Below are 115343 nucleotides of genomic sequence, written 5' to 3'. Positions count from 1 at the left end.
TAGCAGCTGGAATCCCCTTCGCAGTGGGAGTAATGTTTTCGCCTGTCTCACCTGATTTTCTCCAAGGAAATGGAAATATGCTGCGTCGCCGCATGCTGATCATGTTGGGTGTTGTCCTGCTAATCGTGCTGGTCCTGGCCGGTTACAAAGCCTTCTCCATCTATACGATGATGAAGGGCTTCTCTGTACCGAAACCACCGATCAGCGTCGCCGTGGCCACCGCCACCGAACGTCCGTGGCAAAGCCGTTTGCCAACGGTCGGCACCCTTACGGCGCTGCAAGGGGTCGATCTGAGCCTGGAGGTCGACGGCACCGTCAAGGAAGTTCAGTTCGAGTCAGGACAGAAGGTCAAGGTCGGTCAGCCGCTGCTGCAACTCGACAGCGCCGTGGAAACCGCCCTGCTGGCAACCGCCCAGGCCGACCTGGGACTGGCGCAACTGGATTACGGTCGCGGCAGCCAACTGGTAGGCAGCCAGGCTATTTCCAAAGGTGAGTTCGACCGACTCTCGGCGGTATTGCAAAAGAGCCGGGCCACGGTCAATCAGCTCAAGGCGGCGCTGGAGAAAAAACGAATCCTCGCACCGTTCAGCGGGACCATCGGTATTCGTCGGGTAGACGTCGGCGACTACGTGGCCAGCGGCACGATGATCGCCACCCTGCAAGACCTCAGCAGCCTCTACGTCGACTTCTTTGTACCCGAGCAGGACGTGCCGAAGATCACCCTCGGCCAATCGGTACAGGTCATTGTCTCGGCCTACCCGACGGAAACTTTCCCCGGCACCGTCAGCGCCATCAACCCGAAGGTAGAAAGCAGCACCCGCAACGTGCTGGTGCGCGCGACCCTGGCCAACCCCGATGGCAAACTCCTGCCGGGGATGTTTGCCAGCCTGCAGGTGTTGTTGCCCGACCCGCAGCCGCACATCGTGGTGCCGGAAAGCGCGATCAGCTACACCCTTTATGGCAACTCGCTGTATGTCGTCGCGCAGAAAAAGGCCGAAGACGGCAGCCTCGAAAAAGACGACAAGGGCGAACCGGTTCTGATCGCCGAACGACGCTTCGTCGAAACCGGCGAGCGCCGCGACGGGATGGTCATGATCACCAAAGGCGTGCAGAACGGCGAAAAAGTGGTCACGGCTGGTCAGCTCAAACTGGACCACGGCGCGCACGTTGCCATCAGCGACGACAAGACCCTGGCTGAGAAGAACAGTCAGCCACGCGCTGACTGATCAAGGAATCCCCATGGCTTTTACCGATCCGTTCATCCGCCGCCCGGTGCTCGCCACCGTGGTCAGCCTGTTGATAGTGCTGCTGGGCTTCCAGGCCTGGAGCAAGTTGCCGCTGCGCCAATACCCGCAAATGGAAAACGCCCTGATCACGGTGACCACCGCTTATCCCGGAGCCAACGCCGAGACCATCCAAGGCTATATCACCCAACCGATGCAGCATAGCCTGGCCAGCGCCGAGGGCATCGACTACATGACCTCGGTCAGTCGCCAGAACTTCTCGGTGATCTCGATCTACGCGCGCATCGGTTCCAACACCGACCGCCTGTTCACCGAACTGCTGGCCAAGGCCAACGAGGTCAAGAACCAGCTGCCCCAGGACGCCGAAGACCCGGTGCTGAGCAAGGAAGCCACCGGCGCCTCGGCGCTGATGTACATCAGTTTCTTCAGCAACGAGCTGAGTAACCCGCAGATCACCGACTACCTGTCCCGGGTTATCCAGCCGAAACTGGCGACCCTGCCGGGCATGGCCGAAGCCGAGATTCTCGGCAACCAGGTGTTCGCCATGCGCCTGTGGCTGGACCCGGTGAAGCTCGCCGGTTTCGGCCTGAGCGCCAGCGATGTGACCAACGCCGTGCGCCAGTACAACTTCCTCTCCGCCGCCGGCGAAGTGAAAGGCGAGTACGTGGTCACCAGCATCAACGCCAACACCGAACTCAAGTCCGCCGAGGCCTTTGGCGCAATTCCGCTCAAGGTCGACGGTGACAGTCGTGTGCTGTTGCGAGACGTGGCGCGGGTCGAGATGGGCGCGGAGAACTACAACACCATCAGCTCCTTCGGCGGCACACCTTCGGTGTACATCGGCATCAAGGCCACACCCGGCGCCAACCCGCTGGACGTGATCAAGGAAGTGCGCAAGATCATGCCGGACCTGGAAGCCCAGCTGCCGCCAAACCTCAAGGGCGAAATCGCCTACGACGCCACGCTGTTCATCCAGGCCTCCATCGACGAGGTGTTGAAAACCCTGTTCGAAGCGGTGCTGATCGTGATTGTGGTGGTGTTCCTGTTCCTCGGCGCCCTGCGTTCGGTGGTGATCCCGGTGGTGACCATTCCGCTGTCGATGATCGGCGTGATGTTCTTCATGCAGATGATGGGCTACTCGATCAACCTGCTGACCTTGCTGGCGATGGTCTTGGCCATCGGGCTGGTGGTGGACGACGCCATCGTGGTGGTGGAAAACATCCACCGGCACATCGAAGAAGGCAAGACACCGTTGGATGCGGCCATCGAGGGCGCACGGGAGATCGCCATGCCGGTGGTGTCGATGACCATCACCCTGGCGGCGGTCTATGCGCCGATCGGCTTCCTGACCGGCCTGACGGGGGCGTTGTTCAAGGAGTTCGCCCTGACCCTGGCCGGGGCGGTGGTGATTTCCGGTGTCGTCGCTCTGACGCTGTCGCCGATGATGTGCGCCATGCTGCTGCGCCACGATGAAAACCCCAGCGGCCTGGCCCATCGCCTGGACGTGATCTTCGAAGGCCTCAAACGCCGCTACCAGCGCGTGCTTCACGGCACTCTCAACACCCGGCCGGTAGTGCTGGTGTTCGCGGTGATCGTGCTGTGCCTGATTCCAGTACTGCTCAAGTTCACCAAGTCGGAACTGGCGCCGGACGAAGACCAGGGCGTGATCTTCATGATGGCCAACGCCCCGCAACCAGCCAACCTCGACTACATGAACGCCTACACCGACGAGTTCGTCGCCATTTTCAAGGAGTTTCCCGAGTACTACTCCTCGTTCCAGATCAACGGCTTCAACGGCGTGCAATCGGGGATCGGCGGCTTCCTGCTCAAACCCTGGAATGAACGCCACCGGACCCAGATGCAGATCCTGCCGCTGGTCCAGAGCAAACTGGAAAGCATTCCCGGGCTGCAAATATTCGGCTTCAACCTGCCGTCCCTGCCAGGCACCGGCGAGGGCTTGCCGTTTCAATTCGTGATCAACTCGGCTAACAGCTACGAGGCGCTGCTGCAGGTGATGGACCGAGTGAAAAAAAGAGCGATGGAATCCGGCAAGTTTGCTTTTGTCGACGTCGACCTGGCCTTCGACAAGCCCGAAGTCGTGGTGGATATCGATCGCGCCAAGGCTGCGCAGATGGGTGTGTCCATGCAGGACCTGGGCGGTACTCTTGCGACGATGCTGGGCGAGGCGGAGATCAACCGGTTCACCATCGAAGGTCGCAGCTACAAGGTCATCGCTCAGGTGGAACGGCCCTACCGCGATAACCCTGACTGGCTGAACCATTATTACGTCAGGAACACCAAGGGCGAACTGCTGCCCCTGTCGACCCTGATCACCGTGACCGACCGCGCGCGGCCGCGTCAGTTGAACCAGTTCCAGCAACTCAACTCGGCGATTCTTTCCGGGGTCCCGCTGGTCAGCATGGGTGAAGCCATCGACACCGTGCGCCAGATCGCCCGGGAAGAGGCTCCCACGGGTTACGCCATCGACTATGCCGGTGTCTCACGGCAATACGTTCAGGAAGGCAGCGCGCTGTGGGTCACCTTCGCCCTGGCCTTGGCGATCATCTTCCTGGTGCTGGCGGCCCAGTTCGAAAGCTTCCGCGATCCGCTGGTGATTCTGGTGACTGTGCCGCTGTCGATCTGTGGCGCATTGATCCCGCTCTTCCTCGGCTGGTCGAGTATGAACATCTATACCCAGGTGGGGCTGGTGACGTTGATCGGACTGATCAGCAAGCACGGGATCCTGATCGTCGAGTTCGCCAACCAGTTACGCAAGGAGAAAGGCCTGACACCTCGCGAAGCGGTAGAGGAAGCGGCGGCCATTCGTCTGCGCCCGGTATTGATGACCACGGCGGCAATGGTGTTCGGCATGGTGCCGTTGATCATCGCCACGGGCGCGGGAGCCGTCAGCCGGTTCGACATCGGCACGGTGATCGCAACGGGGATGTCGATCGGGACGCTGTTCACCTTGTTCGTGCTGCCATGCATTTACACATTGCTGGCCAAACCCGATAAACCTTAACGTCAAAAAGCAAAAGGCCTCGCAATTGCGAGGCCTTTTATTTGGGCTTCAATCTGTTCAACTCTGTGGCCTCAGTCCCTGAGAAAGTCCGAACATGAACAGTAACAAGTCATGATCGGGTTGAGTGGCCACGGGTGCTTTGGCTACCCGGGGCAACGGACAATGTGCGTCGCCGTGCACGGAACTGAGGACCTGCGTGCGGGGCTGCTCCCAGGCAGCCACCGCCAAAGAAGCAACTGCCAAGGCTCCGGCTAAAAACAAACCTCGTGCAATTTCGAGTTTCATTGCGATAAGCCTTTGATAGCGCTGCCAAACGCCTTGTTATAAAAGTAGACGAGTTTTTCCCCGTCTGTATCGCTGAACGACGAGTGGCGACGCCCTTGCTTCAGGTCATGGGGCGCAGCTGCATAGTGCACTGTCATTCTGTTACCTCTTGCGTAATACATAGACCCGCCACATGGCATAGAGCGGTAAAAAATCCATTTGCCCCTGAATATGGAAACCCGCCTGCTCGAACTCCTTTTCAATCGTGGCAGCCGGTAACACAAATCGAGTCTGGTAACCTTCCTGCCCACGCATCCTCTCGGCGCGTTTGCGTTTCCAGGCCTTGAAATTGCCGTCTACCCATAGCGAAACGATCACGCTGTCGCGGGTGACACGCTCGAATTCACGCAGGATGGTCAGTCGTTGCTCGGCTTCACCGATGTGATGGAGCAGACGCATGCAGAAAATGCTGTCGACCGCGTTATCGGGCAAGGCAATGTCGAATGCAGACGTGTGCAAGGGTTGTACCCTTTTGACCACGTCGGCGGGTTGAGTGCGCATGGCAGTCTTGAGCATGGACACCGAGTTGTCGGCCCCGATGATGACACGGTTGTGCTTTTCCGCGAGCAACGGCCAGAAACGCCCGGCACCGCAGGGCAAATCGAGGACCAGGCCAGGTTCACCGGCCAACGCCAGGGCCTTTCGCGCCAGGTGTTCATCACGCCATTGGGACAGCCGGCGACCGAGCCCCACCTGGTGCTTGCGCACATTTTTCTGTGCGGGTTGATCGTCGTATTTTTCGGAGAAGCCGAGCTTTATCGGGCCAGCCATGACTGCAATCTCCTGAGCTTCTGATGACAACCACCTTAAGTTGCGGGGTGTCAGCGTCAGGTCATGCGTTGGTGAAAATTTCGTCAGGTAACCTCGGAATCATTTCAGGGTTTTACGGAGCCGATTTATTTTTCAACCCATTCACCGCTTTTTCTGACTCAACTCCACCTGGAAGCGACAACCGTTGGGCTCCATGTTCGTCAGGCTGACACTCCAGCCCTGGTTCTCGCAGATCCGTTGCACCAGCGACAGCCCCAGCCCCAAGCCCTCGCCACGCTTTTCGCTGCCGCGTACGAAAGGCTCGAACATCGCCTCGCGTTTTTCTTCCGGAATGCCCACACCACTGTCCTCGACCACGAACCCCGTATCCGTCAGGGCCAAGCGGATAAACCCATGCTCGGTGTAATGCAGCGCATTACGCAACAGGTTGCCCATCACCGCGTGCAGAAGCGTCGCGTTATAGCGAGTGTCCGGCGGGTTGCCCAACTCGACGTTCAACGTCAGGCCCTTGGCTTCGATCGGTTCGCGCCATTGGCAAAGCAACCCGTCGGCCACCTGACTGAGGCTCTGCTGGGGGCCCATGCTGGCGTCTTCATGCTGAGCGCGGGCCAGCATGAGGAAGGTCTGCACCAACTCGCGCATCTCTGCGCAAGCCCGGGCGATCCGCTCGACCTGGGCACGCCCGCGCTGATCGATGCCGGGGTTTTCCAGCAACAATTCACAGGAACTGGCCAACACCATCAATGGCGTGCGCAGTTCGTGGCTGACGTCACTGGTGAACAATCGCTCACGGGTCAACGCCTGACGCAAGCGCCCGAGGGTGGCGTCGAAGGCCACGGCCAGCTCGCCCACTTCATCGGCGGCATAATCCGGCGCCAGTGGCGGTGCCAGGCCCAACAGCTGATCGCGATGGCGTACCTGGCGGGCCAGTCGCACCACCGGCGCCATCACCTTGCGCGCCAGCACCCAGCCCAGAAATACCGCCAGCGCCAGGCTCAGTACGAACCCCACCAGCACTACGGCAAACAGCACCCGTTCACGCTCTTCGAAATCGCTCTGGTCCTGCAACAGCACGTAGCGCCGTCCGTCGACGATTTCGACCATGGCGTGATACGACAGATGGTCGCGAAAGACTTCATGAAAACCCGAGTCCAGGTGCCGCAAATCCTTGGGTAACTCAAAATCGCCCGGCCCGCCGCTGAAATAGAACAACTGGTCCGGCTCGGGGCGGTGGCTCCAGTCCGTCACGCTGTCCATCAGCAACAGGCGTTGCAAATCGCCACCCAGACCTGACGAAATCAGTTTCTCCTCCACCAGGTGCACGGTCGCGATGATGCCTATCGCGAAGGCTCCCGCGACCAATGCGCTCATCAACGCAAAGGCGATGATGATCCGTTGCGAAAGGCTCTGCTTAAACTCCATCACGGCCCTCGGCCAAGCGATAACCGACGCCGTGCACCGTGTGCAGCAGGGGTTTGGCGAACGGCTTGTCGATCACCTGGCGCAATTGATGGACGTGGCTGCGCAGGCTGTCGCTGTCCGGGCAGTCGTCGCCCCACAGGGCCTCTTCGAGAATTTCCCGGCGCAGCACGTGCGGGCTTTTCTGCATCAACACCGCCAGCAACTTCAGGCCCACCGGGTTGAGTTTCAGCAGACGGCCTTCGCGCGTCACCTCCAGGGTATCGAGGTCGTAGCTCAGATCGCCAACCTGCAAGGCACGGCGACCGCCACCCTGGGCACGGCGCATGACCGCCTCGATGCGCGCCGCCAGTTCTGACAGGGCAAAGGGTTTGATCAAGTAATCGTCGGCGCCGGATTTGAAGCCTTGCAGACGGTCGTCCAGTTGATCGCGCGCAGTGAGCATGATCACCGGCGTATCACGGCGGGCGTCTTCGCGCAGGCGTTTGCACAGGGTGTAGCCATCGATACCGGGCAGCATGATATCGAGTACGATCAAGTCGTAATGCTCGGTGGCCGCCAGGTGCAAGCCAGATAAACCGTCCTGCGCGCAATCCACGGTGTAACCTTTGAGCCCCAGATAATCGGCCAGGTTGGCCAGGATATCGCGGTTGTCTTCAACCAATAGAATTCGCATCGGCACCTCCTCCGTATACAGTAACGGCCGTCTTGGCCCGCGCAGCTTAAGGCCTAGTGTGACTCAGGGCTAGGGCGGCCGGTCGTAGAATCGATGCGCTCAACCAAATAATGGTGCTAACAAGTTTTTCACTGTCGGTTCACAACCCGACTACAGCGTTCAAGAGAAACTTTCGCGCGATTGATATAGGGAATGTAGATAATGGATTGTTTGAAGACGGCGCCAATGCGCTTTCTGCTACTGGTAACCGGTTCCTGGCTGGTCATTTTTCTCCTGACCCGAAGCGTTCTCCTCCTCACTCACCTGGATGAGGCAGGCAGCGGGCTCCTGTCCGTGTTTGGCATCGGCCTGCTTTATGACCTGGGTTTCATTGCCTACGCGGCGCTGCCCATGGGCCTCTATCTGCTGCTATGCCCGCCGGCCTTGTGGCGCCGCCGTGGCCATCGCTGGTTCCTTCAGGGCCTGCTGACCGTCAGCCTGTTCGCCATGCTGTTCACGTCGGTGGCCGAATGGCTGTTCTGGGATGAGTTCGGTGTGCGTTTCAACTTTATCGCCGTCGATTACCTGGTCTACTCCGACGAAGTGCTGAATAACCTGTTGGAGTCGTACCCGATCGGCAAGCTGCTGAGCCTGCTCGCGGTGCTGGCCGTGATTCTGAGCCTTGCGCTGCGCAAATCCTTCAACGCTGCGCTGGACGCACCATTGCCTGCCATGCGCGGGCGTCTGCTGAATGCACTCGGCCTGCTGATCGTCGCGGGCCTGAGCGCGCAACTGCTCAGCCAGGATGCGCCGCGCGCTCAGGGCGGTAATGCCTATCAGAACGAACTGGCGAGCAATGGCCCGTACCAGTTCTTCGCCGCCTTTCGCAATAACGAACTGGATTACCCGCAGTTCTACAGCACCCTGCCGACCTCCGTCGTCGCGCAACAGATTCGCGCTGAACTGACCGAGCCCAACGCTCGCTTCATCGGCGAGGATCCGCAGGACATCCGCCGGATGATCGATAATCCCGGCACCGAACGAAAACCCAACATCGTGCTGGTCACCATCGAAAGCTTCAGTGCCAAGTACATGGGCAGCAATGGCGACGATCGCAACCTGACACCAAACCTCGATGCCTTGCGCAAACAAAGCCTGTACTTCAATAATTTCTACGCCACCGGCACCCGCACCGATCGCGGCCTGGAGGCCATCACCCTGGCCATTCCACCGACGCCGGGGCGCTCGATCGTCAAGCGCGTGGGTCGTGAAAGCGGTTTCGCCAGCCTCGGCCAGCAACTTGGCGCCGTGGGTTACGACAGCGTATTCGTGTATGGCGGGCGCGGTTACTTCGACAACATGAACGCGTTCTTCAGCGGCAACGGCTATCGCGTCGTCGACCAGAGCAGCGTCGATGAATCAGAGATTCACTTCAAGAACGCCTGGGGAATGGCTGACGAAGACCTCTATAACCAGACCCTGAAACTGGCCGATGCCGACTACGCCAGGCAACAGCCGTTTCTACTGCAACTGATGACCACCTCCAACCATCGCCCCTACACCTACCCGGATAACCGTATCGATATCAAATCCGGTAACGGACGCGACGGTGCGGTGAAGTACACCGACTTCGCCATTGGTCAGTTCCTCGATCAGGCGCGCAAAAAACCCTGGTTCGATAATACAATCTTCGTCTTCGTTGCCGACCACACGGCTGGCAGCGCCGGCAAAGAAGACTTGCCGATCAGCAACTATCAGATTCCGCTGTTCATCTATGCACCGAAGCTGATCGACGCTCGGGAAACCGCACAGCTGGCCAGTCAGATCGACCTTGCGCCAACGTTGCTCGGGCTGCTGAACCTGGATTACCAGTCGACGTTCTTCGGTCGCAACCTGTTGCAGGACAATCCACTGCCACCGCGAGTGGTGGTTGGCAACTATCAACATCTGGGCTTGTTCGACGGTAAGGATTTAGCGATCCTGAGCCCGCGTGAGGGTCTGCGTCGCCACGACGATGCACTGACCGACAGTCGCGAATCACAGGCAACCACAGGTGATCCGTTGATCACCCGCGCAATCACTTACTACCAAACTGCCAGTCATGGCTTCAAGCAACAGCTGCTCGGCTGGAAAGCGCCCACGGAGGGCATCCGCCAAGTCAGCGAACGTTAATCGAATGGCCCCGGGCTGATGCCCCGGGGTTTTTCCATTCATCAGGATCCACCATGTCATCAACCGCTGTCCGTCCCGTCTCCCGCCCGCTCAATTTCTGGCTGTGCCTGGGAGTGCCCGCCATTGCGGCGATCACCCTGATGCTGCTCGAGTTGACGTCCCTGGACATGGACCTTGCCAAGCTGTTCTATGATCCGGTCGCCGGTGCGTTCATCGGGCGCCACAGTTATTTCCTGGAAAACATCCTGCATGACCGGGCCAAGCAAGTGGTCATTGCCTTTTCGGTGTTCTCTATCCTCGGCTTTGTCAGTTCCTTTTTCATTGAAAGGCTCAAACCGTTCAAACGTGAAATGGGTTGCCTGGTGTTGTCTCTGGCGCTGTCAACCTCCTTTGTCACTCCGCTCAAAGCGGCAACGGCGGTGCAATGCCCATGGAGCCTGGAACAATTCGGCGGACACGAAACCTACAGCGAACTGCTGAGTCCTCGCCCGCATACCGACAAGCCAGGCCGCTGCTGGCCCGGTGGTCATGCGGCGACCGGCTTCACCCTGTTTGCGTTGTTCTTTGTGTTGCGTGACCGACGCCCACGGCTGGCACGCTATGCGTTTATCTTCGCTTTCACGTTGGGCTCGGTGTTTTCCATCGGCCGGATGATGCAGGGCGCGCACTTCTTCTCGCACAACGTGTGGACGGCGATTTTCTGCTGGCTGTTTTGCCTGGGTGCGTACTACAACATCCTGTACCGGCCGGCCTCCAAGACTGAACAGGCGAACGAGGCAAAACCGGTCAGCGCCTGAACCGACGCCATTGCGGGCAAGCCCTGCTCCCACAGGTTTACGCAATCCACTGTGGGATCGTGGCTTGCCCGCGATGGATGGCCGCGACGCGATCTGCGGACCTACCAAAATGAAGGCAATAAAAAGCCCCGCCTGCTCGACGCAGGCGGGGCTTTTTTATAGGGGTAAGGCTGGCTTACATCATGCCGCCCATGCCACCCATACCGCCCATGTCTGGCATACCGCCGCCAGCTGCACCGTCTTTCTTCGGTGCTTCGGCAACAGCGGCCTCGGTGGTCAGGATCAGACCGCCAATCGAGGATGCAGCTTGCAGAGCCGAACGGGTCACCTTGGTTGGGTCCAGGATGCCCATTTCGATCATGTCGCCGTATTCGCTGGTGGCAGCGTTGTAACCGAAGTTACCCGCGCCTTGCTTGACCTTGTCGACAACCACGCTTGGCTCGTCGCCGGAGTTGGCAACGATCTGACGCAGTGGCGCTTCAACCGCACGACGCAGAACAGCGATACCGACGTCCTGATCGGCGTTGTCGCCTTTCAGTTCGCTGATGGCTTGCAGGGCACGGATCAGTGCCACGCCGCCGCCAGGTACCACGCCTTCTTCAACGGCTGCACGGGTAGCGTGCAGGGCGTCTTCAACGCGGGCTTTCTTCTCTTTCATTTCAACTTCGGAACCAGCGCCGACCTTGATCACTGCAACGCCGCCGGACAGTTTGGCCAGGCGCTCTTGCAGTTTTTCACGGTCGTAGTCGGACGAAGTGTCGGCCACTTGTTGACGGATCTGGGTCACGCGAGCCTGGATATCAGCCTCAACGCCGGCGCCGTCGATCACGGTGGTGTTTTCTTTGGACAGGATCACGCGCTTGGCATTACCCAGGTGTTCCAGGGTAGTGCTTTCCAGGCTCAGACCGATCTCTTCGGAGATCACGGTACCGCCGGTCAGAACAGCGATGTCCTGCAGCATGGCCTTGCGACGGTCGCCGAAGCCTGGAGCCTTGACGGCTGCGACTTTAACGATGCCACGCATGTTGTTCACAACCAGAGTCGCCAGGGCTTCGCCTTCAACGTCTTCGGCCACGATCAGCAGTGGACGGCCGGCTTTGGCAACGGCTTCCAGTACTGGCAGCATTTCGCGGATGTTCGAGATCTTTTTGTCGACCAGCAGGATCAGCGGACCATCCAGCTCGGCAGTCATGGTCTCTGGCTTGTTGACGAAGTACGGGGACAGGTAGCCACGGTCGAACTGCATGCCTTCAACAACCGACAGTTCGTTTTCCAGGCCCGAGCCTTCTTCAACGGTGATCACGCCTTCTTTACCGACTTTTTCCATGGCTTCGGCAATGATGTCGCCGATGGAGTTGTCGGAGTTGGCCGAGATGGTACCTACCTGAGCGATTGCCTTGGTGTCAGCGCAAGGCTTGGACAGGGCTTTCAGTTCCTTGACGATCGCGATGGTCGCTTTGTCGATACCGCGCTTCAGGTCCATCGGGTTCATGCCGGCAGCGACGGCTTTCAGGCCTTCGTTGACGATCGACTGAGCCAGAACGGTAGCGGTGGTGGTACCGTCGCCTGCGTCATCGTTGGCACGGGAGGCAACGTCTTTGACCAGCTGCGCGCCCATGTTTTCGAAGCGGTCTTCGAGTTCGATTTCTTTGGCTACGGAAACGCCGTCCTTGGTGATGGTCGGAGCGCCGAAGCTCTTCTCGATGATCACGTTACGGCCTTTCGGGCCCAGGGTCGCTTTTACTGCGTCAGCCAGAACGTTGACACCGGTGAGCATTTTCTTGCGGGCGGAGTCGCCGAATTTAACTTCTTTAGCAGCCATGATCGATATTCCTTAAATACTTTGTAGTAGCGGGAAAATGAGCGGGGAATCAGCCTTCGACAACAGCGAGAATCTCGTTCTCAGCCATGATCACCAGGTCTTCGCCATCGACTTTCACAGTGTTGCTGCCGGAGTACGGGCCGAACACCACCTTGTCACCCACTTTCACGGACAGTGCACGCACTTCGCCGTTGTCCAGCACTTTGCCTGGGCCTACAGCTAGGACTTCACCCTGGTTTGGCTTCTCAGCAGCCGAACCTGGCRGGACGATACCGCCAGCGGTTTTCTTTTCTTCTTCGCTGCGACGGATAACGACGCGGTCATGCAGAGGACGAAGCTTCATTGTCGATCTCTCCTAATTGTGGTTTTCATCGGCCGGTGTAGTCCCGGCGGGTTTAACAAATCCGGCGGCGCCGGGTGCGGTTCGTCGAGCGAACCGCGGAAGTCTGTCTGGCGCAATTGCCAGAAACCTTGCGGTGACCGTTACATAAGGGCGCGCGAGCCTATTTCAAGGGCCGAGAGCGAAATTTTTACGTCGATACCCTGAAAATGAACACGGCACCCAAAGGTGCCGTGTCGATGGACATGTTACTTGGAGTCGCGGTGTTCGAACTCGCCTTCGATCACGTTAGGCTCACGGCCCAACGGCTGACGTGGAGCAGGACCGCCCCGCGGCTGAAGGTCATCGGCAAACGCACGCTGGCGCATCGCTTGTTCCTCGGCGCGCTGGCGCATTTTATTGGCCAGCAGTTGACGAGAGATCGGCAGCAACATAATCAGACCCAGCACGTCGGTGACGAAGCCCGGCAGAATCAACAGCCCCCCCGCCAGGGCCAGCATCAGGCCTTCGAGCATGGTCTGGGCCGGCAACTCGCCGCGGCTCAGGCTTTCACGAGCGCGCAGCGCAGTAGCCAGACCGGCGATACGCAGCACGAACATGCCGAGCATCGAGCCGAGAATGATCAGCAGCAGGGCCGGGAAAAACCCGATCGCTGCGCTGACCTTGACGAATACGAACAGCTCCAACACCGGAAACAGTACAAAGAGCAACAAAAAAGGGCGCATCAAATGGTTCCTCAACGCAAGTAAGCCTTGCCAGTCTTCCTTAGATGACGTCGCCGTTTCGTGAATTCAAGCATCGGCCACTTGATTTTTCGGCCAATGTTCGGCGTGAGCCAGGAAAACCAAGGCTTCCCGGACTTGTGTCGGCGTATTACAAGGCGCTTGAAACGGCAGCCAGTAAAGCCCCTGGCCGATGCGCAAGTGCATGCCTTCGCTGTCGATGCCGACCAATTGCGCCGGCACGGTTTTCGGCAGGCCCGCCAAGTCGACATAGTGGGCGATGGCTTTGGCGTGATCGGCATTCATGTGCTCGACCATGCTCACTTCGGCCTTGCCGGCGAACGGGTTGGCGAGGGTCAGTTGGTCGACCCAGTGAATCGCGCCGAAGCCGCCGATGTAACGGTGGCGTACCGGTTTGAGCACCCAGAAATCGAAATCGTGGGCCTTGTGATAGTTCTGCGAATCCGGGAAATAGCGGTAGTAACGCTCGGCTGCCGCTTCGATGGCTGCGGTGTCCTCGAGCTTTTCTCCTTCGGCCAGGTAGGTCAGCCGACCAACGGCTTGCACGTCTTCGGCCTCGCGCTCACCCACCAGCAGCGAGCATTTCGGATCCTTCAGCAGGTTGTGAGTGTGCTGAGCGATGCGGCTGATAAGGATCAGCGGCCGGCCCTGTTCGTCCAGACAGTACGGAACCACGGAGCCAAACGGGAAACCGGGCATCGCTTTGGAGTGCGTCGAGAGCACTCCACGGTATTCCTTGAGAAGCAATTCTCGGGCATGCTTAGCCACTACAACGCTCAATTTATGACTCCTTATATAGATTCCGTCGAAAAAACGGACAGGCGTCTGGGTGAAAGTTCCAGTACGCCACAGGGGCAGTTCTCATGTGCAGCCAGGCCACATCAGGCTCAGATCGAGAGGCCCTCTAGAAGGAGAAACACTCCGATCGGCTATGGGGCTATGCGAATGCAACTCACTGACAAAGTAATCATTATCACCGGCGGTTGCCAGGGTTTAGGCCGTTCCATGGCCGAGTATCTTGCAGGTCGTGGCGCCAAGCTGGCCCTGGTGGACCTGAACCAGGAAAAACTCGACGCCGCCGTCGCCGCTTGCAAGGCCAAGGGTGTCGAGGCCCGTGCCTACTTGTGCAACGTCGCCGATGAAGAGCAAGTGACCCATATGGTCAGCCAGGTGGCCGACGATTTCGGCGCGATCCATGGCCTGATCAACAACGCCGGCATTTTGCGTGACGGCCTGTTGCTGAAGGTCAAGGATGGCGAAATGACCAAGATGAGCCTGGCCCAATGGCAAGCGGTGATCGACGTCAATCTGACCGGCGTGTTCCTGTGCACCCGTGAAGTCGCGGCAAAAATGGTCGAGCTGAACAACAGCGGCGCGATCATCAATATCTCGTCGATCTCACGCGCCGGCAATATCGGCCAGACCAACTACTCCGCCGCCAAGGCCGGTGTCGCTGCGGCGACCGTGACCTGGGCCAAGGAACTGGCGCGCTATGGGATTCGTGTGGCGGGCATTGCGCCGGGCTTCATCGAAACTGAAATGACCCTGAGCATGAAACCTGAAGCGCTGGAAAAGATGACTTCCGGGATTCCGCTCAAGCGCATGGGCAAACCCGAAGAGATCGCCCAGTCGGCGGCCTACATTTTCGAGAATGACTACTACACTGGTCGGATTCTGGAGCTGGATGGCGGGTTGCGTATCTAAAGCAATATCAAAAGATCGCAGCCTCGTGTCGAGCGAAGCGAGGCAGCGATCTCTTTTCAGCGATTTAATCGTCGCTGACGGTGATGTTCGGCATCGCCGGCGTCGCAGCTTCCTGCAACACGATCCGCGCGCCGACATGGCGGGCCAGTTCCTGGTAAACCATCGCAATCTGGCTGTCAGGCTCGGCGATCACCGTTGGCTTGCCGCCATCGGCCTGTTCGCGAATCAGCATCGACAGCGGCAACGAAGCCAACAGTTCGACGCCATACTGGTTGGCCAGCTTCACCCCCCCGCCCTCACCGAACAAATGCTCGGCATGCCCGCAGTTGGAGCAGATGTGCACGGCCATGTTTTCGACCACGCCCAGCACCGGGATGTTGACCTTGCGGAACATTTCCACGCCCTTGCGCGCATCCAGCAATGCCAGATCCTGCGGGGTGGTCACGATCACCGCACCGGCCACCGGGACTTTTTGCGCCAGGGTCAACTGGATGTCGCCGGTGCCTGGAGGCATGTCGATGACCAGGTAATCCAGGTCGCCCCAGGCCGTTTGCGTGACCAGTTGCAACAAGGCGCCGGACACCATCGGCCCACGCCAGACCATCGGCGTGTTGTCGTCGGTCAGGAAGGCCATGGACATCACTTCGACGCCATGGGACTCGATCGGAATGAACCATTTCTGATCCTTGACCTGAGGACGGGTGCCTTCAGGGATGCCGAACATGATGCCCTGGCTCGGACCGTAGATGTCCGCGTCGAGAATCCCCACTTTGGCACCTTCACGAGCCAACGCCAGCGCCAGGTTGGCGGCCGTGGTGGATTTGCCCACGCCTCCCTTTCCAGACGCCACGGCCACCACGTTTTTGACGTTGGCCAACCCCGGAATCTGTGCCTGGGCCTTGTGCGCGGCAATCACGCTGGTGATCTCGACACGGGCAGTGACCACGCCATCCAGGCCCTCGATGGCCATCTGCAACAACTGCGCCCAGCCACTCTTGAACAGACCGGCGGCGTAACCCAGCTCCAGCTGGACGCTGACGCGATCGCCCTGAATATCGATGCTGCGCACGCACCCGGCGCTGACCGGGTCCTGGTTCAGATAAGGGTCGGTGTATTGGCGAAGGACGGCTTCCACCGCTGCGCGATTGACGGCGCTCATGGGCAACTCCGATAGCAAGACTGGAAAATCAGGCGGGTATCCTAACCGTTCTGTCGCCTGGACGGGATGCTTTCAGAATATGACAAATATCTTATGACCGGCGGGTACAAAGGTCCGTGGAAGCTGGCCGTGGGGGTGAAAAATATGCGCCGGCGCTTTATAGTGGCCGACCTCCGTTTCATCAAGTAGCCGAGCCCCATGTCCGAGCCACGCAAGATCCTCGTCACCAGCGCCCTGCCCTATGCCAATGGTTCGATCCACCTCGGCCATATGCTGGAATACATCCAGACCGATATGTGGGTGCGCTTCCAGAAGCATCGCGGTAACCAATGCATTTATGTCTGCGCCGACGACGCCCACGGTTCGGCCATCATGCTGCGCGCAGAAAAGGAAGGCATCACCCCGGAACAACTGATCGCCAACGTCCAGGCTGAACACAGCGCCGACTTTGCCGAGTTCCTGGTGGACTTCGACAACTTCCACTCCACTCACGCCGAAGAAAACCGTGAGCTGTCGAGCCAGATCTACCTGAAGCTGCGCGACGCCGGGCACATCGCCACGCGCTCGATCACGCAGTACTTCGACCCGGAAAAGAAAATGTTCCTGGCCGACCGCTTCATCAAGGGCACCTGCCCGAAATGCGGCACCGAAGACCAGTACGGCGACAACTGCGAAAAATGCGGTGCAACCTACGCGCCGACCGACCTCAAAGATCCGAAGTCGGCAATCTCCGGCGCCACGCCGGTGCTCAAGGATTCCCAGCACTTCTTCTTCAAGCTGCCGGACTTCCAGGAAATGCTGCAAGCCTGGACCCGCAGCGGCACCTTGCAAGAGGCCGTGGCCAACAAGATCGCCGAATGGCTGGACGCCGGCTTGCAACAGTGGGACATCTCCCGCGATGCGCCGTACTTCGGCTTCGAAATTCCTGATGAACCAGGCAAGTACTTCTACGTGTGGCTGGACGCGCCGATCGGCTACATGGCCAGCTTCAAGAACCTGTGCAACCGTACGCCTGCACTTGATTTCGACGCGTTCTGGGGCAAGGACTCCACCGCCGAGCTGTACCACTTCATCGGCAAGGACATCGTCAACTTCCACGCCCTGTTCTGGCCAGCGATGCTCGAAGGCGCCGGTTTCCGTAAACCGACCGGCATCAACGTGCACGGCTACCTGACCGTCAACGGTCAGAAGATGTCCAAGTCCCGCGGCACCTTCATCAAGGCCCGGACCTATCTGGATCACCTGTCGCCGGAATACCTGCGCTACTACTACGCGKCCAAGCTGAGCCGTGGCGTCGATGACCTGGACCTGAACCTCGAAGACTTCGTGCAGAAGGTCAACTCGGACCTGGTCGGCAAAGTCGTCAACATCGCCAGCCGTTGCGCCGGTTTCATCAACAAAGGCAACGCTGGCGTGCTGGTGGCCGGCAACGCCGCGCCAGAGCTGACCGAAGCGTTCCTGGCCGCAGCACCGAGCATCGCCGAAGCCTACGAGGCGCGTGACTTCGCCCGGGCCATGCGCGAAATCATGGGCCTGGCCGACCGAGCCAACGCCTGGATCGCCGACAAGGCGCCATGGTCGCTGAACAAACAGGAAGGCAAGCAGGATGAAGTCCAGGCCATTTGCGCCCTGGGTATCAACCTKTTCCGCCAATTGGTGATTTTCCTCAAGCCGGTGCTGCCGCTGCTGGCCGCCGATGCCGAGGCGTTCCTGAACGTCGCACCGCTGACCTGGAACGACCACGCCACCTTGCTCAGCAACCATCAGCTGAACGAGTTCAAACCGTTGATGACCCGCATCGACCCGGTAAAAGTGCAAGCCATGACCGACGCCTCGAAAGAAGACCTGACCGCCAGCCAGACCGACACCGGCGAAGCTGCCGCGCCTCAAGGCAACGGCGAACTGGCCAAGGATCCGCTGTCGCCGGAGATCGAGTTCGATACCTTTGCCGCGGTCGACCTGCGCGTCGCCCTGATCCTCAAGGCCGAAGCCGTCGAAGGTGCCGACAAACTGCTGCGCCTGACCCTGGACATCGGTGACGAGCAACGCAACGTGCTCTCCGGCATCAAGAGCGCCTACCCGGACCCGGCCAAGCTTGAAGGTCGCCTGACCATGATGATTGCCAACCTCAAGCCCCGCAAAATGAAATTCGGGATCTCCGAAGGCATGGTGATGGCGGCCGGCCCTGGTGGCGAAGAAATCTATCTGCTGAGCCCCGACAGTGGCGCCAAGCCAGGTCAGCGCATCAAGTAAAGTCCTGCGCTAAACCGATCCCACAGTCGTGCCCGGCGCGACTGTGGGATTTTCATATCTGGCCCACCCTCCTTCCTTGCCGGATAATGCCTAATCTCTTTTTAGAGAGCCCCTTAAGAAAGCCCTGTTCTTACCGGCACGATCATGACCGAACTGCTTCTTACGCTTATCAGCGCTGCCCTGATCAACAACCTCGTGTTGCACTGGCCGCTGGGCGTCGATCCGGTGCTGGGCAGCGAGCGGCGACAAGTGCATGCATTGGGCATCGCGACGACGTGCCTGATGCTGATCGTCGGCACGCTCGGCCATGCGCTCTACCACTGGCTGCTGGTGCCGCTGGGGCTGACGTCGCTGCGACTGTTCGTATTCCTGCCGCTGAGCGCTCTGCTGATCGGCCCGCTGCTGAAACTGCTTCCACGGTTATTCGCCAAGCTTTCATTCGAGGGTCTCTGGCCCCTGCTGCTGGGCAATGCCGGCGTGCTTGGGCTGACCCTGCTCAACGCTCAGGACGACAAGGGACTTTTCCACGCCATAGCCTTGAGCCTCGGTGCCGGGCTGGGTTTCTGGCTGGTGCTGAGCCTGTTCAGCGACTTGCGCCAACGCACACTCGATAACGATGTCCCCCTGCCCTTTCGCGGCCTGCCGATCGAATTGATCGGCGCCGGATTGATCGCAGTGGTTTTTCTCGGATTCAGCGGGCTGATCAAAACATGAGTCTGATTCAACGCATCGATGCCCTCTTGCCGCAGACCCAATGCGGCAAGTGTGGCCACCCCGGATGCAAACCGTACGCCGAAGGCATCGCCAGCGGCGAGCCGATCAACAAGTGCCCACCGGGCGGCAGCGAAACCATCGCGGCCCTCGCCGAGCTGCTGAAAGTGCCGGTGCTGGAACTGGACGTCAGTCGCGGTTCGGCACCGGCGCAAATCGCGTACATCCGCGAAGCCGAATGCATCGGCTGCACCAAATGCATTCAGGCCTGCCCGGTCGACGCGATTGTCGGCGCGGCGAAATTCATGCACACGGTCATCGTCGACGAATGCACCGGTTGCGACCTCTGCGTGGCGCCCTGCCCGGTGGATTGCATCGAGATGCATCCGCTACCGCTGGCCACGCTGCCGATTGTCGGTGGGCTGGCGTTCAGCCTGGAGGAGCAACAGGCCCGGGCCGCCAAGCGCAACCGCGCGCGACGTCGCTTCGAACAGCGCAATGCCCGCCTACATCGCGAAGAGGAACAGAAACTCGCCGAACGTCAGACCCGCGCCCAACGCGCCGTGCAGCACAGTGAAGTGACGCTCGACCCGGTTCAGGCCGCGCTCGAGCGCGTGCGTGCGCAGAAGGCCGCCAATGCCGATGCGGCGCTGAAAAAGGCCAAGGTCGATCTGGCGATGAGTCGGGCGCAGCTGAATAAATCGCTCAAGGCCTTCGGGCATCCACCGACCTTCGAACAGCAATCGCAACTGATCGTGCTGCAACAGCAGTTCGAAGCTGCCGAACAGGCGCTGTCGCTGCTGGAAAGCAGTGCACCGGTGGTAGCTACTCCACCTGTTCCGACAAACGATGCCGAGCTGAAACGGGCGAAGATCCAGTTGGCCATGCGCCGCGCCGAACTCAAGAAGGCTCAAACAAACGAAGCGCCGGCCGAACAGATCACAGCATTGCAACATGCGCTCAGCGAAGCCGAGCGGCAGGTGGATGCCTATGCCGCCCCTTGAATCGGTGGATGAACGCCTTCAGCAGGCCATGAAGCTGGTGTTGCTGGCCACCCTGCCGGGAATGCTGATGTTGTTCTGGCTGTACGGTTGGGGCGTGTTGATCAACCTGATTCTGACGGCAGCTACCGCACTGGCCGTTGAAGCAGCGGTGTTACAGCTGCGCAAGCAACCTRTAAAACCGACAGTGAGCGATGGCAGTGCGCTGGTCAGCGCGACCCTGTTGGCCCTGGCCTTGCCGCCTTATTGCCCATGGTGGCTGACGGTCRGCGCTGCGGCATTCGGACTTTTTTTCGGCAAGCACCTGTATGGCGGCGTCGGCAGGAATCCGTTCAACCCGGCGATGCTCGGTTTCGCCCTGGCTTCAGTGACGTTTCCTCAGCAAATGACCCATTGGCCGTCGTCCCACGGCATGGACTTCCTCGCTGGCCTGCAACAAGTGTTCGGCTTCAACCTCGGCCAGACACCAGACGCGTGGGCCCAGGCCACCGCGCTGGACAGCCTGCGAATCAACAAAAGCCTGACCATGGACGAACTGTTTGCCGGCAACCCGGCATTCGGCCATTTCGGCGGCCGGGGCGTGGAATGGGTCAACCTGGCCTTCCTGGCCGGCGGCGCGTTTCTGCTGCAACGGCGGGTGTTCAGCTGGCATGCGCCGGTCGGCATGCTCGCCAGCCTGTTCGTCATCAGCCTGTTGTGCTGGAACGGTTCGGGCTCCGATTCCCATGGCTCGCCACTCTTCCATCTGCTCACTGGCGCGAGCATGCTGGGTGCCTTCTTCATCGTGACGGAACCGGTATCCGGCGCGAAAAACCCCACGGCCCGGTTGCTGTTCGGCGCCGGAGTGGGGCTGCTGACTTACTTGATTCGCACGTGGGGCGGCTATCCCGACGGGGTGGCTTTTGCCGTCCTGCTGATGAACCTCTGTGTACCGGCGCTGGAGCGGTTTGCTGCCTCCAGACAAGCGCAGGTCAGCCCATGAACCGAGCGACAAGCGTTGTGACCCTGGTATTACTGGCAGGCCTGGGGACAGGCGCGACTTACCTCGCGCAGTACACCAGCGCCGCACGCATTGCCGCCGAACAACGCCTGATCGACAGCCGCAATTTGCTGGATCTGCTAGCGCCCGACAGCTACGACAATCAGCCACTGGAACACCCCCTCAACGTCGAAAAAACACGCCTGCCCAACAGCACGCTGCTGAATGGCTATCTGGCGTCCAAGGCCGGCCAACCGAGCGCCGTGTTGCTGCGCAGCCAGACACTGGGCTACGCCGGCGCCATCGATTTGCTGATCGCCATCGACCCCCATGGCACGTTGCTGGGGGTCAAAACCCTCAAGCAATCGGAAACCCCGGGGCTGGGCGGCAAGCTCGCCGACTGGCCCAATGCCTGGCTGCAAGTGTTTACCGGCAAGTCTCTAGGTGAACCAAGCGACACTGGCTGGGCCTTGAAAAAGGACCGAGGGCAATTCGATCAGATCGCAGGCGCGACCATCACCTCAAGAGCGGTGATCAATGCCACCCACGATGCATTGCGTTACTTCGATGAACACCGGCAACCGCTGATCGGGAGCAGCGCCCATGAATAAGTCATCAACCCTGCAGAACTCGCTGATGCTTGCGCCTCTGATCGGCGTCACTGATTCGTTGGTAACGGCTCTAGGCCTGTGGCTGATGTTCGCTCTGGTGCTCAGTGTTTATGACGTGAGCATGGGTATCTTGCGCTCACGACTGATTCCGGCAACCCATTTACTGGCCTGCCTCCTGCTGGCTGCCACACTGACCAGTTGTGTGGAACTCGCCATGCAAGCCTGGTCGCTTCAATGGCACCAGCATCTGGGGTTCTATACCGGATTGATCGCCTTGCAATGCGTGGTGCTGGAACATAACGGTTTTTTCCAGGGCACAAGGCGTGACCGCCTGCGCCTGTGCGGCCTGTTCGGCGCCTTGATGATTGGCCTGGGCCTGCTCCGCGAGCTTATCGGCAACGGGACACTGGGTAGCCATCTGCCCTGGCTGACCGCTGCCATGCAACCGGACTGGCAAGGTTGGGTGCTCACCGCTGACGGTGGCCTGCGCTTGGCCACGCTGGCCCCCGGCGGGTTTATTCTGCTGGGGCTGCTGATCGCCGCACGTCAGGCCTGGACCCGCCCCTCCCCCACATTGACCTCCTTCGAGGAAACGCATCGCCCATGAATGCCGCAAAACGTCTGGAAATTTTCCGCAGGTTTCACGAAGACAATCCTGAACCGAAGACCGAGCTGGCCTATTCCTCGCCGTTCGAACTGCTGATTGCCGTGATTCTCTCGGCGCAATCGACCGATGTCGGCGTCAACAAGGCCACCGCCAAACTGTTTCCGGTGGCCAATACGCCGGCGGCGATTTATGCCTTGGGCGTTGAAGGATTATCGGAGTACATCAAGACCATCGGCCTGTATAACAGCAAAGCAAAAAACGTGATCGAAACCTGTCGCTTGCTGGTAGAGCGCCATGGCGGTGAAGTACCGCAGACCCGCGAAGCGCTGGAAGCGTTGCCCGGCGTCGGCCGCAAGACCGCCAATGTGGTGCTCAATACCGCCTTTCGTCAGCTGACCATGGCCGTGGACACCCACATTTTCCGGGTCAGCAACCGTACCGGCATTGCTCCGGGCAAGAATGTGGTCGAGGTGGAGCAGAAACTGATGAAATTCGTGCCGAAGGAGTATCTGCTCGACGCCCATCACTGGCTGATTCTCCACGGACGCTACGTTTGCCTGGCCCGCAAGCCGCGTTGTGGCAGCTGCCGGATCGAGGACTTATGCGAATACAAGCAAAAGACCTCGGACGATTGAGGCTCTATTAGTTTTCTTGATTAGCCGATTGAAAAAATCTTTTTTACCCGCCGGGAAATTGTCGATATAAGGAGCGCCAAAGGCAGTCTTAGCCTGGAGTTAACCTTATGAGCACTGGCAAAGAGCAATTGGACGTAGAAGACGACTTCACCGCCGTTGAGGCCGATGACGCAGAACCGGTGGTGGAAGTAGCGAAGACCAACCTGAGCAAACGCCGCACCATCGACAATCTGCTGGAGGAGCGCCGACTGCAAAAGCAATTGGCCGATTACGATTTTGACCTATGACACCTAAAAGCCTCCCGAAACGGAGGCTTTTTACTAAGTGCCCATCCCCGACAAACGCCCGCTCATCGCCCCTCGTCAAACGCTGGCATACTCATACCAGGCCATTACGTTGAGCCAATTCAATAAGATCGACCAGTGAGCGAGCATTGAGCTTCAGCAACAGGCGAGTCTTGTAAGTACTGACGGTTTTATTGCTGAGGAACATCCCATCGGCGATTTCCTTGTTTGTCTTTCCTCGGGCCAACTGCTGAAGGACCATCATTTCCCGCCCGGACAAACGATCCACCATATCGGCTTCACTGGCATTCCCAAGACTGGAGCGCACAGTATGCAGCGCCTGATTAGGAAAGTAGCTATAACCTGACAATACAGCCTTTATTGCACTGAGCAACTCAGTAAGGTCCTGTTGTTTACAGACATATCCGGCGGCACCCGATTGCATACAACGCATGGAAAAATGTCCTGGAGCCTGGGACGTCAATATCAGCACTTTAAGAGGCATCGCCGCCGAGGTCAGGCGCGCGATAACTTCCAACCCATCCAGCTTCGGTATTCCAATATCCAGGATAACGATATCCGGCATAAGTTCACGAGCAAGTTGCAATGCAWCCACGCCATTGTCTGTTTCTGCAATGACTTCGTAGCCATGACGCTCCATTAGCATACGTACCGCAAGACGAATGACGGGGTGATCATCCACGATCAGCACTTTATTCATGGGCAATTCCAATTTTCGCTGTTCGAATTTTTAGAGCCCGCACCATAGCCTAGTCGTTTCACCCATGGCATGCCGTCCCCCTCGACCACTCGCACCGAGAGACATTACCTACAAACAACACGGATTATTCCTACAAGAAATCATTGCGCATGATGAGCCAGGGATTTTATTGGCCGAACACTGCTAAACGCTTCGACAATGTCTTTGTAACAATTCACCCCCCAAAAAAACAGGGTTCAACGCCCTTGGTCCGACAGACCGTGACTATTAAGCTACCCTTAAAGGCAACGAGTATCTTGCAGAATCTTACATAACCTGGCCCGAACCACTCGAAAAAACTTACATACAGCAACACTTCACAACTCAAACAAACCCACACAACTTTAAAACAAATAAACAGCCATACCCAGACCCAGAACAATACAGTTACTATATCAACCTCAACCACACAACAAAAAGAAACTTAAAATAACAAATACAAAAAAACACACTCATACATGCATCACCACCAAAACACACCCTATAAACCAACAGAGAAAAAGATAATACCTAATGAGTAAAAAACATGACAAAACTCAAAAAAAGAATCACCAACCCCATGACAATCATTGCAATATTTGCAGCACTGTCCGAAACATCAGCTGCTGTATCGCTGCCCTTTCTTGACCACAAGGAGAGAGAACTCTACATCTGGTTTCTGATCAGCTTTCCCTTTTATTTGCTTTTTCTTTTCTTCGCCACACTTAACTTCAATTATCGATCGCTTTACGCGCCCTCCGATTTCGAGAAGGGAAAGCATTTTATAAAAGTCATGGACAACGCTGATCACTCTGGAAACAGCACTTCCAGTGTGTCGCCTGAACGCTCGGTCCAACACCATGTGCAGCTGCCCGCGCCGCTAAAGGATCTGCACATCATTGATGCACGCTGGATAACCAAAAAAATGGGGTTCAGCGCCCTGATGGAGAGTATCCAGCACGCGCCGGATAATCCTGCACACGTGATCGTATTTCTCACGTGTGCCGATTCGGAGGTAGTGCTGAAGGACAGTGCGCTCAAACACTGGAAACAACTAAAGAAACGCAGCAACGCAACGTTCTGTGTTTCTTACAATTTGAGCTCACATGGCGTGACGATCATGGGCTAGGTTTTGACCCGTCGCACAGAGCAAGGCAGCCCTTGAAGTGAGATCAAAGGCAGGCAGCAAAAGGAACGGTTGGAAGAAACCAGCAGAAAGCGAAACGTAATATGCAGCAGCCCTTTTTCAGAACTGTGGCCTTGTCATCGACAAGGCCACAGTTCCATTACCGCATCAAAGGTCTCAGAACAGCTTGCGGCCTTTGTTCGCCGCGATACGCATGCGCAAGGCGTTGAGCTTGATGAAGCCCGCCGCATCGGCCTGGTTGTAGGCGCCGCCATCTTCCTCGAAGGTCGCGATGTTGGCGTCGAACAACGACTCGTCGGACTTGCGTCCGGTGACGATCACGTTGCCCTTGTACAGTTTCAGGCGCACTACGCCGTTCACGTGGGCCTGGGAAGCATCGATCATCTGTTGCAGCATCAGACGCTCTGGGCTCCACCAGTAGCCGGTGTAGATCAGACTGGCGTATTTAGGCATCAGCTCGTCTTTGAGGTGAGCCACTTCGCGGTCCAGGGTGATCGATTCGATCGCACGGTGAGCGCGCAGCATGATGGTGCCGCCAGGCGTCTCGTAGCAGCCACGGGACTTCATGCCCACATAGCGGTTTTCGACGATGTCCAGACGGCCGATACCATGTTCGCCACCGATACGGTTCAAGGTCGCCAGCACGGTGGCCGGGGTCATTTCGACACCGTCCAGTGCAACGATGTCGCCGTTGCGGTAGGTCAGTTCCAGGTACTGCGGTTTGTCGGGAGCTTTCTCCGGGGAGACGGTCCAGCGCCACATGTCTTCTTCGTGCTCGGTCCAGGTGTCTTCCAGCACGCCGCCTTCATAGGAGATGTGCAGCAGGTTGGCATCCATCGAGTACGGGGATTTTTTCTTGCCGTGACGCTCGATCGGAATCGCGTGCTTCTCGGCGTAGTCCATCAGCTTCTCACGGGACAGCAGGTCCCATTCGCGCCATGGAGCGATCACTTTCACGCCTGGCTTCAAGGCGTAGGCGCCCAGTTCGAAACGAACCTGGTCGTTGCCCTTGCCRGTCGCGCCGTGGGAAATGGCGTCAGCACCGGTTTCGTTGGCGATTTCGATCAGGCGTTTGGCGATCAACGGACGAGCGATGGAAGTACCCAGCAGGTACTCGCCTTCGTAAACGGTGTTGGCGCGGAACATCGGGAACACGAAATCACGCACGAATTCTTCGCGCAGATCGTCGATATAGATTTCTTTTACGCCCATGGCCTGTGCCTTGGCGCGGGCCGGTTCGACCTCTTCGCCCTGACCCAGGTCAGCGGTGAAGGTCACTACTTCACAGTTATATGTATCCTGCAGCCACTTGAGGATCACCGAAGTGTCCAGGCCGCCGGAATACGCCAGAACGACCTTGTTTACGTCCGCCATGCCATCACTCCACGGGGTTCTACGGAAAGCTGTCAAGTCTACCGCTCATGCAGGATAATTTACAGAGGCGCGACAGCTTATGACGACGAAGCGACAGATTATGTCGAGCGAGCGACGAATTCAGCAGGTTCAGGAGGTCGTCGCGCTGCTCGCGGCGGCGGTGGCTTGAGGCGCAGGTTTCTCGGTCGGTGCGACCCGCTCGAGACGTACGGCAACCCGGCGGTTCTTCGCCCGGTTGGCGGCATTGTTGTTGGGCGCCAGCGGATAGCGCTCACCGTGAAAACGCAGGGTGATCTGCGATTCCTGCACACCATTGGCCTTGAAGAAATCCATCACCGCCAGCGCCCGGCGTCGTGACAGTTCACGGTTGGTCAGCCGGTTACCGCTATTGTCGGAATGGCCATCGAGTTCAATGTGGTTGACCGTCGGATCGGCCTTCATGAACTCCAGCATGACCTGCAACTGGGCCTTGGCCCTGGCATCGAGATCGATACCCTCCCCCGGAAAGCCGACCTCGGATTGCTTCACTTGCTCGAAATTCTGTGGCAACAGCTTGGCGACGCAACCCTGATAGTCACCATAGGCCTTGCTGAACTTGACCGGCAGCAGACGCACTTCAGACACCCGACCGTCGCCCGATGAGTGTCGTACGACCGGGCTGCGCCCCTCCATCAGCCCGCTGATCAGGCGCCCGGCCTGCACTTGCGAACTGTTGAACAGCACGTTGCCACTACCGATTCTCACCGAGCCCAGGTTAATGTCGCCACGCCCCGGCTGCCATGGCGCAGCCGCCGCCAGCAAGGTGGCGGAACCCCCACCGATCATTGAGTTGTAGGCCTTCAGTCGAAATGTCGCCTGCTCTCCGGCGCGCCGCACAAACTCACCCGAACCGAAATCGGTGATCGGTTGAGTCAGGCGGCATTCGAACTTGTCGCCTTCGACCGTCCACTCGATGCTCTCCAGGCGAGTCTGGAAAGTGAGCGCCATCGCGGGAAGGCTGGCAAACACACTGAGCAAGGCTAAATAACGCTGGCGCACGGGAGGCTCCACTGGCTTCTACGACAAAAAGACCGACACACATATTCACGGCCTGCCTGTTGGGTATCGGAAGCTTGTCGTAAAACTTGATAGCGAGTGCCTGGAAGAGTCTTTTCCGGTAGCATTCCCCTGAGTTTGACCCGCCTGGAATTCCCTCATGTCCGACCGCCTGACCCTGCTGCGTCCCGACGACTGGCACATTCATCTTCGCGATGGTGCCGTGTTGACCAATACCGTCGCGGATGTCGCGCGCACCTTTGGTCGCGCCATCATCATGCCCAACCTGGTACCTCCGGTGCGCAACGCTGCTGAAGCCGATGGCTATCGCCAGCGGATTCTCGCCGCACGTCCGGCCGGCAGCCGTTTCGAACCGCTGATGGTTCTGTACCTGACCGACCGCACCCAGCCCGAAGAAATTCGTGAGGCCAAGGCCAGCGGTTTCATTCACGCCGCCAAGCTGTACCCGGCCGGCGCGACCACCAATTCGGACTCTGGCGTCACCAGCATCGACAAGATTTTCCCTGCACTGGAGGCCATGGCCGAAGTCGGGATGCCCTTGCTGGTTCACGGTGAAGTCACCCGTGGCGATATCGACGTTTTCGATCGGGAAAAAATCTTCATCGATGAGCACATGCGTCGCGTGGTCGAGCGTTTCCCAACGCTCAAAGTGGTGTTCGAACACATCACCACCGCCGATGCCGTGCAGTTCGTCAACGCGGCTTCGGCCAACGTTGGCGCCACCATCACCGCGCATCACCTGCTGTACAACCGCAACCACATGCTGGTGGGTGGGATTCGGCCGCACTTCTATTGCCTGCCGATCCTCAAGCGCAATACCCACCAGGAAGCCCTGCTCGACGCCGCCACCAGCGGCAGCGACAAGTTCTTCCTCGGCACCGACTCGGCCCCCCATGCCCAGCACGCCAAAGAAGCGGCTTGCGGCTGTGCCGGTTGCTACACCGCTTATGCCGCGATCGAGATGTATGCCGAAGCCTTCGAACAGCGTAATGCGCTGGACAAGCTCGAAGCCTTCGCCAGCCTCAATGGCCCGCGTTTCTACGGTCTGCCGGCGAACACCGATCGCATCACCCTGGTCCGCGAAGAGTGGACCGCCCCAACCAGCCTGCCATTTGGCGAGCTGACCGTTATCCCGCTGCGCGCCGGTGAAAAACTGCGCTGGCGCCTGCTGGAGGAACACGCGTGAGTGAAGACCATTTCGACGACGAACAGGACGGTCAAGGCGGTGGAGGTGGTCCTCGTCATCCAATGGCTGCCAGATTCCGTGGTTACCTGCCGGTTGTCGTCGACGTAGAAACCGGTGGCTTCAACTCGGCCACCGACGCCCTGCTGGAAATTGCTGCAACCACTATCGCCATGGATGAAAAAGGGTTCGTGTACCCCGATCACACCTACTTCTTCCGGGTTGAGCCATTCGAAGGCGCCAACATCGAAGCAGCAGCCCTGGAATTCACYGGGATCAAACTCGATCACCCGTTGCGCATGGCAGTGAGTGAAGAAGCGGCGCTGACCGATATCTTCCGTGGCATTCGCAAGGCCCTGAAAGCCAACGGTTGCAAACGGGCGATTCTGGTCGGTCACAACAGCAGCTTCGACCTGGGTTTCCTCAACGCGGCAGTCGCGCGCCTGGACATGAAACGCAACCCGTTTCACCCGTTCTCCAGCTTCGACACCGCGACCCTCGCCGGTCTTGCCTACGGTCAAACCGTACTGGCCAAGGCCTGTCAGGCAGCGGACATCGACTTCGACGGTCGTGAGGCTCATTCGGCTCGCTACGACACCGAGAAGACTGCTGAGCTGTTCTGCGGCATCGTCAATCGCTGGAAACAGATGGGCGGCTGGGAAGACTACAACGACTGAGGCTGGTCGCCGGTTTATCCCGCCCATAAAAAAACCGGCCTCAGTGAGGCCGGTTTTTTATTGCCGGACGCCTGGCTTACAGCGCAGCAGCGTGCTCGGTCAGGTAAGCCGCAACGCCTTCTGGCGAAGCGTTCATGCCTTTGTCGCCTTTTTTCCAGTTGGCAGGGCAAACTTCGCCGTGCTCTTCGTGGAATTGCAGAGCATCAACCAGACGGATCAGCTCTTCCATGTTACGGCCCAGCGGCAGGTCGTTGACGATCTGCGAGCGGACAACGCCTTTGTCRTCGATCAGGAACGCACCACGGAAAGCCACGCCGTCAGCGGACTGAACGTCGTAAGCCTTCATGATTTCCTGCTTGATGTCAGCAGCCATGGTGTAACGAACCTGGCCGATACCGCCATTGTTCACCGGGGTGTTGCGCCACGCGTTGTGGGTGAAGTGCGAGTCGATCGAAACGGCGACCACTTCAACGTTGCGTGCCTTGAAGTCAGCCATGCGGTKGTCCAGAGCGATCAGCTCGGACGGGCAAACGAAGGTGAAGTCCAGTGGGTAGAAGAACACCAGGCCGTATTTGCCTTTGATGGCCGAGGACAGGGTGAAGCTGTCTACGATTTCGCCATTGCCGAGTACGGCCGGTACGGTGAAGTCAGGGGCTTGTTTGCCTACGAGTACGCTCATTGGATATCTCCTGGTGTAATAACGTTGAAGAACAGGGCTCATGCCAGCCTGTCACCCTCAGGCGACAGCCCTGTGACACGAACCTCCTTCGCAAAAGGCCGACCATCATACACCGCGTTTTTCGCCTGTCCTTAGCGGTTTTTTTCTGGCGGGCAAAATGGCCGCTGCTATTTTTTTTCGCAAGGCGCGAGAGGAAACCGTTCGTCAGTCAAAGGCCCTTATGACGAAAAGCCTTCAGAAACCACTTTGACAATCATTCTCGTTAACATTAAGATCCATCGCAATTGAGTCACAACCAGCGACGGTTCTCACTTATGTATGTCTGCCTCTGCACCGGCGTCACCGACGGTCAAATCCGCGATGCAATCTATGAAGGTTGCTGCAGCTACAAGGAAGTCCGTCTGGCTACCGGCGTAGCCGGCCAATGTGGCAAATGCGCTTGCCTGGCCAAGGAAGTGGTGCGTGAAACACTGGGCAAACTGCAAACGGCCCAGGCGGCGATCCCCTACCCCGTAGAATTTACAGCCGCATAACTACCGTATTTCGAAGAACCGGACTTGATGTCCGGTTTTTTTATGTCTGAAAATCAATCGCTTAGGCCTTAGACGCGGAACACAAACATTCTTATTCCGATTAATTTTCATTTAAGTTTCAATAACTTAGGTTTGACACTATTAATTACGCGGCTCAAACTCCGCCTTATATACAGCTAATACAGGGCAGGACTCCCACCATGAAAGGCGACGTTACAGTCATCCAGCATCTCAACAAAATCCTTGCCAATGAACTGGTCGCGATCAATCAGTACTTCCTGCACGCGCGCATGTATGAAGATTGGGGCCTGAACAAGCTCGGCAAGCACGAGTACCACGAATCCATCGACGAGATGAAGCATGCTGACAAGCTGATCAAGCGCATCCTGTTCCTTGAAGGCCTGCCGAACGTCCAGGACCTGGGCAAGCTGCACATCGGCGAACACACCAAGGAAATGCTTGAGTGTGACTTGAAGATCGAGCGCGACGGTCATGCCGACCTGAAAGTCGCTATCGCCCATTGCGAAACCGTTGGCGACTTCGGTAGCCGTGAACTGCTCGAAGACATTCTTGAGTCCGAAGAAGAACATATCGACTGGCTGGAAACCCAGCTGGGCCTGATCGATAAAGTCGGCCTTGAGAACTATCTGCAATCGCAGATGGGCGAAGAGTAAGTTCTACGCCGCTAACCCCGACGCAATAAAAAGCCCCGCTCTCTTTACAGAGGCGGGGCTTTTTACGTGCGCTCTTGTAGGAGCGAGGCTCGCCCGCGAAGAACGATGACGCGGTGTATCTGCAGAAGCGCGGCGCCTGCTTCGCGGGCAAGCCTCGCTCCTACAGGTACCGAATCAGGCTTCGGTCTTGGCAGCGGCGGCTTTGGCGGCGGCGTCTTTGATCAGTGCCTGCAACGAACCGTCGGCAGACATTTCAGTCATGATGTCGCTACCACCAACCAGCTCACCGGCAACCCACAGTTGTGGGAAGGTTGGCCAGTTGGCGTACTTTGGCAGGTTGGCGCGGATTTCCGGGTTCTGCAGGATATCCACATAGGCAAACTTTTCACCACAGGCCATCACAGCCTGGGCGGCTTTCGCGGAGAACCCACACTGCGGGGCATTCGGCGAGCCTTTCATGTAAAGCAGAATGGTGTTGTTGGCAATCTGCTCTTTAATCGTTTCGATGATATCCATGGAGCACCTCGGCTGAACTTTCCGACTCAGTGGTCGGCACGGTGGCGCATTGTAACGGAAACCCGAGCGCCATGCTCGGCCTCCCCGACAGACATGTTCACGCCGCCGCCACGGTCACCGGCACGCCGTTCAATGCCGCATTGCCCGACAACTCATCGAGCTGACATTCGTCAGTCAGGTCATTGGCGCTGGAACCTGGCTGGCCACTGGCAATCGTCATCTGCACGCCCGGTCGCGCATGACCCCAACCGTGGGGCAGGCTGACCACTCCTTTCATCATATCGAGGCTGGCGACCACTTCAACCTCGATCACGCCGACCCGTGAACTGACGCGCACCCGCTGCCCATCGCTGAGCCCGCGGCTGGCCAGGTCGTCCGGGTGCATCAGCAGTTGATGGCGCGGCTTGCCCTTCACCAGGCGGTGAGAGTTGTGCATCCATGAGTTGTTGCTGCGCACATGGCGGCGACCGATCATCAGTAACTCATCGGCGGCTGGTGCTTGCAACGCCGCAAAGCGCGCCAGATCGGCGAGGATCTCCACAGGCGCCGCCTGGACGCGCTGATTGGCCGTCTTCAGACGAGGCGTCAAATTGGGCTTGAGCGCGCCGAGATCGATACCGTGAGGGTGATCGAACAAGGTCGCCAGCGACAGTTTGTGCCCTGAAGCATCGCCATACAGGCCCATCCGCAGCCCCCGGTCAATCATCTGCGCCGGCGCAATGGTCGGTTTCAGCTCCTTGCCGGTCTTCGCCGCAAAGGCCTTGGCCAGCCCCACGAAGATCTCCCAATCATGCAGCGCGCCTTGCGGCTTGGCGAGAATCGCCCGGTTGAAACGGGTGACGTTGCGCACCGCGAACATATTGAAGGTGGTGTCGTAATGATCGTTTTCCAGCGCCGAAGTCGACGGCAGGATCAGGTCGGCATAACGCGTGGTTTCATTGATGTACAGGTCGACGCTGACCATGAACTCCAGTCCGTCCAGCGCCTGCTCCAGCTGTCGGCCATTGGGCGTGGACAACACCGGATTACCCGCCACGGTGATCAGCGCACGGACCTGCCCTTCCCCTTCGGTGAGCATCTCTTCGGCCAGCGCCGACACCGGCAACTCGCCACCGTATTCAGGACGCCCGGACACGCGGCTTTGCCACAGGTTGAAATGGCCGCCCGATGTGGACGCCACCAGGTCCACCGCCGGCTCGGTGCACAACGCACCGCCGACACGATCAAGGTTGCCGGTCACCAGATTGATCAATTGCACCAGCCAATGGCACAAGGTGCCGAAGGCCTGGGTCGAGACGCCCATGCGGCCATAGCAGACCGCCGTCGGGGCTGCCGCGAAGTCCCGCGCCAGTTGACGGATCTGTTCGGCGGGGACTGCGCACAGCGGGCTCATGGCCTCGGCAGTGAAACCTGCGATCGCCTTACGCACTTCATCCAGCCCATCGACCGGCAAATGACTGTCGCGGGTCAGGCCTTCAGCGAATAACGTATTGAGCAGCCCGAACAACAGCGCCGCATCGCCGCCGGGGCGCACGAACAGATGCTGGTCGGCAATCGCCGCCGTTTCGCTGCGACGCGGATCGACCACCACCACTTTGCCACCCCGGGCCTGAATCGCCTTGAGGCGCTTCTCCACATCCGGCACGGTCATGATGCTGCCGTTGGAGGCCAGCGGATTACCGCCCAGGATCAACATGAAATCCGTGTGATCGATGTCCGGGATCGGCAACAGCAAGCCGTGGCCATACATCAAATGACTGGTCAGGTGATGGGGCAACTGATCGACCGACGTCGCGGAAAACCGGTTACGGGTTTTCAACAGGCCGAGGAAGTAATTGCTGTGGGTCATCAACCCGTAGTTGTGCACGCTGGGGTTGCCCTGATAGACCGCCACCGCGTTCTGCCCGTGACGCTCCTGAATCGCCGCCAGGCGTTCGGCTACAAGGCTGAATGCATCTTCCCACTCGATAGGCTGCCACTCGCTACCCACTCGCTGCATCGGCTGACGCAGGCGATCCGGGTCGTTCTGAATGTCTTGCAGGGCCACCGCCTTGGGGCAGATATGCCCACGGCTGAAGCTGTCCTGAGGGTCGCCCTTGATCGAGGTGATCTGCACGCCGCTGCCTTCGACCTCGGTGGTTTCGATGGTCAGGCCGCAGATGGCTTCACACAGGTGGCACGCACGGTGATGGAGAGTCTTGGTCATGGCCAGTCTCTGTTTTGTTCTGGGCGGGCAATGTCGGCCGCGGGAACAAAAYTATGGCGCGTGACTTGCCACCGCGCCAGCGACGTTCGTCTTGTGAATCGACGACCATCAGGCCGGCCGATGGCAGCAAGGAGATCAGTTCGGCGGCAGACTCGGCGGCGCCTGCAGCTGGATTTCCTCGATGGTTTCGATCTGCTCGTGGGCGACGTGCACGCCGGTGAGCTCGCCGATCAGCCGCCAATGCTCGTCGAGCCCGGCACTGATGGTGGCCATGCGGTCGATCATGCGCCGGCCAGCCGCCTTGGTGACTTCGTCTTCACTGCGTAACAACTCGAAAGACATCGAGGTCATGGAAGCAGTGAGGTGGGTCAGAGAGCGAGCCGTAAGGCCGAGTAGCTCCATCAATAACTGTTCTTTCGATTCCATTCCTGAGGCTTCCTGCGTCGCTCGTGCTTTAGTTATAACCCAGCACTTTGCATTAGCAAATGTTTCAGACCAGACACATTGCCCGCCAAAGGCTCGAATGACAGGTCAAAAACCGACTGCCAATCTGTCGCCCGCGCCCTGTCTGATTGCCAAGCCCCGCGAGCCCAGTGTACAAATGCTCAGCTGCTGTCAGGAAACAGGCTTCAAAAGCGCTACCTCAGTCACCCCGTAGCCTCTCTGAAATCCTCTAAACACCGTAGCCTATTGGAAAAACGCGACATTTAATGTCAATATCGCGCCTTCCCCTATTTCGTCGCCCCGTGCGGCTTACGCCGCAGGTCTCGCCCGTTTTTCAGTTAAACAAGGCTTTGAGTATCTGCGGTCTGTTGCAAAAAGGTAGTCAATGATGAGCGCAAGGCACTTTCTCTCCCTGATGGATTGCACGCCCGAAGAGCTGGTCAGCGTGATCCGTCGAGGCGTTGAGCTCAAGGACCTGCGTAACCGCGGCGTACTGTTCGAGCCTTTGAAAAACCGCGTCCTGGGGATGATTTTCGAGAAGTCCTCGACCCGTACCCGTATTTCGTTCGAAGCCGGCATGATCCAGCTCGGTGGCCAGGCGATCTTCCTGTCGCCGCGCGACACTCAGCTGGGCCGTGGCGAACCGATCGGCGACGCCGCCATTGTGATGTCGAGCATGCTCGATGCAGTGATGATCCGTACGTTTTCGCACAGCACCCTGACCGAATTCGCCGCCAATTCGCGAGTCCCGCTGATCAACGGCCTGTCCGATGACCTGCACCCGTGCCAGTTGCTGGCCGACATGCAAACCTTCCTCGAACATCGCGGTTCGATCCAAGGCAAGACCGTGGCCTGGATCGGCGACGGCAACAACATGTGCAACAGCTATATAGAAGCGGCGATCCAGTTCGACTTCCAGTTGCGCATCGCCTGCCCGGAGGGTTACGAACCCAACCCTGAATTCGTGGCCAAGGCCGGCGATCGGGTAAGCATCGTCCGCGATCCTCGGGAAGCCGTGCGCGGCGCGCATCTGGTGAGCACCGACGTCTGGACCTCCATGGGCCAGGAAGAGGAAACCGCCAAGCGCCTGAAGCTGTTCGCACCGTTCCAGGTCAACCGGGCGCTGCTCGACCTGGCCGCACCGGACGTGCTGTTCATGCATTGCCTGCCGGCCCACCGTGGCGAGGAAATCAGCCTCGACCTGCTCGACGACCCGCGTTCGGTGGCATGGGATCAAGCCGAAAACCGTCTGCATGCACAAAAGGCCCTGCTCGAGTTTCTCGTCCCACCTTCGTACCATCACGCATGAGCCAGCCATTACTGCTGAACCTGCGCAATCTGGCCTGTGGTTATCAAAACCAGCGGGTTGTGCAGAACCTCAACCTGCATTTGAATGCCGGCGATATCGGTTGCCTGCTGGGCTCTTCGGGCTGCGGCAAAACCACCACCCTGCGGGCCATTGCCGGTTTCGAACCGGTGCACGAGGGTGAGATCCAGTTGGCGGGCGAGACCATCTCCAGCGCCGGCTTCACCCTCGCCCCGGAGAAACGCCGGATCGGCATGGTGTTCCAGGATTACGCGCTGTTTCCGCATTTGAGCGTGGCCGAGAACATCGCCTTCGGGATCCGCAGGCATCCGCAAAAGGATCGTGTCACCGAAGAACTGCTCGAACTGGTCAACCTGAAAAACCTCGGCAAGCGCTTTCCCCATGAACTGTCCGGTGGCCAGCAGCAGCGGGTTGCACTGGCCCGCGCCCTGGCGCCGGAACCGCAACTGTTGTTGCTCGACGAACCGTTCTCCAACCTCGATGGTGAGTTGCGACGCAAGCTCAGCCATGAAGTACGCGACATCCTCAAGGCTCGCGGCACCAGTGCGATTCTGGTGACCCACGACCAGGAAGAAGCTTTCGCGGTCAGCGACCATGTCGGCGTTTTCAAGGAAGGTCGCCTTGAACAATGGGATACCCCCTACAACCTCTATCACGAACCGCTGACACCGTATGTGGCCAGCTTCATTGGCCAGGGTTACTTCATTCGCGGTCAGTTGAGCAGCCCGGAGTCGGTGCAGACCGAATTGGGTGAATTGCGCGGCAACCGTGCCTACACCTGGCCGATCGGTGGCGCCGTGGACGTATTGCTGCGTCCGGACGACATCGTCTATGCACCGTCCAGCCCACTGAGGGCGCAGATTGTCGGCAAGAGCTTCCAGGGTGCCTCAACGCTGTACCGCTTGCAGTTGCCTACGGGCGCACAGCTGGAGTCGATTTTCCCAAGTCATGCCGATCATCTGGTCGGTGCTGAAGTCGGCATTCGGGTAGCGGCGGAACACCTGGTACTGTTCCAGGCCTCCGGCAGTACAGCGGCGCAGATTCCGACGATCGAGTCCGGGGTTCGGCGCTACGGCGCCGCCAGCTGAACAACGCGGACATAGGTGGGAGCTCGCTCCCATCTATTGGATTTTCGTTTAACCCAGCATTAGCGTTCCGCTCGCGACCAGCGTCGCATTCCCGCCAATACTCACCCGATCCCCTTCCAGCTGACAAAACAACTCCCCACCCCGCGCCGAGCACTGATAAGCCGTCAGACTCGACTTGCTCAAGCGTTTCGACCAGTACGGAATCAGGCTGCAATGGGTTGAACCGGTCACCGGGTCTTCGTTGATGCCGATCGCCGGGGCAAAGTAGCGCGACACAAAGTCATGCTTGCTGCCTTTGGCTGTCACGATGGCGCCCGGCCATGGCAATTTCGCCAGGGCAATCATGTCTGGCTGACAATCGAGCACCGCCTGCTCGGACTCCAGCACCACGAACAATTCGTTCGAGCCCAGCACATCGACCGCCTCGACGCCCAAGGCGCGCTCGACATCCAGGGTCACGCCCACTTCCGACGGCACGACTGCCGGGAAATCCAGCCACAAGCGCCCACCCTCTCGGGTGACACTCAACGGGCCGGACTTGCAGATGAAGTCCAGTCGCTCGACCGGTTCTTTATAGAGTTCAAACAGTACGTAGGCACTGGCCAGGGTCGCATGACCGCATAACGGGACTTCGGTGGTCGGAGTAAACCAGCGAATGCGCCAGACAGCACCCTCACGCACCAGGAACGCGGTTTCGGCGAGGTTATGTTCGGCGGCGATTTTTTGCATCAACTCATCGTCAAGCCAGGCATCGAGCCGGTACACCATCGCCGGGTTACCACTGAACGGCCGATCACTGAACGCATCGATCTGATGAAACTCAAGCTGCATGGCACTTCTCCCTTTCTTCAGGTCGCCGAGCATGAAGCCCGGCATAGCCCTTCACCAGTGACAGAACGAACCAATTTCCACCATACAGCGCCGGGTTGTTAGCCCAAGACCTTCTGCTCAGGCTCGACCGATATCGGCGAACTTCGCCTGGGTGTGTTCGGCCAAYACGGCAGGCGCCAGTTCGACTTCCAGACCGCGCCGCCCGGCGCTGACGAAGATACTGGAAAACGGCTGGGCCGAATGATCGATAAACGTGCGCAGGCGCTTCTTCTGCCCGAGCGGGCTGATACCGCCCAACAGATACCCCGTCGAACGCTGCGCAGCGGCTGGATCGGCCATTTCGACTTTTTTCACGCCTGCGGCCTGTGCCAGCGCCTTCAAGTCCAGACTTCCGACGACCGGCACCACCGCCACCAATAACTCCCCCTTCTCGCTGGCCGCCAGCAATGTCTTGAACACCTGCGCGGGGTCCAGGCCCAGTTTTTCCGCGGCCTCCAGACCATAGGACGCTGCCTTCGGATCATGTTCGTAACTGTGCACACGATGTTCGGCACGAACTTTTTTCAACAAATCCAATGCGGGGGTCATGACAGCTCCAGACTTGGCGGCAGAAGAAAAATACTGCGCAGGATTCTAGGTCATTGATCGATAAAAGGCTCTATTGCGCTGCTATTTCCAGAGCCTGGCCGGGCTTTCGGTCGTTCGTCCACACGCTTCTCGCCGGATGAACGATGCGATCATTCACAGGACTAATAGTTTAAATATGACTAATGGTTCACTTTCGACCTTTGACAGCAGTGCTTCTTGTCTATATTTTTTCGAATGTGAACACAGCACGAACGTCTCACCGCAGCACCCGGCAGTAAGCCGAGCACAGGATGGGGATCCTGCCTCGGTGAAAATCGCGCTTTGACCTCGATGGAAAAGCGCCAGACAACAACAAAAACGAGGTTTTCAATGACAACTGCGTTACAACAACCGTCGCTCTCGAGCCAATGCATGGCCGAGTTTCTGGGTACTGCACTGCTGATCTTTTTCGGTACCGGCTGCGTTGCCGCGCTCAAGGTGGCGGGTGCCAGCTTCGGGTTGTGGGAAATCAGCATCATCTGGGGGGTTGGCGTCAGCATGGCGATCTACCTCACCGCCGGTGTTTCCGGTGCGCACCTCAACCCTGCCGTGAGTATCGCGCTGAGCATTTTCGCTGACTTCGAAAAGCGCAAACTGCCTTTCTATATCTTCTCCCAGGTCGCCGGTGCCTTCTGCGGGGCATTGTTGGTTTACACGCTGTACAGCAACCTGTTCTTCGATTTCGAACAAACTCACCAAATGGTTCGTGGCACCGAAGCCAGCCTTGAATTGGCCTCGGTGTTCTCCACTTTCCCGAACCCTGCCCTGTCCACGGGCCAGGCCTTTCTGGTTGAAGTGATCATCACCGCCATTCTGATGGGCGTGATCATGTCGCTCACCGACGACAACAATGGCCTGCCCAAAGGACCGCTGGCGCCGTTGTTGATCGGCCTGCTGATTGCCGTGATCGGCAGCTCGATGGGGCCGCTGACCGGTTTCGCGATGAACCCGGCCCGCGACTTCGGTCCTAAACTGATGACTTTCTTTGCAGGCTGGGGTGAAATTTCCTTCACTGGCGGACGCGATATCCCGTACTTCCTGATTCCGGTTTTTGCACCGATTGTCGGTGCCTGTCTCGGTGCTGCAGCTTATCGCGGGCTGATTGCCCGTCATCTGCCCAGCGCCATACCTGCTACAAAGGACGCAGCACTGGCCATTGACGGCAAACCAAGAACGTCTTGAAACCGTTGGCGCGTGATCCTGCCCATTTTGATCCCGCGCCTGACTTCACTTCCTTATTTCGTCCAAGGCAATCGACATGACCGACATTCAGAATAAGAACTACATCATTGCCCTCGATCAGGGTACGACCAGCTCCCGCGCGATCATTTTCGATCGCGACGCGAACGTGGTTTGCACCGCCCAGCGTGAATTCGCACAGCATTACCCGCAAGCCGGTTGGGTCGAACACGACCCGATGGAAATCTTCGCCACCCAGAGCGCCGTGATGGTCGAGGCCCTGGCTCAAGCCGGCCTGCATCACGACCAGGTCGCGGCCATCGGCATCACCAACCAGCGCGAAACCACCGTGGTCTGGGACAAGACCACTGGCCGCCCGATCTACAACGCGATCGTCTGGCAGTGCCGCCGCAGCACCGAAATCTGCCAGCAGCTTAAGCGCGACGGCCACGAGCAATACATCAGCGACACCACGGGCCTGGTCACCGACCCGTACTTCTCCGGCACCAAGCTCAAGTGGATCCTCGACAATGTCGAAGGCAGCCGTGAGCGGGCGCGCAAGGGTGAACTGCTGTTCGGCACCGTAGACAGCTGGCTGATCTGGAAATTTACCGGCGGCAAGGTGCACGTCACCGACTACACCAACGCCTCGCGCACCATGCTCTTCAACATCCACACGCTGGAGTGGGACGCGAAGATGCTGGACGTCCTCGACATCCCGCGCGAGATGCTGCCGGAAGTTAAGTCCTCGTCCGAAATCTACGGCCACACCAAAAGCGGCATCGCCATTGGCGGTATCGCCGGCGACCAGCAGGCCGCCCTGTTCGGCCAAATGTGCGTCGAGCCAGGCCAGGCGAAAAACACCTACGGCACCGGTTGCTTCCTGCTGATGAACACCGGCGACAAAGCGGTGAAGTCCAAGCACGGCATGCTGACCACCATCGCTTGCGGCCCGCGTGGCGAAGTGGCCTATGCGCTGGAAGGCGCGGTGTTCAACGGTGGCTCCACCGTGCAGTGGCTGCGTGACGAGTTGAAAATCATCAACGACGCCCACGACACCGAATACTTCGCCAACAAGGTCAAGGACAGCAACGGCGTGTACCTGGTGCCGGCCTTCACCGGCCTGGGCGCTCCGTACTGGGACCCGTATGCCCGTGGCGCGTTGTTCGGCCTGACCCGTGGCGTACGCGTGGATCACATCATTCGTGCCGCGCTTGAGTCGATTGCCTACCAGACCCGCGACGTTCTGGACGCCATGCAGCAGGATTCCGGCGAACGCCTGAAAGCCCTGCGCGTGGACGGCGGTGCAGTGGCGAACAATTTCCTGATGCAATTCCAGGCCGACATCCTCGGCACTCAAGTCGAGCGCCCGAAAATGCGCGAAACCACCGCGTTGGGCGCCGCTTACCTGGCGGGTTTGGCCTGCGGTTTCTGGGGCAGCCTGGACGAGTTGCGCGGCAAGGCGGTGATCGAGCGCGAGTTCGAACCGGCGCTGGACGAAACCGCGAAGGAAAAACTCTACGCTGGCTGGAAAAAAGCCGTCAGCCGCACTCGCGATTGGGAACCGCACGAAGGCGCTGAATAAGCCACGGACCGGACTCGTATCCGGTTGTAACTGGTAGGGAGCGGATTCCTGCGGCATCATGGGCAAATTTTGCACGGCAGCCCAAAGGAAGCCCCATGAATCTGCCTCCCCGTCAGCAGCAAATCCTTGAACTGGTCCGCGAACGCGGCTATGTCAGCATCGAGGAAATGGCCCAGCTGTTCGTCGTTACACCGCAAACCATCCGCCGCGATATCAATCAATTGGCGGAAGTGAATCTGTTGCGTCGCTATCACGGCGGCGCAGCCTACGACTCCAGCGTCGAAAACACCGCCTACGCCATGCGCGCCGATCAGATGCGCGATGAAAAGCAGCGTATCGGCGAAGCCATTGCGGCGCAGATTCCCGATCACGCCTCGCTGTTCATCAATATCGGCACCACCACCGAATCCATTGCTCGGGCGCTGCTCAACCACAGCCACCTGAAGATCATCACCAACAACCTGCATGTGGCCTCGATGCTCAGCGCCAAGGACGACTTCGACGTGCTGCTGACCGGTGGCAACGTGCGGCGTGACGGTGGCGTGGTCGGTCAGGCCAGCGTCGACTTCATTAACCAGTTCAAGGTCGACTTCGCCCTGGTCGGCATCAGTGGTATCGATGAAGACGGCAGCTTGCTGGATTTCGACTATCAGGAAGTGCGGGTATCCCAGGCGATCATCGCCAACGCCCGACAGGTGATTCTCGCGGCGGACTCCAGCAAATTCGGGCGCAACGCCATGATTCGCCTGGGGCCGATCAGCCTGATCGATTGCCTGGTCACCGACCAGCCGCCTTCGCCGGCCCTGGCGCAGTTGTTGAGCCAGCACAAGATCCGGCTGGAGGTCGTGTAAGCACATCCCCCCTGTGGCGAGGGGGCTTGCCCCCGTTCGGCTGCACAGCAGACGCCAATCAGACAACATGTTCTTCCTGAGATACCGCGGTAGCCGGTTATAGGACCGCTTCGCAGCCCACCGGGAGCAAGCTCCCTCGCCACAAAAGCAGTCCCTACCATCATTCAATGTTCGAAAATTTTCCTTTAACGGCCCTTCGATCAGTATTTTCAATCGAAGCACGCTGGCTGTGGGCGTCTTTATGGGCTAGTATTTTCGCAAATGAACATTAATGTTCGAATTCAAATATAGAAATCAAAAAAGCCCGAGGCCAGCCGATGCCCACTTCTACCTTGCCTACGCCCCCTCTCGCCGAGGTCTACGATATCGCCGTCATTGGTGGTGGGATCAATGGCGTGGGGATCGCAGCGGATGCCGCCGGTCGCGGCCTTTCGGTGTTCCTTTGCGAAAAGGATGATCTGGCCAGCCACACCTCGTCGGCCAGCAGCAAGCTGATCCACGGAGGCCTGCGCTACCTGGAGCATTATGAATTCCGCCTGGTGCGCGAAGCCCTGGCCGAGCGCGAAGTGCTGCTGGCCAAGGCACCGCACATCGTCAAACAGATGCGCTTCGTGCTGCCCCACCGCCCGCACCTGCGTCCGGCCTGGATGATCCGCGCCGGTCTGTTCCTTTATGACCACCTCGGCAAACGGGAAAAACTCGAAGGCTCGAAAAGCCTGAAGTTCGGCCCGGACAGCCCGCTGAAAAGCGAAATCACCAAAGGCTTCGAATATTCCGATTGCTGGGTCGATGACGCACGCCTCGTCGTACTGAACGCCATGGCTGCCCGCGAGAAAGGTGCCCACGTTCATACGCAAACCCGCTGCGTCAGTGCCCGTCGCACCAAGGGCCTGTGGCACATGAACCTGGAACGCGCCGATGGCAGCCTGTTTTCGATCCGCGCCAAGGCACTGGTGAACGCTGCCGGCCCATGGGTCGCCCAGTTCATTCGTGACGACCTGAAGATGGAATCGCCATACGGCATCCGTCTGATCCAGGGCAGCCACCTGATCGTGCCAAAACTGTACGAAGGCGAATACGCGCACATTCTGCAAAACGAAGATCAGCGCATCGTCTTCACCATTCCGTACCTGAACCACTTCACCCTGATCGGCACCACCGACCGCGAGTACACCGGCGACCCGGCAAAAGTGGCGATCACTGAAGGCGAAACCGATTACCTGCTGAAAGTGGTCAATGCCCACTTCAAGAAACAACTCAGCCGCGCGGACATCCTGCACAGCTACTCCGGCGTTCGTCCGCTGTGCAACGACGAATCCGACAACCCGTCGGCCGTCACCCGCGACTACACCCTGGCGTTGTCGGGTTCTGGTGAAGAAGCACCGTTGCTGTCGGTGTTCGGCGGCAAGCTGACGACCTACCGCAAACTGGCCGAGTCGGCGCTGGCGCAATTGGCCCCGTACTTCACGCACATCAAGCCAAGCTGGACCGCCAGCGCGCCCCTGCCCGGAGGCGAAGACATGACGACTCCGCAGGCATTGAGTTCGCGGATCCGCGACAAGTTCGACTGGATCCCCACCGAGATCGCCCGACGCTGGTCCACCACTTACGGCAACCGCACCTGGCGCATGCTCGAAGGCGTGGAAAACCTCGGTGACCTGGGCGAACACATCGGCGGCGGGCTCTACACCCGCGAAGTCGACTACCTGTGCAGCGAAGAATGGGCGACCACCGCCGATGACATCCTGTGGCGCCGCAGCAAGCTTGGGCTGTTCACCACTGCGGCGGAACAACAGAAGCTCAAGGATTACCTGAACAAGCTCGAACAGAACCGCAGCAAGATCGAAGCGGCCTGATTGGATATCCGGTTAAACCAAAGCCCCTGAATCTCACGATTCAGGGGCTTTTTCATACCGCGCATTACTGTAGGAGCGAGGCTTGCCCGCGAAGAACGATAAAGCGGTTCAACAGACAGACCGCAGTGCCCCCTTCGCGGGCAAGCCTCGCTCCTACAGTTTTGTGTGAGTCAATCCATTCGGTTTTCCGAACGCGACTCCTCGGTCGATTCGGAAAACCGGATCATCCGACAACAAACTCAACGTCACCAACATTAAAATACTCTTAAAAATCAATAATTTGATAGATGATGCATGGTCTGGCACGAGTCATGCTCTACTCTCCCGGACGAATGTTTATTGCGCTACTCCTTCAGGAGCCGCCAGGCATTCGAAGCACCAAAAAAGGCCGATGAACTGGCTCCATAAAAAAAACAATGTCGAGGAAAATTTGATGCGCATCGTTCCCCATCTCCTGGGCGCAGCCATTGCTGCCGCTCTGATTAGCACTCCAGTTTTCGCCGCCGAACTCACCGGCACACTGAAGAAGATCAAAGAGTCCGGCACCATCACCCTCGGGCATCGTGACGCTTCCATTCCGTTTTCCTACATCGCGGACGCTTCCGGCAAACCGGTTGGCTACTCCCACGATGTCCAGCTGAAAATCGTCGAAGCCATCAAGAAAGACCTGGACATGCCCAACCTCCAGGTCAAATACAACCTGGTGACCTCGCAAACCCGTATCCCGCTGGTGCAGAACGGCACCGTGGACATCGAGTGCGGCTCCACCACCAACAACGTCGAACGTCAGCAACAAGTTGACTTCTCCGTCGGCATCTTCGAAATCGGCACCAAGCTGCTGGCCAAGAAAGACTCGCCCTACAAAGATTTCGCCGACCTCAAAGGCAAGAACGTCGTGACCACCGCCGGCACCACGTCCGAGCGCATCCTCAAGTCGATGAACGCCGACAAGCAGATGGGCATGAACGTGATCTCCGCCAAAGACCATGGCGAATCCTTCCAGATGCTGGAAACCGGCCGTGCCGTGGCCTTCATGATGGACGACGCCTTGCTCGCCGGTGAAATGGCCAAGGCCAAGAAGCCGGATGACTGGGCCGTGACCGGCACACCACAATCGTTCGAAATCTACGGCTGCATGGTTCGCAAGGGCGACGCACCGTTCAAGAAAGCCGTCGACGACGCAATCATCGCGACCTACAAGTCGGGCGAGATCAACAAGATCTACGAAAAATGGTTCATGCAGCCAATCCCGCCAAAAGGCCTGAACCTGAACTTCCCGATGAGCGACGAGCTCAAGACCCTGATCGCCAATCCGACCGACAAAGCGGCTGACGAAAAGAAATCCTGATTTCTGACTAACGTTCCCCCCTGAGAAGGCCTCTGCCCTTTCAGGGGTTGTCACTCCCTGCTGGCATTTCTGGAAACACTCGAACCGGTGGTTGTCGAGCCGTTCGCGTGTGCCTGACCGTCATCGGGCACTTGTACATCGATCGAATCCGAGGGGAGACCCTAATGAATTACAACTGGGACTGGGGCGTGTTCTTCAAGTCCACCGGCGTGGGCAGCGAAATTTATTTCGACTGGTACCTCTCCGGTTTAGGCTGGACCATCGCCATCGCCGTCGCCGCCTGGATCATCGCGCTGCTGCTGGGCTCGATCCTGGGTGTCATGCGCACGGTGCCGAATCGCATCGTATCGGGCATCGCGACCTGCTACGTCGAACTCTTCCGTAACGTGCCACTGCTGGTGCAGCTGTTCATCTGGTACTTCCTGGTRCCCGACCTGCTGCCGCAAAACCTGCAGGACTGGTACAAGCAGGACCTGAACCCGACCACCTCGGCCTTCCTCAGTGTCGTCGTGTGCCTGGGCCTGTTCACCACGGCCCGGGTTTGCGAACAAGTGCGCACCGGTATCCAGGCGCTGCCCCGCGGCCAGGAATCCGCTGCCCGCGCCATGGGTTTCAAGCTGCCGCAGATCTACTGGAACGTGCTGCTGCCCCAGGCTTATCGCATCATCATTCCGCCGCTTACCTCGGAATTCCTGAACGTGTTCAAGAACTCCTCCGTCGCGTCGCTGATCGGCCTGATGGAGCTGCTGGCGCAGACCAAACAGACCGCCGAGTTCTCCGCCAACCTGTTCGAAGCCTTCACCCTGGCAACGCTGATCTACTTCACCCTGAACATGAGCCTGATGCTGCTGATGCGCGCGGTCGAGAAGAAAGTCGCCGTGCCGGGCCTGATTTCCGTAGGGGGTAAATGATGGAATTCGACTTCTCGGGCATCATTCCGTCCCTGCCGGGTATGTGGAACGGCATGGTCATGACCCTCCAGCTGATGGCCCTGGGCGTGAGCGGCGGGATCATCCTCGGCACGGTCCTGGCGTTGATGCGCCTGTCCCACAACAAACTGCTGTCGAACATTGCCGGCGCCTACGTCAACTACTTCCGCTCGATCCCGCTGCTGCTGGTCATCACCTGGTTCTACCTGGCGGTGCCGTTCGTATTGCGCTGGATCACCGGCGAAGACACCCCGATCGGCGCGTTCGCCTCGTGCATCGTGGCGTTCATGATGTTCGAAGCAGCGTACTTCTGCGAAATCGTCCGGGCCGGGGTGCAGTCGATTCCCAAGGGCCAGATGAGCGCCGCCCAGGCCATGGGTATGACGTATGGCCAGATGATGCGGTTGATCATCCTGCCGCAAGCGTTCCGCAAGATGACCCCGCTGCTGTTGCAACAGAGCATCATCCTGTTTCAGGACACCTCGCTGGTCTACGCGGTCGGCTTGGTGGACTTCCTCAATGCCTCGCGTGCCAGTGGCGACATCATCGGCCGCTCCAATGAGTTCCTGATCTTCGCAGGTCTCACGTACTTCATCATCAGCTTTGCCGCCTCGCAGCTGGTCAAGCGTCTGCAAAAAAGGTTCGCCGTATGATCTCTATCAAGAACGTCAACAAGTGGTATGGGGACTTCCAGGTACTGACTGATTGCAGCACCGAGGTCAAAAAAGGCGAGGTGATCGTGGTGTGCGGGCCGTCCGGTTCCGGCAAATCCACCCTGATCAAGTGCGTCAATGCACTGGAACCGTTCCAGAAAGGCGACCTGATCGTCGATGGCACGTCCATCGCCGATCCGAAGACCAACCTGCCGAAACTGCGTTCGCGGGTGGGCATGGTGTTCCAGCATTTCGAACTGTTCCCGCACCTGACCATCACCGAAAACCTGACCATCGCGCAGATCAAGGTGTTGGGTCGCAGCAAGGAAGAAGCCACCAAGAAAGGCCTGCAACTGCTTGAGCGCGTCGGGCTGTCTGCCCATGCGCATAAGCACCCGGGCCAGCTTTCCGGTGGCCAGCAACAGCGTGTGGCGATCGCCCGTGCGCTGGCGATGGACCCGATCGTCATGCTGTTCGACGAACCGACCTCGGCACTGGACCCGGAAATGGTCAACGAAGTGCTGGATGTGATGGTGCAACTGGCCCACGAAGGCATGACCATGATGTGCGTGACCCACGAAATGGGCTTCGCCCGCAAGGTCGCGGACCGGGTGATCTTCATGGACGCCGGCAAGATTATCGAAGACTGCAGGAAAGAAGAGTTCTTCGGCGACATCAACGCCCGCTCCGAGCGTGCGCAGCATTTCCTCGAGAAGATTCTGCAGCACTAAGAAGGAAGGCACCGCTCCCCTAATTGTGGGAGCGGGCTTTTGTGGCGAGGGGGCCCCCTCGCCACAAAAGCCCCCTTGCCATACAGCAACTCCCACGGGGCCCGTGGGGATATGGATATTGTGTTGTGGTTGACCCAAGGCATCTGTGATGAAATGCGACTCCACTCTCTATCGCGCCGCGCCGCCATCACTCGCCGTGAAACCCCGTTTGATTCGCCATCTGTTCCTGCCGCCGCTGATCATCGCCCTGATGATCGGATTGGGTTACATCGGCTTCTGGGTCAGTGAACACTACGGCATTCGCAGCCTCAGCGAGAATGGCCAGCGTCAGCTGGAACTGCACGCGCGCGCCGTCGAAAGCGAGATCAGCAAATACACCTACCTGCCCAGCCTGCTGGAACTCGAATCGAGTGTTTCCAAGCTACTGGCCGACCCGTCGCCGGAACACCGGCAGACGGTCAACGAATACCTCGAAGGCCTGAACCGGCGCAGCCGCAGTCGGGCCATTTATGTGATGGACACCACCGGTCGCGTACTGGCCACCAGCAACTGGCGCGATGTCGACAGTTATCTGGGCGAAGACCTGTCCTTCCGCGCCTACTTCCAGAACGCCGTGCGCGGTCAGCCGGGACGTTTCTACGGCATCGGCAGCACCAGCGGCGAACCCGGCTATTACCTGGCTCATGGCCTGGAGGAACACGGCAAGATCACCGGCGTCGCGGTGGTCAAGGTGCGCCTCGAAGCCATGGAAGAACGCTGGCAGCGCGCGCGCCTGGAAGCGTTCGTCAGCGACGAGAACGGCATCATCATTCTCTCCAGCGATCCGGCGCGGCGGCTCAAGTCGGTGCTGCCGTTGAGCGACGACACCAAGGAACGCCTGGCCCGCAGCCTTCAGTACTACTGGTATCCGCTGAATGAACTGCAACCGCTGGCCCGAGAGAAACTGGCTGAAGGCGAGGAAAAACTGACCTTCCCCGCCAACAGCGAACTGGTGTCCGATGAAGAGAACATCAGCTACCTGTCGCAAACCCGGCCGCTGAGCGACACCCCGTGGAATTTCACCCTGCTCACGCCCCTGCAAGACCTGCGGCGTGAAGCGATCAATCAGGGAATCCTGGTGGCGGTGGCGTTTGCCCTGGTGGCCTTCCTGCTGATCGCCTGGAACGAGCGCCGCAAAGTGATCGCCACCCGCCTCGCGGCGCGGGAAGCCTTGCAGGAAGCCAACAATCAACTGGAGCGTCGGATTACCGAACGCACCACTGACCTGCGTGCCAGCAACGAACGGCTCAAGGGGCAGATTCGTGAGCGTCGGCAGGCTGAAGAAACCTTGCGCCGCGCTCAGGATGAACTGGTCCAGGCCGGCAAACTGGCGGCCATCGGCCAGATGTCCACCAGTATCGCCCACGAATTGAACCAACCGCTGGCAGCCTTGCGGACCTTGTCCGGCAATACCGTGCGCTTTCTGGAGCGCGGTCAGCTGGATGTGGCCAGCACCAATCTCAAAACCATCAATGAACTGATCGACCGCATGGGCCGGATTACCGCCAGCCTGCGTTCCTTCGCCCGACGCGGCGATGACCAGGGCCAGGCCAGCCTCGGCAAAGGCGTGGACGCCGCCCTGCAACTGCTGGGCAGCCGGATGGAAAGCGTGCCGCTGCAACTGCATCGCGATTTCACCGACGTGCAGGTGCAGATCGACCAGACCCGTCTGGAGCAGATCCTCGTCAACCTGATCGGCAACGCGCTCGATGCCATGCAGTCGCAGCCCCAACCGACGTTGTGGCTCGAAGGCGAGGAATACGACGGCAAGTATCGCCTGCGGGTGCGCGACAACGGCCACGGCATCGATGCCGAAGCGCGCAAGCATCTGTTCGAGCCATTCTTCACCACCAAGCCCGGCGAACAGGGCCTGGGCCTCGGCCTGACCCTGTCGGCGAGCCTGGCAGCCGCCACGGGCGGGCATCTGGGTGTCGAACACCCGGCCAGCGGTGGCACCACCTTCGTCCTCAGTTTACCGTTGGTAAGCCCTACTCCCGCCGAGCCAATATGAACAACGACCTAAGTGTGCTGATCGTCGAAGACGACCCCCATGTGCTGCTCGGTTGCCAACAGGCACTGACGCTCGAAGACATTCCCTGCATCGGCGTCGGCAGCGCCGAAGAAGCGCTGGAGCGGGTGGGCGATAACTTCGCCGGCATCGTCATCAGCGACATCCGCCTGCCGGGCATCGATGGCCTGGAACTGCTGACCCGGCTCAAGGCCCGTGATCGCAGCCTGCCGGTGGTGTTGATTACCGGCCACGGCGACATCTCGATGGCCGTCGGCGCGATGCAGAAAGGCGCCTACGACTTCATGGAGAAACCCTTCTCCCCCGAACGCCTGGTGGACGTCGCCCGCCGTGCACTGGAGCAACGCAGCCTGGCGCGGGAAGTCACCTCGTTACGTCGCCAACTGTTCGAGCGCGATTCCCTCGAAGGCCGGATCATCGGTCGCTCGCCGGCCATGCAGAACCTGCGGGAACTGATCGCCAACGTCGCCGATACGTCGGCCAACGTGCTGATCGAAGGCGAGACCGGCACCGGCAAGGAACTGGTTGCACGTTGCCTGCACGACTTCAGCCGTCGGCACAGCAAACAGTTCGTCGCGCTGAACTGCGGTGGCCTGCCGGAGAACCTGTTCGAAAGCGAAATCTTCGGCCACGAGGCCAACGCTTTCACCGGTGCCGGCAAACGGCGGATCGGCAAGATCGAACACGCCGATGGCGGCACGCTGTTCCTCGACGAAGTGGAAAGCATGCCGCTGCCGTTGCAGATCAAGCTGCTGCGGGTGCTGCAGGAACGCACCCTCGAACGCCTGGGTTCGAACCAGAGCGTGGCGGTGGATTGCCGGGTGATCGCCGCGACCAAGTCCGACCTGGATGAGTCGAGCAAGGCCGGCGAGTTTCGCAGCGACCTGTATTACCGTTTGAACGTGGTCACCCTGGAACTGCCGCCGCTGCGCGAACGCCGCGAAGACATCCTGCAATTGTTCGAGCACTTTTTGCAGCAGTCATCCCTGCGCTTCGACCGCTCGCTGCCTGAACTGGACAACCAGACCGTGTCGATTCTGATGAGCCACGACTGGCCAGGCAACGTGCGCGAACTGCGCAACGTCGCCGAACGCTTCGCCCTCGGTCTGCCGGCCTTCAAGAAGACCGGCGCCAGCGGCAGCAATCAGGGCCTGGCCTTCGCCGAAGCGGTGGAAGCTTTCGAACGCAACCTGCTGAACGATGCCTTGCAGCGCAGCGGCGGCAACCTGACCCAAGCCAGTCAGGAACTGGGGATGGCCAAGACCACACTGTTCGACAAAGTGAAGAAATACGGGCTGAGCCACTGATGGACCTGATTTTCAAAGCAACCCTGGGCGCGGCGGTGGTGGTGATCCTCGCCATGCTGGCCAAGACCAGAAACTATTACATCGCAGGCCTGGTGCCGCTGTTTCCGACCTTTGCGCTGATCGCTCATTACATCGTCGGCAAAGGGCGTTCACTGGATGATCTGAAGACCACCATCGTGTTTGGCATGTGGTCGATCTTTCCGTACTTCGTCTATCTGGCGACCTTGTATGTGATGGTCGACCGGATGCGGCTGGAGGCTTCGCTGGCGGTGGCGGCAGTGGCGTGGTTGATGGCGGCGACAGTGCTGGTCAGCGTGTGGGTGCGCCTGCACGGCTAAATTCAAAAAAATCGCGGCCTGCTGCATTTGAATACACCTGCAGGAGCTGCGAAGGCGGCTCCTGCAGGTGTAAGTGGTTACTGCCCGTAAACCTTCTGCAACTGCGTTGGTGTCAACGCATCCTCAAACGGCACCGGCACCGATTTCACCGCCCCGTAGAGGTTGCGATAACGCCAATAGTTTCCGTTGTTGGCCAGTTGATAACCACGCTCGACCACTCGCTGGCCATCAAGGTTATAACGCAAGGTTTCCTGGGCGGTCGCTGGCGGTGTCGGCTGCATCAGGTCAGTGGCCAGAACCCGCATCGATTCATCGATACACTCGTCGAGCACCGCCGTGACCTTCGCCAAATCGAGGTCACCGTCGTCGATGCACTGCTTGCCACAGCGCCGAATCGGCTGGCTGACGACTTCGATCCGCATGCGATACAGCGCCGAACCGGCAATATCCTGGACCTGCACCTGATTGATCAGCACGAAACTGCCGCGATCGGGGGTAAGCATCAGTTTGGGCTCAATCACCAGGCGTGCGGTGACCTGCCCTTCTCCTTGCTTGAACCCGGCCGCTTGCGAAGCCTGTTGATAGCGCTGTTGCAGGCGCTCCTGCAATGGAACGCCTGCAAGCAAGTCGGCCATCGGTCGCGCCTCGTTGAGCGCGGTTTTTTCAGCATCGCGCTGCAAGCTGCCGCTGCCCATCTGGGTGTTGATCAGGCTGGCCACCAGCAAACCGGCAAGCCCGGCACCGTTGCCTGAACTGGCCACCAGATTATGACTCGACGACGCAGCCTTCAAAGCGGCCTGCGAGTCAATCACGGTGCTGGCACCCACAAAGGATGGCGGCAACTGCACGTCGACCTTAAGCCCGTGGGCCTGGATGTAAGGCAAGGCACTCTGGTCCTTGAAACCGGCCTCAGGAGCCGGTTTTTGCGCACACCCCGTCAGCATCAGCAGGGCCAGCGCACCCGCCACTATGGGCAGGCGCGTCATTGCGCGAACGGGGTGATCATTTGCTGACGGCTATTGTCCATAGCCTGATAGAACGCGTTGGACAAGTTGGTATAGGTCGGCTCGTCCCATTCGCCCTGGGCGGCTTGCGTAGCGACAAAGGGTTTGAACCACAGCAGTTTGTTGTCTGCCAGATCGATTACCATGCCCTGTCCGCCCACCTGCGCCATCGGTACGCTGGTCGGCACAACGCTGTAGTAGCTGCGGGTGGCACCGGTGGCGTAGACATTCACCAGCAGCAGACGATCGACGCCGTAGGCGGCCTTGACCGGCGTCATGTCACGGGTCATGTAGCCTTCGCGGAAACTGGTTTCCTTATACGCATTCAGGTCGACCGGCTCGTTGATCCGCTTGGCTTTGTAACCCTTGGCCTGCAGCTTGGCGACAAGGACATCCGGCAAGGTGTGAAGGTCGCCCACTTGCCATTTTGCGACGTTGTCACTGAGCTTGCTGTTAACGCCCTTGTTGATGGCGTAATCGAGAAGCCCCTGATTGCCGGTCAATGCCAGCACCGGCTCGGGCACCACAGTGATCGCCACGCCAATAGTCGGTTCTTTGGCATCCCAGAACTGCTGGTCCAGCGGTACTGGAGGTTGCACGTGGGCACAACCGGTGAGGGTCAGGCAGGCGAACAACATCAGTGCTGCCCAGGTGCGTAGAACGTGAAGATTCATGGATCAAGTCCCTATGATTATTAACGATGCTGCTTATGTCGGCAGCATCGGCAAAAACTGTAGTGGCACATTGATATGTCTTCAGGAGGAGAAAGTTTGAACGATATGCCCGCAGGCTGAGCCTGTGTGGGAGCCGTGCTTGCCTGCGATGACGGCCCAGACGACATCTGCGGTGACTGACACACCGCCATCGCGGGCAAGCCCGCTCCCACAGGTTTTGGGGTGTTTGGGCAGACGTGTTTAGTTCTGTTTAGCGTTACTTCCTGAAAGCTACAGCGCCTTGCGTCGTCGCCTACAACCACGTCAGAATCCGCTGGCTTGTGCGCCTGGGGGGCCGTCGGTAACTTGGTTCGTGTCACTGATTCCCAGTGATCGGGTTTAGTAGCCCGGCTTTTTCCGGTCGCATAAATGTCATCCAGTCAGGCAGTTGCCTGCACTTGAAGGTGGCTGTGCGCATGGCGCCCTCGGGCGCGCCGGTTTTGACTGGAGGCCGGTCTACTAACTTGCGCACAGCTGCCACCCATTCCGTTTAGTAGCGAGATGAGTTGCAGCTCTACTAACAGGAGCTCCAGTTCAATGTTCAAGATCACGCCAAATCCACCGGAAACCGACGACGTTTCCCCCTACGAAACCCCAGACTCCAAAAAGCTCAACGAAGCCGCCGAGCGCGCCCTCGATTACTACCTCAAACCGGTCATTCCCAAAGACACCCCACGCAAACCCAGCACCCTTTACCTCGTCGCACCCAACGCCGATAACGAAACCCTACTGGTCAACGCCTGCGAGTCCCTAGCGGCGGCGAGCGTGATGTTGAGTGATTTCGCGGGGCAGCTGAACGGCCCGCAGCGCAATACCGTGCTCGGCATCCAGAACTCCGTCATGCTGGGTGAACTGGCGGTGAACCGGATGCTCGATAACTTCGTCCCAACGTAAAACAGCTTCCTCTGTAGTTGAGGCGCTTTTGTGGCGAGGGAGCTTGCTCCCGCTCGGCTGCGCAGCAGTCGTAAACAGGTCAATGCGGATTACCTGAGACTGAGCAGCCTGTGCAGGATTGGGGCTGCTTCGCAGCCCAGCGGGAGCAAGCTCCCTCGCCACAAGAGCCCGCTCCCACATTTGGATTGGGAACTACAGAAGATTGGGAGTTGCCACCGGATCAATCTGCGCCCAGTGCGAAGTATCTTCGCGATGGGCCTGCAAATACGGCAACACCGCCGCCAGCAACGGTGCCTTGAACGCTTCCTGAAAACGATGGGCCAGCCCCGGAATCAACTTCAACTGACTGCCACGAATGTGTGCCGCCAGATGCACGCCATGCATCACCGGCAACAACGGATCAGCGGTGCCGTGAACCACCAGCGTCGGCACGCGCAGTTGGTTGAGCAGATCTACACGACTGCGCTCGGCAAGGATCGCCGTGATCTGGCGCTTAACGCCTTCCGGGTTAAACGCCCGGTCATAAGACAGCGCCGCTTGATGCAGCAACGCCTGCCGATCATCAGTGACCGAAGGACTGCCCAGCGCCGCCAGCAAATCAGCCTGTTGCTCCAGCGCCACTTCACGATTCGGCGCACTGCGTCGCGCGAGCAACTGCACCAGCGCCGCACTCGGCGCCGGCAAGCCTTCGGCACCCGAGCTGGTCATCAGCAACGTCAGGCTCTCGACCCGCTGCGGCGCCATCGCCGCCAGATGCTGGGCGATCATCCCGCCCATGCTGGCGCCCAGCACGTGAAATTGCTCGACGTGCAACGCGTCCATCAACCCCAGTGCATCGTCGGCCATGTCGGTCAGCGTATAAGGCGCGGCCACCGGTAAACCGAGTTTGTAGCGCAGCACTTCGAACGTCAGGTTGGCCTCGGCCGGTGCCTGGCGCCAAGTGGACAGGCCAACATCGCGATTGTCATAGCGAATCACCCGGAAACCCTGCTGACACAACGCGACCACTACCTCATCCGGCCAGTGAATCAACTGCCCGCCCAGGCCCATTACCAGCAACAACGCAGGGTCGGACGCACGGCCGATGCTCTGATACGCCAGACTCACCTGATCCAGATCGACCCGTTCGGTCGGAACATTGACATCGCAACGAGACGCCGCCAAAGACGGGAAATTGAACAACACAGCGATCAGAAAGACCGCTGTGGATAAAAATCGTGCACGCATGAAAAACACCGAAACGCAGAACTCCAGTAGAGCGCGAGTCTGATGAAGTTTGTTCAAGCGCGCTGCCACAGTTACGTGACAGTTTGATGAAGAGTGCTGAACGGTTGTGGGGCATGCGGGCCCACCGCTCATCGGAAAACAACCTCAGCCTGTTATTTATGACAGTTGCCAGCCGCCAGCTTCGAGCCTTCAATCCTCTGACGCACCAATGCCCAGCGGTTCAGGCACCATCTCAAAATCGGAGCATGCTATGAGCGCTTTTACAGCAGAACAATTGGCCGCACTGCAACACGAAAGCCCGCAGCAACCGGTCGATCCCTTCGCAGAGATCAAGTCAGAGGGGGTATTTACGCAGTATGGAATACTCAATCTGTATCCTGCCCTGATTCCTGGCTGGCACAAGGTCGACTACCCCGTGGCATCGTACGGGGTCAACGCTGACGAAACGGCTGGCGCCGGAATTGGCTGGCTGATTCTCTTCCACTCCTACGAATTGATGGCGGCGCAAGACACGATACGGCTGTACATGGGCAAACGCCTTGAGCCGGGCCAGGTCCCGGATCCGACAGAGGAAGGTACCCTGATCAAGACAGTCGTGGTCCCTTCCGATCACAACAACCAGGACGTACTCAGTTTCATTCCCAGAGGCGCCATTGAAAGACCGGGCATCCACCGGTTGTGGTACACCGTCGAGCGCACCAGCGGCAATGGCCCCGAGTCCTCGGACGGAATCGTCGTATGGTTCAAGCCGACCTTCCCGGACAGCCTCGATCCGACGGGCAACTCCAGCGAACGAGTGCCTTTGCAAGCCCCTGAATTCCCATCGATTATCGATCAGGCGATGGTTGAGAGAGGCGTTGATTTCATCATTCCGCGCTGGCCGATCATGAGCCCGGGGGACACAGTTTTGATGACTGTAGGCAATCAGCTCGTCGCTTACGTGATCAAGCCCGAAGAGATTGATCAGGACATCACGATTTTTGTCCCATCATCCGTTCTTGAATTGATAGGGCCTGCCAAGCCATTGCTCGTCAGTTACAGAATTCACGATCAGGTGCACAACAGCAGCCACACTTCAAAAATTGGTGACGGGGAGCTGGTTCCGGATAAAACCTATCTGGACATGTGCTGGGTAAATGAAACGGTGGATGACGTGTTGTTCATCGACACTCTCGATGGCCATCCAATGGAAGTTGTCGTGCCCGTTAAAAGGGGGGACGCCATCACCGGGGACACCGTGGAGCTCAAGCTTTATGACCCCAGGACCGAATTTTCACGTCTCTTTGGTCCCCTGATCTACAGGACACCCAGCGTAACGTTCCCTGTTCCCTATGCGGTCGTGAAGCAACTCGCCCCTGAGACCATAACGCTGAGTTACGAACGCATCAGAATCGAGAAAGGCGAGAAGATCCGCACGCCGTCCTACCCGTACTCTCCCGAGCTGATCGGCGAAAAATATCGYGGGCCCGCCCCTACAGCCCCCCAGGCCCATGGCGGCGTACTGTCGCCAGACCTTGCAGAGACAGTTGTGTATGTCGGCCCGGACATCAAGGGGCTTGAAATTGGCGATAAGGTAACGTTGACCTGTCTGAGCACGAGCGCAGGTGGCACCACTCGCCTGCAAATAGAAGAGAGGTTTGTCACTCGTTCGATGGTGATCCCAGGGGCGGGAATCATCGTGCCGTTCGAGATCGACACGAGGCACTTTGACACGTACCTGAGTGGCTCATTCAAGGCTACTTACACCGTAACCGGGGAAAATCACCTCGCCCCCCTGGAATCTCATGCTTTGCTTTTGCACATCGGCCCCGTCCAAGACACCTTGGATGTCGTCAATGTCGGCAAGGACGAAAACGGTGTACTCGATCCCAAGGATATTCCCTTCGGCACTCCGGCCATTTGCCCGGCAAAGGCCCATACCCAGGTCGGCGACACGGTTTACCTTCAGGTGTGGACCGCTGACGACAGACTCGTCTGGGTCGACTCGCTACCCATTACCGCCGCTCACATCGGTAAGGACATTGAGTTCAGATTGACGTTCGAACTGATCGACTCGCTGAACCACCAGGTCATCCGTATCGACTGGTACATTGAACGTAACCGAGCACTGCCGCTGACGGCGCCCGAACTGGAGTTACGCGTTGGGGATGTGGCTCTGGAGCTCCCGCCTCCAACGCTCGTTGAGGTGTCCTCCGGCAACCGAATCAATCCGCGGCTTACCGAAAAAAGCACGACCGTCGAAATCACCTATAAAGGCATGTCCGCCGCCCATCGTATCGCTCTGATCGTGATTGGCCGCGCCGGCTTGGGCAGCCCTGTCGTGGCCACGCAGCCAGGTAACGCCAACGGTACGCTACTGATCGAATTGCCACTGACGACAGTGCCCGCCAACCTGCGTCACTTCATGAAACTTCGATACCGTGTGTCCCAGCCCGAACTACCTGACCAATACTCCGGCGTCACCACTTATGAAGTCACCGCTGTACCCGATGAAGCCATCGTGTTTCCGAGCCTCAGCATTGCACAAGCGCCGGATCACAAGACGCTGGACCTCAGCACGTTTCAAGGCGATGCGCGCTGGAGTCTGGCGCGCTGGCTATTTATCGCCATAGGGACCCGAATGCGCGTGGCCTTGGGTGGAAGCAATACGGCGGGAGCCGATCATCCCATCATATTGTTCGATGGCGTGATTACTGCCGATCATGTGACAAGTGGGTTGAGCGGAGTCATCAACCGTCAGCAACTTGAACTGTTCAAGGATGGCGGTCAGGTGATGGGGCTTTCGATTGCGAACTTCAACAACAAGGGTGGCGTCGACACGTTTTTCCCTGTTCGTGAGTTAACACTCCTGAACAAGACCTGGAGTCTGCTCATCAATAGAGCGATCGATGCCAATACAAACGCTTCGATTCCCAACGGCGGCAGCACCAAAACCAATCGCGTGACGTTGTCCGGCACGGGTAAACCGGATAGCACACTTACACTGTTCCAAAACGATAATGTCCCGAAACCCATCGACTCATTCAAAGTGCCCGACAGCGGCAACTGGAGTTACACCGTCACAGTAACGGCCTCGTCGTTTTATCGACTTACCGTTATGGAGCAACCCACAGGGCGAACCTCGAACCTGTGGACATTCAGTGTATTGGCACCCGAACCGGCTCCCGTCAGACCGCACATATTACTGGCGCTTAATGCAAGAGGTCAGAGCCTGTATGACTACCAGCACACAAGGACGACCGGTATCAGCGTGAATGGCGTTGCCGCGCCCGGTGCAATGGTGCAGATATTGCTCAATGGGATCGTCGTTCAGGACCGCGTTTACGTGGGCACTAATGGCTTCTGGCAGTCTGTCCTTTTTGGAGTGGGTTCTGGCACACACCAGCTCAGCGTAAGAGGCTTGTATGGCAACTATCCCGTTTCGCTGGTGTTCACACAGTCGGTGACCTACGGCTAGGGTACTGAGCGGTCGTATTCAAGACCAAGTCGCCTGCTTCGCGAGCAAGCCCGCTCCCACAGGATTGATGTCGTACACAACTTCTGTGATCGACCTCTCCCCCGTGGGAGCGGGCTTGCTCGCGAAGGCGCCAGAACAGGCGCCGCAGGATTCAGGCCAACTGACTGCGCAACTGCCGCGCCGCCGCCACCATGTTCACCAGCGCCGCCTCAGTCTCCGGCCAGGCCCGGGTCTTCAACCCGCAATCGGGGTTTACCCACAACCGCTCGGCAGGAATGCGCTTCACCGCTTTGCTCATCAACTTGACCATCTCGGCCGTGTCCGGCACCCGGGGCGAGTGGATGTCGTAGACGCCCGGGCCGATGTCGTTCGGGTAGTCGAAGGCTTCGAAGGCCTCCAGCAATTCCATGTCCGAGCGCGAGGTTTCGATGGTGATTACGTCGGCGTCCATCGCCGCGATGGACTCGATCACGTCATTGAATTCGCTGTAGCACATGTGGGTGTGGATCTGGGTTTCGTCACGCACACCGGAGGCGCTCAAGCGGAACGCTTCCACCGCCCAGTCGAGGTATTCCTGCCATTGCGCCCGGCGTAGCGGCAGGCCTTCGCGGAACGCGGCTTCGTCGATCTGGACGATCTTGATGCCCGCAGCTTCCAGGTCGACCACTTCATCACGCAGGGCCAACGCCAACTGCTGCGCCTGGATTTTGCGCGAGACGTCTTCACGTGGGAACGACCACATCAGCATGGTCACGGGACCGGTGAGCATGCCTTTCATGATCTTGTCGGTCAGGCTTTGCGCGTAGGTGATCCAGTCGACGGTCATGGCGTTCGGGCGACTCAGGTCGCCGTAGATGATCGCCGGCTTGACGCAGCGCGAACCGTAGCTCTGGACCCAGCCGAAACGGGTGAACAGGTAGCCGTCCAGTTGCTCGGCGAAGTACTCGACCATGTCGTTGCGCTCGGCTTCACCGTGCACCAGCACGTCCAGCCCCAGGCGTTCCTGGATTTTCACGGCGTGGCGGATTTCGCTGTGCATGGCATCGGTGTAATCGTTGGCCGAGAGTTTGCCTTGCTTGAAGGCCTGACGAGCCAGGCGGATCGAACCGGTTTGCGGGAACGAGCCGATGGTGGTCGTCGGGAATGCCGGCAGCTGCAAGCGCGCGCGCTGTTGCTCGATCCGTTTGGCAAACGGCGAATGGCGTTGGCTGTCTGCCGCGCCGATGGCGTTGATGCGGGCCTGGACATCCGCCTTGTGGATACGCGGCGATTGGGCGCGGCTGGCCTGAATGGCGCGGCTTTCAGCCAGGGCGGCTTGCACCTTGGGCGCTTGCGGATCGTTCAGGGCATCGCGCAGCACGGCGATCTCACCGCACTTCTGCACGGCAAACGCCAGCCAGCTTTTCAGTTCGGGGTCGAGTTTGTCTTCACGCGCAAGGTCCACCGGGCTGTGCAGCAGCGAGCAGGAACTGCTGACCCACAAGTTATCGCCGAAGCGCTCCTGGGCAAATTGCAGTTGTGCCAGGGCTTGCTCCAGTTCGCAGCGCCAGACGTTGCGGCCGTTGACCAGCCCCACCGAAAGAATCTTGTAGGTCGGCAGTCGATCCAAAACCTGGCCGAGCTGATCCGGCGAACGCACCGCGTCAATGTGCAAACCTTGTACAGGCAGGCCGACGGCCAGCCCGAGGTTGTCTTCCAGGCCACTGAAGTAGGTGGCCACGAGTTTTTTCAGTGGCGAGTATTGGAGGATGTGGTAAGCGCGCTCGAAGGCGTTTTTCCAGGCCTGTGGCAAGTCGAGGGTCAGGATCGGCTCATCGATCTGCACCCACTCCACGCCTTGGGCGGCGAGGCGGCCGAGGATTTCACCGTAGATCGGCAGCAGGCGCTCCAGCAGGTCGAGCTTGTCGAAGTCGTTGCCTTTGGCTTTGCCCAGCCACAGGTAAGTCAGCGGGCCGATGATCACCGGTTTGACGTTGTGGCCGAGGGCCTTGGCTTCTTCGACTTCATCGAACAGCTGTTCCCAGCTCAGTTTGAATGGTTGGTCGGCGCTGAATTCCGGGACCAGGTAGTGGTAATTGGTGTCGAACCACTTGGTCAGTTCCTGGGCGTATTGCGCGGTGCCGTGTTCGCTGCCGCAGCAGGCCGCCGTGGCGCCATGCGCCATGGCGAACAGAGTGTCGAGGGTCGGCAGGCCGCGTTCATCCTTGACGCTGTCGAAACGCTCGGGGATCACACCGAAGGTCAGGGAATGGGTCAGTACCTGGTCGTACCAGGCGAAGTCGCCGACGGGCAGCAGGTCGATGCCGGCGTCTTTCTGCAATTGCCAGTGGGTGGCGCGCAGTTGGCGGCCGACGCTGTTCAGGGCGTCCTGATCGAGATCGCCCTTCCAGTAGGCTTCGAGGGCTTTTTTCAGTTCGCGGTCGGCACCGATGCGCGGAAAACCAAGTGTGTGGGCCAGGGCCATGGTGAATTTCTCTCTATAAAGGATGCTGTAAAACATGCTGCTATTGTCGACAGCTCAGCCAACATGAGACAAACTCAACCTTTTCGTGTTGATCACAAGTTTTCCTCATGGAGCCCTCGGTGCTTGAAATCCGTCACCTGAAAACCCTGCACGCCCTGCGCGAAGCCGACAGCCTGGTGGATGCAGCCGACCGCCTGCACCTGACCCAATCGGCGCTGTCCCACCAGTTCAAGGAGCTGGAAGAACGCATGGGCATGCCGCTGTTCGTGCGCAAGACCAAACCGGTGCGCTTCACCAGTGCCGGCTTGCGCCTGCTGCAACTGGCCGACGCCACCCTGCCGTTGCTGCGCAGTGCCGAGCGCGACATTGCACGGCTGGCCGGTGGCACGGCGGGGCGTCTGCACATGGCGATCGAGTGCCACAGTTGCTTCCAGTGGCTGATGCCGACCATCGACCAGTTCCGCGATGCCTGGCCGGAAGTCGAGCTGGACCTGGCCTCGGGCTTCTCCTTCGCCCCGCTGCCGGCGCTGGCCCGAGGCGACCTGGACCTGGTGGTGACCTCCGATCCGCTGGAACTGGTGGGCATCACTTACGTGCCGTTGTTCACCTACGAAGCCATGCTCGCGGTGGCGAACCAACACCGCTTGGCGAGCAAACCGTACATCGTGCCCGAAGACCTGCTCACGGAAACCTTGATCACCTACCCGGTGGAACGCGATCGGCTGGACATCTTCACCCGCTTCCTGGAGCCGGCCGACATCGAACCGGCGCAGGTGCGCACCTCGGAACTGACGGTGATGATGATGCAACTGGTGGCTAGCGGTCGCGGTGTCTGCGGCATGCCCCATTGGGCGCTGCATGAGTACAGTTCACGGGGTTATGTGAAGGCCAAGCGACTGGGGGAGAAAGGCTTGTTTGCGACGTTGTATGCCGGGATCCGCGCCGACATGCTGGATGCGCCGTACATGCGCGACTTTTTGCTGACGGCCAAGGACACGTCGTTTTCGACGCTGGATGGGGTTAGTGCCGTCCGATAGAACGATCAAGGCTCAGGGGTGATCTCGCGCCACATGTGGATCTTGTCGAAGTAGTCTTCGCCGACCCGCACCGCCAACGGTTCCAGGCCAAACTGCACGAAGCCGCAGCGCTGATACAGCCTGAAGGCGGCTTCGTTGCCGGCGGTGACGGTCAGCTGGATCAGCCTCAGGCCTTGATGACTCTGCGCTTCAGCCAACGCCGCCTGTAACAGTTGATAACCGAGCCCGCGCTGGCGCACCTTGCCGGTCACGTACATGCCAAACAGCGTCGCCTTGTGCCGGGCCTTTTCCCGAGACTCGAAGGCCAGGCCGACGATGCCTGCCAGTTCCCCTTCCTCGAACGCCCCGAGCACCCGGTCCAGCTTGCTGGTCAGGCGCGACTCCCACCACCCCAGCGGCATCGTGGCGCGCTCGCGCACGCTGGAAGTGAACGCCTGGGGATGCGAGTCGTAGGCTTCGAGCATCAGCGCCCGATAATCCAGGGCATGACTGGCATCAAGCCGCTGAATCCACATGTTCAGGCCACTCGCCGCTGCTCAAACATCAACCGCACCGCCAGCCCGGACAGGACGAAGCCCATGAAATAGCGCTGCATCGCCAGCCAGTTCGGGTTGTTGACGAACCAGGAGGCGATGCCTGCGGCGAACAGCGCGATCAGCAGGTTGACGCTGAAGCTCACGCTGATCTGGGTCAGGCCGAGGATGATGCTCTGGTTGAACACCGAACCGTGCTCAGGGGAAATGAACTGCGGAAACACCGACAGATAAAACACCGCGATCTTCGGGTTCAGAGCGCTGGTGAGAAAACCCATCGTGATCAATTTGCGTGACGAGTCCGCCGGCAACTGCTGCGCCTCGAACGGCGAACGCGCACCGGGCTTGACCGCCTGCCAGGCCAGCCACATCAGGTACAACGCACCGGCCCACTTCAGCACCTCGTAGGCCACCGGCACGGCCATGAACACCGCGGTCAAACCCGCTGCAGCAGCGAACAGGTGCACTAGAAATCCCGCGACCACACCCAGCAATGACGTCACCCCGGCCTTGCGTCCCTGGCAGATGGAACGGGAGATCAGGTAGATCATGTTCGGCCCCGGCGTGAGTACCATCAGCAACGCCGCGGCGGCAAAAATCAGCAAGTCTTGAAGTGGAATCATGGGCATCCTGTCCTTGAAGTCAGAGGGTCTGGGTGATCAGGCGGTTTCGATCAGTGAAGCTCGATAAAACGGCAAGATCAGGTCTCGTGTCAATGGCGCCAGCGTGAGATCGCCGTCGGTGGCCGGGTCGATCCAGCGCACCTCTTCGATTTCCGCCGCCGGGCAAACGTCAGAATCGATGGTCAGCTGAAACAGTTCGGCCAGTACGACAAAACCCGGCTCGTTGGCGGCCGGTGCCGAGAATGGCCCCAGGTAGGTGGCGTGCGCCGGATCGATGACCAGTCCCAATTCCTCCTCCAGCTCACGGGCCAGGGCGTGGACCGGTTGCTCATGAGCCTCGATCTTGCCCCCCGGCTGCATGAACGCCTGGGTGCCGCGCTTGCGCACCAGCAAGGTGCGACCGTCGGGGCCGATCAACAGGGCAGCGGCAATGTGGATGATGCGGGGCGAAGCGGCGGATGAAAGCGTCATGGATCAGGATTGGCCTTGGGTAAAGGCGCAAGGATCACATGAGCGCCGGCTTTTCGTCACGCCGAAAAAAATTTCCGCAGCCTCCCTGTAGGAGCGAGGCTTGCCCGCGAAGAATGAACCGCGTTTTTTCAGGTACTACGCGTCATCGTTCTTCGMGGGCAAGCCTCGCTCCTACAGACTCAACTCGTCTCGAGAATCGCCACTTCCTCCGGCACTTTCACAAAAATGCTGTACTTGGCACCTTCCATCGCCTCGAACGCGATCAGCTTCTCCACCAGCGGCCCGTTCAACACCTTGCCGGCATTGAGCAGCAGCATGCCGTTGTCGGCATTCAGGTTGCGCGCCAGGATCATGCCCGCCGCCAAGTCCCGGGTGGTCAGCACCTTGACCGTCGGATCGGCCAGCGTCACATCGCTCAGGTAAGCAGCACAGACCTTAATGAAATCCTCCACCAGTTCCGGGTCATAGAGCCGACCGGCGTACTGGCGGATATACACCAGGGCTTCATCGCTGTTCATCTGCCGTTCGAGGATCAGCCCACGCTGCAACTCGATGAAATCCACCGCCAGTTTCAGCAACCGTGAACCGAGCGGAATGGCCTCGCCCTTGAGCCGATCGGGAAAACCGCTGCCGTCCCAACGCTCCTGGTGATGCAGGATCAGCCGCGCGGCATCTTTCATCGGGTCGAGCGTCATCAGCAGCGACTCACTCTGCTTCGGATAACCCCGATAGCGCTCGCGGTCATTGTGATGCAGCAGATCCGAAGGCGTGCTCATCATGCTGTCGGTCCAGCTCAATTTACCGATGTTGTAGAGCGCCGCCGCCATGGTCAGGTCTCGACTGGTGGCTTCGTCCAGGTGATGGAGTTTGCAGTACACCCGCACCAGTTCGATGATCTGCCGGTTGGTCTGCTTGGCAGGTGGCAGGCGCAGGTTGGCCAGCAACGAAAACACTTCCGTGCCGGTGACATAGCTGCGTTTGAGCTCTTCGTAAGCCAGGTCCAGCATGTCAGCGGTCTGTTGCAGCTCGCTGGTGCGGGCCGCGACGTGTTTTTCCAGGGTGGTGTTGAGCAGCTTCAGTTTTTCGTTCTGGTCCCAGGTCTCCTGCACCAGACGCAACCGCTCACGCTCGGAATACTGATAGGCCAGCGATTGCCGCAGCGTCAGCAGCATTTCCTCATCGTGCCAGGGCTTGCTGATGTAACGATGGATCTGCCCTTCATTGATGGCTTTGATAATGGCCGAGGGGTCGGCATAACCGGTCAACATGATCCGGGTGGTGTCGGGGTAGCGCTGATGGACGTGGGCCAGCAGCGTGGCGCCGTCCATATTAGGCATTCGCGCGTCACTCATCACCAGATCGACCGACCGCTGCTCCATGATTTCCAGGGCCTGGGCACCGCTGGTGGCCAGCAGCACCTCGTAGGGCTGGCTGCGCAGCAGGCGGCGCAGGCTGTTGAGAATCGACTCCTCATCGTCGACCAGCAGTAACGTGGGTTTATCGGTCACAGTCGTGGGGAGCTGCTCTTCCATGGCGATACCTCAAGTGAAACCAGCCTCTTTATGTCAGGCGCGAAAAAACTTCCTCTGACTTTCCCGAGCCTGAGCTACAGGCTAGATGATTTTCCGACCGACTCCGCAAATGATTCGTTTCAGTCAACCGGGCGAATATCCGACCGGACGACTATGCTCAGGTCACTCGGATCCAAACGATGCCCGCTCCGTCCTGCACTCAGGGAAGGGATACCCTCTATGAGCTCATCGCACCAAACTGCTGTCGGTACAGGCGCATGTCAGTGAATACGCTGCTTGCGCGGACTAATCGTCGGATTCTCATCGTCGACGACACCGCGTCGATCCACGAGGATTTCGCCAAGATTCTCAGCCCGTCATCGATCGAAGACGACAGTCTGGCCAGCGCTGAAAACGCCCTGTTCGGCACCCCCGTGTCGGTATCGTCGCAAGGTTTTATCATCGAATCCGCGTTTCAGGGCCGTGAGGCGCTGGACAAGGTCGAGACCGCGCTGGCGAATGACTCACCCTACGCGATGGCCTTCATCGACATGCGCATGCCGCCGGGCTGGGACGGCCTGGAAACCATCGAACGCCTGTGGCAGGTCGATCCCAAGCTGCAAGTAGCGCTCTGCACCGCGTATTCCGACTATTCCTGGGAAGACATCGACGAGCGCCTGGATCTGGGCGATCGCCTGCTGATCCTGAAAAAACCGTTCGATGCCATCGAAATCCGCCAGATGGCCAGCGCATTGACCGCCAAGTGGCAAATGACCGAAGACGCGGCACTGAAGATGTCCCTGCTGGAGCAAGCGGTCGAGGAGCGCACCCGGGAGCTGTCCGACGCCAACATCATTGTGCAGAACAGCCCGACCATTCTGTATCGGCTGCGGGGCGAACCGTCGTTTCCGTTGATGTATATCTCCCACAACATCACCAAATACGGCCACATCGCGGCGGCCCTGGTGGCTTCTTCCAACTGGGCTCAGGAGCTGATCCATCCCGACGATCAAGAGAAAGTCGACACCGCCATGGCGCGGGTGCTGGACCGCCATGCAGCCGGTGCTTCCATCGAATTCCGGATGCGCACCGGCGACGGTGACTGGCGCTGGGTCGAAAACCGCTACATCCCGGTGCGCGACGATGAAGGCCGCTTGCTGGAAGTCGAAGGCATCATCATCGACATCACCGAACGCAAACTGGCCGAGGAAAAGATCGCCCTGCTGGCCCGCACCGACGGGCTGACCGGGCTGGCCAACCGCGCGACGCTGATCGAGCGCCTGCATCAGGCGTTCGCCGCCGCCCGGCGCGGGGCCACCCCGTTCGCCATGTTTTACCTGGACCTGGATCACTTCAAGCGCATCAACGACACCCTGGGCCACCCGGTGGGTGACCTGTTGCTGCAGGAGGTCGCCCGACGGATCAAAACCTGCGTGCGGGAAAACGACGTGGTCGCCCGTCTGGGGGGCGACGAGTTCGCGATCCTGCAACTGGACGTCGGCGATCCGACCCAGTCAGCAGCCCTGGCCGCCAAGGTCCGCGATGCGCTGGTGCTGCCCTACTCCCTGGCCGGCAACGACGTGCGGGTCTCGGTCAGTATCGGCATTAGCAGCTACGCCCAGGTCAGCCTCAGCGCCGACAGCCTGTTGACCCAGGCCGACATGGCGCTGTATCGCTCCAAGGAAAAGGGCCGCAACCAGTACCACTTCCATTCCGAGGAAATCAATCAGGAAGTGGTCGAGCGCATGACCATCGCCAACGACTTGAAAACCGCCATCGAACGCGACGAGCTCGAACTGCGTTACTGGCCGGAAGTAGACCTGAGCAGTGGCAAGATCCTCGGCATGGAAGCGCAGGTCAGCTGGAATCACCCCATACGCGGTTTACTGGAAGCCCCCGCATTCCTGCCCGCGGCGGAAAAGACCGGCATCATCATCGCCCTCGGTCACTGGGTGCTGGAGCGCGCCTGTCGGCAAATGCACCAGTGGCGCGATGAAGGCATGGCACCACCGGTGGTGGCGATAAAACTGTCCCTGGCCCAGCTCAAGAGTGGTCCCGAGCTGATCTATGACGTGTTGCGCACCACTGCCCGCTGGGATCTGTGCCCGTGGGACCTGCGTTTCGACGTCACCGAAGCGACCCTGGCCCAGACCAAGTGGACGCACAACGATATCCTGCCACGCCTGCGTGAGCTGGGGGTGAAGATCGCCATCGATGACTTCGGCACCGAATACTCTTCGTTCGACTACCTCAAGACTTACCAGGTCAATCACCTGAAACTCGCTCAGGCGTTCATCGACACCGCCGCCCACGACGCGGCCAGCGCCACCACCTTGCGGGCCATTATCAATTTCGCCCGCGACGTCGGGATCGGCATCATCGCCGAAGGTGTCGAAACCCAGGAGCAACGTACTTCGCTGATGGCCACCGGTTCACCGATGAATGCCCAGGGCTACTACTTCAGCAAAGCGGTCAGCAGCCAGCAGGCCGCCGAACTGTTGAAAGCCGGGAGCATCGTGTGCGCGAATCACAATCCCGGAGCAATGCCGGGTGATTCGCAACGTGCCACGGAGGACAAGGAATGAAAACTCCGTTCATCCAGGCCAACCGGCGCATTCTGATCATCGATGACACGCCCTCGATCCATGAGGACTTCCGCAAGATCCTGGGCGCCGATACCGACGATGAACTCACCCTCGCCGGCACTGAAGCCGCGCTGTTCGACACCCCGCAAACGACTCGGCTGGTCTTCCAGCTCGACTCCGCCTATCAGGGCCAGGAAGCACTCAAACTGGTCAAGCGGGCCCAGGCAGAAGGTCGCCCTTACGCCATGGCGTTCACCGACATGCGCATGCCGCCTGGCTGGGATGGTCTGGAAACCATCGAGCGGCTCTGGAAGGTCGACCCTAACCTGCAAATCGCGCTGTGCACGGCGTTCTCCGATTACACCTGGGAAGCCATGGCCGAACGGCTGGAGTTCGGCGATCAATTGCTGGTGTTGAAAAAACCTTTCGACAGCCTGGAAATCCGCCAGATGGCCAGCGCCCTGACCTGGAAGTGGCAGATGGCGCAGGACGCGGCGATGAAAGTACTGAGCCTTGAGCAAACCATCGAAGCCCGGGTCCATGAACTGCTCAAGGTGTCTCATCTGTTGCAGTACGACGTGTTGACCGAGCTGCCCAACAGCACCTTGCTGGGTGACCGGCTGAACCAGTCCCTGGCCTTGTCCAGACGCCATGACAAACAACTGGCGGTGATGTTTCTGGGGCTCGACCGCTTCAAGCGCATCAACAATGCGTTGGGCCACCCGACCGGTGACGAGATGCTCAAGCGTGTCGGGCAAAGCCTGGTGGCCTGCGTGCGCGCCTCCGACTCGGTGTTTCGCTACGGCTCCGACGAATTTGTGGTGATCCTGGCCGACATCCACCACCCCCAACAGACCAAGGGCATCGCCGAAAAACTGTTGAACGCCATACGTGCGCCCCAGCACGTCGCCGGGCACGACTTGAGCGTGACGGCCAGCCTGGGCATCAGCATCTATCCCGATGACGGTTTCGATGCCATCGCACTGATCAAGAAAGCCGAAACCGCGATGCGCAACGTCAAGGAAAGCGGCCCCAACGATTTCAGCTTTTTCATCGATGAGATGAACCAGCGCGCGCGGGAACAGCAGACCATCGAGTCGGGGATTCGCCTGGCACTGGAGCGGAACGAGTTTGTCCTGCACTACCAACCGAAACTCGACCTGGGCAGCGGCAAGGTGGTCGGCGCCGAGGCGTTGATCCGCTGGCAAAAACCGGGGCACGGCTGGATCTACCCGACAGACTTCATTGCAGTGGCCGAAGACAGCGGCTTGATCGTGCCGTTGAGCAAATGGGTGCTGGCCCAGGCCTGTCGGCAAGCCCGTACCTGGCAGGCAAAGGGCCTGCCGAATCTGTGCATGTCGGTGAACGTGTCGGCCATCGATTTCCGCCAGCGGGATTTTGTCGACGGCATCGAACAGATACTCCAGAACACAGGCATGGACCCGGCCTTGCTCGAGCTGGAAATCACCGAAGGCGTATTGATGCAGAATGTCGATGCCACGATGGTCGCGCTGAGTCGGCTCAAGGCATTGGGGGTACGGCTGGCCATCGATGACTTCGGCACCGGCTATTCCAGCCTGAGTTACTTGCAACGGTTTCCCATCGATGTACTGAAAATCGATCAATCGTTCATTCGTGGCCTGGGCCGTGACAGCAACGACGCGGCTCTGGTCGGCGCCATCATCAGCCTGGGCAAAAGCCTCAATCTGACGGTCATTGCCGAAGGGGTGGAAACCCTCGAACAACTGAATTTTCTCAAGGCGCTCCATTGCGAGGAAGGCCAGGGTTACTACTTCAGCAAAGCCGTGGAGCCGGACGCCTTCGTGCAATACCTGACCTCCGTAAAGCCCCTCTCCTGAACGATGTGCAACGACACACAGGCCCTGAGCCAAGGAATCACAAGATGTCACGTTCCTTCTGCTACTTGCTCCTTGCGCCTCTACTCGGTTGTTGTCTGATAGCCAGTGGCGCACCGCTGGACGAACCGCTCAAACCCTTGCCCGCAGTGCCCGAGCAGAATCCCTTGCAAGTCGAACTCGGTCGCCGGTTGTTCAACGAACCACGGCTGTCGGTCAACAACAGCCTGTCCTGCGCCAGTTGCCATCGTCTGGAAATCGGCGGTGCCGACGACAAGGCGTTGTCCACTGGCTTCAAGGGCGATCCCTTGACGATCAATACCCCGAGCGTGTTCAACGCGAGCTTGAACTTCCGGCAATTCTGGAATGGCCGCGCCGATTCTCTGGAAACCCAAGCCCACGAAGTGGTGCAGAGCCCTAGTGAAATGGGCAGTCATTGGGAACAAGTGGTCCAGATGCTCTCCGCCGACCCGGATTACAAAAACGCTTTCACCAAGGCCTACCCGGACGGCGTCACCATGAACAATGTGCAAAGTGCCCTGGCCACCTACGAGCGCACGCTGATCAGTGCCAACTCGCGCTTCGACCAATACCTGTCGGGCAATACCGAGATCCTCACGACTGACGAGAAGTACGGTTACCAACGTTTCAAGGACTACGGCTGCATTGCCTGCCATCAGGGGGTGAACATCGGCGGCAACATGTTCCAGAAATTCGGGGTCATGGGTGATTACTTTCAGGCTCGTGGCAACCCCACCGAAGCCGATCTGGGCCGCTATCTGGTCACCAAGGCCGAAGAGGACCGCAACGTGTTCAAGGTGCCGAGCCTGCGCAATGTCGCGGTGACCGCGCCGTACTTTCACGACGGCTCGGCTAAAACCCTCGAAGAAGCGGTAGACGTGATGTTCAAGTTCCAGCTCGGTCGTGTGCCCTCCGACAAGGACAAGGACCTGATCATCAAATTCCTCAAGACCCTGACCGGTGAATGGGGAGGCAAACCTTTATGAAAACATTCCCCCGTCGCAACCTGGCACTGCTCGCAGCCGTGGCCGTGCTGCTGGCCTCGACGCTGTTGTTCCTGTACCTCAAGTCCAGCTCGAACGAGACGTCGACCTACGCCGAATCCCGGGATTTGATCGGTCGGATCAAACAGTTGAACGCGCAATGGGAAACCGAGATTCTCAAGGCCAGGATCGCCATCAGTCACAACTACGATCCACTGGTGACACCGCTGAGCGAGATGACGCGCCTGTGGCAGCGGTTCGAGAGCATGGAGTCCAATCACGGCCGCAACGACACGCCGACCTGGCGTGCCAGTCATGAGGCATACCTTGCCGCCATCCAGGAAAAAACCCGGCTGGTGGAGCAATTCAAATCCCACAACGCGGTGCTGCGCAACTCACTGGCGTTCCTGCCCACGGCCGAAGACGACATCCAGCAACCGCTTGCCCAACTGCCCGATGAAGACAAGCTGCAACTGCAGAACATCGCCACCGACACTTACGACCTGCTGCTCAGCAGCCTGGAATTCGCCCAGGTCACCTCCGACGATAAAGCGGCGGATATTCTGCTGGGGATGAACAAACTGGGGGTTAACAAGCAACGATTGCCGGAGCAGTTTCACAGCCCGATCGATATTTTGAGTAACCACGTCACCCTGATCCTGCGTGAGCAACCGGTAGTCAATCGGTTACTGGAAAACATCGAGGCCATTCCCGTGGCCGAACGACTGGACGACATTACCGGCCTGCTGAACAAAGACCAGCAGCAATCCGATGCCATCGACCAGCGCTACCACTTCTACATGTTGGTGTTTTCGACGCTGCTGGTGCTGGTGCTGGTGTACCTGGCGATTCGCCTGATGCGCAGCTTCGGGGAGACTCAGCGGGTCAACAAGGAACTGCAAACCGCCAACGAAGTCCTCGAACAACGGGTCGAAGAGCGCACCCGCGAACTCAAGGATACCCAGAGCGAATTGCTCGACACCGCGCGTCAGGCCGGCATGGCCGAAATCGCCACCAACGTGCTGCACAACGTCGGCAACGTGCTCAACAGCGTGAACATCTCGGCCGATCTTGTCAGCCGTCGGCTGCGTAGCAGCAAGGCCCAGGGGCTGGGCAAGGCGATGCAGCTGATCAACGAGCATCAAAGCGACCTCGGGACCTTTCTGACCCAGAACGAGAAAGGAAAGTTACTGCCCGGCTATTTGAATCAACTGGTGGAGGCGATTGCCCTCGAACAGCAAGGCATGGCCGAGGAACTCGCGCAGTTGAGCAAAAGCGTCGATCACATCAAAGACATCGTCGCCACCCAGCAGTCCTACGCGGGGGCCAACAACCTGGTGGAACCGCTGTACATCAGCGAATTGCTCGAGGACGCCCTGCGCATGAACGCAGGCGCCTTGACCCGGCATCACGTCACGGTGGTCAAGGAGTACGGCGACGTACCGCAAGTGATGGGCGACAAGCACCGCTTGTTGCTGATCCTGATCAACCTGATCAGCAACGCCAAATACGCCATGTCCGACCTCAGCAACCGAGCCCGACAGATCACCCTTGGGGTAAAAGTCGTCGAGGACACGATCCTGCAAATCAGCGTCAAGGATGACGGCGAAGGCATTGCGCCGGAAAACATGACGCGGATCTTTGCCCACGGTTTCACCACCCGCAAGGAAGGCCACGGCTTCGGCCTGCACAGCTGCGCGCTGGCCGCGATCGAAATGAACGGCCACCTCACCGCCCACAGCGACGGGCCGGGCAAGGGCGCCCTGTTCACCTTGCAGATCCCGTTGAACCCCGTCATGGAGGAAGCATGAGCGACCTATCAAACCGCCGCATTCTGCTGATCGACGACACCCCGTCCATCCATGATGACTTTCGCAAGATCCTCACCCCGACATCGGCCAAACATGCGGAACTGGACGAAATGGAGGCCGCGCTGTTCGGCAGCGAAGTGAAATCCACCCAACCGCTGTTCGAACTGGATTCGGCCTACGGCGGTCAGGAGGGCCTGGGCAAACTCGTCCAGGCCTTACAGGAAAACCGCCCCTACGCCCTGGCCTTCGTCGACATGCGCATGCCCGAGGGCTGGGACGGTGCACAGACCATCGAACACCTGTGGCAGGAAGACCCGAGCCTGCAAGTGGTGGTGTGTACCGCCTATTCCGACTATTCGTGGGATGAACTGCTGGAGCGCCTGCACGCCCACGACCGCCTGCTGATTCTGAAAAAACCGTTCGACAATATCGAAGTCCAGCAGATGGCCAACACCCTGCTCACCAAATGGGACATGACCGAACGGGCGTCTATCCAGATGAGCCATCTGGAGCATCTGGTGGATCAGCGCACGGCCCAGTTCAAACAGGCCAGCGAAGCATTGCAGCGGGAAATCGACGAGCGCAAACAATTGGAAAGCCAACTGGTGCAGTCGGAAAAACTCGCCTCGCTGGGGCAACTGGCGGCGGGTGTCGCCCATGAAATCAATAATCCCATCGGCTTCATTTCCTCCAACCTCGGCACCCTCGATGGCTATTTCAAGCAACTGCAGACCATGCTCGATGCCTATCGGGAGGCGGAGGCGGCCATTACCTCAAGCGAGGTCCTCGAACGTCTCGGCCAGCTCCGGGAAAAGGTCGAGCTGGAGTTTCTGCGCGAAGACATTCCGCTGCTGATCAAGGAGTCCAAGGACGGCATCAATCGGGTCGGGCAGATCGTCAAAGACTTGAAGGACTTCTCCCGCGTCGACTCCAATCAGGAATGGCAGTGGACCAACCTGCAACAGGGCATCGAGTCGACGCTGAACATCGTCGCCAATGAACTCAAGTACAAGGCCGATGTGGTGAAGGAGTATCAAACGCTGCCTGACATCGAATGCCTGCCGTCGCAGATCAATCAGGTGATCATGAACCTGATCGTCAACGCGTCTCAGGCCATGGGGCCGGAACGGGGCACCATCACCCTGCGTACCGGGCTTGAAGGTGAAACGGTGTCGATCGAAGTCGCGGACACCGGATCAGGCATCGAACCGGAATGCCTGCAGAAGATATTCGACCCGTTCTACACCACCAAACCGGTGGGCCAGGGGACAGGGCTCGGGTTGTCCCTGTCCTATGGCATCGTGAAAAAACACCGGGGCGACATTTCGGTACGCAGCGAAGTCGGCGTGGGTACCACGTTTCGGGTCGAGCTGCCGGTGCGCCAATCGAAAGCGGCTGTCTGACCAGCCGAACAAGGGATCAAATCTCAATCCAGGCTGTTTTCGTTTATTCTCCAGGCGCAGAATGCCTGACGCTCTGTGCTAACACAGGAAATCTCTGTGACGAGGGAGCTTGCTCCGCTGGATCGCGAAGCGAACCCAAAACAGGCAATGCGTTCAGTCAGACAAATCCCGTCAGCAGGTTTTGCGACTGCTGCGCAGCCGAGCGGGAGCAAGCTCCCTCGCCACAAAAGCCTGTATACCACGGTCCAACATGACCGAGTCCGAACCCAAGGAAACCGTATGAGCCTGTCACTCCTGAGCCGCTACGCCTTCTTTGCCGTCTGTGTGATATTCACCCTCGCCAGCCTGCCCTTCCTGGCATACGACTGGCTCTGGCCGATCGCCGCCGTCACCGGCGTCCTCAGCCTGGTGGGCCTGTTCGACCTGCTGCAAAGCCCTCATGCGGTGCGCCGTAATTACCCGATCCTGGGCAATATCCGTTATCTGGTGGAGGGCATTCGCCCGGAAATCCGCCAGTACCTGCTCGAATCCGACAGCGATGCCCTGCCCTTCTCCCGGGCTCAGCGTTCGCTGGTGTATTCGCGAGCCAAGAACGAGAGCGCCGACAAACCTTTCGGCACGCTGATCGACGTGTATCAGTCGGGTTTCGAATTCATCGGCCACTCGATGCGCCCGGCGCCGTTGAGCGACCCGAGCAGTTACCGGGTGATGGTCGGCGGTCCGCAGTGCACCCAACCGTACTCGGCATCGGTGTTCAACATCTCGGCCATGAGCTTCGGTTCCCTCAGCGCCAACGCCATTCGCGCGTTGAACCAGGGCGCCAAACTCGGCAACTTCGCCCATGACACCGGCGAAGGCAGCATCAGCCCCTATCACCGGGAAAACGGCGGCGACCTGACCTGGGAACTGGGCAGCGGCTACTTCGGCTGCCGCACCGCCGATGGCCGCTTCGACCCGGAACGCTTCGCCGCCCAGGCACAGAACCCGCAAGTGCGGATGATCGAAATCAAAATGAGCCAAGGCGCCAAACCCGGCCACGGCGGGATTCTGCCCAAGCACAAAGTCACCCAGGAAATCGCCGAAACCCGTGGCATCCCGATGGGCGAAGACTGCATTTCGCCGTCGCGCCACAGCGCGTTTTCCACGCCGATCGAAATGATGCACTTCATCGCGCAACTGCGTGAACTGTCCGGCGGCAAACCGGTGGGCTTCAAGTTCTGCCTGGGCCACCCGTGGGAATTCATGGGCATCGCCAAGGCCATGCTGGAAACCGGCATCCTCCCGGACTTCATCGTGGTCGACGGCAAGGAAGGTGGCACCGGCGCCGCGCCCGTGGAATTCACCGACCACATCGGCGTACCGATGCGTGAAGGCCTGTTGTTCGTGCACAACACCCTGGTGGGCCTGAACCTGCGGGACAAGATCAAACTCGGTGCCAGCGGCAAAATCGTCAGTGCCTTCGACATCGCCAGCGTCCTGGCCATCGGTGCCGACTGGGCCAACTCGGCGCGCGGCTTCATGTTCGCCATCGGCTGCATCCAGTCACAAAGCTGCCACACCAACAAATGCCCGACCGGCGTCGCCACCCAGGACACCCTGCGCCAGCGCGCGCTGGTCGTTCCGGACAAGGCCCAGCGCGTGTACAACTTCCATCGCAATACGCTGAAGGCCCTGGCCGAAATGCTCGCCGCCGCAGGCCTCGACCATCCTTCACAGCTGTCGGCCAAGCATCTGGTGCGACGCATGTCGGCGACCGAGATCAAGCTGTTCTCGCAGCTGCATGTGTTCTTGAAACCGGGGGAATTGCTCACTGGCGAAGTGAACGGCGAGTTTTATTCGCGGATGTGGCAGATGGCACGGGCGGACAGTTTTGAGCCTAATGATGCGGCGGCTGCATAGACTGTGTTAGCGCGCCAATCTCAGGGATTGGCGCGTCCTCCACGATGAACAAACGAGCCTCACTGCCCCCTTCCCTTAGCGTCAGCACCTGTTTCCAATGTTTCGGAAACAAGGCGTCATGCTCAGGACGAGCAATGCCCGTCACCCACCAGACTCTCCTGGCATTGAGTTTCAGGGTCGAAAAATCATTGAAGAAAATCGAGTGCAGGTGACGGGGAATGAGTGCCCAGCCACCATATTCAGCGGTTCCCCACAAGGTGCCGGTCGCTGTTTTGAAGACGTATAGCCTCGGCTGAATGCCTGTCGAGTTGTAGTACATGAACGGCAAGTACCAATACAGGTTATCCACAACGATTTCGTCATCCGGATGGGCTTCACGACTGAGTCCGGCGACCACGGCGTCCAGTTTCGCGTCTCTGCGAATGCTGGTGCCGTTCATCTCATCCGTTTGTGCGTAAATCGCCGACAGCCCGTGCACTTCCACCAAGACAATAAAAACCATGGCGATAGCAGCAAGGACAGCGTGGCGTTGGCTCAATGCGTCCAGCGCGAGCGCAACGATAAGGGGCAACGCAGCGGCGGCGAATACCAGGTACCTGGCATTGAAAACCGGCACGATCAGCGACACCAGAAACACGGTCAGCGCCGGCACAAAAAAATAGTCCACCAACAAAACACTGAAGGGTCGCTCGTTGCGTGCCTTGAACAGTACGGCAGCGGCGCAAACCATGATCAAAACCAAGGGTGTCACGCGCCATAAGTCACTGGTCGAACCCTCCATCACCACCAGTTGCCAAACGAAGGTCAGCACCGTCGGCCAGGTCAGCGGCGGTATCCATTCGAGCCCGTCCATTCGCAGCAATTGACTGACGAGAGGCGGTGCCCACGGCAGGTACAACACGACGATTGCACTGTTTATCAGTATCCACGCACGTACGGGGACCGTGTCCTGGACCTTGCGCACCCGCCACCAAAAAAGCCAATGCACCAACACGCACAATGCGGCGAAGTAGTGCGTGTAAAAAGCCGCCGTCATCAGCAACACGTAAACGGCCGGGTAACGCTTTTGATCCGGTGCCTTGACCCAGCACACCAGCGCCACAGTCGCCCCCATCAGCCAAAACCCCAGCAAGGTATACATTCGCACTTCCTGGCTGTAGCGCACCGATATCGGCAGCAACGCCAACAACACTGCGGCTATCCAGATCGCCTTTCGCGTCGCCAACAGGCTCATCAATTTAATGCCCAGCAACAGCGTGCCGACATCAGCCAGTGCGCTCAGGGACCGCGCAGACAACACGCCGTGACCGAACAGCACCATCCAGTAATGCAGCAAGACGTAGTAAAGCGGCGGATGAACATCCCGAGCCGTCGTGGCCCAGATGTACGCAGGCGAGCCCTCGGCCAGCAGTATGCTGTAAGCCTCGTCGTACCAGATGACCGGCACGGTGATGGCGTGAAATCTCGCCAACAATGCGATCGCCAGCACCCCCAGCAAACCCGCACCGTCGGCAACCCCGGATGGCAAGCGTTTGAGATAGATCACAGGAGCGCTCACCGTTTCACCACGCAAGCGTGGCGATCGGCGTCGGCTCTTTCATCACGATAAAACCGTAGTCACCCAACAGATAGAGGCTGTAGAACTTGTTATCCACCAGCGGTGGATAACCCTGATAACCCATCAGCGTCGCGTTGCGTCRCTCCCGCTCCGCGACCACGTTGGTGATGCCCGCTTTCGGCAGGTTTTCCGCCAGCATGTAGAAGTTGATGTTCAGCAGATAATGCAAAACCGGCATCTGCTTGAACGAGCCTGCAGCCTCCACCAGCCAGTGATCGGAATAACTCACCGACATGTATATGCGCTTGGCCTCGCGCAGTTGCCGATGGGATGCAATGTCATGCCCCAGGGAAAACAACGCGCTGGAAGCGAAGGTGTTCTGCACCGACAGTACGCGACCATAGGCGTAGGACAGCGAAAGCATGGCCAGCAGCGGAACCACCAACAGCAGCGTCAGCCGCTCATGAATATGTGCCAGCGCCAGATGGCTCAAATAGAACAGCAGCACCAACAGCACTGCGAACCCCATCAAGGTTCTGGCGCCTTCATTGAAATCCCGGAAAAACAACACAGCCCCCGACACTAGAAAAATCACGACCGGCACGGTCAACACACACGCCAGGCCCATCAGCACTTTTCTCAACGCCGTGTCCTGGCGTGCCACCACGTTCCGGGCCAGCTGCACGCTGCCCGCGATGGCGCACAACAGCAGCACGGCGAACACCCAGGTGAATCCACCGTGAAACAGCAGCACGACTTTTTCCAGCACGCGGCCGATGTTGATTTCCAGTTGTAGCCAGGGTGCTGCCGCCCAGTTCAGGAACAAAACACGGGTCTGATCCATGTATGGATAAGCGGTGACGCTGTAGATCAAGCCGCCGAGCAACACCTGGGCGAGTTTCCAGCCGATCAACTCGCACCATTGCCGCCAGGCCCATTTATCGTTCGCGCCCCTGAGCAGTTCGAGGCAACACAGGCCCAGAAATACATTAATACTCACCTGATAGAGCCCCAGCCCCAGAGCAATCAGGAAGGCCGGCACCAGCCATTGCAGGATGCGCGAAGGATGACGAAACGTGATCGCATAGATCACCGCCACCAGACTCAAGGCATTAGTCGGTCCGTCGTATTGATACGACAGGTTCTGCAGGAAGAACGGGTTGTACCAGAGCGGCAACACCACCATGCAGCAGGATAGCGTCGGCTGCGGGTAGTAATGAAACGTCAGGCTGGTCAACGCAAAAGTCATGGCCAGGGAGGCGATCAACAGCGGCAATGGAAAGATGTTCGGCGCGGCATCGCTGAAGGTCAGCGCGTTGTAAAACAGCTCGGTGAATAACCGTCCCTGCCCCACCCAGTCCGTGCCGGCGGACAGCGAACGCCAGTTGTCATCGATGTAGGGATAGTCGGCGAGGATCAGCGGAATGACATAGATCAGCGTCGCGAGTTGAAAAAACAGCCAGACCCGACGACGGCCGATTTCGCCGCTGAAAAAATCGCTCAGTCTGCCCATGCTAAAGCCCGACCCGGTCTTTGCCGCCGATGACGTCTTTGATCACATACCGGGGCCGATGCTTGGCTTCGATGTAGATGCGACCGACATACTCTCCAAGAATGCCGATGCCGATCAGTTGCACACCGCCCAGAAACAATATGGCCGTCATCAATGAAGGGTAACCGGGGACGCTGTTGCCGAAGAAAATCTTGTCCAGCACCATGTAMACCGCATACAGCACCGCGAAGATTGAAATGCCGCCGCCGATGTAAGTCCACAACTGCAAGGGTACGGTGCTGAACGAGGTAATGCCTTCCAGCGCCAGGTTCCACAGCTTCCAGCCATTGAATTTGCTGCGTCCCGCCACCCGCTGGGCCCGCTCGTACTCCACCACCACGGTGGTGAAACCGGCCCACGAAAGAACGCCTTTCATGAACAACTGATGCTCGGGGAGTGCGCGAATCACATTGACCACCTTGCGGTCCATGAGGCGGAAATCCCCGACGTTCTCCTCGATACGGGTGTAGGAAATCCTGTTCAGCAGGTGGTAGAACATTGCCGCACTGTGGCGTTTCAGGTAACTGTCGCTGGCACGGTCCCGGCGTTTGGCGAGTACCACATCGGCACCTTTTTGCCACTCGGCAATCAACCGTGGAATGACGCTGATCGGGTCCTGCAGGTCCACGTCCATGGGGATCACCGCATCGCCAGTGGCGTACTCCAGCCCGGCAAACAACGCCGGCTCCTTGCCGAAGTTGCGCGAGAAATTGATCAGCAATACCTGTTCATCGACCTGGGCCAGCGCCTTGGCCTGCTCAGCCGTCTGATCGGTACTGCCGTCGTTGATGAACACGATCTCGACTTCATAAGGGTCAAGTTTCAACTCACGACGCACCGCCTGGTGGAACAGACTGATCGCCTGCTCTTCGTTGAATACCGGGACAATCAGCGAAACCTTCACGTTTCACACTCCTGAGAACCGAAGTGTAGATGCTCGCCAGATGCCATCATGGGGAGTTCTGGTGCGCGGACAGTCCGGCAGACCGATGGCCACACCGTTCGATCCGTTCGCTATAAGCATCTGAGACATTCGGTAATATCCAGCCTTTTGCAATTGCCTGTGAATAACGGCACCCTGCGCGCCGCCAATGTGCGGCGCACCCTCTTTTGCGGCGCCGGCAACTCCTTATTCAACAGCCCGTTCAAGAGCCCGCCTTCATGACGTCTGGACGCGATCACCGAATCGACTTTTTCCGCGGCCTGGCCCTGATCTTTATCTTCTGGGACCACGTGCCGCAGAACCCGCTCGCGCAGTTCACGGTGCGTAACTTCGGCTTCAGCGATGCGGCGGAGATTTTCGTGTTCCTGGCCGGTTACGCGGCCGTGCTGGCCTACGGCAAGATCGCCCGGCGCGACGGGCTCATGGTCGCCACGGTGAAAATCCTGCGACGCGCCTGGGTGCTTTATGTAGTGCACATCTTTTTGCTGGCGCTGCTGATGGGCATCGTGTTTTTCGCCAACAGCCACGTGGAAACCCGCGATCTGGTGCAGGAAATGGGCTTGCAGTATTTCCTCAGCAATCCGCAGCAGGCGTTGATGGACGAGTTGCTGCTGCGCTTCAAGCCGAACCTGATGGACCCGTTGCCGCTGTACATTCTGTTGCTGCTCGGCCTGCCGCTGGTACTGCCGATGCTGCTGCGCAAGGCTGAATACGTGGTGGGGCCGTCGGTGGTGTTGTACCTGCTGGCGCCATGGTTGCAGTGGAACCTGGCGGGCACCGACGGGGGCGTGTGGTTTTTCAATCCGATGGCCTGGCAGCTGCTGTTTATTCTCGGGGGCGCGGCGGCGATTCACCGGCAAAGGCCTCGGGCGCCGCAACCTCGACCGCTGACTCGACAGCCGGTTTTCATCGCGGCTCTGACCTATCTGGTAATGAGCGGGATGATCGCGCTGTCGTGGAAATGGCCGACCGTGCATGACGCGTTCATGCCCCAATGGCTCGGCGAATGGCTCTATCCGATCAGCAAGACCAACCTCTCACCGGCGCGTCTGCTGCACTTCCTCGCCCTCGCCTACGTCACCGCCAGGTTGTTGCCGAACACGGGCTGGACGCAACACTGGCTGGCGCGACAAAGCTGTCGCATGGGCCGATATTCTCTGGAGGTGTTTTGTTTTGGTGTGTTGCTGGCGCCGTTGGCGGACATGCTCAATGCCTTGGGTGGGAACGTATTGGCGATGCAGCTATTCAGCGCAATGTTGGGGGTCGGATTGATGGCGTTGCTGGGGGTTTGGCTGGATTTCAATAAGCGGTTGAATGTGCCGATACCCGTGGCAGCCGTTTAAATGCAAAAGCCCCGATCATTCTGACCGGGGCTTTTGCATGGCTGGCGTTACAACTTACGAAGCCGAACGCACCGCGCCTTGCGCCACATTGGTCGGCTGCAACTTGAACATGTAGAACAACACCGTCAGCAGTACCAGGAACGCCGGGCCCACATACAGCGCCACTCGGGTGTCCGGGAAGTACGCCATCAGGCCGACCACCAGCACCAGGAAGGCCAGCGCCAGATACGAACTGATCGGGTACAGCCACATGCGGTATTTCAGGCCGGCACGCTCGCTGGCACTCAGGCCTTTGCGGAACTTGAGCTGGGCCAGCAGGATCATCACCCAGGTCCAGATCGCACCGAAGGTGGCTATCGCGGTAACCCAGACGAAAACCTTCTCAGGCACCATGTAGTTGAGCAGCACGCCCAGCAACAACGCGCCGATCGACAACAGCAACGCACGACGGGGCACACCGCCGTTCGAGGTTTTGGCGAAACCGGCCGGGGCCTGGCCGTTCTGCGCCAGGCTGTAGAGCATGCGCCCGGTGCTGAAGATGCCGCCGTTGCAGGACGACAACGCCGCGGTGATCACCACGAAGTTGATGATGCCGGCGGCGGTCTTGATGCCCAGACGCTCGAAGGTCATCACGAACGGGCTGCCCTGGGTGCCAATTTCGTTCCACGGGTAAATTGACAGGATCACGAACAAGGCGCCGACGTAGAACAGCAGAATCCGCCAAAACACCGAGCCGATCGCATTGGGGATGGTCTTCTGTGGGTTCTTCGCTTCACCGGCGGTCAGGCCGATCATCTCGACGCCGAGGTAGGCGAACATCACCATTTGCAGGGACATCAACACGCCTTGCACGCCATTGGGCATGAAGCCGCCGTGGGCCCACAGATTGGAAATCCCCAGGGCGACGCCGTCGTTGCCGAAGCCGAACGCGATCACGCCGATACCGCCGACCACCATCGCAATGATGGTGACGATCTTGATCAGGGCGAACCAGAATTCGAACTCACCGAAGGCTTTCACCGCGATCAGGTTGATCGAGCCCATGCTGACCAACGCGGCAAGTGCCCAGATCCAGCGCGGCACGTCGGGGAACCAGACGCCCATGTACACCGCCACTGCGGTGATTTCCGCGACGCAGGTCACCAGCCACAGGAACCAGTAGTTCCAGCCGGTCAGAAAACCCGCCAAAGGCCCGAGGTAATCCTGGGCATAACGGCTGAACGAGCCGGCGACCGGATTGTGCACGGCCATTTCGCCGAGGGCACGCATGATCACCAGGATCGCCAGACCGCCGATGATGTAGGAGAGCATGATGGCCGGGCCGGCCATTTCGATGGCTTTGGCCGAGCCCAGGAACAGGCCGACGCCGATACAGGCACCGAGTGCCATCAGGCGAATATGCCGTTCGCCCAGTTCGCGTTTAAGCGGGCCGCCCTGAGCGGTCTCGCCGTGAGGCAGGTGATTGCCGACTGGCATAGGGGTGCAACCTCGTCTTGTTATTGGATATGACCACCGAGTGTCGAAGCGCCGACCGATAGGCCAGCGCCTGGTGAAACCGGGCCTGTCTTGTGGACAGACACGTCTTGTAGGACAAAACCTCCAAGATCAGCGGGGCGTGCAGTATAAAAAGCTAACGACAGGTGTTTTCACTATATAAAACACAATATTCAGCGATAACTAACGGGTAATTCCCGCAGAACGGAGTGGCATTACCTGGCTTATGCAGGTTTTTTCGCCACTGAAACCGCACGGAGTATTGCACAGCAATGGTGCATCGTCATGCCCCTACCTAGGCAGCATTTACCTCGTTGATGCGTCTAGCTCAACCCTTTCAGACGACACCTACCTTGTGGCGAGGGAGCTTGCTCCCGCTCGACTGCGCGCAGTCGCAAACCCGGTGAATCGTATTTATCAGACAAGTCCGGAATTGGGGCCGCTTCGCAGCCCAGCGGGAGCAAGCTCCCTCGCCACAAAAGCGCTATTCCCAATTGGATCCTGCATGGTTTTCGGAAATTTCAGTCAAATGTTGCAGATTCAGGTTTGGAGATAGGGACTAGGGTCAAAGGGGGAACTTCAAAAGGGCGCAAGGAATGCATCCACAACCATATTCACATCTGCTACGCCATGGACGATGTTCAGAACAGGGTCGGGCCTATCTCATCACAGCGGTTGTGCACCAACGCCGCCGAATATTCACTGATTGGCGGTTGGGACGTCTGTTAGTTACCGAACTCAAGCGGGCCCACGACCAGAAGTGGGTCAACTCAATAGCGTGGGTCGTCATGCCAGATCACTTCCATTGGTTGGTACAACTCGAACAACACTCCCTGGCGCAACTCATGCAAGCCACCAAATCTCGCAGCACACTCTCCATCAACCGAGCGTCAAACAATGAAGGGGCTTTTTGGCAAAGCGGCTACCACGACCGGGCAATCCGCGATGGAGAAGGACTCCTGCCATTCGCTCGTTACATTGTTGCCAATCCATTGCGCGCAGGGTTGGTCAATAAAATTGGCGATTACCCACTATGGGATGCCTGTTGGCTATGAACCCAGCAGCACCATAACCCTGTGGCGAGGGAGCTTGCTCCCGCTCGGCTGCGCAGCAGTCGTGAATCCTGTACATGCGGTGTGTCTGAAAAAATCCGGTGTTGCTGGTTTTTGGGACCGCTGCGCAGTCCAACGGGGGCAAGCCCCCTCGCCACAGGCAAGCTCCCTGGCCACAACAGCCCTTCTCCACAGGTAATCGTGCGCATCTGATATTTGGTTGTTCACAATTTTTTCACCAACGCCAACCACCGTCTAAGCTTCAAACAAGTCCGATCAATCTGCGTGAATGGATCAGTCGACTATGGGCGCTTTGTGGCAAACCGATTCGAGTGACACTGTGGTTCCGACTGAACGTGTGGATGAAGCGCCTTTACCTGAAAAACCCCGTCGCTCACGGCACGGCTGGGGGGCGTTCTGGTTGCTGCTGCTGATTATCCTGATTGTCCTGGGCCTGGCCGCGGCCAAGGAAATGCGCACCTCCAAGTTCCAGGCCCGGGAAATCAGCAAATATGCCGCCTCGCTGAAATACGAACTGCAACCCGGCCCCAGCGACGCGATTCGCTACCCTGGCGAAGGCCCGTTCGATCAGCGTCTGGGCTACAGCTCCCTGGATGAATTTCTGCCGCGCCTGCTCAAACGCGATTACGTGATAGCGGCGCAAACCCGCTTTTCGCCTGCGCTGATGAAGTACAGCGACAAGGGCTTTTTCATTCCCTATACCGAGAAAATCCAGGCCGGGCTGTCAATCACCGATTGCCGTGCGGCCCCGCTGTATCAGTTCAAGTATCCACAACAGCTCTATTCAAGCTTTGCCGCGATCCCGCCGGTGGTGGTCAACAGCTTGCTGTTCATCGAAAACCGCTTTCTGCTCGATCCGCACCAGCCCCTGGCCAACCCCGCCGTGGACTGGCCACGGTTCGGCATGGCGGCGTGGTCCCAGGTAGCCAAGCTGTTGCGCCTGCCCGGCCAATCGGCGGGCGGCAGTACGCTGGCGACACAGCTTGAGAAATATCGACACTCGCCCGACGGCTTGACCGTGTCGGGCGCGGAAAAAATCCGCCAAATGATTTCCGCCAGCGTGCGGGCCTATCAGACGGGGCCGGAAACCCTTCAGGTACGGCAAAATGTGATTCGCGATTACCTCAACAGTGTTCCGCTGTCCGCGGTGCCGGGCCACGGTGAAGTGCACGGCATGGCCGAAGGTTTGCGTGTGTGGTACGGCGCCGACTTCAACAAGGCCAACGAACGGCTGGCCAGCACCGACACCGATCAGAAAAGCCTGGCGGAGAAAGGCCTGGCCCTGCGTGAAATGCTGTCGCTGATGATTGCTCAACGCCGCCCTTCCCACTACTTGACCAAGGGCCGCGATGAATTGGCCAGCCTGACCGACAGCCATATTCGCCTGCTGTCACAAAATGGGGTGATCGATGCACCGCTCGCGGCGGCAGCACTGGCAAGCCAAGTGACCTACCGCGACTGGCAGACCCAACCCACCATCCAACCGATCGAAACCAACAAAGGCATCAGTGTCGCGCGCAGTCGCCTGGGCAGTTTGCTCAACCGGCCGCTGTATGACCTCGACCGCCTCGACCTTTCCGCCACCAGCACCCTGCAAGGCGAGCTGCAAACCCAGGCCACCGCATACCTCAAGCATCTGGCCGACCCAGCCTATGCAGCGGAAATCGGCCTGATCGGCGAACGCCTGCTCACCCCCACCAGCACCACGCAGGTGCGCTACAGCTTCACCCTGTTCGAACTGACCCCGGACGGCTCGCGGGTRAGGGTGCAGACCGACAGCACCGACCAACCGTTCGACATCAATGAAGGCAGCAAGCTGGAACTGGGCTCCACCGCAAAAATGCGTGTGCTCACCACTTACCTGCAGATCATCTCCGAATTGCACGATCGCTACGCAGGCATGACCGTTGCCGAACTGAAGAAAACCGAAGTCGCCGAACAGGATCGCCTGAGCAGCTGGGCCGTCGATTACATGATTCAGAACACCGACCGCAGCCTGCCAAAAATGCTCGGCGCCGCACTGGATCGCAAATATTCGGCCAGCCCCGGCGAGGCGTTTTTCACCGGTGGCGGGCTGCACACGTTCGTTAACTTCCGCAAGGAGGACAACGGCCGCATGCCGTCCCTGCGCGATGCCATTCGTGAGTCGATCAACCTGCCGTTCATCCGGCTGATGCGCGACCTGGTGCGCTACAGCACCTACGCAGGCCCCAACAGCAGCGCCGAATTGCTCAAGGACGACCGCGACCCGCGGCGTCAGGAATACCTGGCCCAGTTTGCCGACCGTGAAGGCACCGCATTCCTGCTGCGGTTCTGGAAGAAGTACCAGAACAAAGACACCCAGACCCGCCTCGAGACCTTCCTCGACAGCATGCACCCGACACCGATCCGCATGGCTGCCGTGCATCGCTATCTATTCCCGCAGGCCGACCAGGAGAGCTTCAACACCTTCGTGCGCTCACACCTCAAGGGCGCCAAGCTCACGGAAAAACTCACCGACGAACGCCTCGAACGCCTGTACCTGAGTTACGGCCCGGGCAGCTACGACCTGCCGGATCAGGGCTTCATCGCCAAGGTCCACCCGCTGGATCTGTGGCTGATGGGCTACTTGCTGAACAACCCCGACGCCAAGTTCAGCCAGATCGTCAAAGCCAGCGAATTCGAACGCCAGGAGGTTTACAGCTGGCTGTTCAAAAGCAAACACAAGGGCGCCCGTGACAGCCGCATCCGCACGATGCTGGAGATCGAGGCGTTCCTCGACATTCATCAACGCTGGCAGAAAGTCGGCTATCCGTTCGACCACCTGGTGCCCTCGCTGGCCACCGCCATCGGCAGCTCCGGCGACCGACCCGCCGCGCTGGCGGAGCTGATCGGCACCATCCTCAACGACGGTGTACGCCTGCCGACGCTGCGTATCGACAGCCTGCACTTCGCGGCCGGTACGCCCTATGAAACCCAACTGATCAACAATCCGGTCGTCGGCAAACGCGTAATGCCTTCCGAGGTGGCAACCGCCATGCGCGAGGCCTTGTCGCAAGTGGTGGATGCCGGCACGGCCAAACGCGTGGCAGGCAGTTTCAAACTGGCCAACGGCACCCCGCTGGCCATGGGCGGCAAAACCGGGACCGGCGACAACCGCATCGAAGCCATCGGTCCGGGAGGGCGGATTCTGAGCTCGAAATCGATCAACCGCACCGCAACATTCGTGTTCTACATCGGCGATAGCCATTTCGGCACCTTGACCGCCTACGTGCCGGGGCGCTCGGCCGAAGCCTTCAAATTTACCTCGGCGTTGCCCGTGCAAGTGCTCAAGGGCATGGCGCCCATCCTGATGCCATATCTGCAACCGGGGAGTGGCACCGGATGTTTGCCCGTGGAGGTCTCCCGCCGCTGACCGGGTGGTAAATAGTTATTTTCGGCATGGAAAATTCCAATGCTTTCGGCACTCTCCACAGGTGTTCCGCGCAGTAATTCAGACTTTTACTTTGAGCGACGAAGGATAGGCTGTTGCCTTCCATAACTGCTCAAGGCTGATAAAAACAATGTCAGATTTACAAGGACGTAAAACTGCCCGCCCAGGAGGGGCAGACGACGATAAGGGCCGTCACTACGCTTTCATCCAGAGTCGAATTCACCCGACATTCAAGGATGCTTCGTTGCGCAGGGCGCGGGAACTGAGCCTCACACAAACCCGTTCCGGACAATGGATCAGGACCGCCACTCAATCTGCTCACACACAGTTACAAGATGCCAACCTTGAACTCTGGTCTGCCCAGAACAAGGTGGATCGGTTTCTCGAAGAGTTACAAAACGTTGATGACTTCGCTGAACCCTTGCTCACCGATGCATTGATGAAACAGTACGGGGTCGATGTCGATGTCAGAACCACTTACTTGCATCTTTACTTACCCAAGGAACGCCCCTGGTATGCCATCGACGTCACAGGCGGCGTCGTCACCCGAACCGTCTCCCTGCTGAACGCTGCCCTGCACAACTTCGCACGCAGCGAAACCTGCGAGCCGGATTCCGACTTCATCAGCCAGCCCGATGAGCGCGGTCTGTTCGACGTCCTGCCGGTCAAACGCAAAATGTCCATTGCACAGTTCCAGACCCTGTGTCGTGAGCTGGACATTGGCGCGCGCTATGCCCGATACCTTGAAGACCGCTTGCTACCCGGCGATGCCGTCGCCAGGCGTTTTCTGCAACTCAAAATCATCGACAGCGAGAAAGCTGCCTTCAAGGCAGCCGTTCAACAAGCGCTGATGACCGGCGACATTGATGCCGACGCGAGCGACCTGATCCTGAAGATGCTCGATGGCCAGCGCAACCTCACCCGCAAGGGCCGGGTGATGCATTTCGCTGAACTGTCCATTCTGGACAGCCGGCTGGCCGGGATCGTATTGATCACACCGGACCTGTACCGCGAGCACAGGCGAGAGGTCGTGCCGATATTCGCGTATGTCCCGCAAGACCCTGAACATCCGTTGAAAGAGTACCCCTCAACGGTCGCCTTCATGAATGAGCTGACTCGCCAGCTGCGGGACAACCCGCTCATCTCGTCCACTGGAATGACTTATCGCCAGTTCTTCAGCCGGTTCGTCGATCAGCCGGAGAGAGGGCATTTTTTCGGCGGGTTGCAGCAGCGTCTGTTCGAGGTGAAATGGCATCAGAAAGATCCGCTGGATCCAGGGCCCAGCTGGCGGGAAGTGCCGGTCGAGCAGCCCAATCTTCGTTTCAGCGCCACACCGATCCGCGGCGAATTCTGGAAATACCGCTTTGAGCAGAAGCTGAACAAAATCCTCAATGACGCCCGACACATCGCCGTGTCCACCGCCGACACCGATCGCAATGCCCGATGGGCCTGGTGGGAGAATTTCAAGAAAATAGTCTCGGACATCTTCAACGTCGCCCTGATGGTCGTCACACCGTTCGTGCCGGGGTTGGGGGAATTGATGATGGCCTACACCGCCTATCAGATCGCCAACGATGTCATCGAAGGCTTCGTCGACATGACGTTGGGGCTGTGGAACGAAGCCGTCGAGCACATCGTGGGTGTGGTGGAAGATGCCATTCAACTGGCGGCGTTCGCCGCCGGGGCAAACATTGGCGAGGTCGTGCGTCTGAAACTCTCGCCACTGATCGAAGGCATGAAACCGGTCACGCTGCCCAATGGCGAGCCACGCCTGTGGCATCCCGATCTGCGGCCTTACGAACTGCCGGATGTGAAGCTGTCGGCCGACTCCGGTCCTGACGAACTGGGCCTGCATACCCACCAGGGCCAGGACATCCTGCCGCTGGATGACACCCAATTCGCCGTGCAGAAAGACCCGCAAACCGGCAACTACCGCGTCAAGCATCCACACCGCGCCAATGCGTATTCACCCGAGTTGCGACACAACGGCCTCGGCGCCTGGACTCACGAAGGCGAAAACCCGCGAGCATGGAGTACGCCGAAACTGCTGCGCCGTCTCGGCCACACCGTCGACGGTCTGACCGACGCGGATCTCGAACACGTGCGCATTGCCAGCGGCACCGACGACGGCGCACTGCGCCGGATGTACATCGACAACACGGCTGCGCCACCGCTACTGGACGACAGCCTCGAACGCCTGCACCTCCAGCGCCAGGCCCGGAACGGCATTGAACGGATTCGCACAGGGCTGGCGCTGGATCCGTCCTCCTACTGGTTTGAACCGCTGGCGACCTACCTGGACGGCTGGCCTGCGGATAAATCGCTGAAGGTTTATCACAACGACGACCTGACCGGTCCCTTTCGCCAGTACGGCAATCCCGAGGCAACGGCGGGGCAGACGCTGGCCACCAGCCTGTCGCACCTGTTGAGCGACCAGTTTGCGCCAAGCCTCGTCAACTTCCTCGATGAAGCGGAACTGCAAGCAGTACTCGGCCGGCCAATGGCGAAAAGCGAACAGGTGCAAGCGCTGCGCGATCGGCTGGCGGACGAAGCCAATCGCCTGCTTCCAGACATCGTCAATCAGCTGTACCAAGGYGCACAAGCATCGGACGATCCCCGGGTCAGGCTCGTGCGCCATGAGTTTGCACAGCTGCCGTCCCGTGCGGTGAAGACCCTGCTGAGCCGTGCCGACAGCCCTGACCTCAAGCGAATGGAACAAGAGCAGCGCCTGCCTTTGAACATCAAGATCCGCGCCCGTGAAGCGGACTTCGAAGTCCGGGCAAACCATGCCTATGAAGGGTTCTACGACGATGCGCAGTGGGTGCCGGAAACCGAAAGCCTGTTGCTCAATGCGCTCAGGATTCATTCCGACACGTTCAATGAGTTACGCATCGAAGTACGCGAAGGCAGCGATGCCGGCCCCCTGCGCTGCAGCGTGGGTACGCAGGACGCGTCGACCGTCCGGATACTGGTCCGGGATGAGGTGAACCGCTTCGAAGTCTGGGACGCGCAAAACCACAAATTGCGGGAAGCCGCCGATTTTTTCGAAGCGGTGCTCAACGCCTTGCCGAAAAACAAACAGACGCAATTGGGTTATCGACCCGGCCAGGGCCGTTTTTTCAAACAATGGGTCATGGTCAAGACCCAGACACCTGCCGAACGCCGCACCGTGCTCCTCGCGCCACCAATCCGTCCGCGGGCGGATCACGAAGACATGATGCTGTTGCGCGGCCCTGGCTTGTCCACCCGCAAAGCCACCCTCACGGAAAGGGTGCGGGACCTCTACCCCCACTTCAACGAACGAGAAGCCGATACCTTTGTGCGATCCCTTGGCTCGCCGGAACAAGGGCATCAGACCCTGACACGACTGGACCGCGAACTGCATGATCTTGAGGTGCTGCTCAATAAATGGCGATATCGGCAACCTGATAGCTGGGGTCCGGATCGCCAAGGGTTCGTCCGCGGTGGCGGGCTGCACATCAGCGAACGGCTCATCGATTGTTTCAGGAGAAAGCCCACCGTATTCGGCGAGCGCAGCACCACTTCCGATGGCGGCTATGCACTGGACCTTTCCACGGAAATCGACGCTGTCGACCTCAAGCGTTGGTGGAAGGAACTGCCGGACATCAAGCACTACCTCGATCAGATCACCACGTTGAACCTGGACCGCACGACGTTCTCCCAGAAAGCCTCCGGCCTGTTGAAAGACTTCCCCCACCTGCGGCAACTGAGCGCCCGCGGTTGCGGCTTGACGCAGTTGCCCGACAGCATCGGCAAAATGCATTACCTGCGCACGCTACGCCTGATGAACAACGACATCAGGCTGACGCCGGCGTCGGTCGAGCAGCTGCGAAACCTGACCCGTATCGAAACACTCAGGCTCGATGACAACCCAAGGCTGGGGATGCTGCCGAACGTTGAGCGCATGCCCAGGCTCAGCATCCTGAGTCTGAGCAACACGGGGGCCACCACGTGGCCCGACGGGCTCTTTGCGCCCAACAAGCGTCGGCCTCGAGGATTTTTTCTGGATCTGCAGGAAAACCCGATCAGGATCATTCCCACCGTCGTGCCCGGCTCTGACGATGCGTTTATCGTGGCGCGGACCCGCCTGTTCGAAATGAACCTGTCTCAGGCCAATGTCGTCAAGTTCCAGGCGTATCGACGCTCGGTCGGCATCTCGCCCACACAGGTCTATACCGACGCCGCCACCGACGCGATGGCCCAATGGCCGATGAAGGATGACTCGGAGTGGTGGAGTGCCGAAGTCTCCGGGTTGGGGACCTTCCGCCAGGAAGCCTGGCACGACCTGATGTCCGAGCCTGGCTCTGAAGGGTTTTTCGCCTTGATCCAGAAACAGACCACCTCGGCCGATTACCGGGCCGGCGGTGAATTGCGTAATCAACTGAGCAGCCGGGTATGGCGAATGGTCGAAGCCGTCGACCTGGACAGCGAGTTGCGCGCCGATCTGTTCGAAATGGCAACGTCGCCCACGACCTGCGCCGATGCGGGAGCCCAGATGTTCAACCACATGGGCATCAAGGTGCTTGCCTCCGAAGCCTATGCCTTGTCGACATCGGGCGCCATGCTGGAAAGCAGGTTGGTCAGGTTGGCAAAAGGGGCGGCCCGTCTTGCGCGGGTGGAAGATATTGCACGGGCCGATTTCGCCAAACGTCCGGGCGGCGACGAAATTGAAGTGTACCTCGCCTATGAGAGCGGCCTGGCGCAACGTCTCGATTTGCCGTGGCAATCGACATTGTTGCGGTATCCCGAATTGGCCAGGGTGAACGCTGAAATGCTCGACACGGCGTTCGACACGGTAATGTCGATGGAAGCCGGCGACGGGTTGGTCAATGGAATGATCGAACAGCCGTACTGGGAGAAATACCTGCGTGACACCTATCCCGCGGAGTTCCGGCGCAATGCCCGGATGTATGAACACAGGACCGACCTGCTGGATGAACTGCGCGAGGCCCAACGCGCCTGGGCCGGTTCCAAAGAGCAGTTGATTGTGCAACGACGCGCGCTCAAGCAGCGGTTACTCGACCTTGCCAGTCAACTCAACGTCCCGGAAAGCCTTGTGCTCACCGGCGAGGAAATGACGGACGAGGTCTATGGCGGTTTGCTCAACGACATCGGCTACGAGGAAAAACAGCTGAGCCGTCGGTTGACCCGAGCGGCGCTGCAAAACGCCGGATAATCAGCCCCCGCCCTGAAGGCGATCATGCCTTCAGGGCGTCTTCCACTGTTATCACACTTCGGAGTCCCATATCACGGTGATGTTTCCGGAGTATCTGGACGACACCCCGGGCTGGATCATGTACTCCACATAATTGGGTGCAATCTCGAAATGCAGGGTACCTGGCGCGCGATCCACGTAGAAACCGGGTTGGAATTTCTGGGCATTTGCCTGCCCGACATGCAAAGGACGCCGCGTGACCGGTTGCCCGAAGATATCCGTCAAACCGTTGGGCAAGGTGACGCTCAGTTTCACCACGGCAGGTCGCTTCGAAACGGGGTCGAGAATCATGCAATCGGTTAATCCGGTGATTTGACACTGAAGCTGCATCTTGAAACGGCTGGACGAAGAAATGTTGAAGGTTTGATCACGAAACAACCGGGTCGGTTTTCGCCCCTGGGTCAGCCAGGCCTGCCATCCCCCTGACGGAACGAGTTCCACTTGATTGCCGCCTGGGGGAATATCCACCTTCAAGGTGTGCTCGACATTCAACGTGAAGTTGAGGGTGATCAAATCGTCGTCAGGCAACATGACATCGCCCATGTCGAAATCCTGATGCGGCCCGACGGTGTAGTTCAGCACGCCACGATAGGTGCCTGCCGACATCTTGAGCGGGTTGGGCGTGGCCAGCTCGTAGCTGAACCCCGTGTTTTCATAAGCGAACTGGTAGTCCTGGGTAATGTCCTTTTGTGCCTGCTTGGCACACACACCCGCATTGGCCGGCACTCGCCAGAAGAACGCATAGTACAAGGCAGTGCCATAACCCACCCCGCCATATCCACAAGGGGGAGGCGCATTGACCCAGGTACTTTGCCAGACCCCTGTGGGCAGAGGCGTCTTGATCGTGTAAGCGGCCCCGATCCCGTTCACGCGCATCCTGAGCGTCTCGGACTCTCCGGTCACGTCGTGCACCACCGTGACGTCTCGCCAGGATGAAGGAACCCGGAACATCGCGCCCCGACGTTGCTCATGCAGCGCCGGTATATCTGCCGCCGCCCGGAAGCGAACAGGCAACAAAATGCTGAAAACACCCTCCTCGCAGTACTCGGGGTGATCTCCGCAATACCCGCCCTGAGGGGTCGTATTGATAAAGGTGTTTTGCATCGGCTTCGCCGGATCGGGACGAAATACCGCGGTCATTTCAACGGTGCTGGCGACCGCGGTCTGCATGAACGCAGCCGCCAATCCCAAGCCGCTCAGCTGGATGATTTTCCTGAGTATTTCCATGATTGCTGCACTCCTTTTCACTGCATTGGCGCAAGACACTAGACTTCTGAATCCCATATAACCGTCACGCGTCCCGAATACCGTCGTTGTTGCCCGGGGCGAATCATTTCTGCCACTTCACTGGCGGGTATTTCGAAATGCAGGATTCCCGGTTTGCGATCCACATAAATCCCTGGCATGAACAACTGCGTGCCACTGCCGTCCAGGCGCAATGGCCGACGATTGACAGGTTGGCCGCCCGCGTCCGTCAAGCCATGGGGCAAACTGACGCCGACGTTCAATGGCACAAAGTCGCCGGACAACGGCTCATTCAGCGAGCAGGTATTGCCCAGGACGTGCTGGCACTGCAACTGCATCTTGAAACGTGAACTGGCGGAAATGTTGAAGGTCTGGTCGCGGAACAGCCGCGTCGGTTTGCGCCCTTGCGTCAGCCAGGATTGCCAGCCACCCTGCGGGACCAGTTCAACACGGGTTCCACCAGGAGGCACCTCGATCTTGAGGGTGTGCTGTACGTCCAGGGCGAAGTTCAACGTCAATGAAGGACTGCTGGGCCGCATGATGTCGCCCAAGTCGAAATCGCCGTGGGGGCCGATCGTGTAGGTCAAGTTACCTAGATATTTTCCCGAGGACATGCCCAAAGGGTTAGGGGTCACCAATTCATACGCAAAATCGACATATTCGTAACGCATCCACGGCACGTCGAATTTCGCCTGTTTCTGGCATGAAACTTCAGAAGGTGTTTTCCAGAAAAAACGATACCTTTGTGGCGCAAAAAAACCCACGCCACTGTATAGGCAGGGTGATGGCGCATTCACCCAACTGCTGCCCCACAATTTATTATGGGCCTCTCGATAATCGTTACCTGCGCCCACCAGCTGAATCACATCGTCAGTAACATAGGCAGAGCCGAACCCGGCGATTCGAACCTTCACTGTTTCCGGTTCGCCAGTCGTTTCATGAATGACCGTCAGCTCTCGCCATTGTGCCGGGACCTTGATCATCGCGCCTTGCCGGGCATCACCATGATTGGCCACGATTGGTCCGCTGGAGTCGAACTCAATAGGCACCCGCAGACTGAACATCGCATTGTCCCGGCATTCGCTGGGATAGCTGGCGCAGTAACCACTGGGAGGGGTGTCATTCAGGAATTGGTTACGTTGCGAATTCGCCGAGTCCGGCTTGAACGAGGCTTGAATTTGTACCTCCTGCGCCCAGACCGATGACAGCGATCCCAGGAGCACGGCCATTGCGCCCGCCCATGGTTGTAACGCTTGAAAACGAATCATCCCTTGCGCCCCACACAATCGGTATCAGGCATCCGGCATCACCGCGTTGAAGATCATGTTGACGCTGCCAAAGTAATTGCCGGGCTTGTAAACCCCATCGGCAGGCGGCATCGGGAGGATTTCCAGCACCACGCGTTTACCAGGCGCGGCCTCGGCCATGGACACCACCTCGCTGCTCTCGTGCTCGCTCAACTGTTTGCCGTTGAACAGCACCCGCAAGGCAATGTCATGGGCGTCGGTGCCGTTGGACAGATACGGTCGGCCTTCCAGCCGCGCCTCGATCGAGCCCGCTTCGTTCTTCACATCGAAGTACTTGCGCAAGCCACCCAGTGTCGACGACGTCAAGTTCCAGGGCAGTTGCTGTTCGCGATGGATCCACCCTGGGTCCGATGGAATGACATAAAACGCCTGGGTCGGAATCGTCACGAACACTTCGAAGGTGTGCTCTTCCCGGGCGGCGAAGACATCAGCGCTCGTCCACATCGCGACAACCGACAAAAAGACCTGGGTCAGCTTCCTGCTCATGGGTTATCCCTTCACGTCCAGTTTTTTACTGCGTTCACCTTCAACCAGGGTGAAGCGATATTCGCGACCGGCCTGTTTTTCGAACTCAAAGGTACGGCCCGCGAGGATGTGATGCTTAGTGGTGGGCTGGCAGTCCTGCTCGTTTTTAACCGAACAATCCTTGAACTCATCGACCACCACCACGCTGTTGCCGTTGTTGCGGATCCGATACGTGCCTGTGTTGTTTTCAATCGCACTGTCGAAGCGTGTTTCCTTTGGCCGTACGAAAAACACCGCGCCATAACCTGCCAGTACGGTGACCCCGGCCGACAGGGATTTTTTGTAGTCCTCCCGCTCTTCGCCGGACACCGCGAATTCGTCCTCCTTCTCCGGCACCACGGGTACGAATCGCACCCGGAAATAACGCTCCCTGTCCCGTTCGCCCATGAACAGCAGACGGGTGCCCTGCATGCCATTGGCAGGCACGATCAGTCGCGCGGGACTTGCCATCAAACCATCGCGGGACTTGCCGTCGGTGTTGGATTTGAGCGGCACTTCCTGCGACTTGCCGTCGGCGTCGTAGAGAATTTCGAGAATGTTGACCTTGACGAACGCCGTGCTGTCGCCGCCATTGAATACACGCTTCAGATAGGTGCTCTTATCACCGTCCAGATAATCGTAAACGGTGCCGATATTGATACTCGGTGCGGCATGAACCGTTTGGGCAAACAAACAAAAACCCATTAAGGCTAACAAGCTCTTCATGTTTCAGTACCTCACTTAATAAACTTGAATATCGAAAACAATCAAATTTCCGAATCCCAGATAACCGTTACATTGCCGGAATAATATCGTGATCGGCCCGGCCGAATCATCTCAGCCACTTCGCGGGAGGGGATTTCGAAGTGCAGAGTCCCCGGCCTTCGCTCCACATAAAAACCGGGTTGAAACAGCTCGGTACCACTACCATTACGAAGTAGTTGTCGACGGGTCACTGGTTGCCCACTTGCATCGGTCAAGCCGTGTGGAAGACTTACGCTGATATTCAATGGAACAACGTGGCCCGAAATTGGCTCTTGCAAAGAGCAGGTATTGCCATCCTGGGTGTACTGACACTCCAGCTCCATTTTGAAACGCGAACTGGCCGAGATATTAAACGTTTGGTCCTTGAATAAACGCGTCGGCTTTCGGCCTTGTTGCAGCCAGGATTGCCAGCCACCCTGCGGGACCAATTCCACACGATGACCACCGGGTGGAACTTCAACCTTGAGCATATGCTCAACGGTAAGTGTGAAGTTCAGCGTTAGAGACTCTTCACTGGGCAACATGACATCACCCATATCAAAATCCTTACCCGGGCCAACGGAGTACTGAATACTTCCGGTGTAAGTASCTTGCGACAACTTCAAGGGCTCAGGGGTTTGAAGCTCGTAAGCAAAGTCAAAAGACTTATAATCAAACTCTGGAATAATGTAGTTAGGTGCTTTATGACAAGTGCTACCCGCCGGAGTAAGCCAGAACGTTTCATGCTCCCTCATATTTGTACTCGCCATTATCGCCCACTGACAGGGTGACGGAGGGTTCAACCATAGCCCTCCTTGCCATAAAAGTCCGTGAGCGGCGTGAGAACCCAAATCTGGACGCCCAACCAAATCGCGTGCATCGTGGCTGAGGCGATAGTTAACCGCGAAACCAGGCATACGTACTTTCACTTCCGCCGTTTCAGTGCTTGCACCCCCCATTTTGGTAACTGTCAATGTTCGCCATTCCGCCGGGATGCGGAACATTGCGGCTTCGCGGCGATTGGTCTCATGGACCCGGATTGGTCTGGTTGCAGTGAATGTAATGGGTGTCCTGAAACTGGACAGTCCTCGTCGCTCACAGGCCGGTTCGTTACCCTGGCAGAACCCGGTGAACTTCGTTGTATTGATAAATTTATTGACCAGCGGGTTGGATGGATCCGGACTGAATTTCGCTTCTATCTCCATGACAGCCGCTTCGCTCACTGCCCCCAGCAATCCAGACAACATCAAAACGTTGGCCGTCCGTTTGAGTAGGCGTATCACGCTGATTCTATCCTCCACGCCCACTAACCCCGTCTTTCAGATAGATAAGTCGCATCCGCCAACGTATCCGGCGTGCAACGCAAATCGCCGATCATCAGCACGTTGTTTTCGGTACGTCCACTGTTCGGGTCCAGACGGAACTGGCACAGCAACTGGCTGCCGTGGCGCACTTCCAGGGTTGGCGAACCGGCATTCATTTCCATGGAGAAGAAACCGTCCACTTCGCTCACCCCACGGCTGGCGTGGTTGATGATGTGATGGCCTTTGAGTGGGTTGCCCTGCGGGTCGATCAGGCGCCCGAGGACGGTCAGGGTTTTCATCACTTTCACCTGGCGATATTCCACACCGCCCTTGTTCAGGTGATAGCTGGAACGGGCCGGTTGGATGGTGGCGGCGGGAACGTGGTTGCCCTCGAAATCGAAACTGACCGAGCTGCTTTTGTACGCGGTGATCGGCACGAAATTGCGCCCGGGCTTGAGCACCGCGCTGCCACCGCTCAAGTCATCGGCGCGCAAGGCGATGTCCTCGATGTCCGACTCCACGTCGATGATCATGCCGGCACCGTTGCGGTGATATTGGCTGGTCATGACCATTTTTTGCCCGCCGACGGCCACGGTGCTGTCGAGGTTCAAGCCTCCGGTTAGGTCGTTGTTGAAGGACGAGCGCTGGATGAAGCCGTCGCCGTTGACAAGGTCAGAACTCATGGTCGCCATGGCATTCAACCCGATGCCGTAGGTGTCGGTGATGGCCGTGGCGGAGACGCTTTGCAGCAGATGGTCCTGAAGGGTTTTGCGGTAGGTGATCGAAGCGTTGTTATCGCGCCCGCCATCACGGTCGGTGCGAGTGCCTATGCTGCCGGAAAGCTGTTCACCGGGGCCACCCAACGCGATGTTGACACTCAAATCGATACCCCGATTGCGGTCGTCTCCCGAACTCACGCTGCCTGGTCGATCAAACAGCGACAGGCGCCAATTGGCGTCACTGCCAAACAGTTGGGTGCGCTGGGTCCAGCCCAGATCCACGCCCGTCCCGTTGGTGTTGCCTTCGCTGTGGGACACCCGGGCATTGACCGAGCTTTTGCTGTTGAGTCGATGGTTTATCGACAGGGAAGAGTTGCTGGTCTGGCCAATAAATACATTGCGCTGACGCACCCGCGTGCCATCGGGCAGCGTGTCGTACAGCCGGGTGGTATCGAGCCAGCTACGGTTATGGCTGGCGACGATGCTGCCGCTGCCATAGGARTAAAGCCCTTGCACGTCGAAGCCGGTACCGTAGTCCTCGGTTTTGTAGACGTTGGCATAGACGCTGGCGTTGTTGACGATTGCCCAATCGACCGACGTGCCGTACTGCAGAGCGTCGCGCACCTGTCGACCCGACAGGCCCAGGATGACTCGCGGGTGCAGCAGGAAGTTGAACGCGGCCCCCGCCGTCATGTCGCCGTCGGCCTGCTCTTCCCAGTTACTGAGCAATTTCGATTCGCGGCCGGCGAACAGGTTATAGCGCCAGCGCTCGTCATGGTTACGCCAGTTGTTGGGTTTGTAGACCAGCTCCAGGGTGCTGGAGGTGATTTGGCCGTCTTCGATCAGACGCACTTCCACTTCATAAATACCGCCGGGCAGCGGACGCGTATCGAGGGTCTGCAACCCGGCAGGCACCGCCTGGGTGTTGATCAGCAAACCGTCGCGGTAGATCTCCACCGAACCCTGTCGATTGGCGGTGACGTAGATCGGATAGACCGCCGGTTTCGGGTTGTTGATGGCCAGGCTGTCGGAGCTGCCGTACATGACGCCCAATGCGGTGTCGGGGCTCGCGCCGAAGGCACGTGGCTGACGGGTCAGGCCTTCGGACGTGGGTGTGAAATAGCCCAGGCGCAGAAAATTGCCCTCCAGCTCGCGCTGGGTAAAGAGCTCATGCACCGCGTGATACAGCTTGTTATCCAGACCGCCCAGTCGAGACAGTTGCATATTGACGGCCTGGGTCCAGTTACCCAGGCTGCTGCTGGCTTCCAGGCCGTAGCGCCCGCCCAGGTCCTGGTTCTGCCCGCCGTTGAGGTTCAGCTGGTTACGCACGATCAACCCGGTGCTGCCATTTTCGGGCAGGTTGTAATAACGCTGTACCTGATCGTCGCGCTCAGSGTTTTGGGTGAGGATCGACACCAGTGAGTTTTCAAGGCTGTAGTGCACGGCCAGCAGTTGCTCGGGGCAATTGGCCTGGCAGCCACCGAGCGCCACTCCTTGTTTCAGATAGTTGGCCCAGATGTCGCGTTCACTGGGCTTGATCATGCTGTCGCTGACATCGGCGAAGTCAACGAGGGTGATGCGATCGTCGCGGGTCAACACGACCATCGCCTCACCGAGAAACTGTTGGTCAAGTTCCACGCGCACCGCCAGTGGCACATCAAAGAAATGCTCTTCGAATTCGGTCGGCAATCCCTTGGCCTGCGCCAACAGACTTCGAGGTGTATGGCCGTTTTCCGTGGGCGCGGCCAGGRCAGTTGCACAAAAACATAGGGCAAGCGCCGTCGCGATGGGCGTCATCGGGAACATGAACGAAATACTCTGAAGATAAATTCGTTGAAACCCGATCGACAGGCAAAACTTGCCCGCCGATCGGTAAGTGTTATGAATTAAGGATGAACCTTAGTTAATAACGGTATTACGGAATGCGAGGAATGGCATCGAAGATCACCACTGGATTGGCGGTGTACAGGCCATTCTGGGTGTCGGTTGGTTTGGCAGCGGCAATCACCAGGTCAGCTTGCATGCCGCCGTTGGACTCGGAGTCACCGACCACTTCCTGCGACACGCCGGTCAGGGTTGTGCCATTGAACATGTAACTCAATGCGATGGTGTTGATGCCGTTGGACAATGGCTGTGGGCCGCCTTCGACGTAGGCGCCGACCGAACCGTTGGTGTGTTGTACATCATAAGTCGCACGGATTGGAGTCAGCGTACCGGCCCCCAGTACGTAGGCCATTTTTTCATCTTTACCGAAGTTCGGGTCCCGCGGCTGAGCATGGAATACCTTGCTTGGAATGGTGGCGCTGATGTTGATGGAGGTGCGCGATTCTTCCGCAGCGAACGCTACCGAAGAGCTCAGGGCCAGCAGGGTCATCGGAACGGCGATTGCAAACTTCTTGAACATTGTTGAGTACCTGTCTTTTTCAAAGGATCGGACCGTGGAAAGTCACAACAAGCCAACACCCGGCACGAAGCATGGCGTTTTGGCTTAACTTTCGACGCCGGAGAATGATCGACCAATCGCTTGAGAAAGTAAGTACGTAACTTCCGAAGAACATGTAGTAACAACGGCTCTCGAACAGCAGGAAAAAAGTTAAAGAAACAGTAACTTTATTGTTTTGCCCTCAGAGAAATACTACACACAGTTTTAACTGAAAAAACACACAGACAAGAACTGATTTAAACTTCCGTAAGACCAATACTACTGTTCGCACACGAATAGACCAGCACTAAACGGAAGAACTTCATAATTAGTTCAATTACTCTAAAAATCAAACCTTCGTAGCATCCTCGTCACTCCCGTGCGCTCCCCACTCGCGCCTTTCCCCAAGCCCTCCAGTCTCGACCGTTGGTCAAAAACGCTTGCGCCAGCCTAAAGATATATCTTAAGTTGTATCTAAACACGACGAGAGAAAGCAAAAATGAGAGACCATCATTCCCCCCACCGCGAACACGGCGACGGCCGCGACGGCTTCGAGAAACGCCCGGGTCCCGGCCGCGAGCGCGGCGGTCGCGGCCCACGCGTATTCGCCCCTGGCGACCTGAAATTGCTGCTGCTGGCGCTGATCGCCGAGCAGCCGTGCCACGGCTATGACCTGATCCGCCAGATCGAAAGCATGTTCGACGGCGCCTACAGCCCCAGCCCTGGCGTGATCTACCCGACCCTGACCTTCCTTGAAGAAAGCGAATTGATCCTGGGCGACGCCGAGGGTGGCAAAAAACGCTACAGCATCACCGACGCCGGACGTCTGTCATTAAGCGAGCAGGCGATTGCCCTGGACGGTGTGCGCATGCGCATCGAAGTCAGCAAGCGCTCATTGCGCGGCCAGGACCGCCCGGCCGAGATCCATGAAGCGGTGCACAACCTGCGTCATGCCTTGCAAATGCACCATGGTCGCTGGAGCCCGGAAGAAATCCTGCGGGTGCGCGACCTGCTCAACAACACGGCCAAAGCCATCGTCGACGGCCCCACCGTTCAACCCGTTTCGGAGAAAGTCGAATGACCGACGTTATCGTGCCATCCCAAACCATTCACCGTGTCAGCCACGAGATCAAACGCCGTCGCCTGCAAGTGCTGCGGGTGGTCGACCTGACGCCGCGCATGCGCAGGATCACCCTGGGCGGCCCGGAACTCGCAGGCTTCGTCAGCCTCGGCACGGATGACCACGTCAAACTGTTGTTCCCGCAAAACGCAGCGGAACAGGCAGCGCTGGAAACCCTGGTACTCGGCGCCGGCAAGGACAACGGGCCGATGCCCGCAATGCGCGACTACACGCCCCGTCGTTACGACCTGGACACGCTGGAACTGGACATCGACTTCGTGCTGCACGGCGACGGCCCTGCCTCAACCTGGGCCGAGCAGGCCAAACCCGGCCAATTCCTGCACATCGGCGGGCCGCGTGGCTCGATGATCGTGCCGGACATCTTCGACAGCTACCTGCTGATCGGCGACGAAACCGCCCTGCCCGCCATCGCCCGCCGCCTCGAAGGCCTGGCGGCCAATCGGCGCGCACTGGTGATCGTGGAAGTGGAAAACGGCGCCGAACAACAACGCCTGGAAAGCGCCGCGCAGGTCGATGTGATCTGGGTGCTGCGTGAAGGCGGCAGAAATAACCTGCTGACCACCGTGCAACAGATCAAAGTGCCCGCTGGAAATCTGTATGCGTGGGTGGCGACCGAAACCAAAGTGTCGCGGCAGATCCRCCGGGCATTGCTCGATGAGCACGGGCTGGACGAGCAGTTTGTGAAGGCTGTCGGTTACTGGCGGCTGGAAGACAGCGACGAGGAATAACCGCTGTGCATGCTTTCTGTGGCGAGGGGGCTTGCCCCCGTTGCGTCGCGCAGCGGCGCTAAAACCTGCAACGGAGTTTTAACCGGCACAGCGTATTTGCTGATTTTGCGACTGCTTCGCAGCCGAACGGGGGCAAGCCCCCTCGCCACAAAAGCTCCCTCGCCACAGTCAGTGTTCACTTGCGATCCGTGCGCCACCGATCCAACCCGATCACCAGCAGTGAAATCAGCACAAACCCCGCCAACAATCCTCCGGCATTCACGAACACCTGTGGATAACCCAGCTTGTCGACATCAATGAACGGGTAGGGATAAACCGCCAGCAGATGCCCGCGCCACAACGTATAGCCGAAGTACACCAGCGGATAGATTACCCACAACGCAATGTGCCGCAGCCGCAACGTCCCCTTGGGTACACAGAACCACCAATAAACCAGGAACAGCAGCGGCATGACGTCATGCATCAGCTCATCGGCCAGCCATTGCCAGCCTTCGGGATGCCATAAATGGCGCAACAACAGGCTGTACGCCACGCCGACCACCGCGATACTCACCGCAATGGCACTGCTCACCCACGGCTGCAAAAACCAGCGTCGCGCCGCCGACTCGCGAGACGTCAGTTCACAGGTCAGCACCACCGCCACCAGCGTATTGGTCAGCACCGTGAAAAAGCTGAAAAAACTCACCAGCCCGCCCAGCAGGCTGGCCGCGATACTCCAGCGGGCATAGAGAATCAGGTACATCTGAATGCTCAAGCCTGCCCAGCCCAGAATCGCCGCCACGGCCACACAACGACGCCTCGCGATCGAGGGTATGACCATGCTCAGACCGGGCGCTTGGTGCGCATCAGTTTCACGTACAGACGCTCGACCTTCTCCCGCGCCCACGGAGTTTTGCGCAAAAAGGTCAGGCTCGACTTGATGCTTGGGTCGCTCTTGAAGCAGCGGATATCGATACGCTCGGCCAGCCCCGACCACTCGTAGTGCGCAACCAGGGCGTTGAGGATTTGCTCCAGCGTCACGCCGTGCAGGGGATCAGGGTTGTGTTCGGTCATGCCGGGCCTTCGAACGATGAAAGGATGGGGAGCCGCGCACCTTAACGGAGGCTTTCGTCCGGTGGAAGGGCTCCGGACAGAGGCATTCGTCAGAGACTGAATTAACTGTAGGTGAGTTGGCCATCATCCGAGGGACAAACGTCAGGAGATAGCACCCGGCTCAGTAATAACGACGCGGGTCCGAATCGATCAGGCTGGCCAGCTTGGTCAGGGCAAACCGCAATTCGTCCTGGCTGGTGGGCGACATCAACACCAGTCGCACGCAGCGCGTAATGCCGTTACGCTCGGCCTGGAACTGGGTACCGCTGAGGACCAGCACACCGTTGGCACGGGCCAGCATGGTGAATTCGTCGCTGGTCCAGGGCTCGGGCAACGTCAACCAGACGTGGTAGGAATACGGCTGGGTCTTGAGCTCGAAATTGGCGAAGATTTCCTGAGCGATCGCCTGCCGCCCGGCGGCCTCGTTGCGCTGAATGCGTATCAGCTTTTTATCCAACCCCTCGGTGATCACGTTGCTGGCCAACTGAGCGGTCAATGGCGACGGCATCCAGACGCTGCTGCGCACCATGGAGGTCAGGCGCGACAGCAGTTTCGGCGGGCTATAGAGATAGCCAATCCGCAAGGCCGGCATGACCGACTTCGACAGACTGGTCAGGTACACCGAACGATCCGGGGCAAACGCCGACAGCGGCTTGATCGACGGGTCGGTGGCCAGAAAACCGTAGATGTCATCGTCCAGGATAATGAAGTCGAACTCCTCGGCCAACGCCGCGATTTGTGCCCGACGTTTTTGCGACATGATCGCCGCCGTCGGATTCTGACAGGTCGCCACACAGACAAGCATCGCCGGTTTCTCACGCTGGCACAGTTCGCGCAGCGCTTCGGGAATGATCCCTTCATCGTCCATTGGCACGCCACGCAGGCGTCGTTCGAGTCCGTGGGCAAGGGAAATGATGCCGGGGTAGCAGAGCTCCTCGCAGAGCACCAGATCACCGGCGTTGGTCAACGCACTCATCGCGACCATCAAACCATGCTGTGCGCCGGCGGTGATCACCACTTGCTGCCATTGTGCATCGGGCAACGAATGGCGCAGCCATTGCGCGCCCGCCTCGCGATGAGCCGGATGACCGCCATCGGGTGCGTAATCGAGGGCATCGGCAAAATCCGTGCTTTTGGCCATGCCCACCAAGGCTCCGCGCAACCAGTATTCCAGGGTTTCGCTGTAAGGCTTGATGATCGAAAGGTCCAGTAACTCAGACTGCCCAAGATTCAGCGAAACGGCACTGTTGCTGGCCGGCAGTTCCAACTGTTTCTGGTTGAGCACATAAGTGCCGCGCCCTACTTCCCCCTGCACCAGACGCCGCCGATGGGCTTCGCTATAGGCACGGCTGATGGTACCGGGCGTGACATTCAGCGTGGTGGCCAGCTCCCGCAGGGTCGGCAGACGATCACCTTCGTTCAACACGCCGTTGCTGATATCGCGCGCCAACGCATCGGCAATCGACAAATACATCGGCTGGTTGAATTCGCTTAGCTGAGGAACCCACATGAATGACCGCTACCATCGTAGAAATGATGAATATCCGAGCATATCACAGGGTGGTCAGGCAACTAATAAATGGACTCAATCAATAAATTGAGTCGATTGATTCGGCGAACGAATCGAAAAGCATCTTTCACGCAAAATATTTTCAAACCAATAAATATATTTACAAATCAATTAGTTATTTAAAAAAAACCTGACAAATACACCTTGATAACCAAAAAGCATCTCGTAACAACTCACCCACCTATTGAATCAACTCAATTCATTCAAATACACTCATCTCGAATCGAAGCAATCGACTCAATCTCAATTCTGAATCACCGCGTGCCCGCCACGCCAAGTCGAGACATCATGGACACTCTCAGAAAGGATCTATCCCTGTCAGCGGTCATTGCAGGCTTCATCGCCGTGATCATTTCGTATGCCGGCCCGCTGATCATCGTGTTTCAGGCGGCCCGGGAAGCGCACCTGCCCAACGATCAAGTGTCGTCCTGGATCTGGGCCATATCCATCGGCAGCGGCATTACCGGTCTGTTGTTGAGCTGGCGTTTGAGGATTCCGGTGATTACGGCATGGTCGACACCGGGTGCGGCGTTGCTGGTGTCGATGCTGCCCACGGTCTCCCTGCCCGAGGCCATCGGCGCCTATGTGGTGGCTTCGGTGATTATCGCGGTGGTCGGCTTGTCCGGTGCGTTCGACAAACTGATGAATCGCCTGCCCAAAGCCATCGCCGCCGCCATGCTCGCCGGCATCCTGTTTCGTTTCGGCGCTGAACTGTTCACCTCGATCAAGCTGCAGCCGAGCATGGTGCTGTCAATGATCGCGGCGTACCTGATCTTCAAACGCTTTTCACCGCGCYACGCCATCCTGTCGGTATTGATTGTCGGCTGCGCCGTGGCCGCCTCGTTCGGTGGACTCAACACAGGTTCGATCACCGTCGATGTCGCTCACCCGATCTTCATTGCCCCGCAGTGGAGCTGGCACGCGATCATCAATATCGGCCTGCCGCTGGCCCTCGTCACCCTGACCGGGCAGTACGTGCCGGGCATGGCGGTGTTGCGCACCTCGGGCTACAACACCCCCGCGCGCTCGATCATTTCGGTCACAGCCATCGGCTCGATTTTGATGGCGCCATTCGGCTCCCATGGCTTAAACCTGGCAGCCATCACCGCCGCTATCTGCACCGGCCGCGAAGCCCATGAAGATCGCGACAAGCGCTACATCGCCGGGATCGCCTGCGGGGTGTTCTACATTCTGATGGGCATCTTCGGCGCGACCCTCGCTTCGGTGTTTTCTGCCTTGCCCAAAGAGCTGATCGCCTCCCTCGCCGGCCTGGCCCTGTTCGGGGCGATCAGCGCCGGGCTGACCGGAGCCATGGCTGACGAGAAACAACGCGAAGCGGCGCTGATCACCTTCCTGGTCACCGCCTCGGGCATGAGTTTCCTGGGGCTGGCCGCTGCATTCTGGGGGCTGATCTTCGGGCTCGTGGCACATTTCGTACTGACCTACACCCGGGAAAGCAAAGCCGGCACCGTCGTCGAGGGCAGCCGACCATGACCGCTCGTTACGACTTCACGGGCAGGGTCTGAAAGACACGTCCATTTTTCTTTCCGACACCAGCAAATCCCAGTCACGGGTGCTGCCGTATCACGCGCCAGCCCCTTGGCTGAGGCACTTATTTAAAGGAATGCCCTCCATGAGCCTGCAGAATCTAGACCCCACCCTCGCTCGCCTGATCGGCCGCGAACGCAACCGCCAGGAAACCCACCTGGAGTTGATCGCCTCGGAAAACTACGTCAGCGAAGAAGTGCTGGAAGCCCAAGGTTCGGTGCTGACCAACAAGTACGCCGAAGGCTACCCAGGCAAGCGCTATTACGGTGGCTGTAAAGTGGTCGACGAGATTGAAAGCCTCGCCATCGAACGTGCCTGCAAACTGTTTGGTAGCGAAYATGCCAACGTCCAGCCGCACTCCGGCTCCCAGGCCAACCAGGCCGTGTTTCTCGCTGTGCTCAACCCTGGCGACACGATTCTGGGAATGTCCCTGGCCGATGGCGGCCACTTGACCCATGGCGCCTCGGTAAACTTCTCCGGCAAGTTCTACACCGCCTATTCTTACGGCCTGGAAAAACACAGCGAAACCCTCGACTACGCCGAGATGGAAGCCCTGGCCCGGGAACACCGGCCGAAAATGATCATTGCCGGTGCCTCGGCGTATTCAAGGACCATCGACTTCCAGTGTTTTCGCAACATCTGCGATGAAATCGGGGCGTACCTGATGGTCGACATGGCGCACTACGCCGGACTCATCGCAGCCGGCCTGTACCCCTCGCCGGTCGGCATTGCCGACTTCGTCACCTCGACCACTCATAAAACGCTGCGCGGCCCACGGGGCGGTCTGATCCTGGCCAAACGCGAACATGCGGCGTTGCTCGACAAGACGATATTCCCGGTCTATCAGGGTGGACCTCTGATGCACGTCATCGCCGCCAAGGCCGTAGCGTTCAACGAAGCCCTCGGGGATGAGTTCAAGCACTATCAGCAACGCGTCATCGACAACGCCAGGACCATGGCGAATATCCTTACTCGACGCGGCCTGCGGGTGGTGTCAGGGGGCACCGACTGCCACATGTTCCTGCTCGATCTGCGCGCGAAGAACATCACCGGAAAAGATGCCGAGGCGTTGCTCGAGAGCGCCCACATCACCTTGAACAAGAACGCGATCCCCGACGATCCGCAAAAACCTGCGATCACCAGCGGCATCCGCATTGGCACACCCGCCCTGACCACGCGGGGCTTCGGTGAAGCCGAATGCGCCGAAGTGGCCAACCTGATTGCCGACCTGCTTGAGCAACCGACCAATGCGGCACTGCTGGACAATGTCCGTCGACGGGTGATGCATTTGTGTGAATGCTTCCCGGTCTATCTGTTGAATTAACGGCCCTGAAACATAGCGAGGCGGACTATTCAGTCCGCCTTTTTTTTGCGCCACCTGGCACCGCGGCGACCGGTCGCARCCGACTGTTACCAAATCCGAAATGATCCATGTCAGTAAAAGCCCTTTCTCAATGTGTTACAGAACATTATCCTTACGCCCGTCCAGCTGAAACGCTTCTCCCCTGCTGCATTCCTGCTGCGTTCAGCGCATCCCCTTTAGAAAAAGATCAAGAATTCCTTCTCTATGCCTGATTTTCAAACTCCGCGAGACAGCGCTGTCTCACCCGCTGTGTCCAGCCGAAAAGCCCTGAAGCTGATCAGCGGGTTCACCGCGCTGGGCCTCGCCACTTGCACCCAGGCCGCGCCAGCCTTCGATAGCGACTCGTCATGGATGCTGGGTGACTGGAACGGCACTCGCACCGAACTTTCGGAAAAAGGCTACGACTTCAAAGTCGATTACACCGGTGAAATGGGCAGCAATTTGCACGGCGGCTACGACCATGACCGTACCGCGCGCTACAGCGATCAGTTTGCCTTGGGCACTCACCTGGACTTGCAGAAGATTCTGGGTTGGGACGACGCTGAATTTCAGCTGACCATCACCGAACGCAATGGCAACAACATCAGCAACGACCGGATCAACGACCCGCGTGTCGGCGGTTTCACCTCGGCGCAAGAAGTCTGGGGCCGTGGCCAGACCTGGCGTCTGACGCAGATGTGGTATCAGCAGAAATTCTTCGACCAGAAGCTCGACATCAAGGTCGGCCGCTTCGGCGAGGGTGAAGACTTCAACAGCTTCCCCTGCGACTTCCAGAACCTGGCGTTCTGCGGCTCCCAGGTCGGTAACTGGGTCGGTGGCATCTGGTACAACTGGCCCGTCAGCCAGTGGGCCATGCGCGTCAAATATCACCTGACGCCCGAGCTTTACGCACAAGTCGGGGCTTACGAGCAAAACCCGTCCAATCTGGATCGCGGCAACGGTTTCAAGCTCAGCGGCAGCGGCACTCAGGGCGCAATCCTGCCGGTAGAACTGGTCTGGACCCCGAAGCTCAATGGCCTGCCGGGTGAATACCGCGCCGGTTACTACTACAGCAGCGCCAAGGCCAGCGACGTTTATAAGGACGGCAATGGCCAGCCGGCCGCCCTGAGCGGCGAGGCTTACCGCAGTGCATCGAGCAAACATGGCGTATGGCTCGGTATTCAGCAGCAACTGACCAGCCGCGCCAGCGACAATTCACGCGGCCTGAGTGTGTTCGCCAACGCCACGATGCACGACAAGAAGACCAACGCCATCGACAACTATGTCCAGGCCGGTGTCGTCTACAAAGGCCTGTTCGATGCCCGCGCCAAAGACGATATCGGCTTCGCGCTGGCCCGTGTCCACGTCAACCCGGCCTACCGCAAGAACGCCGAGGCCACCAACCAGGCCCGCGCCGCCTTCGACTTCGACGATCCGTCGTTCCTGCCCCCGCAAGACACCGAATACAGCAGCGAGCTCTATTACGGCGTGCACGTCACCAACTGGCTGACCGTGCGCCCGAACCTGCAATACATCCGCCACCCCGGTGGCGTGGACAAGGTCGACGACGCGCTGATTGGCGGGATCAAGATCCAGTCATCGTTCTGATCAAACGCATAAAACCTGTGGGAACTGGCAAGCCTGCTCCCATCAGGACCGCATCAACCAAACACTTTTTCGATGAACCATGCCCGCGCCAGATCGTCATCTACAGTGAACTTGCGCGGCACTACTTAAAACGTCACGGAGAACCACACTATGAGCACTGATGGTGCTTTGAGTCGAAGCCGTTTATTGCCGACCCTGCTCGGCATTCTGCTTCTACTAATGGGCCTGGCCTTGCTGGCCGGGGGGATCAAGCTGAGCATGCTCGGCGGCTCGCTGTATTACCTGCTGGCCGGTATCGGCCTGATGGTAGCCGGTGGGCTGCTGCTGGCCGACCGTTATGCGGCGCTGAGCGTGTACGCTATGGTGCTGTTCGCCAGTACCGTCTGGGCACTGTGGGAAGTCGGTCTGGACTGGTGGCAACTGGTGCCGCGTCTGGCGCTGCTCTTTACCCTCGGCATCGTCATGCTGCTGCCATGGTTTCGTCGCCCGTTGCGTCGCGGCGACTTCAACCCGGTCGGCACCGGTGTGCTGAGTGCTGCCGTGGTCATCGCCGGTATCGCCGCGCTGGCCAGCCTGTTCACCAACCCTGGTGAAATCAAAGGCCAACTGGACCGTGACGCTGTGCCTGGCATGAGCAACACCGCCCCGGCCATGCCGGATGGCGACTGGAACTCCTACGGCCGCAGTGCCCATGGCGATCGCTACTCGCCACTGGCGCAAATCACCCCGCAGAACGTCAGCAAACTGGTTCCCGCCTGGACGTTCCGCACCGGTGACCTGCCTGGCCCGAACGACCCGGGCGAAACCACCGCCGAAAACACCCCGCTCAAAGCCAACGGCATGCTCTATGTCTGCACGCCGCACAGCCAGGTAATCGCACTGGACCCGGACACCGGCAAGGAAATCTGGCGTTTCGATCCGAAGCTCTCCACGCAGAACGCGGCGAACTTCAAGGGTTGGGCGCACATGACCTGCCGTGGCGTGACCTATCACGATGATGCCGCCTACGCGTCCGAGCAGAGCCCGACCGGCACTGCCAACGCGCCAGTGACCAGCGTCTGCCCGCGCCGGATCTTCCTGCCGACCGCCGACACCCGCCTGATCGCCCTGAACGCCGACACCGGCAAGATGTGCGAAGACTTCGGTAACGGTGGCCAGGTCGACCTGACCGCCAACATCGGCAGCTTCACCCCTGGTGGTTACTACTCCACTTCGCCACCGGCGGTCACCAAAGACCTGGTGGTGATTGGCGGCCACGTCACCGACAACGTTTCCACCGACGAGCCAAGCGGCGTCATCCGCGCGTTCGACGTGCACACCGGCAAACTGGTGTGGAACTGGGACAGCGGCAATCCGGACGACACCACGCCGATTGCCGAAGGCAAGGTCTACACCCGCAACTCACCGAACATGTGGTCCATGTTCGCCGTCGACGAAAAACTCGGCATGCTCTACCTGCCGATGGGCAACCAGACCCCGGATCAGTTCGGTGGCGCGCGTACCCCTGAATCGGAACTGCACTCCGCCGGCCTGACCGCGCTGGACATCGCCACCGGCAAAGTGCGCTGGCACTTCCAGTTCACTCACCATGACCTGTGGGACATGGACGTCGGTGGCCAGCCAACCCTGATGGACCTGAAAACCGCAGACGGTGTGAAACCGGCGGTGCTCGCGTCCACCAAGCAAGGCAGCATCTACGTGCTGGACCGCAGCAACGGCCAACCGATCGTGCCGATCAATGAAATCCCGGTACCGCAAGGCGCGGTGGAAGGCGACCACACTTCGCCGACCCAACCGATGTCCGACCTGAACTTCGTGCCGCCGACCCTCAAGGAACGCGACATGTGGGGTGTGACCCCGTTCGATCAGATGCTGTGCCGGATCGACTTCAAATCCCTGCGTTACGATGGCATGTTCACGCCGCCGTCGCTGCAAGGCTCGATCGTTTATCCGGGTAACTTCGGCGTGTTCGACTGGGGCGGCATGTCGGTTGACCCGGTGCGTCAGATTGCTTTCGTGAACCCGAGCTACATGGCGTTCAAATCGAAACTGATCCCGGCCGCCGAAATCGCCAAACAAGGCCCTCGCGTCAGCGAAACCCAAGGCGTACAGCCCAACAAAGGCGCGCCATACGGCGTGATCCTCGAAGCCCTGCTGTCGCCAATGGGCCTGCCGTGCCAGGCACCGGCGTGGGGTTACGTGGCGGCGGTCGACCTGACCACCCACAAAACCATCTGGAAGCACAAGAACGGCACCGTGCGCGACAGCTCGCCGGTTCCGATCCCTCTGAGCATGGGCGTACCGAGCCTGGGCGGGACCTTCACCACTGCCGGTGGCGTTGCCTTCCTGAGCGGCACCCTCGACCAGTACCTGCGCGCCTACGACGTGAAAAACGGCAAGCAGCTGTGGGAAGGCCGCCTGCCAGCCGGCGCGCAAACCACACCGATGACCTACACCGGCAAGGACGGCAAGCAATACGTGCTCGTTGTTGCGGGTGGTCACGGCTCGTTGGGCACCAAGCAAGGTGACTATGTGATTGCGTACAAACTGTCGGAATAAGCGGTAGCGGCAGTTAAAACAAAGGCGACGCCCTGTGAGGGGCGTCGCCTTTTTTTGTGGGCGCTGCAATCCCCGCCATCCCCAAAATCCCTGTAGGGCGGCGTGCATCTTTTGATCTGGCTTTTGACCTTGATCCACCCGCACCTGTCAAAACCCTGAACACACACTCTGAAATAGCCAGGGCCATTGAAACCACCCCCCACCTGCCCCATCTAAGATCCATACCCTATTGCGCAGGTGCCCCATGACCGACCAGCAAGAATTCCCTGAAGACCCGAGCGAATACGCCGAAACAGACAAAAACGAACACCCTTCAACCGGCAAAGGCCTCACCCTGCCTGGCCAGAACCTGCCGGACAAGGTCTACATCATCCCGATCCACAACCGGCCTTTCTTCCCGGCGCAAGTGCTGCCGGTGATCGTCAACGAAGAGCCGTGGGCCGAGACTCTCGAACTGGTGAGCCAGTCCGACCACCATTCCCTGGCCCTGTTCTTCATGGACGCCCCCCAGGACAACCCGCGCCATTTCGATACCAAAGCCCTGCCGGAATACGGCACGCTGGTCAAAGTCCATCATGCCAGCCGCGAAAACGGCAAACTGCAATTCGTCGCCCAGGGCCTGACCCGGGTGCGCATCAAAACCTGGCTCAAGCACCATCGCCCACCGTACCTGGTGGAAGTCGAATACCCGCACCAGCCCACCGAGCCGACCGACGAGGTCAAGGCCTACGGCATGGCGCTGATCAATGCGATCAAGGAGCTGCTGCCGCTGAACCCGCTGTACAGCGAAGAGTTGAAAAACTACCTCAACCGCTTCAGCCCCAACGATCCGTCGCCCCTGACCGACTTCGCCGCCGCCCTGACCTCGGCCACGGGCAGCGAGTTGCAAGAAGTGCTCGACTGCGTGCCGATGCTCAAGCGCATGGAAAAAGTCCTGCCGATGCTGCGCAAGGAAGTCGAAGTCGCGCGCTTGCAGAAAGAGATTTCCGCTGAAGTTAATCGCAAGATTGGCGAACATCAGCGCGAGTTCTTCCTCAAGGAACAACTCAAGGTCATCCAGCAAGAGCTGGGGCTGACCAAGGACGATCGCAGCGCCGACATCGAACAGTTCGAGCAACGCCTGACGGGCAAGGTGTTGTCGCCCCAGGCRCAGAAACGCATCGTTGAGGAAATGAACAAACTGTCGATCCTCGAAACCGGATCGCCGGAATACGCGGTGACCCGCAACTACCTCGATTGGGCGACTTCGGTGCCGTGGGGCGTGTATGGCGAGGACAAACTCGACCTCAAGCATGCGCGCAAGGTGCTGGACAAACACCACRCCGGCCTCGACGACATCAAGGACCGCATCCTCGAGTTCCTCGCAGTCGGTGCCTATAAAGGCGAGATCAGCGGCTCCATCGTGTTGCTGGTGGGCCCGCCGGGCGTGGGCAAGACCAGCGTTGGTAAATCCATCGCCGAATCCCTCGGTCGACCGTTCTACCGCTTCAGCGTTGGCGGCATGCGTGACGAAGCCGAGATCAAGGGCCATCGCCGCACCTACATCGGCGCACAACCGGGCAAACTCGTCCAGGCGTTGAAAGACGTCGAAGTGATGAACCCGGTGATCATGCTCGACGAGATCGACAAGATGGGCCAGAGCTACCAGGGCGACCCGGCCTCGGCGCTGCTGGAAACCCTCGACCCGGAACAGAACGTCGAATTCCTCGACCATTACCTGGACTTGCGCCTGGACCTGTCGAAAGTGCTATTCGTCTGCACCGCCAACACCCTGGACTCGATCCCCAGCCCGTTGCTGGACCGGATGGAAGTGATTCGCCTGTCGGGTTACATCACCGAAGAAAAAGTTGCCATCGCCAAGCGTCACCTGTGGCCGAAACAGCTGGAAAAGGCCGGCGTATCCAAAGGCAACTTGAGCATTAGCGACACTGCATTGAGGGCCTTGATCGACGGCTATGCCCGTGAGGCCGGAGTCCGTCAGCTGGAGAAAAACCTCGGCAAACTGGTGCGCAAAGCGGTGATGAAACTGCTCGATGAACCGAAAGCCGTCATCAAACTCGGCCCCAAAGACCTGGAAGCCTCACTCGGCCGCCCGGTGTTCCGCAACGAGCAAGTGCTGTCCGGCGTCGGCGTGATCACCGGGCTGGCCTGGACCAGCATGGGCGGCGCGACCCTGCCGATCGAAGCCACGCGCATCCACACCCTCAACCGAGGCTTCAAACTTACCGGGCAACTGGGGGACGTGATGAAAGAGTCGGCGGAAATCGCCTACAGCTACGTCAGCTCCCATCTGAAGCAATTCGGTGGTGACCCGACATTCTTCGATGAAGCCTTCGTCCACCTCCACGTACCGGAAGGCGCAACGCCGAAAGACGGCCCGAGCGCCGGCGTGACCATGGCCAGTGCCCTGCTTTCGCTCGCCCGTAACCAGCCACCGAAAAAAGGCGTAGCCATGACCGGTGAACTAACGCTGACCGGGCATGTACTGCCGATTGGCGGCGTGCGCGAAAAAGTCATCGCAGCGCGTCGGCAGAAGATCAATGAACTGATTTTGCCGGAGCCTAATCGGGGTAATTTCGAAGAGTTGCCGGAATACCTGAAAGAAGGGATTACCGTGCACTTTGCCAAGCGCTTCGCGGATGTGGCGAAGATATTGTTCTGAGCCGTCACCTGATCGTTTCCATGGGTTGGGAATAATCAGACTCAACAAAAAGCCCGCTGACCTTTTAAGGGGGCAGCGGGCTTTTCATTTGTGCTACGTCTGCGGATCTAGATTATCGAGCACGCGGTTGATCATCGACTATCAAGCTCGCCTCCACGAATGCTGTCTCAAAAACTCACGAAACTGAGTTCTGAATACAATATTCCGATCATTTGACTCAGTTTCAAACGATTCTGAGACAAGCGAGCTGCCGCAAGCTGCGATCTTTTGATCTTGAAAACCAACGTCAAAAGATTGCACCCGCCATGGACTGATCGGCTGTCAGGCCGCCTTCGCGGGCAAGTCGGATCGCCGCACCGCTCCCCCCTACGATGGAGCGGCGTACACCCGCCAAACTACAGGCCGAGCGTTAGCTCGCCTGCCGCTTTTGATCTTGATTCACCCGCCCCTTCGGGAGGCTGAGTGGAGGTGTTCATCTGGGGATTGGCGCGCAGCGCCGTTCGACGCAGTCGAACACATCGCATGTAGGTTGAAGCGAAGCCAACC

At 58.9% G+C, this 115343-nt stretch carries 91 protein-coding genes and 1 pseudogene; 51 read left to right on the top strand and 41 right to left on the bottom strand.

Annotated elements, in window-relative coordinates:
• Positions 1–77: 77 nt before the first annotated feature.
• Together AC1DIS_RS04335 and AC1DIS_RS04330 are read left to right on the top strand one after the other, a co-directional pair.
• A complete protein-coding gene (locus tag AC1DIS_RS04335; protein WP_086946095.1) occupies positions 78–1226 on the top strand; it encodes an efflux RND transporter periplasmic adaptor subunit in 1149 nt (382 codons plus the stop codon).
• A gap of 13 nt (positions 1227–1239) precedes the next feature.
• The gene (locus AC1DIS_RS04330) at positions 1240–4266 is read left to right on the top strand and encodes a multidrug efflux RND transporter permease subunit (protein WP_477744532.1); all 3027 of its coding nucleotides are present in this window, start codon (positions 1240–1242) and stop codon (positions 4264–4266) included.
• Positions 4267–4323: 57 nt separating this feature from the next.
• On the opposite strand, the gene AC1DIS_RS04325 is transcribed toward AC1DIS_RS04330, so the two are convergent.
• The 5 genes and pseudogenes from AC1DIS_RS04325 to colR form a co-directional block, all read right to left on the bottom strand.
• Complete coding sequence (locus tag AC1DIS_RS04325; RefSeq protein ID WP_026331876.1) at positions 4324–4551, bottom strand: hypothetical protein; 228 nt, start codon at positions 4549–4551, stop codon at positions 4324–4326.
• Positions 4548–4691 (bottom strand): annotated as a pseudogene (locus tag AC1DIS_RS04320) (lipopolysaccharide kinase InaA family protein); the annotation flags it as partial. The pseudogene AC1DIS_RS04320 and the gene AC1DIS_RS04325, both read right to left, overlap by 4 nt.
• 1 nt (position 4692) lies before the next feature.
• Positions 4693–5361: a class I SAM-dependent methyltransferase gene (locus tag AC1DIS_RS04315; protein WP_064616321.1), complete on the bottom strand. Its 669-nt coding sequence runs from the start codon at positions 5359–5361 to the stop codon at positions 4693–4695.
• 141 nt (positions 5362–5502) lie between these two features.
• Entirely contained in the window at positions 5503–6783 is a 1281-nt protein-coding gene (locus AC1DIS_RS04310) for a sensor histidine kinase (RefSeq protein ID WP_064616320.1), read from the bottom strand.
• Positions 6773–7456 carry a two-component system response regulator ColR gene (gene colR / locus AC1DIS_RS04305; RefSeq protein ID WP_007938890.1) on the bottom strand — a complete coding sequence of 228 codons (684 nt, stop codon included), beginning with the start codon at positions 7454–7456 and terminating at the stop codon, positions 6773–6775. Before colR ends, AC1DIS_RS04310 begins: the two co-directional genes overlap by 11 nt.
• A gap of 201 nt (positions 7457–7657) precedes the next feature.
• Between colR and AC1DIS_RS04300 the strand changes: the two genes are divergently transcribed.
• Both AC1DIS_RS04300 and AC1DIS_RS04295 read left to right on the top strand, forming a co-directional pair.
• Positions 7658–9607, top strand: a complete 1950-nt coding sequence (locus AC1DIS_RS04300) for an LTA synthase family protein (RefSeq protein ID WP_477744531.1) — start codon at positions 7658–7660, stop codon at positions 9605–9607.
• 53 nt (positions 9608–9660) lie between these two features.
• Positions 9661–10404: a phosphatase PAP2 family protein gene (locus AC1DIS_RS04295; protein WP_064616318.1), complete on the top strand. Its 744-nt coding sequence runs from the start codon at positions 9661–9663 to the stop codon at positions 10402–10404.
• Between the two features lie 175 nt (positions 10405–10579).
• On the opposite strand, the gene groL is transcribed toward AC1DIS_RS04295, so the two are convergent.
• From groL to AC1DIS_RS04275, 4 genes are all read right to left on the bottom strand, one after another.
• Entirely contained in the window at positions 10580–12226 is a 1647-nt protein-coding gene (gene groL, locus AC1DIS_RS04290) for a chaperonin GroEL (protein WP_018926587.1), read from the bottom strand.
• A gap of 49 nt (positions 12227–12275) precedes the next feature.
• Positions 12276–12569: a co-chaperone GroES gene (locus AC1DIS_RS04285; protein ID WP_477780783.1), complete on the bottom strand. Its 294-nt coding sequence runs from the start codon at positions 12567–12569 to the stop codon at positions 12276–12278.
• Positions 12570–12814: 245 nt separating this feature from the next.
• Positions 12815–13291: an FxsA family protein gene (locus AC1DIS_RS04280; RefSeq protein WP_477744530.1), complete on the bottom strand. Its 477-nt coding sequence runs from the start codon at positions 13289–13291 to the stop codon at positions 12815–12817.
• Positions 13292–13357: 66 nt separating this feature from the next.
• A complete protein-coding gene (locus AC1DIS_RS04275; RefSeq protein WP_026286457.1) occupies positions 13358–14089 on the bottom strand; it encodes a HugZ family pyridoxamine 5'-phosphate oxidase in 732 nt (243 codons plus the stop codon).
• Positions 14090–14254: 165 nt separating this feature from the next.
• Here AC1DIS_RS04275 and AC1DIS_RS04270 point away from each other — a divergent pair, with 165 nt between their 5' ends.
• Positions 14255–15013 carry an SDR family oxidoreductase gene (locus AC1DIS_RS04270; RefSeq protein WP_018926591.1) on the top strand — a complete coding sequence of 253 codons (759 nt, stop codon included), beginning with the start codon at positions 14255–14257 and terminating at the stop codon, positions 15011–15013.
• A 64-nt stretch (positions 15014–15077) separates the two neighbouring features.
• Here AC1DIS_RS04270 and apbC read toward each other — a convergent pair whose 3' ends face one another.
• Positions 15078–16172, bottom strand: coding sequence for an iron-sulfur cluster carrier protein ApbC (apbC, locus tag AC1DIS_RS04265; RefSeq protein ID WP_018926592.1), 1095 nt, complete (start codon positions 16170–16172; stop codon positions 15078–15080).
• 198 nt (positions 16173–16370) lie between these two features.
• On the opposite strand from apbC, the gene metG reads away from it, so the two are divergent.
• The 8 genes from metG to AC1DIS_RS04225 all read left to right on the top strand — a co-directional run bounded on the left by metG (position 16371) and on the right by AC1DIS_RS04225 (position 23256).
• Positions 16371–18425, top strand: a complete 2055-nt coding sequence (metG, locus tag AC1DIS_RS04260) for a methionine--tRNA ligase (RefSeq protein ID WP_477780782.1) — start codon at positions 16371–16373, stop codon at positions 18423–18425.
• A gap of 144 nt (positions 18426–18569) precedes the next feature.
• A complete protein-coding gene (locus tag AC1DIS_RS04255) occupies positions 18570–19139 on the top strand; it encodes an electron transport complex protein RnfA (RefSeq protein WP_477744529.1) in 570 nt (189 codons plus the stop codon).
• Positions 19136–20140 (top strand): electron transport complex subunit RsxB, encoded by a 1005-nt coding sequence (rsxB, locus tag AC1DIS_RS04250; RefSeq protein ID WP_477744528.1) that lies wholly within the window; start codon positions 19136–19138, stop codon positions 20138–20140. The genes AC1DIS_RS04255 and rsxB overlap by 4 nt, the downstream gene beginning before the upstream one ends.
• Entirely contained in the window at positions 20127–21119 is a 993-nt protein-coding gene (locus AC1DIS_RS04245; protein WP_477780781.1) for an RnfABCDGE type electron transport complex subunit D, read from the top strand. Before rsxB ends, AC1DIS_RS04245 begins: the two co-directional genes overlap by 14 nt.
• The gene (locus AC1DIS_RS04240) at positions 21116–21727 is read left to right on the top strand and encodes an RnfABCDGE type electron transport complex subunit G (protein WP_064616314.1); all 612 of its coding nucleotides are present in this window, start codon (positions 21116–21118) and stop codon (positions 21725–21727) included. Before AC1DIS_RS04245 ends, AC1DIS_RS04240 begins: the two co-directional genes overlap by 4 nt.
• Complete coding sequence (locus AC1DIS_RS04235; protein ID WP_018926599.1) at positions 21720–22334, top strand: Rnf-Nqr domain containing protein; 615 nt, start codon at positions 21720–21722, stop codon at positions 22332–22334. Before AC1DIS_RS04240 ends, AC1DIS_RS04235 begins: the two co-directional genes overlap by 8 nt.
• On the top strand, positions 22331–22969 hold the full coding sequence (gene nth, locus AC1DIS_RS04230; protein ID WP_018926600.1) for an endonuclease III: 639 nt from the start codon (positions 22331–22333) through the stop codon (positions 22967–22969). Before AC1DIS_RS04235 ends, nth begins: the two co-directional genes overlap by 4 nt.
• Positions 22970–23076: 107 nt before the next feature.
• A complete protein-coding gene (locus AC1DIS_RS04225; RefSeq protein ID WP_018926601.1) occupies positions 23077–23256 on the top strand; it encodes a PA3496 family putative envelope integrity protein in 180 nt (59 codons plus the stop codon).
• Between the two features lie 91 nt (positions 23257–23347).
• Here AC1DIS_RS04225 and AC1DIS_RS04220 read toward each other — a convergent pair whose 3' ends face one another.
• Positions 23348–23974 (bottom strand): response regulator, encoded by a 627-nt coding sequence (locus tag AC1DIS_RS04220; protein ID WP_477780780.1) that lies wholly within the window; start codon positions 23972–23974, stop codon positions 23348–23350.
• 565 nt (positions 23975–24539) lie between these two features.
• On the opposite strand from AC1DIS_RS04220, the gene AC1DIS_RS04215 reads away from it, so the two are divergent.
• Positions 24540–25121, top strand: coding sequence for a hypothetical protein (locus AC1DIS_RS04215; RefSeq protein ID WP_064616313.1), 582 nt, complete (start codon positions 24540–24542; stop codon positions 25119–25121).
• 174 nt (positions 25122–25295) lie between these two features.
• Here the strand turns inward: AC1DIS_RS04215 and AC1DIS_RS04210 are convergent, their stop codons facing one another.
• Both AC1DIS_RS04210 and AC1DIS_RS04205 read right to left on the bottom strand, forming a co-directional pair.
• Positions 25296–26513 carry an argininosuccinate synthase gene (locus tag AC1DIS_RS04210; protein ID WP_020799894.1) on the bottom strand — a complete coding sequence of 406 codons (1218 nt, stop codon included), beginning with the start codon at positions 26511–26513 and terminating at the stop codon, positions 25296–25298.
• 129 nt (positions 26514–26642) lie between these two features.
• Positions 26643–27551: a flagellar protein MotY gene (locus tag AC1DIS_RS04205; RefSeq protein WP_018926605.1), complete on the bottom strand. Its 909-nt coding sequence runs from the start codon at positions 27549–27551 to the stop codon at positions 26643–26645.
• 157 nt (positions 27552–27708) lie between these two features.
• Between AC1DIS_RS04205 and pyrC the strand changes: the two genes are divergently transcribed.
• Together pyrC and rnt are read left to right on the top strand one after the other, a co-directional pair.
• On the top strand, positions 27709–28755 hold the full coding sequence (gene pyrC, locus AC1DIS_RS04200; RefSeq protein ID WP_018926606.1) for a dihydroorotase: 1047 nt from the start codon (positions 27709–27711) through the stop codon (positions 28753–28755).
• Positions 28752–29429, top strand: a complete 678-nt coding sequence (rnt, locus tag AC1DIS_RS04195; protein WP_007938919.1) for a ribonuclease T — start codon at positions 28752–28754, stop codon at positions 29427–29429. Before pyrC ends, rnt begins: the two co-directional genes overlap by 4 nt.
• A gap of 76 nt (positions 29430–29505) precedes the next feature.
• Here rnt and AC1DIS_RS04190 read toward each other — a convergent pair whose 3' ends face one another.
• Entirely contained in the window at positions 29506–30108 is a 603-nt protein-coding gene (locus AC1DIS_RS04190) for a peroxiredoxin (protein WP_477780779.1), read from the bottom strand.
• Positions 30109–30422: 314 nt separating this feature from the next.
• On the opposite strand from AC1DIS_RS04190, the gene AC1DIS_RS04185 reads away from it, so the two are divergent.
• On the top strand, positions 30423–30641 hold the full coding sequence (locus AC1DIS_RS04185; protein WP_018926608.1) for a bacterioferritin-associated ferredoxin: 219 nt from the start codon (positions 30423–30425) through the stop codon (positions 30639–30641).
• A 200-nt stretch (positions 30642–30841) separates the two neighbouring features.
• Positions 30842–31315, top strand: a complete 474-nt coding sequence (gene bfr / locus AC1DIS_RS04180) for a bacterioferritin (protein ID WP_007898512.1) — start codon at positions 30842–30844, stop codon at positions 31313–31315.
• 174 nt (positions 31316–31489) lie between these two features.
• Here the strand turns inward: bfr and grxD are convergent, their stop codons facing one another.
• From grxD to AC1DIS_RS04165, 3 genes are all read right to left on the bottom strand, one after another.
• Positions 31490–31831 carry a Grx4 family monothiol glutaredoxin gene (gene grxD, locus AC1DIS_RS04175; protein ID WP_007938922.1) on the bottom strand — a complete coding sequence of 114 codons (342 nt, stop codon included), beginning with the start codon at positions 31829–31831 and terminating at the stop codon, positions 31490–31492.
• Between the two features lie 97 nt (positions 31832–31928).
• Positions 31929–34037: a molybdopterin oxidoreductase family protein gene (locus tag AC1DIS_RS04170; RefSeq protein ID WP_477744527.1), complete on the bottom strand. Its 2109-nt coding sequence runs from the start codon at positions 34035–34037 to the stop codon at positions 31929–31931.
• A 135-nt stretch (positions 34038–34172) separates the two neighbouring features.
• Positions 34173–34463: a hypothetical protein gene (locus AC1DIS_RS04165; protein ID WP_018926610.1), complete on the bottom strand. Its 291-nt coding sequence runs from the start codon at positions 34461–34463 to the stop codon at positions 34173–34175.
• 406 nt (positions 34464–34869) lie between these two features.
• Here AC1DIS_RS04165 and argF point away from each other — a divergent pair, with 406 nt between their 5' ends.
• Positions 34870–35790 (top strand): ornithine carbamoyltransferase, encoded by a 921-nt coding sequence (gene argF, locus AC1DIS_RS04160; RefSeq protein ID WP_026286458.1) that lies wholly within the window; start codon positions 34870–34872, stop codon positions 35788–35790.
• Positions 35787–36896, top strand: a complete 1110-nt coding sequence (locus tag AC1DIS_RS04155; protein ID WP_477744526.1) for an ABC transporter ATP-binding protein — start codon at positions 35787–35789, stop codon at positions 36894–36896. The genes argF and AC1DIS_RS04155 overlap by 4 nt, the downstream gene beginning before the upstream one ends.
• A 48-nt stretch (positions 36897–36944) precedes the next feature.
• Here AC1DIS_RS04155 and AC1DIS_RS04150 read toward each other — a convergent pair whose 3' ends face one another.
• On the bottom strand, positions 36945–37727 hold the full coding sequence (locus AC1DIS_RS04150) for a PhzF family phenazine biosynthesis protein (RefSeq protein ID WP_026286459.1): 783 nt from the start codon (positions 37725–37727) through the stop codon (positions 36945–36947).
• 117 nt (positions 37728–37844) lie between these two features.
• Positions 37845–38315, bottom strand: a complete 471-nt coding sequence (gene ybaK, locus AC1DIS_RS04145) for a Cys-tRNA(Pro) deacylase (protein ID WP_007938929.1) — start codon at positions 38313–38315, stop codon at positions 37845–37847.
• A gap of 369 nt (positions 38316–38684) precedes the next feature.
• Here ybaK and AC1DIS_RS04140 point away from each other — a divergent pair, with 369 nt between their 5' ends.
• From AC1DIS_RS04140 to AC1DIS_RS04090, 11 genes are all read left to right on the top strand, one after another.
• Entirely contained in the window at positions 38685–39536 is an 852-nt protein-coding gene (locus tag AC1DIS_RS04140) for an MIP/aquaporin family protein (protein WP_019581559.1), read from the top strand.
• 76 nt (positions 39537–39612) lie between these two features.
• A complete protein-coding gene (glpK, locus tag AC1DIS_RS04135; protein ID WP_018926616.1) occupies positions 39613–41118 on the top strand; it encodes a glycerol kinase GlpK in 1506 nt (501 codons plus the stop codon).
• Between the two features lie 95 nt (positions 41119–41213).
• Positions 41214–41969, top strand: coding sequence for a DeoR/GlpR family transcriptional regulator (locus tag AC1DIS_RS04130; protein ID WP_007938932.1), 756 nt, complete (start codon positions 41214–41216; stop codon positions 41967–41969).
• A 317-nt stretch (positions 41970–42286) separates the two neighbouring features.
• A complete protein-coding gene (gene glpD / locus AC1DIS_RS04125) occupies positions 42287–43825 on the top strand; it encodes a glycerol-3-phosphate dehydrogenase (RefSeq protein WP_018926617.1) in 1539 nt (512 codons plus the stop codon).
• Positions 43826–44258: 433 nt separating this feature from the next.
• Positions 44259–45173 (top strand): glutamate/aspartate ABC transporter substrate-binding protein, encoded by a 915-nt coding sequence (locus AC1DIS_RS04120; protein ID WP_477744525.1) that lies wholly within the window; start codon positions 44259–44261, stop codon positions 45171–45173.
• A gap of 164 nt (positions 45174–45337) precedes the next feature.
• A complete protein-coding gene (locus tag AC1DIS_RS04115) occupies positions 45338–46084 on the top strand; it encodes an amino acid ABC transporter permease (RefSeq protein ID WP_018926619.1) in 747 nt (248 codons plus the stop codon).
• A complete protein-coding gene (locus AC1DIS_RS04110; RefSeq protein WP_018926620.1) occupies positions 46084–46755 on the top strand; it encodes an amino acid ABC transporter permease in 672 nt (223 codons plus the stop codon). Before AC1DIS_RS04115 ends, AC1DIS_RS04110 begins: the two co-directional genes overlap by 1 nt.
• Positions 46752–47486 (top strand): amino acid ABC transporter ATP-binding protein, encoded by a 735-nt coding sequence (locus tag AC1DIS_RS04105; protein ID WP_018926621.1) that lies wholly within the window; start codon positions 46752–46754, stop codon positions 47484–47486. Before AC1DIS_RS04110 ends, AC1DIS_RS04105 begins: the two co-directional genes overlap by 4 nt.
• Positions 47487–47634: 148 nt before the next feature.
• A complete protein-coding gene (gene aauS, locus AC1DIS_RS04100; protein ID WP_018926622.1) occupies positions 47635–49536 on the top strand; it encodes a two-component sensor histidine kinase AauS in 1902 nt (633 codons plus the stop codon).
• Entirely contained in the window at positions 49533–50861 is a 1329-nt protein-coding gene (gene aauR, locus AC1DIS_RS04095) for a two-component response regulator AauR (protein ID WP_086946084.1), read from the top strand. The genes aauS and aauR overlap by 4 nt, the downstream gene beginning before the upstream one ends.
• 8 nt (positions 50862–50869) lie before the next feature.
• Entirely contained in the window at positions 50870–51199 is a 330-nt protein-coding gene (locus AC1DIS_RS04090; protein ID WP_173861185.1) for a GlpM family protein, read from the top strand.
• A gap of 77 nt (positions 51200–51276) precedes the next feature.
• On the opposite strand, the gene AC1DIS_RS04085 is transcribed toward AC1DIS_RS04090, so the two are convergent.
• Both AC1DIS_RS04085 and AC1DIS_RS04080 read right to left on the bottom strand, forming a co-directional pair.
• Positions 51277–52185 (bottom strand): hypothetical protein, encoded by a 909-nt coding sequence (locus AC1DIS_RS04085; RefSeq protein WP_111454730.1) that lies wholly within the window; start codon positions 52183–52185, stop codon positions 51277–51279.
• On the bottom strand, positions 52182–52877 hold the full coding sequence (locus AC1DIS_RS04080) for a hypothetical protein (protein ID WP_064616308.1): 696 nt from the start codon (positions 52875–52877) through the stop codon (positions 52182–52184). Before AC1DIS_RS04080 ends, AC1DIS_RS04085 begins: the two co-directional genes overlap by 4 nt.
• A 576-nt stretch (positions 52878–53453) precedes the next feature.
• On the opposite strand from AC1DIS_RS04080, the gene AC1DIS_RS04075 reads away from it, so the two are divergent.
• The gene (locus tag AC1DIS_RS04075; protein WP_064616307.1) at positions 53454–53810 is read left to right on the top strand and encodes a DUF6124 family protein; all 357 of its coding nucleotides are present in this window, start codon (positions 53454–53456) and stop codon (positions 53808–53810) included.
• A gap of 192 nt (positions 53811–54002) precedes the next feature.
• Here AC1DIS_RS04075 and AC1DIS_RS04070 read toward each other — a convergent pair whose 3' ends face one another.
• Positions 54003–55037, bottom strand: coding sequence for an alpha/beta fold hydrolase (locus tag AC1DIS_RS04070; protein WP_477744524.1), 1035 nt, complete (start codon positions 55035–55037; stop codon positions 54003–54005).
• A gap of 250 nt (positions 55038–55287) precedes the next feature.
• Between AC1DIS_RS04070 and AC1DIS_RS04065 the strand changes: the two genes are divergently transcribed.
• The gene (locus AC1DIS_RS04065; protein WP_477748810.1) at positions 55288–58494 is read left to right on the top strand and encodes a hypothetical protein; all 3207 of its coding nucleotides are present in this window, start codon (positions 55288–55290) and stop codon (positions 58492–58494) included.
• A gap of 151 nt (positions 58495–58645) precedes the next feature.
• On the opposite strand, the gene metE is transcribed toward AC1DIS_RS04065, so the two are convergent.
• Positions 58646–60958 (bottom strand): 5-methyltetrahydropteroyltriglutamate--homocysteine S-methyltransferase, encoded by a 2313-nt coding sequence (gene metE, locus AC1DIS_RS04060; protein ID WP_477744553.1) that lies wholly within the window; start codon positions 60956–60958, stop codon positions 58646–58648.
• Positions 60959–61077: 119 nt separating this feature from the next.
• On the opposite strand from metE, the gene metR reads away from it, so the two are divergent.
• The gene (metR, locus tag AC1DIS_RS04055; RefSeq protein WP_018926627.1) at positions 61078–61995 is read left to right on the top strand and encodes a transcriptional regulator MetR; all 918 of its coding nucleotides are present in this window, start codon (positions 61078–61080) and stop codon (positions 61993–61995) included.
• A 5-nt stretch (positions 61996–62000) separates the two neighbouring features.
• Here metR and AC1DIS_RS04050 read toward each other — a convergent pair whose 3' ends face one another.
• From AC1DIS_RS04050 to nosR, 4 genes are all read right to left on the bottom strand, one after another.
• Complete coding sequence (locus AC1DIS_RS04050; RefSeq protein WP_018926628.1) at positions 62001–62510, bottom strand: GNAT family N-acetyltransferase; 510 nt, start codon at positions 62508–62510, stop codon at positions 62001–62003.
• Between the two features lie 2 nt (positions 62511–62512).
• Entirely contained in the window at positions 62513–63151 is a 639-nt protein-coding gene (locus tag AC1DIS_RS04045) for a LysE family translocator (protein WP_064616303.1), read from the bottom strand.
• Positions 63152–63187: 36 nt separating this feature from the next.
• Positions 63188–63622, bottom strand: coding sequence for an NUDIX hydrolase (locus tag AC1DIS_RS04040; protein WP_457327289.1), 435 nt, complete (start codon positions 63620–63622; stop codon positions 63188–63190).
• A 179-nt stretch (positions 63623–63801) separates the two neighbouring features.
• Positions 63802–65154, bottom strand: a complete 1353-nt coding sequence (gene nosR, locus AC1DIS_RS04035; protein ID WP_018926631.1) for a response regulator c-di-GMP phosphodiesterase, NosR family — start codon at positions 65152–65154, stop codon at positions 63802–63804.
• Between the two features lie 257 nt (positions 65155–65411).
• Here nosR and AC1DIS_RS04030 point away from each other — a divergent pair, with 257 nt between their 5' ends.
• The 6 genes from AC1DIS_RS04030 (at position 65412) to AC1DIS_RS04005 (ending at position 75691) form a co-directional block, all read left to right on the top strand.
• Positions 65412–67718, top strand: coding sequence for a GGDEF/EAL domain-containing response regulator (locus AC1DIS_RS04030; RefSeq protein ID WP_018926632.1), 2307 nt, complete (start codon positions 65412–65414; stop codon positions 67716–67718).
• Complete coding sequence (locus tag AC1DIS_RS04025; protein WP_064616301.1) at positions 67715–69577, top strand: putative bifunctional diguanylate cyclase/phosphodiesterase; 1863 nt, start codon at positions 67715–67717, stop codon at positions 69575–69577. The genes AC1DIS_RS04030 and AC1DIS_RS04025 overlap by 4 nt, the downstream gene beginning before the upstream one ends.
• A 44-nt stretch (positions 69578–69621) precedes the next feature.
• Positions 69622–70581, top strand: a complete 960-nt coding sequence (locus tag AC1DIS_RS04020) for a cytochrome-c peroxidase (protein WP_018926634.1) — start codon at positions 69622–69624, stop codon at positions 70579–70581.
• Positions 70578–72389, top strand: coding sequence for a DAHL domain-containing protein (locus AC1DIS_RS04015; protein WP_064616300.1), 1812 nt, complete (start codon positions 70578–70580; stop codon positions 72387–72389). The genes AC1DIS_RS04020 and AC1DIS_RS04015 overlap by 4 nt, the downstream gene beginning before the upstream one ends.
• Positions 72386–73792, top strand: a complete 1407-nt coding sequence (locus tag AC1DIS_RS04010; RefSeq protein WP_477744522.1) for an ATP-binding protein — start codon at positions 72386–72388, stop codon at positions 73790–73792. Before AC1DIS_RS04015 ends, AC1DIS_RS04010 begins: the two co-directional genes overlap by 4 nt.
• 279 nt (positions 73793–74071) lie before the next feature.
• Positions 74072–75691: an FMN-binding glutamate synthase family protein gene (locus AC1DIS_RS04005; protein WP_477744521.1), complete on the top strand. Its 1620-nt coding sequence runs from the start codon at positions 74072–74074 to the stop codon at positions 75689–75691.
• Here the strand turns inward: AC1DIS_RS04005 and AC1DIS_RS04000 are convergent.
• From AC1DIS_RS04000 to AC1DIS_RS03990, 3 genes are read right to left on the bottom strand one after another with little or no spacing between them, the layout of a single operon-like run.
• Complete coding sequence (locus AC1DIS_RS04000; protein WP_477744520.1) at positions 75669–77264, bottom strand: glycosyltransferase family 39 protein; 1596 nt, start codon at positions 77262–77264, stop codon at positions 75669–75671. The two genes, AC1DIS_RS04005 and AC1DIS_RS04000, sit on opposite strands and share 23 nt — an antisense overlap.
• Positions 77254–78762 (bottom strand): glucosyltransferase domain-containing protein, encoded by a 1509-nt coding sequence (locus tag AC1DIS_RS03995; RefSeq protein WP_477780778.1) that lies wholly within the window; start codon positions 78760–78762, stop codon positions 77254–77256. The genes AC1DIS_RS04000 and AC1DIS_RS03995 overlap by 11 nt, the downstream gene beginning before the upstream one ends.
• Position 78763: 1 nt before the next feature.
• Positions 78764–79705: a glycosyltransferase family 2 protein gene (locus tag AC1DIS_RS03990; protein ID WP_018926640.1), complete on the bottom strand. Its 942-nt coding sequence runs from the start codon at positions 79703–79705 to the stop codon at positions 78764–78766.
• Positions 79706–79962: 257 nt separating this feature from the next.
• Between AC1DIS_RS03990 and AC1DIS_RS03985 the strand changes: the two genes are divergently transcribed.
• Positions 79963–81087, top strand: coding sequence for an OpgC family protein (locus tag AC1DIS_RS03985; protein WP_477744518.1), 1125 nt, complete (start codon positions 79963–79965; stop codon positions 81085–81087).
• Between the two features lie 54 nt (positions 81088–81141).
• On the opposite strand, the gene AC1DIS_RS03980 is transcribed toward AC1DIS_RS03985, so the two are convergent.
• Positions 81142–82563 (bottom strand): amino acid permease, encoded by a 1422-nt coding sequence (locus AC1DIS_RS03980; RefSeq protein ID WP_018926642.1) that lies wholly within the window; start codon positions 82561–82563, stop codon positions 81142–81144.
• Between the two features lie 614 nt (positions 82564–83177).
• On the opposite strand from AC1DIS_RS03980, the gene AC1DIS_RS03975 reads away from it, so the two are divergent.
• From AC1DIS_RS03975 to AC1DIS_RS03965, 3 genes are all read left to right on the top strand, one after another.
• Positions 83178–83636 (top strand): REP-associated tyrosine transposase, encoded by a 459-nt coding sequence (locus AC1DIS_RS03975; RefSeq protein ID WP_477744517.1) that lies wholly within the window; start codon positions 83178–83180, stop codon positions 83634–83636.
• Positions 83637–83937: 301 nt separating this feature from the next.
• Positions 83938–87048 (top strand): transglycosylase domain-containing protein, encoded by a 3111-nt coding sequence (locus AC1DIS_RS03970; RefSeq protein ID WP_018926643.1) that lies wholly within the window; start codon positions 83938–83940, stop codon positions 87046–87048.
• A 262-nt stretch (positions 87049–87310) separates the two neighbouring features.
• Positions 87311–92263: an NEL-type E3 ubiquitin ligase domain-containing protein gene (locus AC1DIS_RS03965; protein WP_477744516.1), complete on the top strand. Its 4953-nt coding sequence runs from the start codon at positions 87311–87313 to the stop codon at positions 92261–92263.
• Between the two features lie 51 nt (positions 92264–92314).
• On the opposite strand, the gene AC1DIS_RS03960 is transcribed toward AC1DIS_RS03965, so the two are convergent.
• The 7 genes from AC1DIS_RS03960 to AC1DIS_RS03930 all read right to left on the bottom strand — a co-directional run bounded on the left by AC1DIS_RS03960 (position 92315) and on the right by AC1DIS_RS03930 (position 100529).
• Entirely contained in the window at positions 92315–93529 is a 1215-nt protein-coding gene (locus AC1DIS_RS03960; protein ID WP_477745562.1) for a hypothetical protein, read from the bottom strand.
• Between the two features lie 38 nt (positions 93530–93567).
• The gene (locus tag AC1DIS_RS03955; RefSeq protein ID WP_477744514.1) at positions 93568–94815 is read right to left on the bottom strand and encodes a hypothetical protein; all 1248 of its coding nucleotides are present in this window, start codon (positions 94813–94815) and stop codon (positions 93568–93570) included.
• Positions 94816–94839: 24 nt separating this feature from the next.
• Complete coding sequence (locus tag AC1DIS_RS03950; RefSeq protein ID WP_457327279.1) at positions 94840–95340, bottom strand: CS1 type fimbrial major subunit; 501 nt, start codon at positions 95338–95340, stop codon at positions 94840–94842.
• Between the two features lie 3 nt (positions 95341–95343).
• Positions 95344–96084, bottom strand: coding sequence for a molecular chaperone (locus AC1DIS_RS03945; RefSeq protein WP_457327278.1), 741 nt, complete (start codon positions 96082–96084; stop codon positions 95344–95346).
• A gap of 41 nt (positions 96085–96125) precedes the next feature.
• Positions 96126–97409, bottom strand: coding sequence for a hypothetical protein (locus AC1DIS_RS03940; protein ID WP_477780777.1), 1284 nt, complete (start codon positions 97407–97409; stop codon positions 96126–96128).
• Complete coding sequence (locus tag AC1DIS_RS03935) at positions 97409–99931, bottom strand: CS1-pili formation C-terminal domain-containing protein (RefSeq protein WP_477780776.1); 2523 nt, start codon at positions 99929–99931, stop codon at positions 97409–97411. The genes AC1DIS_RS03940 and AC1DIS_RS03935 overlap by 1 nt, the downstream gene beginning before the upstream one ends.
• 109 nt (positions 99932–100040) lie before the next feature.
• Positions 100041–100529 carry a CS1 type fimbrial major subunit gene (locus tag AC1DIS_RS03930; protein WP_018926651.1) on the bottom strand — a complete coding sequence of 163 codons (489 nt, stop codon included), beginning with the start codon at positions 100527–100529 and terminating at the stop codon, positions 100041–100043.
• Between the two features lie 517 nt (positions 100530–101046).
• Here AC1DIS_RS03930 and AC1DIS_RS03925 point away from each other — a divergent pair.
• Both AC1DIS_RS03925 and AC1DIS_RS03920 read left to right on the top strand, forming a co-directional pair.
• On the top strand, positions 101047–101628 hold the full coding sequence (locus AC1DIS_RS03925) for a PadR family transcriptional regulator (RefSeq protein ID WP_064616276.1): 582 nt from the start codon (positions 101047–101049) through the stop codon (positions 101626–101628).
• A complete protein-coding gene (locus AC1DIS_RS03920; RefSeq protein WP_477780775.1) occupies positions 101625–102416 on the top strand; it encodes a siderophore-interacting protein in 792 nt (263 codons plus the stop codon). Before AC1DIS_RS03925 ends, AC1DIS_RS03920 begins: the two co-directional genes overlap by 4 nt.
• Before the next feature lie 175 nt (positions 102417–102591).
• Here AC1DIS_RS03920 and AC1DIS_RS03915 read toward each other — a convergent pair whose 3' ends face one another.
• The 3 genes from AC1DIS_RS03915 to AC1DIS_RS03905 all read right to left on the bottom strand — a co-directional run bounded on the left by AC1DIS_RS03915 (position 102592) and on the right by AC1DIS_RS03905 (position 105018).
• Positions 102592–103236, bottom strand: a complete 645-nt coding sequence (locus AC1DIS_RS03915; RefSeq protein ID WP_477744512.1) for a Pr6Pr family membrane protein — start codon at positions 103234–103236, stop codon at positions 102592–102594.
• Positions 103237–103238: 2 nt separating this feature from the next.
• Positions 103239–103469: a VF530 family protein gene (locus AC1DIS_RS03910; protein WP_018926655.1), complete on the bottom strand. Its 231-nt coding sequence runs from the start codon at positions 103467–103469 to the stop codon at positions 103239–103241.
• Between the two features lie 160 nt (positions 103470–103629).
• On the bottom strand, positions 103630–105018 hold the full coding sequence (locus tag AC1DIS_RS03905; RefSeq protein ID WP_477744511.1) for an aminotransferase-like domain-containing protein: 1389 nt from the start codon (positions 105016–105018) through the stop codon (positions 103630–103632).
• Positions 105019–105366: 348 nt separating this feature from the next.
• On the opposite strand from AC1DIS_RS03905, the gene AC1DIS_RS03900 reads away from it, so the two are divergent.
• The 5 genes from AC1DIS_RS03900 to lon all read left to right on the top strand — a co-directional run bounded on the left by AC1DIS_RS03900 (position 105367) and on the right by lon (position 114797).
• Positions 105367–106572 carry a benzoate/H(+) symporter BenE family transporter gene (locus tag AC1DIS_RS03900; protein ID WP_477780774.1) on the top strand — a complete coding sequence of 402 codons (1206 nt, stop codon included), beginning with the start codon at positions 105367–105369 and terminating at the stop codon, positions 106570–106572.
• 139 nt (positions 106573–106711) lie between these two features.
• On the top strand, positions 106712–107950 hold the full coding sequence (glyA, locus tag AC1DIS_RS03895; RefSeq protein ID WP_477780773.1) for a serine hydroxymethyltransferase: 1239 nt from the start codon (positions 106712–106714) through the stop codon (positions 107948–107950).
• 243 nt (positions 107951–108193) lie between these two features.
• Positions 108194–109576: a carbohydrate porin gene (locus AC1DIS_RS03890; RefSeq protein WP_477744509.1), complete on the top strand. Its 1383-nt coding sequence runs from the start codon at positions 108194–108196 to the stop codon at positions 109574–109576.
• A 150-nt stretch (positions 109577–109726) separates the two neighbouring features.
• Positions 109727–112135: a glucose/quinate/shikimate family membrane-bound PQQ-dependent dehydrogenase gene (locus AC1DIS_RS03885; protein ID WP_064616269.1), complete on the top strand. Its 2409-nt coding sequence runs from the start codon at positions 109727–109729 to the stop codon at positions 112133–112135.
• A 244-nt stretch (positions 112136–112379) separates the two neighbouring features.
• Positions 112380–114797 (top strand): endopeptidase La, encoded by a 2418-nt coding sequence (gene lon, locus AC1DIS_RS03880; RefSeq protein WP_477780772.1) that lies wholly within the window; start codon positions 112380–112382, stop codon positions 114795–114797.
• Positions 114798–115343: the final 546 nt, after the last annotated feature.

The organism is Pseudomonas sp. 05N433 (assembly GCF_056396925.1).
The sequence above is the reverse complement of the archived record's forward strand: the minus strand, read 5'-3'. Positions and strand labels throughout refer to the sequence as shown.

What these genes read in the sequence shown, in the direction of transcription:
- AC1DIS_RS04330 (WP_477744532.1), top strand. Translation starts at nt 1,240, where the DNA reads ATGGCTTTTACCGATCCGTTCATCCGCCGCCCGGTGCTCGCCACCGTG.
- AC1DIS_RS04240 (WP_064616314.1), top strand. Translation starts at nt 21,116, where the DNA reads ATGAACCGAGCGACAAGCGTTGTGACCCTGGTATTACTGGCAGGCCTG.
- rsxB (WP_477744528.1), top strand. Translation starts at nt 19,136, where the DNA reads ATGAGTCTGATTCAACGCATCGATGCCCTCTTGCCGCAGACCCAATGC.
- groL (WP_018926587.1), bottom strand. Translation starts at nt 12,226, where the DNA reads ATGGCTGCTAAAGAAGTTAAATTCGGCGACTCCGCCCGCAAGAAAATG.
- metE (WP_477744553.1), bottom strand. Translation starts at nt 60,958, where the DNA reads ATGGCCCTGGCCCACACACTTGGTTTTCCGCGCATCGGTGCCGACCGC.
- AC1DIS_RS04040 (WP_457327289.1), bottom strand. Translation starts at nt 63,622, where the DNA reads ATGACGCTTTCATCCGCCGCTTCGCCCCGCATCATCCACATTGCCGCT.
- AC1DIS_RS04010 (WP_477744522.1), top strand. Translation starts at nt 72,386, where the DNA reads ATGAGCGACCTATCAAACCGCCGCATTCTGCTGATCGACGACACCCCG.
- AC1DIS_RS04110 (WP_018926620.1), top strand. Translation starts at nt 46,084, where the DNA reads ATGGAATTCGACTTCTCGGGCATCATTCCGTCCCTGCCGGGTATGTGG.
- argF (WP_026286458.1), top strand. Translation starts at nt 34,870, where the DNA reads ATGAGCGCAAGGCACTTTCTCTCCCTGATGGATTGCACGCCCGAAGAG.
- AC1DIS_RS04165 (WP_018926610.1), bottom strand. Translation starts at nt 34,463, where the DNA reads ATGGAATCGAAAGAACAGTTATTGATGGAGCTACTCGGCCTTACGGCT.
- AC1DIS_RS04070 (WP_477744524.1), bottom strand. Translation starts at nt 55,037, where the DNA reads ATGCGTGCACGATTTTTATCCACAGCGGTCTTTCTGATCGCTGTGTTG.
- AC1DIS_RS04015 (WP_064616300.1), top strand. Translation starts at nt 70,578, where the DNA reads ATGAAAACATTCCCCCGTCGCAACCTGGCACTGCTCGCAGCCGTGGCC.
- AC1DIS_RS03945 (WP_457327278.1), bottom strand. Translation starts at nt 96,084, where the DNA reads ATGAAGAGCTTGTTAGCCTTAATGGGTTTTTGTTTGTTTGCCCAAACG.
- AC1DIS_RS04235 (WP_018926599.1), top strand. Translation starts at nt 21,720, where the DNA reads ATGAATAAGTCATCAACCCTGCAGAACTCGCTGATGCTTGCGCCTCTG.
- aauR (WP_086946084.1), top strand. Translation starts at nt 49,533, where the DNA reads ATGAACAACGACCTAAGTGTGCTGATCGTCGAAGACGACCCCCATGTG.
- apbC (WP_018926592.1), bottom strand. Translation starts at nt 16,172, where the DNA reads ATGAGCGCCGTCAATCGCGCAGCGGTGGAAGCCGTCCTTCGCCAATAC.
- AC1DIS_RS03960 (WP_477745562.1), bottom strand. Translation starts at nt 93,529, where the DNA reads ATGGAAATACTCAGGAAAATCATCCAGCTGAGCGGCTTGGGATTGGCG.
- AC1DIS_RS04295 (WP_064616318.1), top strand. Translation starts at nt 9,661, where the DNA reads ATGTCATCAACCGCTGTCCGTCCCGTCTCCCGCCCGCTCAATTTCTGG.
- AC1DIS_RS04150 (WP_026286459.1), bottom strand. Translation starts at nt 37,727, where the DNA reads ATGCAGCTTGAGTTTCATCAGATCGATGCGTTCAGTGATCGGCCGTTC.
- AC1DIS_RS04085 (WP_111454730.1), bottom strand. Translation starts at nt 52,185, where the DNA reads ATGACGCGCCTGCCCATAGTGGCGGGTGCGCTGGCCCTGCTGATGCTG.
- AC1DIS_RS03925 (WP_064616276.1), top strand. Translation starts at nt 101,047, where the DNA reads ATGAGAGACCATCATTCCCCCCACCGCGAACACGGCGACGGCCGCGAC.
- AC1DIS_RS04185 (WP_018926608.1), top strand. Translation starts at nt 30,423, where the DNA reads ATGTATGTCTGCCTCTGCACCGGCGTCACCGACGGTCAAATCCGCGAT.
- AC1DIS_RS04105 (WP_018926621.1), top strand. Translation starts at nt 46,752, where the DNA reads ATGATCTCTATCAAGAACGTCAACAAGTGGTATGGGGACTTCCAGGTA.
- AC1DIS_RS04025 (WP_064616301.1), top strand. Translation starts at nt 67,715, where the DNA reads ATGAAAACTCCGTTCATCCAGGCCAACCGGCGCATTCTGATCATCGAT.
- AC1DIS_RS04170 (WP_477744527.1), bottom strand. Translation starts at nt 34,037, where the DNA reads ATGACCAAGACTCTCCATCACCGTGCGTGCCACCTGTGTGAAGCCATC.
- AC1DIS_RS04155 (WP_477744526.1), top strand. Translation starts at nt 35,787, where the DNA reads ATGAGCCAGCCATTACTGCTGAACCTGCGCAATCTGGCCTGTGGTTAT.
- AC1DIS_RS04030 (WP_018926632.1), top strand. Translation starts at nt 65,412, where the DNA reads ATGTCAGTGAATACGCTGCTTGCGCGGACTAATCGTCGGATTCTCATC.
- AC1DIS_RS04045 (WP_064616303.1), bottom strand. Translation starts at nt 63,151, where the DNA reads ATGATTCCACTTCAAGACTTGCTGATTTTTGCCGCCGCGGCGTTGCTG.
- AC1DIS_RS03975 (WP_477744517.1), top strand. Translation starts at nt 83,178, where the DNA reads ATGCATCCACAACCATATTCACATCTGCTACGCCATGGACGATGTTCA.
- AC1DIS_RS04080 (WP_064616308.1), bottom strand. Translation starts at nt 52,877, where the DNA reads ATGAATCTTCACGTTCTACGCACCTGGGCAGCACTGATGTTGTTCGCC.
- AC1DIS_RS03950 (WP_457327279.1), bottom strand. Translation starts at nt 95,340, where the DNA reads ATGAGCAGGAAGCTGACCCAGGTCTTTTTGTCGGTTGTCGCGATGTGG.
- aauS (WP_018926622.1), top strand. Translation starts at nt 47,635, where the DNA reads ATGAAATGCGACTCCACTCTCTATCGCGCCGCGCCGCCATCACTCGCC.
- nosR (WP_018926631.1), bottom strand. Translation starts at nt 65,154, where the DNA reads ATGGAAGAGCAGCTCCCCACGACTGTGACCGATAAACCCACGTTACTG.
- AC1DIS_RS04020 (WP_018926634.1), top strand. Translation starts at nt 69,622, where the DNA reads ATGTCACGTTCCTTCTGCTACTTGCTCCTTGCGCCTCTACTCGGTTGT.
- AC1DIS_RS03980 (WP_018926642.1), bottom strand. Translation starts at nt 82,563, where the DNA reads ATGCCAGTCGGCAATCACCTGCCTCACGGCGAGACCGCTCAGGGCGGC.
- nth (WP_018926600.1), top strand. Translation starts at nt 22,331, where the DNA reads ATGAATGCCGCAAAACGTCTGGAAATTTTCCGCAGGTTTCACGAAGAC.
- bfr (WP_007898512.1), top strand. Translation starts at nt 30,842, where the DNA reads ATGAAAGGCGACGTTACAGTCATCCAGCATCTCAACAAAATCCTTGCC.
- AC1DIS_RS03885 (WP_064616269.1), top strand. Translation starts at nt 109,727, where the DNA reads ATGAGCACTGATGGTGCTTTGAGTCGAAGCCGTTTATTGCCGACCCTG.
- AC1DIS_RS04315 (WP_064616321.1), bottom strand. Translation starts at nt 5,361, where the DNA reads ATGGCTGGCCCGATAAAGCTCGGCTTCTCCGAAAAATACGACGATCAA.
- AC1DIS_RS04140 (WP_019581559.1), top strand. Translation starts at nt 38,685, where the DNA reads ATGACAACTGCGTTACAACAACCGTCGCTCTCGAGCCAATGCATGGCC.
- AC1DIS_RS04270 (WP_018926591.1), top strand. Translation starts at nt 14,255, where the DNA reads ATGCAACTCACTGACAAAGTAATCATTATCACCGGCGGTTGCCAGGGT.
- AC1DIS_RS04225 (WP_018926601.1), top strand. Translation starts at nt 23,077, where the DNA reads ATGAGCACTGGCAAAGAGCAATTGGACGTAGAAGACGACTTCACCGCC.
- AC1DIS_RS03955 (WP_477744514.1), bottom strand. Translation starts at nt 94,815, where the DNA reads ATGATTCGTTTTCAAGCGTTACAACCATGGGCGGGCGCAATGGCCGTG.
- colR (WP_007938890.1), bottom strand. Translation starts at nt 7,456, where the DNA reads ATGCGAATTCTATTGGTTGAAGACAACCGCGATATCCTGGCCAACCTG.
- AC1DIS_RS04215 (WP_064616313.1), top strand. Translation starts at nt 24,540, where the DNA reads ATGACAAAACTCAAAAAAAGAATCACCAACCCCATGACAATCATTGCA.
- AC1DIS_RS04120 (WP_477744525.1), top strand. Translation starts at nt 44,259, where the DNA reads ATGCGCATCGTTCCCCATCTCCTGGGCGCAGCCATTGCTGCCGCTCTG.
- AC1DIS_RS03905 (WP_477744511.1), bottom strand. Translation starts at nt 105,018, where the DNA reads ATGTGGGTTCCTCAGCTAAGCGAATTCAACCAGCCGATGTATTTGTCG.
- pyrC (WP_018926606.1), top strand. Translation starts at nt 27,709, where the DNA reads ATGTCCGACCGCCTGACCCTGCTGCGTCCCGACGACTGGCACATTCAT.
- AC1DIS_RS04130 (WP_007938932.1), top strand. Translation starts at nt 41,214, where the DNA reads ATGAATCTGCCTCCCCGTCAGCAGCAAATCCTTGAACTGGTCCGCGAA.
- AC1DIS_RS04310 (WP_064616320.1), bottom strand. Translation starts at nt 6,783, where the DNA reads ATGGAGTTTAAGCAGAGCCTTTCGCAACGGATCATCATCGCCTTTGCG.
- AC1DIS_RS04050 (WP_018926628.1), bottom strand. Translation starts at nt 62,510, where the DNA reads ATGTGGATTCAGCGGCTTGATGCCAGTCATGCCCTGGATTATCGGGCG.
- AC1DIS_RS04255 (WP_477744529.1), top strand. Translation starts at nt 18,570, where the DNA reads ATGACCGAACTGCTTCTTACGCTTATCAGCGCTGCCCTGATCAACAAC.
- AC1DIS_RS04280 (WP_477744530.1), bottom strand. Translation starts at nt 13,291, where the DNA reads ATGCGCCCTTTTTTGTTGCTCTTTGTACTGTTTCCGGTGTTGGAGCTG.
- AC1DIS_RS03915 (WP_477744512.1), bottom strand. Translation starts at nt 103,236, where the DNA reads ATGGTCATACCCTCGATCGCGAGGCGTCGTTGTGTGGCCGTGGCGGCG.
- AC1DIS_RS04335 (WP_086946095.1), top strand. Translation starts at nt 78, where the DNA reads ATGCTGCGTCGCCGCATGCTGATCATGTTGGGTGTTGTCCTGCTAATC.
- AC1DIS_RS04325 (WP_026331876.1), bottom strand. Translation starts at nt 4,551, where the DNA reads ATGAAACTCGAAATTGCACGAGGTTTGTTTTTAGCCGGAGCCTTGGCA.
- glpD (WP_018926617.1), top strand. Translation starts at nt 42,287, where the DNA reads ATGCCCACTTCTACCTTGCCTACGCCCCCTCTCGCCGAGGTCTACGAT.
- AC1DIS_RS03930 (WP_018926651.1), bottom strand. Translation starts at nt 100,529, where the DNA reads ATGTTCAAGAAGTTTGCAATCGCCGTTCCGATGACCCTGCTGGCCCTG.
- AC1DIS_RS04005 (WP_477744521.1), top strand. Translation starts at nt 74,072, where the DNA reads ATGAGCCTGTCACTCCTGAGCCGCTACGCCTTCTTTGCCGTCTGTGTG.
- AC1DIS_RS04300 (WP_477744531.1), top strand. Translation starts at nt 7,658, where the DNA reads ATGGATTGTTTGAAGACGGCGCCAATGCGCTTTCTGCTACTGGTAACC.
- grxD (WP_007938922.1), bottom strand. Translation starts at nt 31,831, where the DNA reads ATGGATATCATCGAAACGATTAAAGAGCAGATTGCCAACAACACCATT.
- AC1DIS_RS03910 (WP_018926655.1), bottom strand. Translation starts at nt 103,469, where the DNA reads ATGACCGAACACAACCCTGATCCCCTGCACGGCGTGACGCTGGAGCAA.
- AC1DIS_RS03890 (WP_477744509.1), top strand. Translation starts at nt 108,194, where the DNA reads ATGCCTGATTTTCAAACTCCGCGAGACAGCGCTGTCTCACCCGCTGTG.
- glpK (WP_018926616.1), top strand. Translation starts at nt 39,613, where the DNA reads ATGACCGACATTCAGAATAAGAACTACATCATTGCCCTCGATCAGGGT.
- AC1DIS_RS03985 (WP_477744518.1), top strand. Translation starts at nt 79,963, where the DNA reads ATGACGTCTGGACGCGATCACCGAATCGACTTTTTCCGCGGCCTGGCC.
- AC1DIS_RS04075 (WP_064616307.1), top strand. Translation starts at nt 53,454, where the DNA reads ATGTTCAAGATCACGCCAAATCCACCGGAAACCGACGACGTTTCCCCC.